Origin of the sequence: Pedobacter steynii (assembly GCF_900103665.1) — a bacterium.
Taxonomy (GTDB): Bacteria; Bacteroidota; Bacteroidia; order Sphingobacteriales; family Sphingobacteriaceae; genus Pedobacter; species Pedobacter steynii.
Genome location: NZ_FNGY01000017.1, coordinates 57,672 through 146,754 on the forward strand (window position 1 = coordinate 57,672; position 89,083 = coordinate 146,754).

Below are 89,083 nucleotides of genomic sequence, written 5' to 3' on the forward strand. Positions count from 1 at the left end.
ACGGACCAGGGGGTGGCGGACAACCTTCCCATATCCACAAGGCGTTGAACCCGGATCTGTACCGTGGCGTTTACCGCTACGGAGATGCCCAGGCGGGTGCAAAGTATGCTGCAGACGTAGAACGTTTGATAGCAGCGCTTAAAACCTCAGATAAAGGTGTTGCCGCGTTCATTTGTGAGACCCTGCTTGGGGTAGGCGGACAGATTCCTTTGCCTCCGGATTACCTGAAAGAAGTATACCGTCATGTCCGGGCTGCCGGCGGACTTTGCATTGCGGATGAAGTACAGGTGGGTTTTGGAAGAATCGGAGATCATTTCTGGGGATTTGAACTGCAGGACGTGGTTCCTGACATTGTCGTCCTGGGTAAACCCATCGGAAACGGGCATCCTATGGCTGCGGTAGTGGTGACTGCCGAAATTGCTGCTTCTTTTAACAACGGAATGGAGTATTTCAATACTTTTGGAGGGAATCCGGTTTCCATGGAAACAGGGATTGCAGTGATGAAGGTGATACAGGAAGAGGAGCTCCAAAAGCAGGCCCTGGAAACAGGAAATCACCTGATGGTGGGGCTGACAGAGCTGATGGAAAAACATCCGCTGATCGGAGAGGTGAGAGGTCATGGCCTTTTTGTGGGTGTGGAGCTGGTGAGAAACCAGGAAACACTTGAACCTGCCGTTCCTGAGATCGACTGGATTGTGGAAGAGATGAGAAACCGTGGATTTTTGTTAAGCACAGACGGGCCTTTGCACAACGTGATTAAGATCAAACCGCCTTTGGTATTCTCCAAAGAGAATGCGGATGATCTGGTGGCCCATCTGGATGAGGTATTGTATAAAATTAAATAAATAATGGTGCATAAAACCCTTAAAGGAGTATTAAACGGACTCTTAACCCGATATAAAGAACGTGTTCCTGATGTAGCAGGAATTATCAATGCGATGATTGCCGAGGGGATCATCAGCAATTTTGAAGAGATAGAAAACGACCATGTGGCCTTCCGTACTTTAGGGGTTCCTCATTTAGGAATCGCCTCTCTGGAAAAAGTATTTCTGGCTTATGGTTACGAGAAAAAGAGCCCTTACCATTTTTCGGAAAAGAAGCTGGATGCGTATTGGTATGCACCACCATCTCCGGAATTTCCACGTATTTTCATCAGTGAACTGATCGTTACACAATTGTCTGAAAGGGCACAGGAGCTTATTCATAAATATACAGATGCGATTACCGCTGATCCTGTAGATGCATTGGACCTGAATGATGCGGATGCCGTAGATCGTTTTCTGCACAGTCCGCTTTGGGAAACACCTACGGTGGAAGATTACACGGAGTTGATGGCAGAAAGTGAATATGCCGCATGGACGATTTATAACCGTTATTACCTGAACCATTTTACGATCAGCATCCATAACCTGAAAGAAGGGTACAACAACCTGGAAGCATTTGATCAGTTCCTGTTGAAAAACGGGTTTAAGCTGAACGATGCCGGTGGAGAGATCAAGACGAGCAGCGATGGGGCATTGCTGCAAAGCTCTACCGTTGCCGAACTGGTGGAAGCCAGCTTTGCGGAAGGCAAAAAGAAGGTTATTGCCGGTTCTTATGTAGAGTTTGCAGAAAGAAAGGTGTTACCGGAATTTGCCGGACTTCCTGCCAGCGAGCTGAACAATACCCATAGGAGAGAAGGTTTTGAAGCCGGAAATGCAGATAAAATATTTGAGAGTACTTTCTTATCGCAAACGAGTAAGAAATAGCACTATTTCTAAAACTCCCGAAATTGGGGATTTTAGAAGAAAAGCTTTGTTTCCTGATTGATTTCAATTCGATCAGGAAACAAAGCTTTTATAGCTTGTGTATAAGTTCATTGATTTTTTTTGAACAATTGATTTGGAATAAATCTAAATAATAACAACCTTTGCAGTCTCAACCAGGTTTAATCAATGCAAAACACAGCTATAGCATCTCCAATACATTTTGAAGAGGTATTTAGTACCAAAAAAGGTTCCATCTATCAATCAGACAGTGAAAACTGCTGGTATATAGATTTTGCCGGCAAGCTGGCCCGTTTTGATTACCGCAATCTTTTGAAATTAAAGAAAGCGGTTTACAACATTGATATCGAAAACATCCTGTTGACGAGTGATAAATCCGCTGATGTGGAGATCATCTTCATCTGCGCCTGTGATCATTGTTATGTTTTGTCTTTACTTCAGATCATTGCCCTTAAAGAACTACTACAGGGAACCTTCGTCATGCTGGATTTAAACCACATTATTCAGGACCGTCTTTTCCGCTTAGTCGTTTGATCTAATTAGACTTAGAATCTTTCCGAATTGCTTTTAAATGCAATATTGTTGATTTATACCCTTATTTTTGTCTTAGTAATTAGGAATTAAATCAACAGTAATATGAAAGATATCATTCGCGTAAAAAGTTTACTCTCCACAGATGTTGAGACTCTTTTAAACCAACAGATTAAAAAAGAAGCACTTTCTTCCTCAATCTACCTGTCCATGGCTTCATGGTGCGGCCGCAATGGATACGATTTCTCCTCAGATTACTTCTTTAAGCAAGCTGAAGAAGAACGCGTTCATCAGTTAAAATTTTATAAGTATGTTCTTGATATGGGTGGAATGGCCATTTCGCCTGAAGTAACCAATATCAAGCTTGAATATAACTCTTTCCGTGAGGTGTTTGAAGAAGCATTAGATCAGGAGATCAGTGTAACCCAGTCGATCAAAAACATCGCTGCACGTTGCCATAAAGAACAGGATTATGTAACCTTAGAGTTCTTAAACTGGTTCTTCAAAGAACAACGTGAAGAAGAATACAAAGCCAGACGTGCGCTGGAATTATTCGATGTGATCGGTGAAGAAGGAACAGGAAGATGGCAGATCGATAAAAATGTAGGCCAGATCGTTTACACAGAGGGCTAATCCGCTGATTTAAACCGATAAAGGTTTTTTATTATAGCACATATTGATGGAAAACCATCAGTATGTGCTATTTTTGTATCGGAATAATTGTAGCGCGATGTCAAAGAAGGGAAAAGAAAAGAAAAAGTCGAAGCAGGAGAAGAAGGATAAGAAGAAAAAGAACTGCTGTGAAAAGTTTCTGAGAGGAAAGCGTTGTCGGAATTGCCCCTTTGGTTAGCTGCGGGGAATGCTGCTAATAAGGGAGAGCTATATGCGCTTATCACGCGTTATTAATTGATCGATACTGATTCCAGCATAGAGAATTCCTGTTTTTCTGCGTTTAATTTCCCTTCAATGCTGTAAAGAACCGGAGTTTCGCCTTCCAGCCGTTCGCTCCTTTCAAACCATGTTGTCAAATTGTTTTCACAGTTAATGTCGCAGGGAATCAAAGCATATGTTTTCTTAGTTTTTTGCTCCTGAAAGGTCATTTTACCATCTTTCCCTATTTCTACGCTTCCTTCCAGCACCTGTAATTTTTGATCTTCTAAAGCATCACAGGCTTTACACCTTTCACGAGTCTGCCATTCCTCAGGCGGGTGCGTGATCCGATCGTAAATTAAACAACATACCAGTACCAGTAAAGCACCTAAAACAAGTGTTTTTAAAATTTTCATTAGTGTATAATTGCTTTTTATCAGGCGGTTTTATTTCTCAGCCTCTAAATTAGGAAAGATATCCGGACTTTGTTACCCAGGCCCCGGGCTGTCTCCTGTAAAACCGTTGCCAGATTCAGTTAAGCTGGAATTCGGTACATCAATCTCCTTTTCGTTTTCGCAAACAGGCGCCTGTGCTGGTTTGACCGCTCCGGTTTTGGCCTCTTCTGCAGGTTTTATTTCTACAGTAACTTTGGGACTGGTATTCAAAGAACCAGCGTGTACGCTATTGGAAACTGCTTTTCCATTATCTTTAGCAAAAGAAATATAAGCTTCCATGCGTTCGTTTATATGTTCCGGACCGATCACAATCACATCTTTACCTTCCACTCTTTTTGCCCCGACCAGTTGGCAGCAGGTCTCTTTAATATCAGGGAAATAGATCACGAGCATCGTGCGGTCAGTATGATACTCACTCACCGGACTGGTCGATATTTCCCAGGTAAAGGTAACCTCAACGCCGTTTTGACTAATCCCCGGGTTAACAGCTACAGGAAGTGCCCCCATGCTCATTAATACTTTGCTATAGTCCAGACTGATGTTTGGATATACACCTTGAATCGCATTCTTTTTATTGTAAGAAACGGCCTCATTGTACTCGTTCCTGTCCGTTCCAACAACCGCAAGCCGGAATCCTGCCCGGATCGCATGAATGGAAGGCTTCAGGATCTCATTGACCACCTTCATTTTTTCGCAGTTTGCTTTCCTTGCCGGAGTAAGCGGTTTTTCAGTTTTGCCAATTGTTCTGATGATATGTTTCCCTTTCAAGGTATAACCTACCAGGTTGCCGATTCTGCCATGGAATCCGCCAAATAACCCGTTAATTAATTTTCCCATTTTTCCTAAGTTTTATTTAAGTAATTAAATTGATTATGAGTAATTTACGAAATGTTTTTCATATATCTTTAATATGCCTCCGGATAATGTTATTTGTCAGTTGTCCGGGAAGACATCGTCAAAAGGTCTGAGAAACCAATTATGGACCTATCAAACACCTCTTGATCGTTAAGAGAAGATCAGTTACACTGAAACGGAAATGAACAACATTTTTAACGGATAGGAACAGGATGATTTACTGTGATTGATCGGAAAGATATTCGGAAGGCGTCTTTCCAAATTGTTTTTTAAACTCCCTGCTGAAATACTTACGGTCTGAAAAACCAACCATATAACCGATTTCGTATACGGTGTATTGCCTTTGCAGGAGCAGTTGCGCGGCCTTTTTTAAACGGATAGACTTGGAGAAATCATTCACAGAAAGGTCGGTTAGTGCTTTTAGCTTTTTATACAATACCGACTGGCTCATTCCTATTTGTGCAGCGAGCAGTTCTACGCCAAGCTCCTCATTTTCCATATTGTCTTCAATGATGCCAATCAATTTGGAAATAAACTGCTCATTTAGTGGATTAACAGGCAGGGGTCCTGGTTCCAGAACCAGCTCCCTGCTGTATTTCTTTCGCATCTTTTCTCTTGCTTCCAACAGATTGTGCACCTGAAGCTCCAGAATTTTTGTGCTAAAGGGTTTGGTCAGGTAACTGTCTGCTCCCTGAGTCAGTCCGCTGATCTGATCCGTTTGGCTGCTCTTAGCCGTTAAAAGTATTACAGGGATGTGACTAGTCCGTTCGTCGGATTTTAATTGATTACAGAGGGTGAAACCATCCATTTCGGGCATCATAACATCGCTGATGATGAGGTCTGGGATTTCTACCGTGGCGATGTCCCATCCTTCCAGTCCGTTTCCGGCAAGAAATACCTCGTAATCGGCGTCTAGCGTACCCTTAATCAATCCGCGCAGTTCAGCATTGTCTTCCACGATCAGGATGGTCTGTCTTTTTGAACCACTATGTGGAGGACTTACCCGTGGGATGTTTTCCAGGCTTAGCTCGTCTTCCCCGGGGATTCGGACAGGGAATTGTGCGATGGGTGCCGATAGCTGAGTTTCCTGGAAATGAGCATTTCCCCGCAGCAAACTGATTTCAAAACGGGTAAAACCAGGTTCATCCGCTGTTGCAGGATTGCTACTGACCTTAATTTTTCCTTTATGTAATTCCACAATGTTTTTTGCCAGTGCCAACCCGATGCCGTAGCCCGTATTTTGGATGCTGTGGTCATCTACCTGGAAATAGTTCACAAACAACTGATCCAGATATTGCGGTGCAATTCCCCTTCCGGTATCACTGATACTGATCAGCACCTCGTCTTTTTCCGTTTTGATGTGCAATGCAATATCGCCATGATCCGGTGTAAATTTAAAAGCATTGGAAAGCAGGTTGAAAAACACTTTTTCCAGTTGTTCTTTGTCGAAATACAACATTAGTGGCTCTTGGTCATGAATGAAAGAAAACTGAATTTGTTTCTTCCTGGATAAGGCTTCAAAGGAACTGTAAATCTCCCTCACAAAAGGAATGAGGTCATAATTTGCAACACGGAGCTTTAGGTTCTTGGTATCCGCTTTCCGGAAATCCATGAGCTCACTGACCAGTTTTAACAACCGGTCTGCGTTGTTTTTTACGCTTTTTAATTGCTGTCCGACCGGGCTGGCAGATTGCTGTCCTTCCAGTAATTTTTCTACGGGAGCCATGATCAGCGTCAGGTGGGTGCGGATCTCATGAGAAATGTTGGTGAAGAAGTTCAGCTTGATCTGATGAAGCTCTTCATCCTTTAGTAACAACCCACGGAGGTAGAAAAAGCGGGTGATAAAAAATAAAACCATAATCAGCAATGCGGTATAAAGAAGGTAGGCCCACCATGTTTTCCAGAATGGAGGCAGGATTTCGATCTGCATCCGGACCGGTTCGCTCCAGATGCCATCGTTATTCGCTCCTTTTACCAATAGGGTATAGGTTCCTGAAGGCAGATTGGTATAGGTGGCTACAGGCGTATGGCTTTCTATCCACTCCCCGCTCATGCCTTCCAGCTTATAGGCGTATTTGTTCTTATTTGATTTGATGTAATTGAGTAAGGCAAACTCGACGGTAAAAATGTTCTGCCCATAATGAAAGACCAGCTTTTCTGTGAATCCGATGTCCTGTTTCAACAAGCCATTCGCATCGTTGAGCCTTACCCGGTCATTGAAAAGCTTCAATCCGGTAAAAACCACGGCTGCCTGCTGGTCATTTTTTTCGATATCTGCAGGAGAGAAATGGGTAAGTCCGTTATACCCGCCAAAAAACATTTCCCCGTTTCCGGCTTTAAAAAAGGAATTGTAATTGAACTCATCCCCGGCAAGGCCGTCGCTGGTGGTATAAGTCTGGAAAACTTCATTTTTGGGATTAAACCTCGATAATCCGTTAGAAGTACTGATCCAAAGCTGCCTGTGGTTGTCTTCCAGAATTCCGACTACATTATTGCTGGCCAGGCCATCCTTGCTGGTATAGGTCTTACTAAAAGCTTTTCTCCTGACATCATATTTACTGAGTCCGCCATAATAAAGGCCAACCCAGATGTTCCCGGATGAATCTTCCTGAATACAATTGATATAATTCGCATTGTTGTTTACGCTATTGCTCCCTTTCGGCAATGTAAACGATTGCAGGCTGCGCCGCTCGGAAGGCAAAAGGTACAGGCCGGTAGTTGCTGCAATCCAGATGTTCTTTCTCGAATCTTCGAACAAAACTTTAATATTCTGGTTTTTGATGCTTCTAATGGCCGGGATTTCAGGATAGGGGCCCAGGTTGTCCTTATCCTTCTTAAAGATCCTGATGCCAGTCTGACTGCCGGTCCAGAATGCACCCTGATCATCTTCCAAAAGGGCAACGATCTCCGAACGCGTGGTTTGAATGTCATTCCCGCTGGCCATAAAACGTTTGAAACGCTGTGTTGCAGGGTCAAATAAATTGAGGCCGCCGCCATGCGTACCGACCCAGATATTGCCCGTTTTATCTTTGTAAACTACTTTTACCAAATCTGAACCCAAACTTGATGGGGAAGTTGCTTTCAGTTTATAAGTCGTAAATTTCTGGCTCCGCTGGTCATAATAGTTCAGTCCGCCGCCTTCCGTTCCGATCCAAAGGTTTTCATTTTTGTCGGCAATGATGGAACTGACTACATTATGACTGATTCCTGCCAGCTTTTCGTTGTACTGCAGGGTTTTAAAATTGGTGGAATGCGCATAAGTGACATTCACCCCGCCATAATAGGTGCCAATCCAGATCGAGCCTGTCAGGTCTTCATACAAGCTGTAAATGGAATTTTGGTTTAAGCTTCGCTGATCGGCTTTCCGGTGTTGATAGTTGTGGAATGTTCTGCTCGACGGATCGAATACGCTTAATCCTTCCTGCGTTCCAATGTATAATTTCCCCTTCTTGCTGAGCATCATTTTACGGACGGCATTATGAGCGAGGCTATTTTCTTTTCCTTCTTCATGTAAAAATCTGGAAAAGGTATTCGTGGAAGGCTGGAAAAGATTGATGCCCCCATTTTCAGTAGCCACCCAAAGGTTCTTTTGCTGGTCTTCGGTAATGGCAGTAATGGAATTATCACTCAAACTGCCAGGCTGAGCCACATGATGACGGTAGGTTTGTACTTCCTGAACCCGTTGTTTGAACCTGAAGCGTGTTAATCCGTTATTTGTTCCGATCCATAAAAATCCCTTCTGGTCTTCATAGATACTGAGGATTTCTGCATGGGCAATTCCCGGGGCCAGGCCAAGCTTTTCAGCAGAGCTGAATTTATTTTTCCCGGGATTGGTTAATAAGTAGAGTCCGGTCCTGGCAGCAGCCCAGAGGTTTCCCTTTCGGTCCTCATATACGGAATTTACAGGGGCATACTGTTTATTGTGTTTATTCCCATCAAGGTAAATCCTTTCGAAAGTATTTTTCTGCGGATTAAAGCGGTTTAAGCCATTGGCCGTACCCACCCAAAGGATCTTCCTGGAATCACTATATAAGGCCGTGATATAATCATCAGAAAGGCTGCCGGAATCACTGGCATTGCTTTTATATAACCGGAACTGATTGCCGTCGTAACGGTTCAATCCAAAGCGGGAGCCAAACCACATAAAGCCCTGACCATCCTGTGCGATAGCAAAAATAGAATTCTGGGAAAGCCCGTTTTCAGTCTTTAGGTGATTGAAATTCAGTGCTTGCCCCCTGACACACAGCTGCATCAGAATACCTGTAATTAATAATATTGTTTGCCTTATCATACCCCTATAATAAACGTTCCCCTCCCCAAGGCTAAAGAAATTCCTTGCCTGATTTTTAAAAATACAATTTAAGAAGGGATTTTCACCCCATTTACAATCATTTTTCACCCCTTTTCTTTTTGGATTGCAGCCAACTTTACTGTTAGCCAAATAACCAAATACGCTTTGCCTCCCAGGCAACTAAACCAAAACAAACCAGATATGATGAAACCTTACTTAAAAGTAAAGGGAAGACAGGTGTACGGGAAGTTCCTAATTAAGGGATTGATGATTGCCATGCTTTTTCCGATCTCTTTATCTGCCCAGACCAATAAGGGTAGTAAAGAAACCATTAACTCAACAGACATTCCAGGAGTGGTTAAAGGGAAACTGACCAATATTTATGGAGAACCTCTTTTTGGTGTAAACATCAGAAGTAAAACAGGAGGGCCCGTGGTGTCTTCGGATAACAAGGGAGAATATTCCCTGATGATTGATTCCGGTGAAGTGGCCATCTTTTCTCTGAAAGGATACCTTACACAGGAAGTAAGTGTTTCCGGAAGCAAACTGGACCTGATTTTTACCGAATCGGAAAAGTCGCAGCTAAGTGTGTACCGTCTTTATGATACCCAGAAAAAGTCGACCAGCATCTTATCCACAGAAAGTGTGTATACCAGAGACCTGATCTCTTCGCCGGTAACGGCGATCAATAATGCCCTTACAGGTAGGATGTCGGGGTTAACCACCTTACAGTCGACAGGAATTCCGGGACTGGATGCTGCTGATTTCTCCCTGAGGGGACAGAATCCAACGATCTTAATCAATGGGGTACCCAGAGATGTATCTTCTATAGATCCGGAAGAAATTGAATCTGTTACGGTATTAAAAGATGCACTGGCGACTGCTATGTTGGGTTTGCGCGGATCTGGTGGTGCCATACTGATTACAACTAAAAAAGGAGAAGTAGGAAAACAGAAAATTGCTTTTACTGCCCAAACAGGATTGCAAACCCCGATCAGACTTCCTAAAACATTAGATGCCTTTAATTATGCGACCTTATACAATGAGGCACTGAGCAATGATGGAAAAGCAACCATCTATACGCCTGCAGATTTAGAAGCTTACAGAACAGGTTCCGACCCTATGGGCCATCCGAACGTAGACTGGTACAAGGAAGTGATGAGAAAAAATGCGCCTTTCACGAGGTACAATCTGAGCACCTCCGGTGGTGGAAACAGTGCCCGTTATTTCGTGGCAGTCGATTATCTGGACCAGCAAGGCCTTTTAAAGACCTCGGATAAAAATACTTATAATACCAATTCAGACTTTAAGCGATACATCGTGCGCACGAATATCGATGTAGACCTGAATAAAAACCTAACCCTAAACCTGAACCTTTTCGGAAGAATAGAGAATGGAAATGCGCCGGGAACCAGTTTCATAACCTCTTTTGGAGGAAGGTCAGTAAACCTGGGGATCAATGCCATTTTCAATTCGCTGGCGACTACGCCAAATAGTGCCTATCCAATGTTTAACCCGGATGGTTCATTGGGGGGGAATAAAGACTTTCAGAACAATGTGTATGGCCTGAGCACGCAATCGGGATATACGCTGAGCTATATGAGAGATATGTCTGCCGATCTTTCTCTTAAAAGAACGATGGATGATCTGGTGAAGGGATTATGGATTAAAGGTTTGGTTACTTTTAATACCAACCTTTCTGAAGTAACTTCCAGAGGGAAAACCTTTGCGGTATATCAGGGAATGAATGGTCCATCTGGAATAACCTACCAGCGTTTTGGTACAGAAGGAACGATATCGGCCGGAAATAGCGTCAATACCAATCAGTATAAAAACTTCTATTCGGAATTTTCTACCGGCTATGACGGCAGCTTCGGAGATCACCATGTCCATGCACTTGCTTCTGCAAATGTTCAGAACATTTCAATTTATAGCGACTTGCCACTTACTTACAATACCCTTGCCGGAACGCTTTCTTATGACTACAAGGAAAAATATCTGGCAGAAGTAGCGATGAGCTATAGCGGTTTAAACCGCTATCCCGATGGTAAACGTTATGGATTATTTCCGGCAGTAGGCTTAGGCTGGAACATTGCCAAGGAGCACTTTATCGCAGATCATGTAAAATGGTTAACTACCCTGAAATTACGTAGTACCTACGGACGAACAGGAAATGCGAATGCGGGTTACTTTGTGTATAACCAGTATTTTGCAGATGGTGCGGGTTATTATTTCGGTCCGGGATCGGGAACTTTTGTGTTTTCTGTTGGCGACCAGACTTTGGCGAATCCAAATATAACCTGGGAGAAAGCAGCTAAATTCAATCTGGGAATAGATGTCGGCTTGTTTAATGATAAACTGACGCTGACAGCAGAGTATTATAATAATAAATTTTTCGACCTGATGCAAACCAGGGGCAAAAGTACCAGCATCATCGGAAATACCTATCCATTTGAAAATATCGGTACCACCCGCTATAAAGGAATAGACCTGACGGCGAGTTACCGCAACCATGTCAATAATTTCAATTATTTCCTTTCAGGGAATGTCACCTCCAATAATAAGATCGTTGAATACCAGGATGAAGTGTTCAGGGAATACGACTGGATGAAAAGAACCGGACAGCGTACGGATCAGACTTTCGGATATCTGGCAAACGGTTTTTACCAGAATGCTGCGGATATCACAAATAGCCCTAAAACAGTAGGTTATATTCCTGTTCCGGGAGATCTCAAGTACAAAGACTTAAATAACGATGGGATCATCAACCAGTTTGATGTAACCGCTTTAAAGAATAATAAACCCATGGTCTATTATGGCTTATCCTTTGGTTTCGACTATAAAGGCTTCGATTTTAGTGCCTTATTGCAGGGCGCGGCAAACCGTACAGTTTATATGGGTGGACCGACACAATGGGAATTTCAAAACGAGGGAAAAGGGCAGGCTTTTGAGCAGCACCTCAATCGCTGGACTCCAGAAACCGCAGGAACAGCGACTTACCCAAGACTTTCTGTAGGTGCCAACCCGAATAACCAGATGACTTCTTCTTTCTGGCTTCGCTCCGGGAATTACATGAGGTTAAAGAACCTGGAAGTCGGTTATTCCCTTCCACAAAGGCTTGCAGCAAAAGTAAAACTGGCTTCCATCCGTGTTTTTGCAAACGGAATGAACTTATATACTTTCTCTGATAGTAAGGATTATGATCCTGAAACTTTTGGCGTATCCTATCCGGCGCAACGAATTGTCAATGCTGGTATCACCATTAAACTATAATCCCATGAAACACTTTATATACATTTTAATAGGCGGATTATTGTGCTTAACCGCATGTAAGAAAAGCAATATTGAACAAACCCCACTGGAAAAATGGACAGACGACGTCATCTTTGATCCTACAGATTCCCTGGGGAATTATGCCAAAAACTTCCTGAATGATATCTATACCTTATTGCCTACGGGTTATAACCGGATAGGAACGACTTTCGGGACGGTAACCAGCAGTGATATTTTGGATGCAGCAACTGATGATGCCATTTCTTCTAAGGCATCAAGCAATATCGAATCTTTTACCAATGGTAGAATCAGCGCTTTCAGTCTGGTAGACGATGCCTGGGATAAAAACTACAAGGGGATCAGAAAAGTGAATATGTTCCTGGCAAATATTGGGAAAGTCCCTTTTCTGAATTCCATGATCGTAGAGAAAAATTACTGGATCGCAGAAAGCAGGTTCCTGCGGGCCATGTTTTATTTTGAAATGGTAAAGCGTTATGGTGGTGTTCCTTTGCTCGGCGATAAGGTGCTGGGCCTGGAGGATGACCTTTCATTTAAAAGAAATACCACCGAAGAATGTACGCAATATATCCTGTCTGAAATCGAAGCCATCAAAGATCAGCTTCGTCCAAGCCCTGTTCAGGATGCAGACCTTGGAAGGATTTCTAAAGCTGCAGCATTGGCTTTGAAATCACGTTTATTGCTGTATCTGGCTAGTCCAAAATACAACCCTGGAAATGACCAGACCAAATGGCTCGCTGCGGCAACTGCCGCAAAAGACCTGATGAACCTCAGTAGTGCCATTGGATTGGAAAGTTCTTTCATCAACGTCTTTCTGACCCGTAAAAATAAAGAAGTCATCCTGGGGTATCAACGTGCGGTAAATATGAACGTGGAAAAGGACAATGCACCCATCGGTTATACAGATGCTGTTGCCAGTAACGGACTCACAAGCCCGACTCAGGAACTCGTAGATGCTTACGAAATGAAAAATGGAAAAGCAATCACCGATCCTACATCCGGCTATAACCCTGCAAATCCTTACACCGGTCGTGATCCCCGTTTTGATAAAACCATCTTTTACAATGGAAGCGATTGGGTAAAACGTAAAGTAGAAACATTTGAAGGTGGTTTAGACAAGCCGGGAGGGATCGTTACACAGACACGTACAGGCTATTACATGCGCAAGTTTATGGCTGATTTTTCTACTGCCACGACGTATAGCAATCAGACACACAACCCGGTTATTTTCCGCTATGCGGAGGTGTTGCTGAATTTTGCCGAAGCGCAAAACGAATATGCAGGGCCTACCGCTGAGGTTAAAAAGGCTGTTGAAGACATCAGACAACGTGCCGGTCTGGTTCCTTTCGCGCTGGCTACAGGCCTTTCCAAAGATCAAATGAGGGAAGTGATCCGACATGAAAGAAGGGTAGAAATGGCCTTTGAAGAACAACGTTTCTGGGACATCAGAAGGTGGAAGATTGCAGAACAGGTGATGAATGGAAAATTACATGGGATGAAAATTCAGAAAATTCCGGCAGGTGGGTTTACATATGCCCCTTTTGAGGCGGCAACGGTGACTTTCGATGCAGCAAAAATGTATAGTTATCCAATCCCTTATTCGGAAATCACCAAAAACACAAATTTAACCCAAAACCAAGGTTGGTAAATCATTCTGGTTCATTTCAAATAAACAAAACTCAGGTTATGCAAAGATTTATATATATCACACTTGCAATGGTTTTCTTCGTTCCAGGTCTTTTACTGGCACAAACCAAAGTGATTAAAGGGCTCATCAGAGAAAGCGGAGGCCCATTGCCCGGCGCCACAATTACAGAAAAAGGATTGCCCAATAATGGTGCACAAACCGGGGTAGACGGCCGATTTCAGCTGACGCTGAAAGGCAGCAGTCATACGATTGTGATCAGAAGCATTGGCTTTATCTCTCAGGAGATCAATGTTGCCAATAAATCAGAAGTCAACGTGTCCCTTGCCGTAGATGCCAAAGGTCTGGAAGAAGTGATCGTGGTTGGTTTCGGCCGACAAAAGAAAATTACCAATACCGGTGCAGTGAGTTCTATCAATGCCTCAGAGCTGAGACAGAATCCTACCGCCAGTGTGCAGAATACTTTAGCCGGTCGTTTACCGGGATTCTTCTCTCAGCAAAGAAGCGGACAACCGGGAAAAGACGGTGCCGACTTTTTTATCCGTGGAATCAGCAGCTACACCACCGGACAACGTCCTTTAATCATTGTGGATGATATTGAATACAGCTATTCAGACGTGTCACAGCTCGATCCCAATGAAATTGAAAGCGTAACCATCCTGAAAGACGCTTCTACCACCGCCATTTATGGGGTGAAAGGTGCAAATGGAGTATTGGTGATCACGACCAGGAGAGGTGTTTCCGGTCCTCCGGTCATCAATTTTAAATCTGAACTCGGATTACAGCAAAAAACTTTTGTTCCTAAATTTTTAGGTTCCTATGAAGCTGCGATGCTAACCAATCAGGCATTAGTAAACAGCGATCAGACCAAACGTTTCACGGATAGAGATATTGAATTGTTTAAAGATGGTAGTGATCCGTATGGACACCCGGACGTAGATTGGTTCAGTACACTGATGAAGCCTACCTCATTGATTTCCAGAAACAACCTGGACATTTCGGGAGGTACAGAAAGCGTGAAGTATTTCGTTTCCCTGGGTTATCTATGGCAAAATGGTGCTTTAAGAGATTTTAGCTCGAAAAGTGAGGTGAACAATACACATTATTATAAACGTTATAACTTCCGCTCTAACCTGGATTTCCAGGCCACCAAGACCCTGAACCTGAGGTTAGACATGACCGGCCGTTTTGGAGAGACCAATGAGCCGATTACCAATAGTCCGAATGGAAACGGGCTGATCGGAGAAATCTATAGTTATAACTTTCTGCCTCCTTTTGCTTATGCAGTATACAATCCGGATGGTAGTTATGGAACGAACTCCAATTTAAGTGGGGTCAATGTGGTAGGGCGTATCGCTACTCAGGGATATAACAGAAGCTTTGATAACGACCTGAACATTACTTTTGGCGGAACCCAGAAACTGGATATGCTCGCTGCAGGCTTGTCAGCCAAGGGAACGATCTCCTATGCGAGTGCGCAAACCAATTCCAGAGGCCTGGCCAGAAGTAATACCAATTTCCCTCAATACTATTACAATCAGGAAAAAAACACGTATACGCCCAAAGATGCAACGGTTTACCGGATTCCTCCTTATAACCTGAGCCGCAGTGCAGGAGGAGTAGAAAGGACCACCAATATTCAGGCTTCCTTAAACTACGATCATAATTTTGATGACCACCGGGTCTATGGTTTAGCGTTGTATAATCAGAACAGCTATATTGAGAATAAATCCGATAAACCTGGTTCAAGTATCCCGACAAATTTCAGGGGAATCACGCTTAGGGCAGGGTATGACTATAAACAAAAATACCTGTTTGAGTTTAATGCCGCCAGGAACGGAACGGATAAGTTTGTAGGAAAGAAACGTAATGGCTGGTTCCCTGCATTATCTGCAGGCTGGAACATTGCAGAAGAATCTTTCTTTAAAAAACAGGTGCCGTTCATCAACCTGTTTAAAATCAGAGGCTCTTATGGATTGGTAGGTTCGGATAATATCGGTGATTTTAAATTCGTTTATGATCAGGTATATACCAATTCCGGTAGTTATTCTTTCGGACAACAGCACAATAACTTTAACGGTATTGCAGAAGGAACTTTGGGTAACGACAATGTCACCTGGGAAAAAGAAAAGAAGATGGATATCGGTCTGGATGTATCCATGTTTGAGGGAAAGCTGTCCTTTACAGTAGATTATTTCAACAACAACAGGTTTGATATCCTTACGCCAAGAGCGAGTGTACCGTTGATCATGGGGATTGGCCTTCCTCCAATGAACTTAGGAAAGGTGAACAACAAAGGCTGGGATGGAGAGGTCAATTTTAAAAGTAACATCAGAGATTTTCAGTATTTTTTCCGTGGAACCTTCTCTTATGCTAAAAACAAAATCACGTTCAGAGATGAGGCGAATCCGAGGTATCCATGGCTGGCCAGAACGGGTCAACCTATTGGTCAGGGATTCGGGTATGTGTTTGACGGTTTTTACCAAAGTGCAGAAGATATTGCCAACAGTGCAAAGCCAACTACGCCAATCAAGCCGGGCGACCTGAAATACAGAGACCTGAATGGTGATGGCATCATCGATGCATTGGATCAGCGTGCGGTAGGAAGTCCGAATCTGCCAAGTACGACGATGGGTTTAACACTGGGCTTTAGCTATAAAGGATTTAGCTTTAGTGCCCTGATACAAGGTTCGTACGACTACTCGATGTATTTTGCTTCAGAGGCCATCGAAGGTCTGAGTGCTAATTTTCAGCCCATTCACAAGAACGCATGGACCCCGGAACTGGGGAACAATGCCAAATTCCCTTTGTTAGGAACCAACAGTACGATTAGTCGCGCGAATGTGTCGCTTTCTGATTTCTGGCTGGTAGATGCTAAATATTTAAGGTTAAAAACAATGGAAGTGGGGTATCAGCTGCCAGCGAAATGGGTGAAGCCAATTGGGTTTAAAAGCATCCGGGTATATGCCAATGGCTATAACCTGCTGACCTGGACCAATGTGGATAAGTTCTATCAGGCAGATCCTGAATCTGTAAATGCCTCAGGTGGAATTATCAATACCGGTGCAATTACAGCATACCCTAATCAACGCATCTATAATTTCGGTGCTACTTTCTCCTTATAAAGATTAAAAATTCAATATCATGAAGATAAAATATATATACCTGGTAATGGCCATCCTGCTGATTGGAGTAAGCAGCTGCAAAAAAGGAAGTTTCCTGGATGCAAAACAACCCAGCGACCTGAATGAACAAGCTACTTTTACAGACAGTGTGCGGACCATCGCATTTTTAACCCGTTCTTATACTGATGTAGGATTTAACTTCGATGCGAACAGATGGGAAGGTGGAGGACATCCGGTCCTGGCTGATGAAGCCATTCCGGTTCGTTTCACAGGGCCTCAGAATGATGCCATCTTAATGGCGAGTGGTGCTCTTTCTGCATCGAGTACTAATGTTTCTAAACAGGCACAGGTGCTCAACAACTGGAGAACGCCGTGGGAAAACATCAGAAGGGCAAATGTATTTCTACAGAATGCAGACCGCAGTCCGCTTAGTGCAGGCTTAAGGAAAAAGTTAAAGGCTGAAGTCCGCTTTCTAAGGGCCTGGTATTATTTTCAACTGATAAAAGTATATGGTGGCGTCCCTTTAGTGGGAGATGCGGTTTATACCAATAGCGATAATATCGACCTGCCACGTTCTAATTATGGCGATTGTATCGACTATATTGTTAAGGAATGTGATGCTGCTGCGGCTGACTTGCCAGGTTTTAACGATCAGCTGCAACAGGATTATGGAAGAGTAACCAAAGGGGCCTGTATGGGGCTTAAATCAAGAGCCTTGTTGTATGCTGCAAGTCCGTTGTTTAATGGCGGAGGGATTGCAACTGATCCAACACTTAAAAACATCACCGGATATGCGAGTGCAGATCAGGAACGCTGGAATAAAGCGGCTCAGGCGGCAAAAGACATCATCAACTCCGGAACCTATGCCTTAATGGAAGACAATGATACAAGAATGGGCTATGGTTTCTATAGTGTGTTTCTGAAACGTTATAACAATGAATATTTGTTTGCGGCGATGAAAGCACCAAACAGGGAATATGAAAATAACCTTTTGCCAACTTCCAGAACGGGGAGCGGAAAGTCCAGCGCACCAACGCAACAACTCGTAGATGCTTTTGGAATGGAAAACGGATTGCCGATTACAGACCCTGCATCAGGCTATAATCCCAATGATCCTTATGTGAAGCGTGATCCGCGTTTTGGAAACAGCATCATTTACAACGGATCTAAGTTTTTCTTTGCAAGCAGTAACAATATGGCTGTTGTCAATACTTTCGTCGGCTCCAGTCCTGATGGCCCGGCGGCGACAGGTCCGATCAATATTCCGGGATATTACTGGAGAAAGATGATGGTAGAAGATGGTTCCGGAAACACAGACCGTTGTTATCCATTGATCAGGTATGCGGAAATACTTTTGAACTATGCCGAAGCATTGAATGAATACCAGGGGCCTGTTGGAGAGGTGTATAGTACGCTGATACAGGTTAGAAAAAGAGCAGGTATTGTAGCGGGTGCAAATGGTAACTATGGATTAAAAGCCGGAATCAGTAAAGATGAAATGCGTCTGGTGATCCAGAATGAACGCAGAGTAGAACTGGCATTGGAAGAACACCGTTTATGGGATGTGAGAAGATGGAAAATTGCAGAGGTAACGGATAACGTGATGCTGAAAGGAATGAAAATTACAAAGGTAGGTAATGGATTCACTTATGAAGTGATCGACATCAAGCCTCATGCGTTCAGACCTGCTTTCTATTTGTTCCCGATTCCGGAATCAGAAATTGCAAAATCGCCTAAGCTGATACAAAATCCAGGTTGGTAAGGGGGATTAAAGATAATGTCAATCGTGGTTGATGACAGGTTTAGTTGTGTTGACTCATCAGTCGTCATTCTGGGTCGCAGAATGATGGCTGATTGAACTGATCAGACATTTTTTAGTACTTTCATCACATTTAAGAATAAATCGAAATTAGTCGTAAGCGTAAATATAAATTAATCGGATCGCTGGATCCGGAACTGAAAGAATGACAATGAAGAAAAAGTACCTGATCTGTTTGATGATATGCCTGTTGACTGGCTATGGAATGTTGCCCCAGCTGAAGGCCCAGGAGCTGAAGACCATCCATAAATACTATGTGGACAGCAATAATGGCCATGATGACCAATCCGGACAATCAGCAAAAAAGGCCTGGAAATCACTGGCAAAGGTGAATGCACAAGTCTTTAATCCCGGCGACCGGATTTTCTTTAAAAGAGGCGGACAGTGGGAGGGACAACTCTTGCCACAAGGATCAGGGACAACTGCGCAACCCATTATTTTTACAGCATATGGAAAAGGTGCTTTACCGGTTATCGCCGCAAAGGGGAAATTCAAAGATGCCGTATTGCTAAAGAACCTGAGCAATATTGCCTTGGAATACTTCGACATTTCAAACCTGGATACCCTGGTTAAACAACAAAAAACCGGTCCGGCAGGTGTTCGCGTTCTTGCAGAAAATATAGGGAAGATCACTAACATCCGTTTGTCTGGCTTATACATCCATGACATTAATGGCGACAATAAAAAAGGAAGCAACGAAGGCAATGGTATTTTCTGGGATTGCCAGGGGCCTACGCCGAGTAATATTGAAAACCTGCTGATTGAAAACTGTAAGCTGCTGCGGGTAGACCGCAACGGTATTCGTGGAAATGGGACTTTTGGTTTCAGAACGAACTGGTTTCCCAATAAGAACCTGATCATCCGGGGATGTATACTGGAAGACATCGGTGGAGACGGAATCGTGGTTAAAGCCTTTGACGGTTCCGTTGTGGAACACAATAAACTGTTTTACATCAGAACGAGGGCCAAAGACAATGCGGTTGGTATTTGGCCACACAGTAGTGACAATACCCTTATCCAATACAATGAGGTGGCTTATACCAAAAATCAGGATTGGTCTAACGACGGGCAGTCGTTTGATATTGATGGGAATTGTACCAATACCATCATTCAAAATAATTACAGTCATGATAACGAGGGTGGCTTTATGCTGGTGATCTCCGATGCCATCAATTCGAAAAGCAAAATGACTACTGGGAGCATCATCAGAAACAACCTGAGTGTGAACGACGGAAACAAGCGCAAGCGCCTCTTCAACTTCGCACTGGTTACCGATTCTACTTATATCAGCGGAAACCGTTTTTACAATCAGTCTGCGGATTCAGTGAAAATGGAATTAATAGACATCGAACATGGGGTTCCTAAAAATGTAGTTTTTGAAAACAATAGTTTTCATTACAGCGGGGCTTCAGTAGGGGTTTTTAATAAGTCTGATAAGCAATATGCTGCCTTAAAATGGATTGGGAATACGTTTAAAGGCAATATCCTTGGTAAGGAGAAGCTGCTAAATGTAACCGGAGAAAAGCTGAAGGATCAGTCGGAAAAAGGAAATAAATACCCCTGGAATTTTTTAAAAGAAACAGAAAAGAGAATGAATCGTAAACCATAAAAACAATATAAATCACCCTAAACTACAACCTATGAGAACCAAACTGTTAACGCTTTGCCTTTTACCGGCAACCTGTTTTATCGCGTGTAAAAAATCTGCTGTGGAAGGAGATACTCTTCCGGTGGAAACGCCCATTACCGATACAGTGTATACCAGTAACCAGACCAGAAACCTCAACTTAATTTACTTTGTTCCCAACGACCTTGATACGCTTCCTGCTTATGAGAAGCGTCTGAGTGAGCTGATGTTTTGGACGCAAAACTTTGTTAAAGACGAAATGCAGCGTAATGGTTATGGTGAGAAAACCTTCGGTCTCTTTGCAGATTCGCGGATTAACCGCGTTAAGATCATCACGATCAGAGGAACAAAGCCGAAAAGTGACTATGCTTATACCGGTGGTGCCGGAAACGTACAGGCAGAGATCAATGCTTATTTTACGGCGAATCCTTCGGAGAAAACAAGTGAGCATACCCTGGTTATTTTACCCCGATATTCCTTTAAACCTGATGGAACCCCAAGTGGTGGCCCGTTCTATGGTTTAGGGAAATGGTGTTTTGCCCTGGATTATGAAGGCATGGACATCAAAAATATGGGAAAAACAGATACGGAAGGAAATCGTTTCAGTGTGTGGTTTGGCGGAATGGTCCATGAACTTGGACATGGCCTCAACTTACCCCATAATTGTCAGAAGGTCTCTGAAAATGCCACTTTAGGAATGGCATTGATGTGGGCAGGAAACGGAACTTTAGGAAAATCTAAAACCTTTCTTACGGCTACAGACTGCGCGATCTTAAATGTGAACCAAATTTTTAACAATGATGCTAAAACCTATTATGGACCTGTAGTTTCATCGATAAACAAGATCTATGCAGATTATTCCGCAGACAAAAGCGCGATTGTGGTTTCCGGGAAATTCACCAGTGATACCAAAATAAACAGTGTGGTTTATTACAATGACCCGAATGTAAACAATGAGGGGACGGGTACGAATAAAGATTATAATGCCACCACCTGGGAATCTAAAACCATTGGAACAGATAGCTTTTATGTAGAGATGCCGATCTCCGAGTTTAAGTATAAAGATGCCAGTCCGTACGAGATGAAGGTGAAACTCGTTGCCGAAAACGGAACGGTTAAAGAAACGATCTATACCTATAAATTTGTCAACGGTTTACCTGTGTTAAGCTTCGGCTCAAAAAATGAGATCAGTAAAACGGGATGGACAATTGCGGCTTACAGCTCTCAGCAAACCACTGCTCCGGCAGCCAATGTGATCGATAAGAACTTAAGCACCGGATGGCACAGTCAGTGGTCAGTAGCACCAGCGGCATCTTATCCGCATTTCATTACCGTAGACTTAGGGCAGCAACAAACCGCAGATGGATTTACCATCCTGAATGCAGATCGCCGTGCAATAAAAGATGTAGACATTCTATATAGTGTTGATGGGGTTAACTTTCTTCCTCAGGCTACCTATGTGATCCCAAAACTGGGCTATACACAAAACTTTGCTTTCGCAGCACCCTTAACCTTCCGATACTTCAAAGTTCTGGCTAAATCCAGCTGGGATGGAGAGCAATTCGCACAATTCGCTGAAATAGGACTTTACAAAAATTAGTATAATGCATTATAAGAAAAACATCATTGTCACCATTCTTTTCCTTTTATTTCAACTGGCTGATAGTACGGCAAAACCTTTTAATCATGCGTCAAGCGGCAGGGAAACGATTCCGTTTAATAAGGACTGGCAGTTTTATTTTGCTTATAACTTTGAAAAAGACATAAAAAAAGAAACCGTTACCCTGCCCCATACCTGGAATGCAATGGAAGTGCTGAAAGGCGTTCCCGATTACAACAGGGCCTCGGCGATTTATGAGAATAAATTCAATGTGCTCCCGGGATGGACAGGGAAACGGCTGTTCCTATACTTTGAAGGCGCAAATAGCGTCGCAACGGTATTTGTAAATAATAAGTCTGTAGGAACGCATAAAGGCGGATATACCGCTTTTGCAATCGAAATTACCGATGCGGTAAAACCCGGGGAAAATAGCGTTACCGTTCAGGTGAGCAATGCTTACCGCCTGGATGTATTGCCTTTACATGGAGATTTTAATATTTATGGTGGGATTCATCGTCCGGTTTCTCTAATCCTGACAGCAAAGAACTGCATCAGTCCGCTGGACTATGGATCGTCAGGCGTTTATTTAAAGCAGAAGCAGGTTTCTAAAGCTTCTGCGGAAATTGAGGTGTTAACGAAATTATCCTTATCGGATGATGAGGCACTCAGTCTGAAAACAACCCTTCTGGATGGAAATAAAAAGGTCGTTTCTACCCTAACCAGTAACATCGGGAAGGACCAGAATCAGGAGCTGAGCCAATCTATAAAACTTTCAAATCCACATTTGTGGAATGGGAAAGCCGATCCTTATTTATACGAGGTTCGTGTGGAGTTATTGCAAAACGGACAGGTCATTGATCAGCGCTCTCAGCCTCTGGGTTTACGTTATTTTAGTGTAGACCCGGATAAAGGCTTTTTTCTGAATGGGAAATACCTGGACCTTTACGGGGCCGGAAGGCATGAAGATGTATCAGGAAAAGGATCTGCTTTAACTGATGAAGACCATGACCGGGATATGGAACTCATGAAAGAATTAGGTGCGACTGCAGCACGTTTAACGCATTATCCGCATAGCAAACATTTTTATGAACTCTGCGACAAGAATGGTATCGTCCTTTGGTCTGAGATCCCTTTTGTTGGTCCAGGTGGGTATACGGGGACAGGTTATGTGAAGGATGCTGAACTGGAAAGCAATATCAAACAAATGTTAAAAGAGCTGATCCGTCAGAATTACAACCATCCTTCGGTATGTTTCTGGGGATTGTTCAATGAATTGAAATTAAACTGGGACGATCCGCAACCTTTCATCAAAGAACTGAATACGCTGGCAAAACAGGAAGACCCAAGCCGTTTAACTACGTTGGCTTCCAATCTGGGAAAAAACTCATATACGGATCTTACCGATCTGATGGGTTGGAATCAATACTTTGGTTGGTATGGCGGCAAGTTTGACGAGGTAGGTGTATGGGCAGATGAAACCCACGCTGCGGTGCCGGGTAAATCGATCTCTATTAGTGAATACGGAGCAGGAGGGAGTCCCTTTAAGCATACGGAAGGTCTGATCCGACCAGAAGCAAAAGGTAATTTCCATCCGGAAGAATGGCAAACGGCCTTTCATGAGAAACATTGGGAGGAATTAAAAAAACGTCCTTTCTTATGGGGTAAGTTCATTTGGGTATTGGCTGATTTCGGTTCTGCGATCAGAACGGAAGGAGATGCGAACGGAATCAATGATAAAGGACTGGTTACCTACGACAGGAAAATCAAGAAAGACGCTTTCTATTTTTATAAGGCAAACTGGAACCCGGAACCGATGGTTTATATCGCAGAGCGAAGAAATACCAATCGCAGTAAAGCCCTGACTTCAGTGAAAGTCTTTAGCAATGTCGCCAACGCCGAACTTTGGGTAAAGGGAAAGCGGATTGGAAAGAAAGCGAAGAACGGATTGAATACCATGATTTGGGAGAACGTACAACTGAGTAAAGGAAACAATGATATTCTGGTAAAAACGAAGTATAAAGGAAAAGAACTTAGCGATAGCTGCGTTTGGATTCTGCAATAACCGCATAGATTTTTGCTTTTCGCAAGGCTGTGTCATGATTTATGATGCAGCCTTTTGCATTATCTGCTTCCTTAAGCTACAAAGTGGGGAGTATCTCTACAGTTAAATTAATCTCAAATTATGTAAAGTGCTGTTTGTCAGTGGGGTGCCAAACTAATGTTGTTGTGGCATCATTATTAAACATACCCTAAACGTAATTAACAAGAATATTAACTGAAATACAAAGAATATGAAAAAGATCATTTTATCAGCAGCATTTTTAGCTTTCGCAGGAATCTCAGCAGTAAACGCAAGTGAAGTAAAAACTCCGGTAGCAATTACCGTTAAACAAGATAGCACAACAAAAACTCCGGTTGAATTGAAAGATCTTCCTGAAGCAGTAAAAACAACGTTGCAAAGTGAACCAGTTAAAGCATGGACTCCGGTTGCAGCTTTCCTGGTAACTAACGCAGATAAAACTAAGCATTACCAGATTGATGTGAAAAAAGAAGCAGAAACAGCTTCCATCAAAATTGGTGAAGATGGTAAAGTGATTCAATAGGTTTTATTAACCAACTGTATGTTTACGAAAGGGCCGGAATAATTCCGGCCCTTTTTGTGCCGGGTGGGGCGACCAAGCCCATAGGAGGGATTCCCGGGCACAATTACAACAGCGTGTGTAAAGATTTTAACTGTTACCTCTTGAAGATGTCCTTTTTAGCTACGTAAAAGGTGTCAATCGCCTTTTTTTGAGGCAGATATGCCGTATTGTAAACAAGGTCAGTGCCCGTTTTATAATCGGTGATCCTGGTTAGGGTAGCATCCGGCTCAGTCACTTTTATCTTTTTCTTCTCTCCGGTCGTGGCCATATATTCAACTGTAGTAAATATGGCGGTGGGATCTACACTAAGCCAGTCAATGGTCAGTATTTTGCTGGTTGCATTGTATAATGTAGTAGTCGGGTTAAAAGCTCTGTTAATGATACCTGTTGCATAGTTATCTCCATAAATCGCACCGGCAACATTAACAGGAACAGAGATATTTCCTTTGTTGTCAAAGGTTCTGACTTCAAAATTTATCCCTCCTTCGGCCAGATTGTCGATGATGAGCCTTACCGTATCTACTCCGGTAGTTCTGACGACCGTTTTCTCTACCATATTTTGCTTGCCATTCCAGAATACCTGATATTTTACAATTTTTGGATCGGAAGTGAAAAGGCCATATACCATCGCTCTTTTATTGCCTGAAAAGACTTTGACAGAATCGAGAACCCCGGGATAAGATATTTCTTTGGTACCCTGGTATTGTTCCCGATAATCGTCGATTTTGGAGCAGGCACTGAATGCCATACCTACCAATAATGCGTAAATTATATTATTTTTCATTGGAATATATTTGTTTTTTAATGGTGATGAAGCGATCATGATCTTGGTATTCATTTCGTTGTGTGATCTGTAAGATCATGATGGTTTCATCTTTATTATTCTTTAATTACTTACTACCATAAACATCAATCTGTGCGGCCATAATGGCGAAATTGTTTTCCCAGTTGCGCAGCGATCTGATCCGCAGATATCTGTAACCTGGTAAACCCGGCTCAAATTCAGTACCCCATCCTTTTAAGGCATAAGCCAAATCTTCGGCGGTTTCTGTGCCCGATGGCAGACCCGATGGTTTGATGACGGCAGCGGTAGAGATTTTTGTCCAATTGTTATAACTGCCATCTGCGGTAGGGTTATTGGTTGCCCAGATTTCATAATCTCTTAGGTTGGCCCTGACATAGAATCTGTTTCCAGACTCCGTTCTGGGGAAGAAAACAAATCTGCTCAATGCCGTAGTGACCCCTAAATCTATCGTAATGGTTTGCGGACTGGTTGCACCCTCAGTCGTAAATGCCCGTGGCCATACTGCAGTTGTCGGATAGCTATCGTCCCAAAGCAGTCTTAGAACCGCTTCCGGATAGGCCGGTACTGCATCACCGGGCAAAGAAAACAGCGAAAACTTGTTCTTGTCGAGTTTTATTTCACTATAAGGTGTTAAATCCTGATATAAGGTGTCGGTATGGTTGCCAAAGCGGTCGGTGACTACAAAGCCATATTTGGAAAGCACAGGCTCCTGTCCACGTATCGTGACATTACCTATTGCCGTTTGTGAATAGATTTTATCCAATGTCTTTAGCGAACCCTCAGCGGTTTTGAGCATTGGTACAATTGTAATCGGCAATTTATCGGTGTTGCTGAATTTGATATTCGGACCGCCAAAACCCGCTACGATTTTTAAACTTTCGTAAACACTTTGAATGGGCGACTTTAATGGTTTTATTTTAATTGTTACTGGGTCTGATTTAACCTCACTTTTGCTGACTGCATATAAAGTGATCTCCCGCTCATCTGTAGCGTTAAACCCATCCACCAGCAGTTGGTTGGTATAGTAAGAACTAACCACTTCCCGTTTTACGCCCGGTCTGATTTCGTACTCCGCTTTGATGTAGGATAAGCCCTCGTTTGCCGGTAAGGTATAGGTTAACAAAGCGCTGCCACTTTTATTTTCTACCTTAATATTGGTAACGATTCCCGGTTTTTCTTTACTGTTTTCTATCGGGCCATTTAGGATGTCGCTTTTGCAACCAATCGTACTTGCTATTGTAATGAACAATAGCAGGTTGAAATTTTTTATAAGATGTTTCATTTCTATGAAGATTACCAACCTGGGTTTTGCACCAGGTTTTCGTTAACTAATAGCGTGTTTTCTGTGATCGGCCACAGGTAGTCTCTCGGACCTACAAAACGCTGACTAAAAAAGGTGAGCTGTCTGTAATATAATATGGAATTACTTTGCTGTATATCCCAGCCCTGTACGTTTCCATTTAATTCCAGGGAAGCCGTTTTCCAGCGTCTCAGATCCCAGAAGCGGCTCCCTTCCATTGCCAGTTCTATCGTTCGTTCCTGTCTGATAATGTTTCTCAGTCCGTCTTTGGTTTGGTATTTACCAGGATTGTTAGAATAGTTAGTCCATGCTTCCTGAATGGTCTTTAGGCCAGATCTCGCTCTGATCCTGTTGAGGTATTCGTAAGCCTCAGCTCCCGGACCGGAAAATTCATTTGATGCTTCGGCATAAAGTAAATACAGATCTGCTAAACGGAAGTTTGGCCATGGATACCGCTCCATACCGATACTGTTATTGTCGCCCCATGAAAATTTCCAGTTGACCAGTTTTTTGCAGAAATAACCAGTTGGCGGTAGGGGGGTACCCGAACTTGAACCTCCCAGTCTGGACTGTATGTTATAGGTGTTTTCATCTGTACGGGAAGGACTGCTTTCCTGATACCAGACACCACCATCAAATGATAAAGAGGCGTAAAAGCGATTTTCTCTGTCAAAATTGTACCGGGAGGAGGTATAACCCAGGATATTATTGAAGCGTTCTGCCTGTACCCCAACTCTTCGTTCAGATTTATCTCCGAATACAAAAGTTTTATCTTCATTAAGAGGAACACCATTCGAGGTATAAAACTGATCCGCCATTTTCATGGTTGCACCCACATCAGCAATCGCACCGGCATTCGCGCCTCTGCCGCTTCTTCCGTCAAAGTGACCTACAGTAATGAGTTGTAAAGTATTGGTGCTTGAACTTGAGTTTCCCCAGATCAACTCTGAGTTCTGCCATTTTTGACTCACTGCGTTGCGCAGGCTCATCTGTTTTTTTGTCGTATCCGATAAGGCGAACAAAGTACCTGGAAACTCATAAAGTTTGATGCCTGCACTTTCAGCGGCAGTTATAGCCGCTTTACTGGCCAACATTGCCCTTTCCCATTTTTTTGCGTCGTAGGCGGGATTAATTAATTGAACTCCTTTTTTATCCTTAAAGCCCGTGTAGTCGGTATTTCCGTTAAATAAAGGGCTGGCAGCCAATACCAATACACGTGCTTTCATCGCCAATGCTGCAGGTTTGGTGAGGCGGCCCAATTCGTTATTGGTATTTTGGATGATATCCGGCAAATGCAATGCAGCCAGATCTAAATATTTCACAATAAAATTGGTGACACTATCAACAGGCATCCTGCTTAGTTTCATATTTTCAATAGGCTCATCGATATTAGGACTTACGTCTACAGTAGGAATCGGACCATAAGCTCTCATCAAAATAAAATGGAAATAAGCTTTCAAAAATTGTCCTTCCGCTATCCATCTGTTTCTTTCATCTAAACCGATGTCCGGTACTTTGGTCATATCCTGCATGTTTTTAATAAAAACATTACAATCTCTGATCCCTCTAAACATAGACTTAGCACCGTTTGTCCCATCCCAGTAGTTGTAATAAGGATCTACCACATTTTGATTGCCTCTGGGAATGTTAGCGGCGAAGCTGTTGGAACGGCTGACAATTGGTGTGCACATTTCATCTCCACCTAAAAAGGCCGGATTAGTGGTGGTGTTGCCATCATCAGGGATATAAGAGTAGCAGGTAAAGAGGTATTTCTCTGCCTCCGCACGTAAGGTAAATGCATTTTCTATGCGGGGTAGATTATCAGGAGCTACTTCTAAATAGCTTTGCTTACAGGAGCTGATGACCAGAACTGTAATTACCAGGGATATGGATATGCGCATGATAGCGGCAAGTGGTGTTTTATGGTTGTGATTCGATGTTTTCATACTTTTTTACTTTAAAGGCCCAGTTTTAAACCAAAATTATATACCCTTTGCAATGGGTAGCCCAGACCGTTTCCAGCCATTTCTACTTCCCAGATTTTGAAGCTGCTGATCGAAAAGATATTCAATGCGCTTACATAGAATCTGGCACTGGATAAGCCGATTTTTTTTGCCAGTTTATCAGAAAGGTTGTAACCTATTTCCGCTTGTTTTAAGCGTAAAAAATCTCCCCTGCGCAACCACCAGCTGGAAGCCTGGGTATTGTTGCTGATGACTTCAGAACTTAACCTCGGCCAAAACGCATAGGCATTTCTATTGTCTTCACTCCAATGGTCTTTGGCAATTACATCTAATAAGCCCGATTGCGAGCCTCCGGCAGTAACGAATGGCGAGATACCGAGAACATTGCCGTTATCATCCCGTCTTGAACTTGGATCGATGAAAAAAGAGGAGCGGGCAGAGCCTTGAAAGAAGAAACTGAAATCGAACTGTTTTACTCCGAATGACCCCCCAAAACCATAAATGATTTCCGGTGCAGCTGGCAAGCCGATTGGAACAACATCAAGACTACTGATAATCCCGTCGCCGTTGATGTCTCTATATTTGATATCTCCGGCTTTGTATTCTCCAAAGTTTTGTTTTGGCGAGTTTCGTACTTCGGTGTCATCAGTAAACAAGCGCTCGGCAACGAGTCCATATAATTGATTCACCGATTGGTCTCTTTTACTCAGATGTTTTAAACTATTGTCGTAATTAGGCTCTTCGTTAAATAGCAATTTGCTTGCTGCATAGGTGAAGTTTGTATTTAATTTAATCCAGTAATCACGATTGAAGTTTTTGCTGTAGTTAAATGAAAAATCTATCCCCTGACTTGTGGCTTTGCCGATGTTTGCCCTTGGGTATACCAATCCACCGGTGGATGGATTAACGGTCTGTAAAGCAACTAAAGAAGGGATATTTGTCCGTTCTAGCAAAACACTGGTTCTGTTTTGTTTATAAGCTTCAATGACGATATTAAAATCGTTGAATAAGGTCGCTTCCAAACCCAGGTTGGTTTGTTCAGACCTTTCCCATGAAATCTCCGGGTTTGCAAAACGGTTGAGGACGATCCCAGGCCTGGTATAGTTATAGTTTTCACCAAAAGTGTATCCAGCTCCCAGGGAGTTCAGGTTTACTTCCGACAGGTAGAAGAAACGGTCTGCATCAGATCCGATCTGGTCGTTACCGATGATCCCATAACTTCCCCTAAGTTTTAAATTGGTCAGTATTTTCGAATTTTCCAGAAACTTCTCTTTGCTTAGGATCCAGGCCCCGCTGATCGCCGGAAAGAAACCATAACGTTTACCTGGTGCAAAACGCTCCGATCCGTTATAGCCAAAGGCAAAATCTACGATGTACTTGTCTTTAAAAGCATAGTTTAGCTGACCTAAAAAGTTCAGGTTCCGTTTGGGCAGAGAAAGCTGTAATGTCGTCGCATTGCCAGTCAATGATGAACGGATGGTGGTGATGACCCGACCGCCGATCGTATGTTTGTCGTTAAAAGTACGCTGATAATTAATTACGCCTTCTCCGTATACCACCTGGCTTACATTTTTAGCACCGGGTTCGTAAGTCAGGTATTCTGTTGGCTCGGCACCAATTTGTGGCTGGCCCGGGATGGCCTGGTTCAGCTGTGTTAAGGTCGTTCGCCCATCTAAGGTTCTCGACTGATAGAAAAACGGACTATATCTGCGGATTAACGTAAAATCAGCATCGCGCTGCGTAAAGCCCATTACACGGGCGGATAGTCCCGGGGTAATTTCTGCGAGGTCCTGGTTAATGGTAATCTGAGGGATCAACTGTGCCTTGTTGTATTGTTGAAAGCCGGAAACGGATTGTGCAAATGGGTTCGTATACAACAGGTTGGTCGAGTTTGGCAATAGGGCACTGCCAAATAAGGGATGTTGTACGTATGGCAGATAGCTCTGAGGGTATAATGCAGGAAAGGCAACCGGATTGCTTGCCGAAGCCAGCGTAAATATCCGGCTACCCCCGCCAACAGGAGAGTTGTTCGAATCAAAAATTCCACGTGCGCTAATCAGTGCCCGGGTAGTTTTGGTAAACCGGATGCTGACGTTAGACAACAGGGAATAAGTACGGGCCTTTACGTTGGTGTTGAAGCTGTTAAAAGAAGATTCTTTTAGCAAACCATTATTCTCATCGTAGGTTAAGCTGACATAGAAATTGGATTTTTCATTTCCACCACTCACATCCACATTTGCCGCGTAGTTATGCGTATAGTCTTTGATTAACAGATCGACCCAATTGTTGTTGGGAAATAAGACTGGGTCGCGCCCAGCTATCGTGTTGTCAATTTTATTGGGGTCGTAAGGTGTCCGGCCCAAGGGGTCGCGTGTCAAAATAGCTTCATTGGCCAAATGCATGTAAGTAATGTTGTCGGCCAGTTTGTAGCTTTTTGTATTTCCTGAAATTCGGTTCTCTACCCGTAAATTTATCCTGGTTTTACCTTCTGTACCTGTTTTTGTGGTCAGGAGCATCACCCCGTTGGCACCTCTTGAACCATAAAGTGCTGTAGCTGCCGCATCTTTCAATACCGAAAAGTTGTCAATGTTATCAGGCTGTAACCGTGCGAGATCATTGGGCGAACTTTCAATGCCATCAATATAGATTAACGGATCCTGCTTACCTGCTCCAAAAGTGCCAACACCCCTGATGAAGAAATTGGCATTGTCCTGTCCCGGTTCACCACTGCGCTGAAAGGCGATTACCCCTGGTACCCTACCGGCCAGTGTGGTGGTCAGGTTACTGGTTGGACCTTTTAGATCTTTGGCACTAATTGTCGTTACAGCACCAGTTAGCGAGGTTTTCTTCTGGCTTCCAAAGGCAACCACCACCACCTCGTCCATGGTGTTCTTTTCGTCTGCCAGCAAAACAACATTCAGGCTGGTAGAATCTTTAAGGGATAGTTCCAAGGTCTTGTAACCAACAAAGCTGAACCGTAATCTGGCTACAGCCGGATTGCTGACTTCAATGGAGAAGTTCCCGGAGTTGTCTGTGGAGGTAAACTTGTTTTGACCAATCAGGCCAATGTTTACCCCGGCTAATGCTTCTTGTTCTGCATTTCTAACTGTTCCCTTGATGAGTTTCTTTTGCTGAGCAAAAGCAAACAGGGAAAACAGAGAAATTACAAATAAGAGTAGTGTTTTTTTCATACCTATAGGTTTAAATAAATTGTAAATACCACATAGCTTCGCCCGTACTCATAAGAGGTTGTTCTTATAAGTTGCTGTTAATAAGTTGATTAATGCCTTGGTTTGAGCGGGGCGTTAAATAATCATCAGGAATGTTCTATTTACGACAAGAAAAATTCGGCTGATTTACGTTCTTATCAAAAGGTTTCAATAATATGGTTCGGTTTGTTTTGGTAATGTAAATTTATAGGGAAGATCAGCTGCTTAATAAAACTTTCTTTGTAAAAAGTAAAAGCATTTTACCCGATTGTGCGGATTTCTGTCGAATACGATTAATTTAATTTAATATTTGCCGGATAACGTCAACCAATTATGAGATCTGAACTGATTAAAGTAGATCCTACCGGCCATAAGACTATAAGGATCAAGCAACTCGATACCAATAATCTGATATCCTCCTTTCATTTTCATGATTTGTGTGAATTGGTATGGATAGAAAAAAGCTATGAAAAGCGGATTGTAGGAGATCATATTGGCAATTTTGAGGACAATGACCTGGTGCTGATGAGCCCAAACCTGCCCCACATCTGGCAAAATGACAGAACTTATTTAAATGCGGATAAAAGGGTAAAATCAACCGTTATTTACTTTCCTCCTGATTTTCTGTTTGCTTTGACCGACGATCAGAATACATTGGCGCAAACAAAAAGCTTGCTGGAGCGGGCGTCCAGAGGGTTGGCTTTTCATGGGGAAACGAACCTGAAAGTAAAAGCGTTCCTTAAGGAAATCCCAGATAAGGAAGGGATCGATAAAATTATAACCGTTCTAAAAGTCATAGATATCCTGTCGCAATCTAATGATTACGAATACTTAGCCAGTGTTGCCTTTAAAAATCAATATGATGAGAAGGACAACGACAGGATCAATAAAGTATACCGGTTTATCATGCAGAATTTTCAGCGTAATATTCATTTGAAGGAAGTGGCCGATCTCTGCAATATGACGACTAACTCCTTTTGCCGGTTTTTTAAAGGCCGTTCACAGAAATCTTTAACGCAGTTTATCAATGAAATCAGAATAGGGCATGCCTGTAAGCTATTGCAGAACGTTGACCTTTCTATTGCAGATGTCTGTTTCTCCAGCGGCTATAATAACCTGACCAATTTTAATAAGTTTTTTAAGGAGATAAAAGAAATGAAACCATCAGAATACCGGGCTAAATTAAAAGGCTAAAGGTAATGGCATTTTTTGTTTTCCTGTTTTCGTTAAAATAGTTTAAGTATCAGATAGATGAGTTGTAGTTTTCCGCTGAGTATTGAACTAGATTCGATTACCGGTCAAATTAAATTTATTAAATGTTTTTTATTATCAAACCTTCCTAAAATTAAACAAAATGAAAAAATTAAAGTTGAAGATGACTGGCCTTAAGGCCGATGTTTTAACAAGAGCACAATTAAAGGCTGTAATGGGTGGCCAGCAAGCTGGTAGCGGAGATTGTGGCGGGAAATGTGGAGGTGCTGTAGGCTGCGGCACGGGTTGTAAGTGTAGCAACACGGATTTTGGTCTCTGTGTGTCTGAGTAGTAAAAGACGGTTACAATAATGCAAAAAGAGGCTGTTTTTATCGCATAAGACAGCCTCTTTAGTTTAGTAGATACACCTATCCCCTACGAATGTTTTTACAGCCTGGTTTTAAAATCCCAAATCATACGAAAGTTCCCGTATATGTTTGTAACTGTACCGAAACCGATGAAGATTATCTTGGTATCAGCGAACGTTTTAGTAATCTAAATGAATTTTTGTTGCAGGCTGTTGATGGAGAAGAGCAGATAAACCAGGAGTTGCGGTTGTTGCAGAGTCTGAAAAATGCGGTTAACTGTGCAAAAAATGCTGATCAGAAATTTATGGTGGTTTGCAATACCAGCCATTATTTTACAAAAGAATATTCATTTGAAGCATTCATTGATCACATTAGGGAGGGGGAGCTCAGCCTAGCAGATTTTTTAACAGGTGGCCTGAGATGGTTTAATTCGGCATTTCAGGTTACTGATAACTTATATTGGATAGATAGTTTTTCCGGTGTGCATTTTCTGGTCATATATCAAAGAAGCTATCAGAAAATATTAGAGGTCATGTTAAATGGGGATCAGGATGTCCATACGGTACTTTCTTCCGTTTCGCAAAATAAGCTTATGATACATCCCTTTGTTTCTGTACAAGAAGATGTACCAGTTGCATTGATGGATCATATCGTGGATAGCGCTGTGGCAAAGGTGTTTTTTAATGCCAATCAGCTATTGCATACCTTAAATGACATCGCTGTGTTTTATAGAGAACATCAGGCCATAGCAGATTTATCTACTTTACAAGAGCAAATTGTGATACCCACTTATATTATCAATTTATCAGAACGACCGGAGCGGTTAGCCCATATTAAACAACAGTTTAAAGACCGAAAAGAGTTCATGACAACAATTGTAGAAGCCTGTGTTCATGAAATTGGTGCGGTTGGGCTTTGGAAAAGCATCAGAAAAATAATAAAAATCGCAATTGAGAATGACGATGACGTTATCGTGATCTGCGAAGACGATCACGAGTTTACCCCGCAATACACCCGCGACTATTTCCTGAAAAATGTTTTAGAAGCCTATAGTCAGGGTACTGATTATTTGAACGGTGGAATCGCGGCGTTTGAAAATTGCGTATTGGTAGGGCAGAACAGATTTTGGACGGATAGGCCAACCTGTACCCAGTTTATCGTGATTTACGGCTCTTTTTTCCAAAAAATTTTAGACGCTCCATATGACGATACTGTACTGGCAGATGCAATGCTGGCTAATTTGACGGCTAATAAGATCGCTCTTCATCCTTTCATTTCTACCCAACGGGATTTTGGTTATTCAGATATCACCGCCTTGTTTGATAATAATAAGGGTACTGTTGGACGAATGTTTAGTGATTGTGACCGCAAATTTAGCAGAATAAGGGCAGCTTATCACAGGTATCATAAAAGTAATGCTATGAATTAAACGGCAGTTTATAATAATCAATCTTTATTCCTGGTTTTATGATGAGATTTAATATTAAAATTTACCTTACTATCGGCTTACTGGGGTTCAGCGCTCCGTGTCTTTTTGCACAAAAAAAGCAACCGGACAGTGTCGCCCTTAGCCCCTTCTTTCCATTAAATGTTGGATATGCGCTTGATAGCAACGCTACGAAAGATATCAAAAGAATAAGTATTGATGTCGAAATTAAGACACAAATACCAGATGATTACCATTATTGCATTTCCGCATTAAACGCGGCTTTTAATGGAAAAAAATTTCATACCGGGCTTGCAACCCATACTAATGGTATCCCTGTTAAAATCAAAAATGCTAAAGATACGGTGTTTGGACAAGGGGCGGTATTTACCAGGTGGTTCGAAGGCGATACGAACCTGATCGCAACGAAGGGCTTTACAGAAAGCCGTTCTAATTCCTATATCAGCATCAGAAATAAAGCGATATGGAATAAAGGCAGGTACCGAATCACACTTTACAAATCCGGCTACAAAAAAGGCAAGCCCATTCCCGGCCAAAATTTAAAATATAACGATCAATATCCCTTAACGGTCTATGAACATAGCTGGATAACAATGACGGTTGAAAATTTAGATACCCGTAAAAAATGGGTGATCGGATCAATGGCTTTTCCGGGGAAAAAAATAGATATGGACCCACGATTTGAAATCTTTCTGGAGCAGTATGGAGCGGCAATAAATTATGGTGCAAAAAACCGTGCGCTCGATAAGCCGATCATTTACTACAAAGACCTGCCAAAAATAGAACTTATCATAGGTAATGTAACGATTGATGGTGAAAAACAGCAATTAGAAAAAGTTAACCTTAGGGTTCGCAAGCCTGAAATTAATATTGCCAGGGAAGTATTTAATGCCGGCAAAAACGAAATATGGTTTGAAACCGGGGAACTGCAGGAACCGGTCAGTGGATCAAAAATAAAACCCTAAAGAAGGTTTTGATCGAAAAATAAATGATCCGGTAAACTATAAATTAAGATGCAGCAGAAAATTAATACCTACATCATCAACCTGGCAAAGCGTACCGACCGCAAAGCTCATATTTTAGGTCAGTTTAAACATAGACCAGAGTTTAATGTACAACTGGTTAAAGCCATACTGCATGAAAATGGTGCCTTAGGTTTATGGCAAACTGTGGTACATATTATTAGGGACCTCGTGCCACAAGAAGACGATTATATTTTAATATGTGAGGATGATCATCAATTTACTGATGCTTATCACAAAGAAATCCTTTTTAATGAGATCGCAAATGCGCAAAAGAAAGGCGCTGATGTTTTATTGGGAGGGGTAAGCTGGTTTGCGGATGCTTTGCAAATAAAAGATAATTTGTTTTGGGTAGATAAATTCAATGCTACACAGTTTTTGATTGTTTTTCAAGGCTTTTATACGAAGCTTTTAGAAGCTGAATCTATTCCGGGGTATACAGCAGATCAAATAATATATGAGCGAAGTGAAAACAAATTTTTAATCTATCCCTTTATTTCTACCCAGAAAGAGTTTGGCTATTCTGATGCAACGATTAAAAATAATAAAGAAGGTTATGTAACCGAAATTTTTGAAACCAGTGATATTGTTTTATCACATATCGTAAAGGTTGCTGAGTATTACCGTTAATTCAATAACATGAATGAAGAACTGGAGAATTTAGTGATACCCACTTATGTGATTAATTTAAAAGAGCGTTCTGAACGCAGAGCGCATATTTTAAAAGAATTTGTAAAGGAAACAGCATTTGATGTTAAAGTAATCGAGGCTTGTAAACATGAAATCGGCGCTATAGGGTTATGGCAGAGCATGATAAAAATCATTCACATCGCCATGCAAAATGATGATGATGTGATCATCATTTGTGAGGATGATCATGAATTTACCGAATACTACAATAAAGAGTATTTGCTGAATAATGTGATAGCAGCACATGAGCAGGGTGTAGAGATTCTATCCGGAGGTGTAGGGCATTTTGGTTATGCAGTGCCGTTAACTGCTAATCGGTATTGGATAAACCCTTTTCAGTCTACCCAGTTTATCGTGCTCTACAAAAGTGTTTTTCCGAAAATGTTGGCCTATGAATTTAAAAAAGATGATGTGGCAGATTTGGTGTTGGCGGGATTAACCAGTCACAAAATGGTTTTGTATCCTTTTATCTCCAGACAAAAGGACTTTGGCTATTCGGATATCACAACGGTGCACAATGCACAGCCCGGTTTGGTCCAAAAGATGTTTGCCCGTACCGAAGAGCGGTTGGAGAAACTTCAGCAGGCTTATGTGAAATACTTTACTTAAAAATATCAAAAGTCCGGGTGTTTACACTCCCCATCTGTAATTAGAAAATTAACTGAATAAAATATGCCGTTTGAAATAGATAAAAAGGGACGTTGGTTAAACCCTTCCTTAGAAGGCCATTGTTTTGACAGAAAGCTTGCGCTGGCTTTAGCTCGTTTTCTTAAAAAAAATGGGCAGCATCACATTGTTGATTTAGGCTGTGGCCCGGGCTGGTATGTGAAAATATTAAGAGAAAAAGGCTTAACAGCAACAGGTTATGATGGGAATCCATATACTTCAGATATCACCGCACAAATACTGGCGGATGGTACCTGTTGCGAACAGTTAGATTTAAGCAGGCCTGTGCGGTTTGATCAGAGATTTGATACTGTGTTGAGCCTGGAAGTTGGGGAGCATATTCCTGAAAAGTATGAACAGATATATTTAGATAATCTGGCAAAAAATGTGACTCAGTATGTGATATTAAGCTGGGCGATAGTTGGGCAGAGTGGCAGGGGCCATGTTAATTGCAGGAATAATGAATATGTAATTTCGCAAATGCAAAAAAGAGGCTTTTTTTTTGATAAAAAAGTAAGTGCTTATTTTAGAGAAAGGGCCACGTTGCCATGGTTTAAAAATACGGTCATGGTATTTATCAGGTCGCATGATCAATGAATTGTTTGTCTACAGGTATAGCCCTGACTCTGCATCTCGGTAGCAATGAAGCGATGGTACTGCTCCATATCCAGTGGATAATCCCAGCAGCCCATTCTGTGGTACAGTTCGCCACCAAAACCCGTTTTAAACTTATACAGCCCATGAAGCGGGTGGGAGGGATCAGGGTTTGGCGCTACACCGAACAGATCGTACTCTGTACATCCTCTGTTTTTGGCAATCTTCATTGCTTCCCACTGCAGGGCATAAGTAGCCATGTAATTTCTGTTGCTGGATGAAGAAGCACCATATAGATAGGTTCCTCTTTGACCCGAGATGACCAGGAACATGGCAGCCAGAGGTTGCCCTTCTGTTTCTGCCAGCAACAGCTCAACCTCAGCAGGTGAGGAAGTATCTTCTGCGCGCGCAGAAAGCACGGTTCTGAAATATTCAATATCGTTGATGTGAATGCGGTTCCGTAAGGCTGTTTCCTGATATAAGGCATACCAGATGTGCAGGTTTTCCATGCCTACCTTACTCACGGTAACCCCTTTTCTATAGGATAGATTAATGTTATACCGTGTTTTTGCCTTCATTGAACTCAACAGGGTATCTTCTTCCTGCTGCAAATCCAGAAATATGGTGTTTGAAGGCAGGATATCTGAATTGGTTTTTTTAAGGTTCCAGTTCTCGGTGTTGAAGTTAAACCGAAACTCCTGATATTTCTTTTCTGGTGGGCCGATCCAGTTTCCGGAAGGGTCAAAGTTATCTTCTTCTTTTGCCCAATGGGATTCCCAGGCCAGGTCATACCTGATTAAGATGCATTTTGAAGGAAGATGGGAGCGGAGGTTTTCCGACAATTCTTCCAGGAACTTTCCCTGGTATTCTTCATTGGGTTCTATTTCCGGGCCATAAGGGACATAAGCAATGCTATATTCACTGTCCAGGGGTTGGAGCAATACCAGAAAATCAGCCTGGGTAAACTTGTTTTTTAAAGCATCATGGTAGATGTCTTCGTTTTTCACTTTGAAGTCAAATGCTTTAGATTGGAGGCCTTGCTGGGTTTTTACTTCCGACCAGAATGCCGTTTGCTGAATGATTGAAGTCTCATAAACTTCTTTAATGTCTTTTTTATTAATAGCTATATTCATTATTTTTCCTTTCCGGCGCGAAGGTGGGGAATTATATAGTGATAAGCCAATTTAAGGCTGGATAGCTCATCTGTTGACGCTATTATGATATTATTGTTGGTTTAAAAGTAGCAAAATTGCTACCTTTGCAGATGAAGTTTAAGGAAATGCTTAAGCTGCTAAAAGAGGATGGTTGGGAGGAGAAATCCCAAAAAGGTAGCCATCTGCAGTTGATGCATCCTTCGAAGCCTGGTAAAGTTACCATACCTGTGCACGGGGGAGATATACCGAGAGGTACCCTTAATTCAATTTTGAAACAGGCCGGGCTTAAATAGCCCACCTGTTAATACTTTCTCTTAAAAAAATTAGAATGAATAAGCTAAAATTAGATTTAATCATTGAACGAGGGGAACATGATTTGGCAGGTAGAGTAACCTACAACGATTCTTTAATCGTGGATGAAGCTGGTAATGTGCATGATCTTGAAGAAAAGCTAAAGCTACTCTTGTTCGAATTTGAAAACGTTGAACCTGAAACAGTAGTTTTTGAATATTTCTATGATGTCTATGCTTTATTTCAGGAGTTTGATTTTCTGAATATTGGAAAAGTTGCCCAAAGAGCAGGAATCAATGCCGGTTTAATGCGTCAGTATGCCAGTCAGGTTAAATACCCTTCTGCAACACAGGCACGGAAGATTGAGGATACCATTCATAAGTTGGCAGAAGATATGAGCAAAGCTTTAATTTACGCCTAGTAGAAAAATGAATAGTTATATTTATTATTTTCCTTTTCGGCGTGAAGGTTGGAAAGGATACCATGTCTATTCGTTCTGATTGCTCTTGTTCTTTTTTAAGGTCTAAAATGTTTTTTTCAGAAGCTCAAAATTAGTCTTCCAGTCGGGTTAAATTAGAAAACACGTATTTAGCGTTAGTTGGTATAACCATGGACTTTGGCACCAAAATGCTAACTGAATCTGGAGTATTGGTTTTTATGTCTTCTTTCAATATGGCAAAATTTTCATGCAAGTCTTCTTTTGCGAACCAAGCCACTTTATCGCAAATTTCAAAGACATAGAGTGTATCGCCTTTTTTTAGGTCTTTACAGATGTAAAGATTGGCATTAATTGTTTTTCCTGTGCATATTTTCTCGTTAGCGTATGTTTTAAATATACTCACGTCTGTGTAATGGGGATTGTCTAAAGATGCTTTCTTTAAAGCATCCATGCGTATTATTTTAATCACTAAATCGCTCTTTTGCTCCTTGGAACATCCCACGCTAAATAAAGTAAATAGATAAAATAAGCTGATCGTTACATTTTTTATTTTTCATCATTCATAACGAAATTTTTCACATGACTTACGCTCAATTAGAATATTACGTTTCTTAGTCCAAATAAAAAGTCATCAACCGTAAAAAATTTAGCATCCGGCATTGTATCGAATCCACTACCAATTTCATCAATTAAAGACAGTCCTGCAAAATCTTTCTCAATCTGAACAACGTAAAACAAATCTTTATGCCATATATCAATCATTATTGCTCCGGAATTAAATTCATGAATTAAATATTTAATAGCTCTCTGATTGAGCTCAGTGATTAATTTATTAAAAGCTTCTTGTGAATTGAATATCATTGTCCTGTGGAATTATTAGTTTTATTTAAGAAGGTTTTTCCATCTTTTCTATTTATAATACTGAAGTCACCACCTGGCTTGATTTCAATACGCTGTCCTTTGGTTAATGCGGTTACGCTGCCGTCGGAATGATACGTTACATATTTGTCATCAAGAATTCCATACATTCTGTCATTAGCGGTACTATATCTGATCTCAATATTATCTAGAGTTGAATTTATAAGATTTAGTGCCTCTTTTGGACTATTTGGCGCTGGAGCCTGTAAGATGTCGTCTTTAAACATAGTTAATCTCTCACCTTTTGTTAAAGTGGTTACTTGTCCTACTTCAAGCGCAACACCTCTCCCCAACCCTTTTCCGACACTCCCGATTAATTTTCCAGCACCCCAACCTAGCATAGCATCAGCCACTAAATTCCTTACTCCTTCATTGGCAGCTTTAGTATATTCCGCTTTAACTTTGCCTTTAGACATGCCGGCATTATTGGCGTTGGAAATAGGATCTAAAACAGAATTCACTAACCGGATATTATTGTTAACTCCCCATTTGACATAGGCTAACCAACCTTTTGCAATTGTCTTCAGACCAAAGAAAATCCCAGGCCCACCCATAATTGGAGGATAAGGCAAAGGCATCATCCCATCTGGATCAACAAATCTTATCGGATTATTAAAAGCGTAGTTGTAAGGTGAGTGTCTTCTCATTAGTTCAGCAAGTGGGTCTACCACATTCCACCTCGCAACTACCGGATCATAAAACCTTGCTCCATAATCATATTGCCCGAGCTCTCCCTGTATTTCTTTCTGGTTGTAAAGATATTTATTCTCATTTGATGCAGCAAGAACTGGTTTGCGTAGACCGAATGCATAATAATCATCGCGTTGTAGTACTTCCAAACTTCCACTTACCGGATTTTTGTAAAAAGTTGCACGATTGTTTCCTAAATGATCTTCAAGGGTATATTCATAACTATAAGTGCCGGAATTATTTCTTGAAAGCCCCTCTTCAGTTATGATAAAATCAATCGTTTCCCCATTTTTGTACTGAATACCATTGATGTAATCTGTTATTTCCCCTGTATTGCTCTGCTTTCTTAACTTGTTGCCCTTTGCATCGTAAGTATAGGTTACGTTTAGTGTTCCTTTTGTTACGGTCTGTGGTAGGTTTAGATAATTATAGCTTATTGTTGCTGCATTACGGCCGTCCGTAATGGTATTCCCATTTTCATCATATGCATATACGCCCGTTGCTAAAAGTCCACTAATGTTATTTAACCGATTGCCGGTATAGCTGTAATTTCCGGCTTTTCCATCACGTGTAAGACTATTTATATTACCCATCAGGTCATAGCTAATTACTTCCCCAAAATTTCCAGATGTAGCGTTATTGAGCCTATTTAGCTTATCATATCCATAGGTAAAAGTATTGGGCAAAGTTGTGCCCCCCGTACCCCATAATTGATTACTTATGTTGCCGTTATATTGAGGTGTTGTGCCATCATTATAATTGAGTTGCATACTAAAGAGATCTGAGTGACTGTTTTTTAGCCAACCACGTTCATTGTAGGCGTAGTCAATCTTTTGAAGAAATTCAGCATCAGCGATCGTTGCTAAAAAAAAGGAGCCCGATTTGGCTTCAAAACCTGGGCGAAGTGTAATGCTCTTACTGGCGGTACTCGTCTTATTTTGTCCAGATTGAACAATGTCTGCCTGATCAAGGATGAGATCTGTAGCAGCACTCTGACCAGCATTGGAGGCATGCATTTGCTTTTGCTTTAATTGCCCGATTTCGTTATAATCTAGTTTGCTTAATATAATTTCTCCTTGACTGTTAATATTTTCTGTTGTCAATAGTTTTCGGCCGGTATGATCGTATTCATAGCGATTGGCAATGGTGGTTGTTTTGCTATTTACCGTATGGGCTCTGTTACTTGTAAGGAGTTCATCGGCGAAGTTATAGGTATTGTCAATCACATCTGTTCCGGCCAGATGGTTTTGGCTTTTGCTTTGTACTAACCGACTTTCATTGTCATAATAATTTACCCTGAGCAGCATCGTGGTTGTGCCTAGTACATTAATTTTGCTTGCCGTAGGTAAACCCTTGGTTTGCGAAGCTAATACTTGTGTTGTCCCATTAGGTTGGCCAAAGTTATTTGCAGGAAAATTATAGTCATCATAGTAATTGATACTATGATAGCTTGAAATGGTTTGTGGAAATGAAGCGTTATCGTAGCCTTCGCCTGTTGATATCCGTTGTTCCCAAAGCACACTTTGGCTGTTTACAAGGCTTTGTAAGGCATCTGGGCTACGCGAATCACTAAATATGCCCGTAGTCACAATACGGCCAAAACAATCATACTTTGAAAATACCCATTCATTCTTAGTTTTTAGGTTAGCATCTTGTTTAAGTACGACCTGATCTAATAAATTATAAATCAGATATTCCCATCCTTTACCTGGAATTTTTTTTTCTATCAATCGATTCTTTTTATCGTAATGATAACCGTAAATATATTGATCGAATAGCGTATCTGTTTCAGTAAAGCTACTGATGTTTTGCCCGTTTTCGTTAACTGCCGGGGGTATAACGTAGCACTGGTTCCCGAGATCATCATATATATAATACGTTGATAGGCTTTTGGTGTCTGTTTCCCAAATTCGTTTCAAGACAATACGGCCATTGAAATCTTTGAATTCTTCCACTGTTCCGGCCTTTAAATCACCAGATATCCAGTTCTCATCCTTTATAATACTCTTAAACAGTTTACCAGGTTGATAGAAGCTCGAATTTGCACCATTTGTATTTATGGTCCATTGCTTTACCTCATTGAATGTGTTTGTCCCGTGTTCTGCTCTTGACGTGTGGCCACTTGAGGGTTGCCAGATCGCTCCGGGAGATCCCTGTTGTTCTATTACACTGGCAGGAGAGGATTCGTATATGGATTGTGAATAAGGATAAGCAGTGCTTACAACTCCTACAGGTGGCATATTGTAGAAAGCGGATTGCCCGGCACCATTTTGTAAAGCATCAGGACGATAAAATCCGCCGTTACCCGGCGAGGTATAAGGTAAGTATTTTTTATTCTCGCGACCAAAAGCATCATAAGTCAAAGGCTGAATGATATCAGCGAATGTCGGGCTTCCTTGCTTTTGAACGGTTTGAATCAGACGACCTAAGCCATCGAAGTATTCAGTCGTTTGAATGTAATCTTTGGTGTTTAAACCGTAGAGCTGCCCCATGTTTTTGACTCCGGGCACCTTGATAATGATTGAACGGCTATGGGTTCTTTCTCCAGGTACCAATTCAATTAAACCTTGTAAGCTTTCAGGTAGCAGGCCGATGTAAACTTCGTTTGAATATCCGATCAGTCCCATGCAGTCAAACTTTCTTCTGTAGACTGCGTCATTAGTTAAGTTGCCGGTTCCAATCAGATCTTTTGACGCCGCTCCTGCAACATCAACAAATACCCCATCTATGTTTTTTTGCCATTGATAGCTAACTGTAACTGGTGGTAAAGAGGCCGGATAACAATATGCTGTTGTAACATTTCCCCCTAATATATTAGCAGAAGTACCATAATTTATGGTCTCATTATTGGCCTGTATTTTCGGACTGTTTACCCCATAAATTGTAACCGGGACACCTATTGCGACCAAGCTGGTATCCGCCACAAAAGCCGTGTCCGAAATGGCTATTCTCCGATATTTTTTTGTGCATTCAGTAAGTTGTGGTGTTAAGAATGAGGCCGTTTCACCTGGTAGATCTTCCCAACCTTCAAGGCGGTCTGTTTGCCATTTATATCTGTATCGTTTTGAAATCCCCCCCGTTGGCAGACTCATTTTAATCGTATCGGTATAACTGTTTAGCAAGTGATATTTTACAGCGGGAACCTGAAGGCTTCCCGGGGAGAAATTCGTATTGTTAACCGCTAACACCTGTTTCAGGATTTTATAGGTCTGTATAGGGCCCTGTCCACCAGGTCCCGAGTCTGTAATTAAGAGACTAATTGTAATGTATGCACTGGTTGTCGCCAGATTAAACGGAATACTAAACGAGTTTTGTCCGTTTACTTGTACATTGATATTCCCCCCTAAGGCCCAGGATTGTCCATCTGATGTTGAGCCATATGCTGTACATTTTGTTATGGTAAGCATAGAAGAGGATGGATAATTCATATCATAGGTTACGGAAAAATTAATGGTATTGCCGTTTACGATCTTAGGTGCTTTTATTGCAAATGGTAATCCATCAATATTCTTTCCAAATAAGTTGGCAGTGACAGTACTGCTCAATACAATCAGAATGATAAGAGCTGTTAATTGTTTTCGAAGCATGTTCAGTGGTCTATAGATTAATGGATGGCAACAACCTTTGGTTGATATTGTATAGTTTGCACCAGCTCTTTGTTGTTATTTTTGATGGCAATTGTCTTCCCTTCTGCGTTGTATTCGTAATACTGGTATTGGTTCTTAGCATCACATTTAGAAAGCAGGCCTGTTCCCGGTTTATAGGTATAGGTTGCCATCTGCGAATTTTCCGGATAGATGCGGATCTCATCAATCTTTGTCCCGGATAATATCATTCCAGGCGTATAGGCACTGCTTTGAAAAGTCCAGGAATCGTTGTTCCAGACCCAATAAGTAATTTTGAGTGGAATACTTGGGCTAGGTGTGAATGCCACCGTGTAGTTGCCGGTATGGCTTAGGTTGCCGGCTTTCGCATTTGCATCGTAGCTTCCATCTCCTTCTTCAAAGCTATTATAATATATTTGTCCGCTTTTTGCATTGGTCACTTCAGCAACCAGATGTTGTTTGTTGTAGCCCCATATAAAGGAGTTCGGGACCCCATTTTGTTTTTGTTGTTCTAATAAATTCCCTGCATCGTCATATTTTGAAAAGTCTAACAGCGGTTTATATAAACTACTTTTAGAGATGGCGCCATTGCTTACCACAGCTGAGGAGAAAGCTGTGCCGGCACTGACCACTTCTGAAGAGTAGACTGTGCGGGGATAGGGAATGTTGTTAAAATATTCAGTAAAAGTTGAAATAAGATTTCCTCTGCCGGTCGCACTTTTGCGATAGCTCATTTGCTCTATTGGAGCTGTAATCATGTTTTTATCATACAGCCGTTTAATCCCCAGACTTAGGTCATCGCTTTGAGTAATATTCGAAAAAGCGGCAACAACCTTTGTTTCAGTGATGGTACTATCTCCTGTCGAATTGACCGATACTGTTTTACTTGGAATATTTAGAAAGGGGATTGCATAATTATAGAACGATCTTGTCAATGTTGATTGTGTGGTATCCGTCGAAGAATATTCCTTAAGAGAATCATTTTGCAAATAATACCAGTCATTGTCAATAACGTAATTACTCGTCTTTTCAGTTGAAGGAATAAAACTACTGTTCTTTTTGTATATCTTTTCTTTAGTCAGCAGTCCCCTTTGCCAATCCTTACCGGTATTGGAATAAGCCAGTTCTTTTTTGCCTCCAGAGGCATTTTCACCATATTCTATGGTGACGTTGGAATAACCAACATAAGATTCAAGAGGTTTTATTGCTGTTTTATTACTGTTGGCCATAACCACCTTAAAGTCACCCGAGGTATATTTAAGAGCTGTTGAAAACTGAATGGATTCGACTTCACGAGTTACAAACTGTACATTGAGGTTCGCACGTTGTCTTGGAACAGTATCTCCCGCATTTTGAAATACCTGGATATTCCAGAATACCTCAGGAAAGGTATAATATTCAATTTTTGTCCCTACTGCAGCAGCGAAGGTAGATGTGGGTACATATAAGCTCATGTCCTGCTCTTTGTATTCCGGTAATACACCGAAACTTCCACTAGATACCGACGGATTGCTAAATTTATTATATTTATAAGATTGAATGATGTCTTTAGTAGGGTCAATTCCATCAAAAGTTGACATATTTTTGATTCTTAGTCCTCCGGCAGGATATTGGTTGGGTATAATTGAGGCATAGTGTCTGCCGAGGACACCTCCAACACTAAAACTCAGGTCAACTGGCGCGATCACATCCGTTGAAGTACCATTGTAATCTGGCATGGATACTTTTGCAGCCTCTATCCTGTATACGCCATTGGGCATAAAACGGTTAAAAAAAGCTAAAGGATTTATTGTTCCAGCGGGAATATTTATAATTGTATCCAATGAAAGTGTTCTAATTGAAGCATTGCCTGCAGCCAGGGGTCTTAAAATAACCTGTATAAAAGTATTCTGATTGGCTGCTCCCCTTGTGAAGTTAAAGACGATATCTTGTCCCTTTACCCCATTTACAGAAGCGGGAGAGTTAATCACGAAATTAGTGCCGCAAAACAAGCCCTGTTCAGGTGTACCCAGGCTGGGCGGTATTGGCATAGATTTTCTACCAAACGAAGTCTTTCTGGTTAAGGGGTCAGGATAGGATTCATAACCTGGGAATGGGGTTTCTGTTGTATTCAACTCATATTCAAAAGAAGTAGATCCCCCGTTGGGATAAACAATCTTCTTTAATATTCCTGCTTGGGATAGCGAATCGCTGCATTGCCGGTCGCTAAAGGAGGAGCCGATGGTGTGCTCAAGAAAGGTTCCGGCATCCCTTAAGCGTGTATATGGAGGTACAAGGCTCTGATTTGGACTGCCATTATAATAACCCCAGTGATCTTGTGAAAGTGAGCCCTGCTCGGGCATTTCTATATTATTGTAATTGAAAGAATAGGTGTCAGGATGGCTAAGGCCATTTATAGATAAGGAATCTAGTCTTAGCCGATAGAACAGCGATTTATATTTAGCATCCACATCCGGATTTGCTCTTACTTCAAAACTACCGGATTCGAAATAAGATTGGTGAAAATGAATGTCTTTAACCTTTCGTAAGAAGGTGATACCACTGGATTCAAATTGTCTGATTCCTGTTAATGTACTGGCTCCAGGAAGGTCTTTTCTTGCACTTTCATAAAGAAACTGTAGCTTCCCGCCAGGAAAAATAATGTTTGAAATGCGGTAGACACGGGTCTTGTTTTCATGGTTCCATGTACTTGATAACCCATCATCAATCAGATCTTGTATGCCATTGGTTTTAGAAAGGTAGTGAATTTCCTTGCCAGAAGATTTGATTAAACTGATATCGACAGCATCGTACTCAAAATTGACCTTTTGCCCGTTAATCAATTCGATTTGCGTCAGATAGTAAGTTGTACTGTCTTCGATGGCTTTGTTGTTTTTTAATGTACTGATCTTACCTCCATAGGAATACTTTATGCCTTCGGTATTAGTCAGAATGAAGGAAGCGTCGGGTAGGCGTTGTACTTGTATTTTTTCCTTCGGAGAGTGAACGATAAGTTTACTAAACTTGCAATTTAGGCCAGGTGCTGTTACCCTGAATAAATCAGGTTCATCGTTGTCATATTTCCAATTGGTACCGTTTGCAGGATTCTTTCTCAGTATATTATCAAAACCATCCTTAATAATGGTTACGGTGTCTGCAACACTAGCGAAAAATCCTTCATCAGGATATTTAACGACGATTTTATTGAGCTGTCCACCAGCATTCAGTGCCCAGCCTAATCCCACATTGGAAGCTACATCTTCTGTTTTTATACCTCCTCCATGATAGCTGATATCGATTGGTAAATTAAAACCTGATATGCTTAAGTTGAGCAATGGGATATTGACAGAAGCAATTCCTGTATGAAGATTAACTGGAATGTCTCCGAATTTGCTTACTCCTGTAGCAGAAGGTGCCGCCGGAGTAAACTTTATCAAACTGGAATTCTGAGCATCTGCGCTTTGGACGAATGCGCTAAGTGTAAAAGCAAAAAAGAATATTTTCTTTGCATATTTTTTTATCATGCTTTGTGGTGGTTTGTTTCGGTAAATGTGGTTTGTGGTGTTTGGAGTAGTTAATTGATGAATTGTTTTTCGAAACAATCTCTTCAAATGACATGTATTAAATCTATAGCTTATTTAATGCTTATTTTTCGTGTATCATAAATGTTACGCATACGTTTGTTATTTGTAATCAGAGGCTTAAATAGGAGTTGCAAGCGGTCAGTCCGATATTATGAGTCCAGAATGCTATTCATTTATACCTCTTTTTTTCTCCCGTCCTAACCTGGCGATAAAACTTAAAATTGCCATCCCAACGATACGTGGATTTGAGTAACAGATTTGGTAATGTCCAAAAATAGATGGAAATTACTTGAAAGGTTTTTAATCGTAAAACACACTTAAATATGAAAAAAGTAACAGGCCTTGGTGGCGTATTTTTTAAATGCGACAATCCAAAAGGCATGAACGAATGGTATGCCAAAAACCTTGGATTGGCGACCAGTGATTGGGGAGTAACGTTTGAATGGCGGCAGGCAGATGACCCTACGAAAACGGGATCTACAGCCTGGTGCACCTTTCCGAAGGATACCAAATATTTCAATCCTTCAGACAAGCCATTTATGATCAATTACCGGGTGGATAATATCGTTGCACTGGTAGAAGAACTAAAAAAGGACAACGTGACCATTGTTGATGAGATCGTGGACTCTGAATTTGGAAAATTCGTTCACATCTTAGATCCGGAAGGAAACGCTATTGAGCTTTGGGAACCTAAAGATGAAGGGTAACCTGGATGGAGTTCATCTCTCGGATATAACGATGCGTTTGAATACCATCGCTATATCCGAGATCATCCCTTGCCCTGATTGAAGCTATAACTGATATGGAATATTAATCCCTGGCATGGAAGCAAGGTCTGCACCTTGGTTCATAACTGTCTTTCTCTCCTAAAAGAATCTTTGACTCATTGGCAACCGTTCTGTAAGAATAAACAGCGGGGCTTCCACAACGAACACATACTGCATTTACTTTAGTGACCAGTTCTGCTATTGCCATTAATGCCGGCATTGGACCGAAAGGTTTACCGCTAAAATCCATGTCCAGACCGGCAACAATTACGCGAATCCCTTTTTGTGCCAGCATATTGCAAACCTCAGGAAGGTTCTCATCAAAAAACTGTGCCTCGTCGATTCCAACCACCTGCACATTCGTATCCAGGAATAAGATCGCCGATGAGTTTTCTACCGGAGTAGACTGAATAGAATTTCTATCATGAGATACAATTGCGGTCTCATCATACCTGGTATCCGTTGCAGGTTTGAAGATCTCTACATTCAGTTTGGCGATTTGAGCACGCTTTAACCTTCTTAACAATTCTTCCGTTTTACCTGAAAACATAGAGCCGCAAATTACCTCTATACTGCCGCAAAACTCTCCTCTTCTGTAATTTTGTTCGCTGAATAACATCTATGGTTTGATCTTTATAGCCGACTAATATCGAAATTTTGTAGTATTTTTGAGTACCAAGTTACCAACATAAAACATTCATTCTGTCGTTATTAAATTATGATGAACCAAGAAGATATTTTTAAAAAGATAGGCCTGATCTTAAATGAACTTCAAGACCAGTACGAGTATTTGGCGCAAAACCCAAAGCAACTCAATGAGTTAGAGCTCGAACTCTTTATGGCTAACGCCAACTTTTTATCAGATCATGTTCAGATTGTAAGAAAATTAAACAGTACCAAAGTGGTTAAGGAAATCCCGGAGCATACCTCCGCAGCTCCTGAAACTGTGGAAGAAAAGGTAGCAGAATTACCGGTCCATCCTGAAGAATGGTCTCATCAGGCCGAAGAGATTGAGGAAGAAATAGTTGAAGAATTGAACAGCAACGAAATTGTTGCTGAGGAAAAGGTACCGGTTGAAGTTGCCGAAGAAATAGAACAACAGCAGATTAAAGAAGCGTTTGTTGAATCACCGATAGAACGGCAACCGATAGAGCGGGAACCGATTGAAAGAGATCTGTTTAAACTAGATAAGGAACCCTCTACATTTGAGTTCATACTAAAAGATATTGGTGCTACCGATCAATTCGAGTTTGAGGAAAAATCTGTAGATGAAATTTTTGACAGGCCTCTGAGTAAGGAAGAAGAGGAAGTCATCGCACAAAAGCAACGAATCAGAGACCAGGAAGCTCAGGTAAAAGTAGAAACGGAAACAGATGATGAGCTTGGGCCGGAACCCTTCCTTGTTGCAAAAGAGGAGGATATTGTTCCTGCCGCAAGTACTCAGCTGGTTTTGAATGATTTTGAAAGAAAAGAAGTTCATGCTTTTAAAGAAGAAGTGATTGTGGAAGAAGCTCCCATTGTTGCTTATAAAGCAGAAGAACCTAAAGTCGAAACGATTATAGCCGAAGTGCCTAAAGTAGAAGTACCTGCAGTTGAAGCTCCTAAATCGGAAGCTCCAAAAACAGAAGAGACTGCCAGGCCTACTTTAAACGAACTCTTAGCCCGTCAGAACGGAAATAGTAATGTCAACACCGATAACAGCAGAAACAACATCACAGACCTTAAACAAGGCATCAACCTGAACGATAAGATGCTATATATAAAAGACCTGTTTAACGGATATAACCTGGCTTATGCCGAAGTAATCGACCTGTTGAACAAGATGCCTGATTTTAAAACAGCAGATTCATTTTTGCAGAACAATTATGCCATAAAGAATAACTGGGCATCCAGACAGGGAACGGTTGATAAATTCTATGAATTGTTAAATCAGCGTTTTCCCGCGAATAATTAAATAGGCTTAGATCGTTATTCTGCTTAAATAAAGCCCATTCTATTCGAATCCAGTTTAAGGAAGATAAACAGCAATACCGTAAAACTCCAGAGCGAAGAACCTCCATAGCTGATGAAAGGCAAAGGAATCCCGATCACGGGGATGATGCCTATCGTCATTCCTATGTTGATGAACACGTGGAAAAAGATAATACTGGCCACACAATATCCGTAAACTCTGGAGAAGGTAGAACGCTGCCGTTCGGCAAGGTTGATGACCCTGAGCAGCATGAAAATATATAAGGCGATTACCGTGAAACAACCTGCAAATCCCCATTCCTCTCCGATGGTGGAGAAGATAAAGTCGGTACTTTGCTCTGGCACATAACCGTATTTCGTTTGTGTGCCCTCTAAAAAACCACGTCCGGTTAACTGTCCGGAACCAATGGCGATTTTGGATTGTATCACGTTATATCCTGCCCCTTTAGGGTCTGTCTTGAGGCCAAGCATGATTTCAATCCTTGTCTTCTGATGTGGCTCTAAAAGCTTATTGTAGGCCAACTTCACTGTAAACAAGTAAAGTATTGCCACTACCGTAACAATAATACTTGAGAACATGATCTTTTGCTTCCGTCTGTTCTGGTAAATAAACAAGCCTCCTATAGCCAGAACTATCGGTAACAAGATCTCTATGGGAACCAGGAAGTCGGCGATGAAAAGCACGATCATTCCCAGGAAAATCAACAGGAAATATCCAGATAAGCCTTCTCTGTACAAAGGAAACATGAAAGATAAAAAGACCAGTCCGGAACCCATATCCGGCTGCAACATGATCAGAAACAATGGAATTACAATAATTACTGCCGCAAAAAATATAGACCTTACATCCCTTAATTTAGGGCTGAAGGTACCTATATAACGGGCCAGCAGTAGTGCGGTACCAAATTTTGCAAGCTCTGAGGGTTGCAGCCTGAAGCTTCCCAGAGGAATCCAGGCCTGGTTTCCGCCTACTTTTCTTCCCACAACGAGTACCAGGACAAGCAGCAACATTGTTATCCCATAGACGATGGGAGAGAAGATGCTGAAAAACTTTGCATCCAGTAACAGAATGGAGAAGCCAAGGATCAGTCCTGTAATGACATATATCAGTTGTTTGCCGTAGCTGGTGGAGAAATTGAATTCACTGCCTGTTGATCCGTTAAAGATCGAAGCATAGATATTCACTACACCAATCGAACATAAAGCAACATAGAGCAGGATCGTAATCCAGTCTACATTAAAGAAGAACCGATTTCCCTGTTGAGTACTCATTTTGTTGTTTGAATTGGTTTAGCTGTTTGAATCGGTTTAACAGTTTGAATTGGTTTAGCAGGAACAGGAGGCGTACCCAATGTTTTAGGCTTCTGTGTACTTTTTAAGATAGAATCTTTTTTAGCAGAATCTGTCAACAGTGGTTTCAGTTTTACCTTAGGTTTTGGAGGCAATGGTAAAATTACCTGTTTTTTCATCCATTCCACACTTGCCCTTTTGTTAACAGCAATGCTGTCTTTCAGGTATTTTTCTGTGATGTAACTTGCTATTGGTGCAGCATATGAACTACCATAACCTGCATTCTCTACTACTACTGCAATGGCAATTTTTGGATTGTCCCTCGGTGCAAAACCGATAAATACGGAGTGGTTCTTTCCACGTGGATTTTGTACCGTTCCTGTTTTGCCACACATGATGATATTATCGATCATGGATTGTCTGGCTGTACCCCATGGCGCACTTACGGCATCCTGCATCCCATCGATTACCGGCTCAAAGTGCCTGGCATCTACATCAACATAGTTTTTCCGGGCATATTCCTTTTTGATGACCTTGTTTTCTCCAATAGCTTTGATCAGGTGGGGTTTAACATAGTATCCACGGTTCGCAATGATGGCCATAATGTTGGCCATTTGTAATGGGGTAGCATCCATTTCTCCTTGTCCGATTCCCAAAGATATGACCGTGGTATAGCGCCAGGATTTGCCGTATTTTTTATTGTAATAGTCCGAGGCATATAATCTCCCTGTCCGTTCGGAAGGGAGATCCACACCAAGTTTCTCTCCAAGACCAAACTTCTTCACCTTTTGCTGCCATGCATCATAAGCTATTCTCTGATTGGCATATTTTTTTTGGGTGATCAGTTTTTGAAATACGTACAATGCATAGGTGTTACAGGATCTTGCCAGACCTTTACGTAAGGCAATATTTCCATCCACGTGCTCACATTTCACCCTGTGATTTCCTGCCATATAATATCCAGGACAGTTGAAGGTGGTATTCGGATCGATTACGCCATCTTGTAAACCAAGCAGGGCATCCAGTGGCTTAAATGCAGAACCCGGCGAGTAATAACCTTGTATTGGGCGTACCGTAAACACCCGGTTCGGATTTTTTTCCTGGTTGATTAAATCCATGTAATTGTTTCCCTGTTGCCGTCCCACCATTAAGTTCGGGTCGTAACCAGGACTGCTCACAAAGGCCAGGATCTCACCTGTAGAAGGCTCAATTGCCACGATACTGCCGACTTTGTTTTTCATGAGCTCCTCGCCAAGTTTCTGAATCCGGAAATCCAGAGAAGAAACTACTTTCTCACCTGATTTGGCAAGGGTATCAAATTTACCTTCCGCATAACTTCCTTTCGGTACATTGTGCACATCATATAACATGTTGATGATGCCTTTTTCTCCTCTGAGGACATCATTATATTGTTTTTCCACCCCGGCTTTGCCGATATAATCTCCGGGACGGTAATAGCCATCGCTTTCTTCAATATCTTTAGGGGATACCTCTTTTACATAACCAAAGAAATGACCGGCTGCACTGTCGGGATAATACCTTACGGTCCTGCTTTGTACAAAGAAACCCGGGAAACGGGAAAGTTGTTCAGACAGGGCCGCATAGACCTGTATCGATAATTGTTTCTCAAAGATGTTAGGCTGATATCTGGACTGAACAGTTGCTTTATTCAGACTTTTCTTAAAGCGTTTCATATCGATGCCAACGATGTGACAAAGGGCAAGGGTATCAAATTCTTTAACCTGATTTGGAATGACCATTAAGTCATATACCGGCTCGTTCTGAACCAGCACTTTTTCATTCCTGTCCAGGATTACCCCTCTGGCCGGGAAGGTATAAAGCTTGCGCAAGACATTACTTTCTGCGGAGAGGAAGTATTTGTCGCTCGCTACCTGGATATAAAACAGGGTGCCCAATAGAATTAAGGCGATCGCGATAAATAAACCCTGTATGATATATTTTCGGTTAAACAGATTGTCCATTAGCGTGCTTTCCTGTTATAGAATACGAATTCTATTAAGATGATTAAAAACAAAGTAAATAGCGTGCTGAAAAGGCACCTCAGTAAAGTATAAGAGAACTCTGTTAACCGGAATGTCTCCAGAAAGAAAAGGACAAGATGGTGCGCAGAAATACAAAGCGCAGCATAAATACTAAACCATTTGAAGCCCATGTTTCCCAATGTAGGCTCCGGCTCATCAAAATTATCTTTGTTTACCGTTACGGCAATAAATGAAATCCTGACGAATGTTAATGTCACGCAGGCGGCAATATGCACACCCATCGTATCATAGAAAGCATCCAGTGTCAACCCGGTTACAAAGGCAATCAGGTACAACAGCAGGTTCGGGATTTTAAAAGGAAGTAAGAGAAGGAAAAGAACATACACAAAAGGAGTGGCCAGGCTGTAAAAGCTCAGGTTTCTAAGGAGTATGATTTGAATAAAAAGTAGTAAGAACCATCTGAAGATGTTTACCAATATTATTTTACTGTTCATTTGGCAATTTTGATTCTAAGCTTTTTTGTTCCTCTGCTAATTTGTCTTTAATGACATATACGTACTGTAAGGTACTAAAATCATTGAAAAGTTCGATTTCTATCGTCAGGAAATTATCTCCTGTTGCGATGCCGGTATTGCTCACGCGTCCTACGGGAATGCCCGGAGGGAAAGATGAGAATCCCGAAGTAACGACTGTGTCTTTTAAGGCGATCTTAAAATGATTGGGGACGTCCTTGATATAAGCCTTTCTGAAATCAGCATTTTTTGTTCCCCATACCAAAGTACCCAGGGCATTGTTTTTCTTCAGGGTCACACTCACCTTCGTATCCTTATGCAATAAAGAAGAGATCGTGGCCAGGTGATCTGAAACATCCCGGATATAACCAACTACCCCTTTTCCCGGAGAGATCACGGCCATTCCACTGGCAAGGCCATCAGCTTTTCCTCTGTTGATGGTGATGATGTTGTTCCTTAAGGTAATGGAATTCTTGATTACCCTGGCTGCAAGGTAAGTGTATTGTGAATTGTTGAGGCTGTCTTTGACCACCACATTTTTGGCGCTGTCGATCTTTTTAAGTGCGAGCACTTCTGTCTTCAGCTTCGCATTTTCTGAGGCAAGACTATCATTTACATCGCCGAGGTTCATGTACTTCTTCAATACATTCAGGTTGGTGTAAGCGTTTCCAACTACCTCATTGGTAGAATTTACGGCTACACTGCGCTGGTAGGAGTTGTTACTTACCGTCAGGTAAAGCCCGATGATAAAGAAAATGATAAAAAAGAAAAATGCGTTATATCTGTTTATGAAAATCCAAAGGTTACGCATACTTTTCGATTTGTTTTCTGATTCAGGTTTTAAATGTTATTCTAAGTTTTACTTAAAGCCGAAGGTCGGAACTTAACATTTAAAACCCAAACTCAGGACGCTTATTGCATTAAGAATTTATAACCGCCAATGTTCTTTAAAGCGATTCCCGTTCCACGTACTACTGCACGAAGCGGATCTTCGGCAACATGTACAGGAAGTTTTGTTTTTGCAGCTACACGTTTATCCAAACCGCGAAGTAATGCACCACCACCTGTTAAATAGATACCAGTCTGGTAAATATCCGCAGAAAGTTCCGGTGGCGTAATCTCTAACGCTTTAAGGATGGCCTCTTCGATTTTTGAAATGGATTTATCTAAGCAGTGTGCAATTTCAGTATAAGAAACGGTGATTTGTTTTGGAACACCGGTCATCAGATCTCTTCCTTGTACGGCAAAGTCTGCAGGTGGATCCGTTAACTCAGGTAATGCTGCTCCAACTTCGATCTTGATTTTCTCCGCAGTACGGTCACCAATCATGATGTTGTGCTGGCGACGGATATAATTTACGATGTCTGAGTCAAAGTTATCTCCCGCTACGCGGATAGACTGGTCACATACGATACCCGATAAAGCGATTACAGCGATCTCAGTCGTACCACCACCTATATCGATGATCATATTACCCATTGGTTCTTCTACGTCGATTCCGATCCCCACAGCTGCTGCCATTGGCTCATGAATCAGGTAAACTTCTTTAGCTCCCGCGATTTCGGCTGAATCTCTTACCGCACGTTTCTCTACCTCAGTGATTCCGGAAGGGATACAAATTACCATTCTCAAAGATGGGAACATCCATCCTTTACCGCCGTTCAGCATACGGATCATACCTTTGATCATCGCTTCTGCGGCATTGAAATCAGCAATTACACCATCTTTCAATGGTCTTACCGTTCGGATATTATCGTGCGTCTTACCTTCCATTTGCATGGCTTGTCGGCCAATAGCGATAATTTTGTTTGTTTGTCTGTCAAAAGCAACGATGGAAGGTTCATCTACCACTACTTTATCATTATGTATAATCAGAGTGTTAGCCGTACCTAAGTCGATAGCTACCTCTTGTGTAAACCAATTAAATAAACCCATTTATAGGTGATAATTTAAGTATTAAAAATTCTGTATACTATAGTAATGTAAAACTACGTCTTTTTATTGTATTCGCAGTTAAATAAATTAGTGCTTAAAATGTCTAATACCCGTGGTAACCATTGCGATGCCTTTTGCATTTGCCATATTGATGGAGTCTGCATCTTTAATCGAACCACCTGGTTGTAAAACTGCAGTGATACCCGCTTCAGCAGCGATTTCTACACAGTCGGGGAATGGGAAGAAAGCATCAGATGCCATTACTGAACCTTCCAGTGCAAAGTTGAACGCGTTTGCTTTAACGATGGCTTGTTTCAAAGCGTCTACTCTTGACGTCTGACCAACACCGCTTGCCAGCAACTGGTTGTTCTTAACAAATACAATGGTATTAGATTTAGTATGCTTAACGATCTTATTGGCAAAGAAAAGATCTTTCAGTTCTTCTGCAGTAGGTGTTTTTTCCGTAACGGCCACCATCTGGTCAGTATTTTCAATGATCAGGTCTTTATCTTGTTCGATCACACCGTTTAATAAGGTCTTGAATTGTTTTTTGCTCAGCTCAACCTCGTTTCTCTGTAAGATGACCCTGTTTTTCTTAGCGCGGAATAATTCTACAGCTTCCGGCTGATAAGAAGGGGCGATCAATACTTCGAAAAACAGTTTGTTGATTTCTGTAGCAGTAGCCAGGTCAATCTCGCGGTTAGCGATTAGTACGCCACCGAATGCAGAAACAGGATCACAGGCAAGGGCGATATCCCAGGCTTCTTTGATCGTTGTTCTGGAAGCAACACCACAGGCATTGGTATGTTTTAAGATGGCAAAAGTAGGCTCTTCGAATTCATCGATTAGAGCTACTGCTGCATCTACATCAACCAGGTTGTTGTAAGAAAGCTCTTTGCCGTTTAGTTTAGTAAACATGGCATTTAAATCGCCATAAAATACACCTTGCTGGTGTGGGTTTTCGCCATATCTTAATGTTTGTGCAGTGTTTAAGCTCTGCTTGAAAACAGTAAGTGGTTCTTCAGTGTTGAAATAGTTGAAGATGGCCGTATCGTAGTGTGAAGAAGTATGGAATGCTTTTTTAGCATACGCTTTACGTTGTGCTAAGGTAGTTTCTCCGTTTTGTTCTTCTAATTGTTGTTGTAAGTTGCTGTAGTCGTCTTTTGAAGCAAGAATAACTACGTCGTTGAAGTTCTTTGCAGCTGCTCTGATCAGGGAGATACCACCGATGTCAATCTTTTCGATGATTTCTTCTTCTGTACCACCTGCTTTCAGGGTTTCTTCAAACGGATACAGGTCGACAATAACCAGGTCGATTTCAGGGATCTCATATTCATTGATCTGTTGCTGATCTGAATCTAAGCCTCTTCTGTTTAAAATACCACCAAAAACTTTAGGGTGTAATGTTTTTACCCTTCCACCTAAAATTGAAGGATAACCTGTAAGGTCTTCGACCGCTGTAACCGGTAGGTTTAGGTCTTTTATAAATTGTTCGGTACCACCAGTAGAGAATAACTGGACACCCTGTTTAGCTAACAGGCGAACTAAAGGTTCTAAACCATCCTTGTAATAAACTGAAATTAAAGCGTTTTTGATCTTTATCGATTGACTCATTAGAGAAAAATTTTGAGCCGCAAAAGTACCCATTTTTCTTTTAATGTCAAATGCTTATTTGCAGTATATTAAACAAGAATTGATGCGGCGGATAATTGTCCGTTTTTTATGTTTTTTCCGGGTCGTTTATAAATCGCTTTGTTTGTAGTAAGCTGCTTTTTTAATTGGGAATTCATTACCCGACAGCATTTGTTTATAAACTCTGGTACAAGCCTCAACGGCCCCTTTTCCATCTTTTGGATAGGTCATGGTAGAATCGTGGTTATAACCGATCATATGGCTAACTTCATGGATGACGATGAAACATACATCTTTGGTCAGGTAATCATTTAATACATGATTGGCTACGCCAAAGGTGTAACCACCACCTAAACCGGAAACATTGACCACTACCCCGCAGTTGAATTGTGGGATATCAACCATCTTTTGGAATGCGGTCTCTTTTTGAGCTGTTGTTAAAACGGTCACACCATCATTATCTGTTATTGGCTCTGCAACGTAAGCAGTTTTGGTTTCATTTGCCTGAATCAGATAGGCCATGTTGATGATAAGTCCTGAAAATCTTCTGACATCCTTTGCATCAATGTTTTCTTTCCAATTGTCTGCGGGATTGTCATTCGAATCAAAATCAGTGTATTTTACTTTCCATTTCAATTTAGCTAACTTCTTCAGTTTTACAATCAGCTCCGTTTCTCCTGTGAAGTCAAAGCTTACCTTATTTAGGGCCAATCCGGTTGTTTTATATTGCGATAAATCTACTTCCTTGTTTTCCGTGTCGAGAAATTTTGAAGTCCCATCTACAAATGGATATTTTATTTCCTGCACTCCATGGGCCCTGATTTTTTTAACCTTAAATAATTTGATTGGTTTTTCTGAACCCTGGATGGTCAATAAAATGGTGGCATCTTCTATGTCAACAGGCGCAAAATTAGCCACTTCAATTGTGGTTTCATCGATGGCTTTTACCCGTAAAACTTTTCCAATTTCGTACCTGCGGGCCTCTGCTGTTAGCAAAGCCATAGATTCTCCATCCTGGAACATCAGTCTGGAATTGGTTTCATTGTCAAATGAAAGTTCTTTTACAGCCGTAACGGGCGAATCAGCGGGACTTTTGTCTGTTTTCTTACAGCTGACGATGAACAGGACAAGGATAGGAAGGAGAAATTTTTTCATAGGTGGGTTTGGTCGGTTCTTTTTACGAATATACAAACCCTAATTTATTATGGAACATTTTTGTTACAAATGTGCGGTTTTGACGGATTCGAAGACTTTCTTCCCCGGGATTTCAGGAGGCTGTTACAGGGCTGCAGAGGAAGGCAGGTCTGGCCGATATTGCTCGTCTGCCCTGGCGAAAAGGGCTTCATTCTCCGGAATGTCATAGGTCATGCAGTTGAAGAGGGCAATTGCGAAAAGTAAGGCTTGTTGTTCTTTGTTGATATCCTGACGGAAAATGTCTGTTTTCCAGTCCTGATCCGGGTAATTGTCCTTGTAAAAGTATTCGAATTTATAGAGCTGATCTTTTGCCTGTTGGTGGTTAAACCAGGCAGGGAGGACATACAGACCTGTAGCACTTCCGATTTTATTTCTGAATTCAATTTCTTCTGTTGTAGAACGGGCATAAAAGAGATAGAAATACAGGCATGCGGCCAGAACCAGGATTGCTTCTATAGCAAAGAACAAGTCTATCTTATTCGTATTGCCGAAGAGCTGAAAGCATATCCATGCGGTAAGGATAAGGCTAAATACACGGCAATATGTAGCAATGACGCTTTTTTTATGAGTCGATAACGTAAGGGCCTCCTGTGTCCCCGACTGGGAAGAGATGATCAATGTGGACTCTATTGGGAAAATCGGAATAAAGTATACGTGGTAGAATTTAGTTTCTACCCATTGTTGATTCAGTTTTGCAACCTTACCATAATGTCGAGCGCCATGTACAAAGATCATAAGATCAAACTTACATAAATTTATTTGTCTGTTAAATATTAGCTTAAAACAAAAGACAACATTGTTGCATTAGTTTCTTTAATTGTGGCTATCTTGTCTCGTATTAACCGGTGAATTTGGGAAATCTCATCTAACATATTATGCATAATTTAAAAACGGTATTTATTTTTCTTATCGTCTTCTTCATCGCAGGTAAGCTGATCGCTCAACCCGCAAAAAAAGACGCCAGATTTGAAAGAATTCAATCGGAAACCCTAAAAAGTGAACAGTTAACCTCCGTACTTCAGCAGGCTTTGGTCGGTTTTTCAGATCAAAAATATCAAAAATTAAAACCACTGGTTTTTGAACGGAGTATCCCTGAGATCCAAAAGGCCGTTCAGACGGGTAAGCTTTCTTATCAGGATTTAACCTTGTTTTACCTCTATCGGATTTCAAAATTCGAAACTCAGCATCAGACCTCCCTGCACGCAGTCATTGCATTGAATCCAGAGGTGTTGAAGGAAGCAAAGGAAAAAGATTTGCAATTAAAAAACAGAAAGGCGAAACATGGGATTTTTGGTATGCCGATATTATTGAAAGATAATATTGGTGCTGAAAATATGAAAACTACTGCCGGTGCTTTAGCGCTGAAAGACAATGAGACCGGTGATGCTTTTGTGGTGAAACGATTGAAGGAAAAAGGAGCATTGATTTTAGGAAAGGTTAATTTAAGCGAATGGGCTTACTATTTTTGTGAAAAATGCCCTTCCGGATATTCTGGTATTGGCGGTTATACCCTAAATCCGTATGGGCCCGGGATCTTTGATACCGGAGGCTCAAGTTCCGGGACTGCGGTAGCTGTTGCAGCTAATTATGCAGTAGCGGCAATAGGCACTGAAACTGCCGGGTCGATCCTCTCCCCCTCAAGTCAGAATTCAGTTGTAGGCTTGAAGCCAACCTTGGGTCTGTTGAGCAGAAGCGGTATCATTCCGCTTTCTTCAAGTTTTGATACGCCTGGTCCGGTTACAAAAAGCGTTGTTGACAATGCGATTGTCTTATCGGCCATGCTGGGTAAGGATAAAAATGATGCTGCATCTGTAGAATCCGTAATGATTGCTGATCAATCTCAAAGCCCGGATGGAAGCTTGCTGAGTGGTAAAAGGTTTGGGATTATAAAAGCTTATCTGGACATTCCTCTATATGCACAGGCGGTAGAAAAGCTAAAAAAGGCTGGTGTAATTATGGTTGAGGTTGAACCCAAACGGACTGGAATGTCTGGTAGTGATTTTAAGCTGATCCTGAATCAGGATATGAAGTCAGATCTTGCGCATTATCTGAGTACGGATGCCGGTAAGAATGTTCAAGTTCGTTCTGTGAAGGATATCGTTGCTTTCAACCAGGGAAATATGGAGTTAAGAGCGCCCTATGGCCAGGCTTTGCTGGAGCGGGTACTACACGACAGTACGTCCTTATCCGGACTGCAAGAAGCGAAAAATAGGTTGGAAACGAGCTGTAAACTCTTTTTTGAGGAGATCTTTAATAAAGATAAGTTGGATGTGGTACTGTCCGTAAATAATTACAATGCTTTCGAGGCAGCGGCTGCAAAATACCCTGCAATCTGTGTGCCCATGGGCTATACCCCTAAAGGAGAGCCGATGTCGCTAACTTTTATAGCCAGACCCTTCGGGGAAAATAAATTGATTCAGCTGGGAATGGCTTATGAGAAAATAGATCCTGTCAGAAAAGTACCGGAACTTTATAGGGATTAATAGGAAGGAAGTCTTTTTAGTTAAGACTTCCTTCATTGAAGAACCAAAGCGATTTCGCTTTATTTAAGTTGTGAGGTTAGCCTGGTAGGTGCAATCGTATCTCTTTTGATTTCTACACCATTTGCATCCTTTGTAATGCGTATTGCCGGATTTTGGATCGCTCCAATACCGGATGTTTTATCCAGATCCAGATTGGTTTGTGTTCTCGCTTTCATCCATTTCCCCAAAACATCATTGTAAACACCGCCTAACATGTTCCAGAATCCTTGGTCAGCAGGCAGTACATAGCTGAATCCCAGCTTGTTTTCACCGCTTAAATAAAAGGGCTGAGCTGCCAGAGTGATCGGATTCTTTTTGTCGTAAAAATCATTATTCGGTATCCTGTAACCTGCTGCAAGCCCGGCGCTATAGATGCTCCCGCCATTCCCAATAAATATCGCATCAATCGGTTCGGAATTCACATTTACGTTTGTTCCTTCAAACACTGCAAAGCCAGATGCATTGCCGCTATTTGCTAACAGTCCACTTGTTTTAAGACCAAAACCATCGCCATCTGTCGTGCTGTAGTTGAATGATCTGATCCATTTGGCGGAAGATATGCTCGTTGAATTTGAACCGTTTATCAATTTAGCGCTTCCACCCACATAAAAATATTCTCCCTTTGCTACCGTACCGGAAGTAAGGTTAAATTTATAGGTTCTTGCGGTTGTTCCGGCAACAGCATCAATGCCCGTGGCCCAGCCTTTTAGCGGGAAAATGGTAGTTGGCGAAGCAGTACCGGCATTATTGGTGGCGACTACTGAATATGGTGTTACTGCAAAGTTAATGTCTCTGGTGGCTAAAAACTGCATATATTCATAGTTGCCATCTCCGCCTTCCGCATCCGCCATATAACCTGAGATCACAATTGCCGAAAATTCCGGAGTAGAACTCAAAGCACTAACATCCTTCAGTGTACGCAGGCGTGTATGTGGTTTAAGCTTTCCATTTGCATCAATGGTATTGAAGACAACTCCATAATAATTGCCGTTAAAATTAAGTCCGGAGGTATTGGCAAATGTGGCGGTTGGCTCCGTGTGTAAGGTGAGGTTGTCGAAACCATCATTGATGCTTTTATCACCCTTATAGGTATCTGTAGGTTGGGCAACCGGATCAAATCCGGCTTTGACGATCGCCACCAGTGTACTTTCGTAATCGCTTGGTTTTGCTAATATCGCACTGCTTGGAACCCTGTTTACAGGTATGGGCACTCCGGTAGCAACCTTGGTCACATTACCGGCGGATAACCCTGTGATCTGCAAAATCCCGTTTTGTCTTTTTAAAACTCCACCTTCAATCTTAACCAGCACAGAATCTCCCGGAATGTAGTTGGCTGCATCCGGACCGAGGGCAATTGCGATCCCTCTAAGTGAATCTATTGCACCGATATGCCTGACATTCTGGATGGCCAGTACGCCGGCAGGCATGTTTAAACCCGAATGATCGGAAACGACTACACCCTTGATACTGGTGGCTCCTTTCATATTTCCGGTATTCAGAGAAACTTCGTTTCCTTTATATATTTTTCTCAAATCAAAATTAGAGATATAAGCACTTGTTGTTCCACCTTCATAAGTATTGTCGCGTTTACATCCTGTCCAGGTATAAGCCGCAATGATGATCATCAGGTAACTAACTATTTTCTTTTTCATCGTATTGATTTTTAATTTTTTGAATTATGGCTTTTGCCACCAAACCTGTGTGGAGATTTCATCCGGACCCTGTATGGCTATAGCATTTTTATAGTTCGTTGGGTTGGCCGACTGGCTGAGGATCGGATAACATAACCTTGCGGGCATTACACCGCCATTTTTCAACGCTTTTCCTTTTGGAAGAATAGGGTGTCCCGTACGGCGATATTCGAACCACTGTTGCAAATCAATCAGGAACATCGAATAATACTTTTGAAGATGGATCATTTCCATTTTGCTATTTCCTGTTGCCGCATCCAGTGGTAAACTGTTGTCCCAGTCGATGTCTGCATTTGTAATGTATCTGATAAGTTTCGGATCAGCTACATTTGAAGACCAGGTTGGCAGCCAGTAATTAATGCCATATAAAATTCCTTTATTGTAATAGTTCTCTGCTGATCCACTGATCCATCCTTTAGCTGCAGCCTCGGCAAGAATAAAATTAAGCTCGCCACAATTCATAATGATGCCGGTATATGGATCAGTTTGCAAGGTGTAGCCGGTAGGCTGAGGGTCTGAGTAAAAATAAGACTGTCTGATATAACCTAAACCGGCTTCATAGCCACTAGGTACACCTGCGTATCCATTAGGACCTTGCGCAATACCCCATCTTGGTATTCCGCCTTTACCAGCGGTAGGGTCAATTGGAGGATAGTTCCAGTCTCTGATTTTATCTATAAAAAAGGTCGTTAAGGAAGGTACCCTGAAATCAACCGGTCTGATATTGACCATAAAAGGAGAGGAGTATACCGCTGAGCTGCTGTTTGTACCATTCCATAGTATCTTGGCCGCATCATCATTGTTGGTCATAATTGGATATTGCCCCGGATCTGTGTCCACAATTTGTTTAATTTTTGCGACGGCTGCTGGAGCAAGCTCTGATTTGCCAGAAATGCGAAGCAATAGCCTTAAATAAAGGGAGTTCCCCAGTTTACGCCATTTGGTTACATCTCCTTTAAACACCGGATCACCCGAAGCTATAATGGCCGTTTTTTCACTTAGGGAGGTGTTTGCCTCTTCCAGTTTCTTAAACAAGTCCAGGTAGATGTCTTTTTGCTTGTCGTAAACAGGTTCTATAACGCCGTCTTTACCCTGGTTAGATTGTGAATATGGGATGTCGCCATAAGTATCTGTAAGCAGGGAAAATACCCATGCCTGTGTGATCAGTGAAATTCCCTGGTAAGATTTGTTAAAGTTATCCGGCTGACTGGCGATGGTATAAATGTCTCTCAGATTGGTGCATTCGAGATACCAGGAATTCCATAAGTAATCAGACCAGGACCGTCTTACATCGTATCTGAAAACTTTGCCCTCTGCATCACTGATGTCAACCGTAACCTGCATCAACTCATTATTGAAGCTCCGGTTTCTCGACATGTTGGCCGATAAGACATTGACAAGTGCTGGTGCTAAAAGCTGATTGGGGGTAGCTGTTGGCGTCCCAATCGGATCGGTATTTGTTTTCTCAAAACCTTTATCACATGAAGATAGCAGGCTTCCCGATAGGAGCAGAACTACACAACTGATTTTCGATATTATATTTTTCATGAGAATATATTTGTCTTTTTATCTCTGTATTTTAATTAAAGACCCACCACTATACGTATCCCGTAAGTGCGGGTAGATGGGAGCTGGCCAACTTCAAAACCTGTAACGATATCTGTTCCGGACAAGGTGCCGAATTCGGGATCGAAGGCAGGCCATGGCGACCAGATAAAGAGGTTCCTGCCATATGCGCCGATGGTTAATCTATTCAGACTTAATTTTGCCAGGAAAGCCGGTTTAAACGAATAGCTAAAGCTGGCTTCTCTGAATTTGATGAAATCCGTACTAAAGATGCTTCCTTCAGCCTGATCAGAACCATATACTGAATTATAGTAGTTCTGTATATCTGTAGCAATCACATCATTTTGACGATAGCTGCCATCCGCGTTTTGAACTACACCTTTACCAATGATGCCATTGTAGCGGCCTGGTAAGGTGGCCTTGTTCTTGCCGAGGTTGGCCATTCTTGAAAATGTAAGGGAATGTGCTACAGCACCCAACTGCGCATCGAAAAGTGTGCTCAGGCTAAATCCTTTGTAGGAAAAGGTATTGTTAATTCCTGCTTTGTATTTAGGGATGGTATTGCCAAGGTAAATGACATTCGAAGTGAATTTTGCAAAACCGGTTTTTTCATCGTAAACGATCTGCCCATCAGGGGAACGTTCATATCCTGCACCATAGAGGTCGCCCATGCTGCCACCAACGCTGGCCACGATCTGTCCGTTGCCGATCGGGCCTGTTCTTAATACGAAAGATGAATCGGCCAGCTCTTTTATTTTATTGCGGTTGGCAGAGAAGGTTACGTTTACAGCCCAGTTAAACCCATTTTTAACTTCAATCGGTTTCCCGTTAAGGGCAATCTCCAGACCCTGGTTGTCTACCCTTCCTGCATTAACAATTGCGTTGTTATAACCGGAGGAGCGGTCAACCAAACGGGTTAATATCTGGTTTTTTGTATTTGCCGCATAAACAGCTACGTCTAAACCAATTCTGTTGTTAAGTAAGCGGATATCTGCGCCCAATTCAAAAGTAGTGGTGGAAAGCGGCTTTAGCTTAGTATTAGGAAGTGAAGTTGGGTTTTGCATCGCATTGTCGGGATAAATTCCGCCACTTGCTGTAGTATAGTTGTAGGAAGTGCGATAAGGTGTAGTACTACCGCTACCCACTTGTGATGCTGAAAATCTGAATTTCGCCAGATTAATAGCCCGGGGTAATTTCCAATAGTCTGATGCAATGAAACTAAGGCTGGCAGAAGGATAGGTAAATGATTTTTTATTGTAGCCAATTGGTAAAGCAAGTACGCTATTCCAATCTATACGGCCGGTGAGATCCAGATAAAGGTAGTTTTTATAAGCCAGGGATGCCAGTCCATAGATACTGTTTAATTTATACCTTGTCGTATCTACCAGGTTAATAATTGGATTGGCAGCATTGTCCAGTGCGTATTCATTAGGGATTACCAAGCCGTCGGCACGCTGTTCTTTTTTATTATATTCATTGCTTAACATGCTGCCGCCTACAGATGCGGTCAGGGAGAAATCCTTGTTGAGATGCTTATCGTATTTCAGCATAAAATCTCCGCTGATTTCATGTGCATTGATATTTTGCACACGAAAAGATCCCTGCGCAAATTTGCTTCCTGCAGCATCATATGGGCGCAATTGGGTACGTATATCTTTATATTGGTCAATTGTACCCCGTACCATCAGGCTCAATTCTTTCGTGAATTTGTAATTGGCCTGTACGTTTCCAATAATTCCATTTCGTCTTTGCGTATTCAGGTATTGCTCTGAAATGGCGTAAGGACTTTCCGGGTTCGTGGTGGTAATGTTCACAAACTGACGGAACTCTTTACCCGGTACCCAATAATCCTTATACCAGTTCACATCAACGTTAGGCTGGGCAAACATAAACCAGTACATCAGCGACTGATTGCCATACCCTGTGGCAGGCAGGTTATCACTGTGTCTGTTATTGTACATCACTTTAAAATTAATGTCCAGCTTTTTATTTACCCTTGTATTGGCGGATAAAGAGAGGGAAGTGCGTTCTAAGCCTGTGTTGGGAACGATCCAGTCGTTATTTCCATGGCTGACAGAAAACCTGAGGTCTGTTTTTTTATAGGTACCATCCAAACTCAGGGAATTGGAGGTTTCATATCCGGTTTTAAAAAATGCAGTGATTGGATTTTCATACGTTCTCCAGAGTGTGCGTTGCGCGCCCACTTTTTTGGTAACCGGATCGTATTGAAAAAAGTACTGTCCGTCAAAGGGAGCGCCCCAGGCCGCACTTGTTCCATTCTGACTAGGTCCGTCAGGGCCGTCACCATAAGAGAAATGTGAGGCGCCATTCATACCCTGTCCATATTCATATTGTGTATCCGGGCCACGGTTTACCTGCTCCCATGAGGTGTTGGAGGTAAAGGTGATGCCCATTCTTTTCCTTTTTGAATTGGCGGATTTTGTGGTGATGATGATCGCGCCATTGGCCCCACGCTGTCCATAAAGGGCGGCTGCACCTGGTCCTTTAAGGACGGTAACGCTTTCAATGTCATCAGGGTTGATGTCGTTAATACCACTGCCAAAGTCGGCGGGTAAGTTGTCTCCGGATGTTCCGTAAGGGCCTCCTGTTGGCGCGGCAGTCCGTTTGCTGCTGCTGCTGGCAACGACACCATCAATCACAATTAATGCTTCATTATCACCGGTAAGGTTGTTTTCACCACGAAGAATGATTTTGTTGGAGCCTGCAGGGCCACCGTTACGCACCAGGTTTAAACCGGCTACTTTACCGGATAATGCATCTGTCCAGTTGCTGGAAATTGCATCAGTTAGCTGGGTACTGTCTACCTTGGTCACTGAATAACCCAATGATTTTTCCTGACGCCGGATTCCCAGAGCGGTAACGACCACCTCATCAAGATCTGAACTTGAACTGGTCATGTTGACCACCAATGTGTTTGTTGCGATGGTAATCATACGTCTGGCCACTGTATAGCCAATCATATTAAAAGAGATTTGGGTTCCTTTGATTACTTTCACTGTAAAGGAGCCATTCCCATCGGTCGTCCCTAAGACTTTCTTTTGATCATTTGAAATGGTTACGCCGGGTAAGGGTTGTCCGTCTCCGGCATCTTTAACTGTTCCTTTTACGGTGACGGTTTCCTGCAGAAACGGGGTGTTTACAGTCGTTGTCGGAGCAGCTGTGAGAATTTGTGGCAGTTGCATCATGCCCAATACCATTGCGAGGGCAAGGTGTTTAAATGGCTTTTGAAACGGCACGAGATGAGTAGAATTTTTAGTCATAATGCGAATTGTTTTGTCGTTTTGTTTGTTGCAGTTTGGTTTAGTCATTCCGATAAATCATTCTTTTCCCAATTGTTCTTCAGCGGCTTTCGCGGCGTTCAAACAACAAAGCGCATTTTGGTCGTTTCGAATTTTCTGGATTTGCTGCAAAGATCAAGGCTTCATCATTAAGCAGATGTTAAACATTGATTAAGTTAAATCATGTCCTTAAACTGTTTTAGCAACTTTCTGAATCTGTTGGTCTATATCCGCTTAGATCAGAAAAAAAATAACAGTAATTTTATATAGAGTACACTGATCTGTAATCTTGGAATGGGACATTAGGCGAATTATTAAAAATCAGAAACAGACCAGTCACCTCATCATTCATGGAATCAAGAAGAGAATTTATCAGAAAATCCCTTTTATTATCTGGCGCGGCCGGATTGTCGACAATGTTACCTGCCTCTATACAAAGGGCGCTGGCCATTGATCCAAAATTAGGAAGCAGCTTTCTTGATGCGGAACATATCGTGATCCTGATGCAGGAAAACCGGTCTTTCGACCATTGTTTTGGTACATTGCAAGGGGTGCGTGGATTTAATGATCCCCGGGCAATCACGCTTCCTGATCAGAAACCGGTATGGATGCAAACCAATGCAACGGGTGAAACTTATGTGCCTTTTCGTTTAAATATTAAAGATTCTAAAGTGACCTGGATGGGCGATTTGCCACATTCAAGGGCAAGTCAGGTGGATGCTTATAACCGGGGTAAATATGATCAATGGTTAACTGCAAAAAGATCCGGCAACAAGAAATATAGCGACATGCCATTAACACTGGGCCATTATACCCGGGAAGATTTGCCTTTCAACTATGCGATGGCGGATGCGTTTACGGTTTGTGATCAGAACTTCTGTTCGGCGATGACCAGTACGACACCCAACAGGTCGTTTTTCTGGACGGGTAAAGTATCCTATCAGCTGGATGGCCTACAGAAGGTAAACATTAGAAATGATGATTTTAGTTATGGAAAACTTCCCTGGAAGGCCTTTCCGGAGTTGCTGGAAGAAAATGACATCAGCTGGAAGTTCTATCAGAATGACCTGAGCTGCGGCGGTGGTTATAAAGGAGAAGAGAGGGCCTGGCTTGCTAATTTTGGCTGTAATTTACTGGAGTTCTTTGCGGCTTATAATGTTAAATTTTCCTCCCGTTATGTAAAGAACCTGCAAAAGCTGATAGAAACGCTCCCTGGTGAAATCAATAAACTGCAAGAAGCCAGTCCTTCAAGTGATGCAGCTGCAACAAAAATAAAGAAAGACCTGGAAAAGAAGTTAACCGCTTTGGATAACGCAGCTTCTGAATTGAAAATATGGAGTCAGGAAGCATATGAAAAGTTGTCTGATCAACAGAAACATTTATTTAAAAACGCTTTTGTAACCAATATCGGTGATCCTGATTACAGGGACGTTACGACATTGAATTATACAGATGAGGGGACTAAAAGAGAATTAACTGTTCCAAAAGGTGATGTTTTACATCAGTTCAGGACAGATGTGAATACGGGTAAATTACCTGCTGTTTCCTGGCTGGCAGGACCGCAGAATTTCTCTGATCATCCAAGTGCACCCTGGTATGGGGCATGGTATGTTTCGGAAATCCTGGATATCCTGACTAAAAATCCGGAAGTATGGAAGAAAACCATCTTTATTACTACCTACGATGAAAATGACGGCTATTTTGATCATGTGCCACCATTCTCTATTCCGGATGCCAAAATTCCGGAAACAGGCCTTGTTTCTAAAGGGATTGATACAGAAATCGAGTATGTAAGGCTGGCAAATGAGTTGAAACAGGGTATTCCTGAAAAGGCGGCACGTGAAGCACCTATCGGGCTTGGATTTAGAGTACCCATGCTCATTGCTTCTCCGTGGAGCAGGGGAGGCCGGGTTTGCTCGGAAGTCTTTGATCATACCTCTACCTTGCAGTTTCTGGAAACATTTTTCAATAAAAAACTCAACAAGAACCTTCACATAGAAAATATCAGCAATTGGAGAAGAGCGATATGTGGAGATTTGACTTCCGTATTTGCACCTTATAAAGGAGAAAAGGCAGATAAGATTAACTTTCTGCAACGAAATGATTTTGTGGAAGATATTTACAATGCGAAGTTTAAAGCAGAGCCAAATGGTTTTAAGAAGCTAACTGAGGCCGATGTTGCCGGGTTTATTCAAGATCCAATAAACCAGCATGTGATGTCTCAGCAGGAAAAGGGAATCCGGCCTTCTTGCGCCTTGCCTTATGAATTGCATGTTAATGGTAAATTGAGTGCAGATCAGCAGTCTTTTGAAATCAGTTTTGGTGCTGGAGATACGGTCTTTGGTGCGAAGTCGGCAGGAGCGCCGTTTACAGTTGTGGCACCAGGAAAGTTTCAGGATGCTTTATCTAAAGCAGGAGCTGAAGTTTACAGAAACTGGTCTTTTGGTGTAGTTGCCGGTGATGAGCTGACTTATAAATGGCCAGTCGGCGCTTTTGAGGGCTCAAAATATCAGCTTCTGGTAAATGGTCCTAATGGTTTCTTCAGATCCTTTAAAGGATTGGCTAAGGAGGCTTCCATAAATATTCATGCTGAATATGAAAAGGCCGGTTTGAAGCTGAGCGGAAATGTATTGCTGAAAATCACGAATCAAAACCGATCAAAAACATACACCATACTGGTGGAGGATAATGGTTATGGCAATAGCGCAGTTAAAAATGGCATTAAGCCAGGTCAAACCTTAGCAGTGGTTATTGCTGCCGCTAAAAGTCATGGCTGGTATGATGCCAGTGTACGCATTGAAGGAAGTCCTGATTTTGAGCAGCGTTTTGCAGGCCGGGTAGAAACCGGCGCAGAAAGCTTTAGCGACCCGGTTATGGGAAGAAGCCCGAAATAAAAATCAGGTTATTTTTTTATCTTTTTAATGATCGTCTCTACAACGCGAGGGTAGTGCTGGTGTTCCAGTTGCTGCCCTTTGAATTTAATCAACTCCAGGTTGTCGTCTTTATCAATGCGGTATTTTGCCTGATAGATATACTCTCCTTCATCATAATTCTCGTTCACGTAGTGAATAGTGATGCCTCCTTCTGTTTCATTCGCCTCCATAACTGCCTTGTGTACATGGTCTCCATACATTCCTTTTCCTCCGAATTTAGGTAGGATGGCAGGATGGATATTGATGATGCGTCCCGGGTATTCGTGGATCAGTTTTTTAGGGATAAGCCATAAAAATCCTGCAAGTACGATGAGGTCTACTTCCAGATTTTTGAGCAGGTCGATGATGTGATCGGTATGATAAAATTCATTCCTGTCGAAAATATGAGAGGGGATTTCGAAGTTGTCTGCACGTTGTAAGACGTAAGCATCCGGATTGTTGGTGAGTACCAGGGCGATCTCTACTTCAGGACTACGTTTAAAATGTTCCATCAGTTTTTGGGCATTGGAGCCTGAACCTGAAGCAAATATGGCGATACGTTTTTTCATCTGTGCTGGTTGATTTATGAACTCAAGCTGGTTTCACTGGTGTTTATGGGCCGGTGATTCCTGTCAAAAATAGCATTTTAAGCATTCATCTGAAGATTTTTATTGCTTTTTGTATCATTTAGTAAGGATAGGTGGGGTTTAAATTGTCTTCGATTGTAACCATATCGTTATTCCCGGTATTTTAATAAATATCAAAGGGGAATTAAGGGGTGGGAGTGTTCGTGTTGAGTATTGAAAATGGAAAATTCCCAGGAGAAGTCTAAAAAGAAGAAGTATCTGCATTGGGGCTAGTGCATCCGGATAGAGGGGGATATAATGGGTTAAAAAGAATTATTTTATCTGTTACGAATGCAATACAGGCTGTTCTGCTGATGGGGCTGAGTACTATAGTCCTGATTTATTAAAACACTATAAATCAATATTTAAGATTTATTAAAAATATTTGCGACTTCATTTTGCATATTAAAAACATTAATTCTATATTTGCAGTCCGAAAAAAATGGAAAAACAAAAGGCTGGTAGCGGTTGGGATTGTACCCAATAGTCTTGAAAGCTTTAAAAGGAATATTATAATATTGAAAAATGGCAAATCATAAATCTTCATTAAAAAGAATTAGAGCAAACGCAACTAAACGTTTACGTAACAGATATCAAGCTAAAACAACCCGTACTTTTATCAAAAGGTTACGTGCTGCTGAAGACAAGAAAACTGGACAAGAATTATTACCGAAAGTAATTTCTATGTTAGATCGTTTGGCTAAGAAAAATGTTATTCACAAGAACAAAGCGGCTAACAACAAATCGAAGTTAACTAAATTTGTTAATGGCTTAAATTAAATATAGCTTTACAATATTATAGACGGGATGTGCTTAATTGCAGATCCCGTTTTTTTATTTATGGCTAAATACAAACCGAAAATAGGAATCAAGCAATGGGCTGAGGCCGACAGGCCCCGGGAGAAATTGATGCAGTACGGAAGGAGGCACCTCACCGATGCAGAATTGATTGCCGTATTGATCGGTTCCGGTAATTTGGAAGAAACCTCCGTTGACCTGAGTAAGCGGATTCTTTCGGCCTACAAAAACGACCTGGACAAACTGGGGAGGGCCACGGTTAAGGAACTTTCTAATTTTCGGGGGATAGGTGTAGCAAAGGCGATTGCCATTGTTGCCGGTCTGGAGCTCGGGCGCCGGAGAAAAGAGGAGATTACAGAACTCAAATTCGTTCAGATTAAAGATGCCAAAGATAGTTATGAGCAGTTTTATCCCGTGCTTACTGACTTGCCACATGAAGAATTTTGGGTGTTGTTGCTGAACCGGGCAAACCATGTCATCAGTAAACATCAGATCAGTAAGGGCGGTTTGTCCGGAACTGTCGCTGATCCCAAGGTGATCTTTAAAATAGCAATGGACCATGATGCCGCTTATCTCATTTTGGCACACAACCATCCTTCCGGAAATTTAAAGCCCAGTCAGGAGGACCTGATCCTCACCAGGAAGCTGATCACCGCAGGAAAATTGTTGGACCTGAATGTGCTTGATCACTTAATTATTACAAACAATTCTTATCTAAGTTTCAATGATGAGGGTTTAATTTAACCTACATTAAGTAATTTGCCCTTCTTATGAGAAAGGTAATCCAGTTAAGTCTTGTATTGCTGTTGATGGTATCAATGGCCAATGCACAAAGGGAAAATGCAATTAACATCATTTCCTATAACATTCGTTTAAATGTAGCTTCTGATGGCGAAAATGCCTGGCCTAAACGTAAAGATAACGTGAAGGCGCTGGTGCGTTTTCATGATGCAGACATCCTCTGTGTCCAGGAAGCCCTGCCCTTGCAGGTAGATGAATTACTAGAAAACACCAATTATGCGATGGAAGGTGTGGGGCGCGACGATGGAAAGCGTGCAGGGGAGTTTTCGGCGATCTACTTTGATAAATCCAGATTTATTAAAAAAGATGGAGGCACATTCTGGTTGTCGGAAACTCCTGAAAAGCCTTCTAAAGGATGGGATGCGGCTTTGAACAGGGTTTGTTCCTGGGTCAGGCTCTTTGATAAAAAGAATAAAAAAGAGTTTTTGGTTTTTAATACCCATTACGACCATATCGGTGTACAGGCGAGGATCGAATCTGCAAAACTCCTGAAAAGGAAAATACAGGAGATCGCACCAAAGTTGCCGGTCGTATTTACGGGTGATTTGAATGTAACTCCGGAAACTGAGGCGATTGCTACCATTAAATCTTTCCTTATTGATGCAAAAGAAGCTTCTGTAGAACCTGCTTATGGTCCGGTGGGTACTTTTAACGCTTTTAAATTTGATAGCCCCCTGAAGGATAAAATTGATTACATCTTTGTGAACAAAGGTTTTAAGGTTCAAAAGTTTGGCGTGTTGTCGGATAGCAAGGATTTACGTTATCCTTCAGACCACTTACCAATTATTGCCCGTTTATCTTTCTAAGACATTTACACCGACGGCATTATTTTATATCTTTGCATTTTATACTGAATATACAACATGAAGATATCATACAAGTGGCTGACACAATTCCTGACAACTGATAAAACTCCTGCAGAACTTTCATTGATCCTGACCGACATTGGCTTGGAAGTAGAAAGTCTGGAAACAGTACAAGCTGTTGCAGGCGGATTGGAAGGATTGGTGATTGGTCATGTATTGAGCTGTGTACAACACCCGAATGCCGATCGTTTACGCGTAACGACGGTGGATGTAGGCGGAGCGGAAAACATACAGATCGTTTGCGGTGCACCCAATGTAGCCACTGGTCAGAAGGTTGTGGTAGCTACCGTAGGTACTACTGTTTACCCGAATGAAGGAGAACCATTTAAGATCAATAAATCTAAAATCAGAGGCGAAGTTTCTGAAGGAATGATTTGTGCTGAAGATGAAATAGGCCTGGGTGTTTCCCATGATGGTATTTTGGTACTTCCTGAAGATACGCAGATCGGACTCAGTGCTAAATCTTACTTCAACTTAGAAGACGATTATTTATACGAAATCGGGTTGACGCCTAACCGGGCTGATGCAGCTTCGCATTTAGGTGTGGCCAGAGATCTGGCGGCTTATTTACGTACGCCATTAACAATGCCTGATGTAACTGCATTTAACACTGCAAATGAGCAGGTGACTATTGAGGTGAGTGTGGAAGATGCTGAAGCATGTCCAAGATATAGCGGTGTTTCCGTTTCGGGAATTACGGTTAAGACTTCGCCAGACTGGTTACAGGATAAATTGAAAGTAATCGGCATTCGCCCGATCAATAATATCGTTGACATTACCAATTACGTATTGCATGAATTAGGGCAACCACTTCATGCTTTTGATGCAGATAGCCTTAAAGGCGGACAAATCATCGTTAAGAAATGTGCAGAAGGAACTCCTTTTGTAACGCTTGATGGTGTAGAACGTAAGTTGTCTGCGGAAGACCTGATGATTTGTAATGCAGAAGAGCCGATGGCTATTGCAGGTGTATTCGGGGGTAAGAACTCGGGTATAAATGAAACAACAACAAAGGTCTTCCTGGAAAGCGCTTATTTTGACGCTAAAACGATACGAAAGACTGCTAAAAGACACGGACTGAAGACTGATGCTTCTTTTAGATATGAGCGTGGTACAGATCCGGAAATGACGATCTTTGCGCTAAAACGCGCAGCGTTATTGATTCAGGAATTGGCAGGTGGAGAAATCTCTTCTGTGATCTCCGATGTCTATCCGGCTCCCGTTGCTCCTTTCGATGTGGAAGTAAATTACAATAACATCAATAAACTGATTGGTGCCGAGATTCCCCATGCAGAAATTAAGGACATCATTACTGCTTTAAGTATTGAAGTGGTGGCCGAAACTGCAGAAGGTTTGTCATTGAAGGTGCCTAGCTATAAAGTGGATGTGACGCGTGAGTGTGATATCACAGAAGAAGTACTTCGGATTTATGGTTATAACAAGATTGCGATTCCAAGTAAAATCAATGCTTCCTTGTCCAATACTTCTAAACCTGATGTAGAGCAGACGCAACACGTAATTGCGGATATGCTGACTGCCAATGGATTTTTGGAGATCTGGTGTAACTCTCTTACTAAAGGTGCTTATTCTAAGAACCCTGAAGAAGCCGTTCAGATCCTGAACCCTTTGAGTTCTGATTTGAATGTGATGCGTCAGGGCTTGTTAATGCCGGCATTGGAAAGTGTGGCTTACAACCAGAACAGAAAAACAGCAGACATTAAGTTTTATGAATTCGGTAAAACTTACCATCTGATCAATGAAAAATATGTGGAGCGTCCGCGCCTGCTGATCCTGATCTCCGGATCGAATCAGTCAGAGCAATGGAACCATAAAGTTTCTCCGGTAAGCTTCTATCACTTAAAAGCTGCTGTGGATGCAGTGATCGGTCGTTTGGGGATTAGTAATTACCAATCGGCAGATGTGAGTGATGATAATTTTGCTTACGGACTGAAGTATTTCAGAGGCGATAAGGCGATCGTGACTTTCGGTGCGGCAACGACTGCAGACCGGAAGAAAGCAGATGTGGATAAAGAGGTGTTTTACGCCGATTTTGATTGGGCTTTATTACTCGACATTGTCAAAAAGAATAAAATTGTGAATAAGGAAGTGTCGAAATATCCTGCCGTAAGAAGGGATTTATCGATGCTGGTAGATACAGATGTAACCTTTGATCAGTTGAAAACTATTGCTTTTAAAACAGAGAAGAAGCTGATTAAGAGCGTACAAGTGTTTGATGTGTATGTAGGAGAGAAACTTCCTGAAGGGAAGAAATCTTATGCCTTGAACTTCACACTGCAGGACGAGGAGCAGACCTTAACCGATAAGCAAATTGATGCGGTGATGCAAAAGATTATTTCTAACTTAGCGCAAACAGCAAAAGCGGAAATAAGAAAATAATTTATTGCGTTTAAAAAATATTTAGATTAGTAAACAAACTTTAATAACATGTCTTCGGTTGCCGATCAATTAAACTCCGTATTGCAGAAAACAGCTCGTGTAATAGAGCTCTGTAATGCCTTACAGGAAGAAAACGATTTATTGAAGCAGGAAAATCAATCTATAAAAGTTGCGCTGGATAACTCTAAAAATAAGAATGCAGATCTGGATGAAAAGCTCAGAGTGTTGAAATTAGCGAAGAGTATTGAAGGTACAAGTGAAAAGACACTTGATATAAAGCAAAAAATTAACGATTTTGTGCGTGAAATAGATAAGTGCGTGGTCTTACTGAAGAAGTAAGGAAAACAGAAAAAGTGAAACAAAGCTAAGAAATGGGAGAAATCTCGATAAAAATAACTATTTCCGACCGTATCTATCCCTTAAAGGTAAATACAGAAGAGGAAGAAATTGTGAGGCGGGCAGCAAAGATTATTAATGAGCGCATAAAGGACTATCAGGAAAATTATGCGGTCAGGGATAAACAGGATTTGCTTTCAATGGCAGTATTGCATTATGCAACGGCAGTGCTGCGTGTTGAAAACAAAGTCCAGGATCAGGATACTGCTGTAGCCGAAAAGGTAGAGGAACTGGATAGTTTATTAAATGATTTTTTCTCCAAATAGGAGCGTTCTTTATATAAGTTAAGATTAGCACAATGATATAGCCGCAGCTACATTTTTGGGTTTCACAAATTTTAAAACTTAACACTTCAATATTTATAGAATTAAGAGGGTGTATTTCATCTACATTTATGTACCTGAAAATGACTTAAATTCTAATTATAACTCGTTGAGGTTTTGAATAGTTGAGACTTATTGATTGGTTGCGGTTTTTTTATAAACATGATTTAAAGATATCCTGAGGGGGAAATGTACGGGATCATTTAAACTACATCTGAGGGACAAAGGAAATATATAAATACAGATGAACTAAAAATGGAAATAGTAGGAATAATTGGATATGTACTTGCCGGCCTGGTGGTTGGCGTTTTAGTAGGCAGATACCTGCTGCGAGGGCTGCTTAAAAAGCAGGAGATTGCAGCACAGACCAAGGTAAAAAAGATGCTCAAAGATGCAGAAAGCAAAGCTGATATTTTAAAGAAAGACAGGTTGCTGGAAGCTAAAGAGAAGTTTTTACAGATGAAATCTGAGCATGAGCAGGAAGTAAATACAAAGAACAACCAGATCAACCAACGTGAAAACGCAATGAAACAGAAAGAACAATCTGTAAATCAGCGTTTGGAAAACATGAACCGCAAGGAACAGGAACTTGACAATCATAAAAAGAACCTGGAAAAACAAACAGATGTTGCGATTAAGAAACAGGAAGAAGTAGACCTGTTGAAAAATCAGCATGTGAAGCAGTTGGAAACCATTGCGGGATTAAGTGCGGAAGAAGCAAAGAATCAGCTGGTAGAAAACATGAAACAGGAAGCCCGTACTCAGGCAATGATCCAGGTAAAGGACATTGTAGATGAGGCGAAACTGACTGCAACTAAAGAAGCTAAAAAGGTCGTGATTCAAACGATACAGCGTACTGCTGTAGAGGCGGCGATTGAAAATACTGTCTCTATCTTCCATATCGAAAGTGATGAGATCAAAGGACGTGTAATTGGTAGAGAAGGACGTAACATCCGTGCTTTGGAAGCTGCTACAGGAATTGAGATCATTGTGGATGATACCCCGGAAGCGATCATCTTATCAGGTTTTGACCCGGTAAGAAGAGAGATTGCCCGTTTGGCATTACACCGTTTGGTAACGGATGGCAGGATTCACCCGGCCCGTATCGAAGAGGTGGTGGCTAAAACAAAAAAACAAATCGAAGACGAGATCGTAGAGATCGGAGAACGTACGGTAATTGACCTTGGGATTCATGGTTTACACCCCGAACTGATCAGAATGGTTGGACGTATGCGCTACCGTTCTTCTTACGGACAGAATTTATTACATCACTCACGTGAGGTGGCAAACTTCTGCGCAACGATGGCTGCAGAGCTTGGCTTGAATGCTAAAATGGCGAAACGTGCGGGATTATTACACGATATAGGTAAAGTACCTGATGATAACCCGGAATTGCCACACGCAATCTTAGGAATGCAACTGGCAGAGAAATATAAGGAACATCCTGAAATCTGTAATGCAATTGGTGCTCACCATGACGAGATCGAGATGACTTCCATGATTTCACCAATCGTTCAGGCTTGTGATGCGATCTCCGGCGCGCGTCCAGGTGCCCGTCGTGAGGTAGTGGAAAGCTATATTAAACGATTGAAAGAACTGGAAGAACTGGCGCTTTCTTATCCTGGTGTAGAGAAAACCTTTGCGATTCAGGCTGGTAGAGAGCTAAGGGTAGTGGTAGAGAGTGAAAGGGTAACCGATCAGCAGGCAGAACTATTGGCCGCTGATATTTCTAACCGTATCCAGACAGAAATGACCTATCCTGGTCAGATCAAAGTAACAGTAATCAGGGAAACCAGATCTGTTTCTTTTGCAAAATAAAAAATCGGCCTGATCATCAGGGCCTGCGAATATTTAAATGGAAAGCGACGGATTTATCTGTCGCTTTCTTTATTTTTACAGAAATCCTGTTCTTTCCGGAACAGGGACATTAAAAAGCGATATGAAGACGAAACCAGCAGAGAAAAGCAAAGCCGATGTTCTTTTTGATCAATATGCAGAAAGCCATCAAAATCACTCCAATGAAATGATCCATTGGGTATGTGTTCCATTAATTGTTTTCAGCTTACTTGGACTGGTTTGGGCGATCCCCTTTCCTCATCTAACCTTCCTTGGAAAATACAATGGCTACATGAACTGGGCTTCATTTCTGATCGCTTTCTCTGTTTATTACTATTATAAGCTTTCGCCGGTGATGTCTTACCTGATGCTCCTGCTGATCTTTCTGATGTCTATGGGAATTGTACAGCTGGAGAAATGGCAACTGGCTGGCGGACCGGCATTATGGCTGGTTTGTGCGGTGATTTTTGTAGCGGCCTGGATCGGACAATTTATCGGTCATAAAATCGAAGGAAAGAAACCCTCATTTTTAGAAGATGTTAAGTTTTTGTTAATCGGCCCTATTTGGTTATTGCACTTTATATGCAGAAAAGTGGGCTTAAAATATTGAGTCAAACCCCATTTAATATTAGGTTAACATTGTGATAAAGGAATGGTAATGTCCGGCTAACATAGGGCTAACATTGTGGTAATAGCTTTGCCTGAAATAAAAAACAGGGAAAAATTGAAATCACAACTAAATCTCAAGAAGGCAATTATTACAGTTTTATTCGTAATTATTGGCGTAACCGTATTTGCTCAAACCGGCAAAATTTCTGGTAAAATTTCTGATAAAAAGACTGGTGAAACACTGATTGGTGTTACGGTAAGGATTAAAGATACAAAGAATGGTGCATCAACCGACGTAGAGGGTAGATATATTATTCCTGGATTGAACACTGGGAAATATACCATCGAAGTTTCTTATGTAGGCTATGCCACTAAGAATATTACAGACGTAGAGGTTAAAAATGGCAGTTCTACAACTGTAGACCTGGTGATGGAAGAAGGCGGCTCACAAAGGTTGAACGAGGTAGTTATTACAGCCAATGTAAAACAAGAGAGTGTAAATGCGCTATATGCACAACAAAAGAATAGTGCCGGGATATCGGACGGTATTTCTGCCGAAATTATTAAGAGATCTCCAGATAGAAATACCGGAGAGGTTTTAAAGCGGGTGAGTGGCGCAAGTATTCAGGATAATAAATTTGTTATTGTCAGAGGTTTAAATGACCGTTATAATACAGCGCTTTTAAATAACTCACCATTACCGAGTTCAGAACCGGATAGAAAAGCATTTTCATTTGATGTGATCCCATCTAATTTAATTGATGCCGTTGTCATCAATAAAACGTCAACTCCGGATCTGCCTGGTGATTTTGCCGGCGGTGCTGTTCAAATCAAAACAAAAGATTTTCCAGCTACAAAGACATTTGAAGTAAACTATAGCACAGGTTTTAATACGATATCCACCTTTTCTGATTTTTACGGAGAGAAGAAACAAGATCTTGAATTTTTGGGTATAGGATCTTCATCCAGAGATTTGCCATCTTCATTCCCTTCAACCAAGAGCAGATTTGAGTCATTGCCTGTAAAAGACAGAGTAAGATTGACTAAAAAATTTGATAATAATTTTGGTGTAGCTGATTTAGGTAAGGCCTTACCTACTCAGAGTTTACAATTGATTTTTGGAAATGCGTACGTGTTTGAAAATGACAGTAAACTAGGGTTGATCGCTTCTGCAACTTATAGTAATGCCTCGACCATATCAAAGGAGTTGAGAAATGATTTTGGTGAACCAGATATAGCTACTGGAAAGTCCCCTCGTCTATTTGGTTATACAGACGATTTCTTTAATAACAGAACATCATTGGATGCCTTGGCTAACGTTTCGTATTCCTTCGGAAACAATAAGTTCTCCCTTAAAAACATATTGAAGCAATCTTTCGACAATAACTACATGAGAAGGTCAGGGACTAATGAAGATATAAATCAGGCGCGCAAGGTCTCTCAGATTGAAGTTACAGAAAAGTTTATGATCAACTCTGTTTTAGAAGGAGATCATGTTATTGGTAAGAATAAATCAAAACTGAACTGGAACCTGGCTTATACCAGTATGAGTAATGACCAGCCGGACATGCGCAGTATGATTTATGCAAAAGATCTTGTCGATATTGATAACGATGCCATTCCTTATCAGGCTGGGGTTCCATCGATAGCAAGTCCATCTTCATCCGGACGTTTTTATAGTGAATTGAATGATCGTGTATATTCCGGGGCCTTGAACTATTCCTTGCCATTTAACTGGCTTGATGCTTCTCAGTTAGTGAAAGTAGGGGTGTTTAAACAATATAAAGATCGCGGGATGAAAGCAAGAACATTTGGATATCGCACAAGTACATCGAATGTAGATCTGTCTCAGCCTATAGATAAGATTTTTGCTGATGAGAATATTGCAGCAGATCGTATATATATATCAGAAACTACTGCACCATCGAATCAGTATGACGCTACAGGAGATTTAAATGGTGGATACGCAATGATGAATGCGGTATTACTGGATAAACTAAAAGCTACTTTTGGAGTTCGGGTTGAGAATTACATTGAGAAACTGAATGCTGTTGACAATAGTGGCAGCCCTGTAAAGGTAAGCAACAATTATCTCGATATTTTACCTTCTGTGAATTTGACTTATGCGCTTACGGAAAAGGCAAATTTAAGAATGAGTTATTCTAATACTGTTGCCCGTGCGCAGTTTAGAGAGTTAGCACCATTCACTTTTTATGACTTCAAGCTTCAGGTCGTAACAATTGGTAATTCTGATTTGAAACGTACTCAAATTAATAATTTTGATTTAAGGTATGAGTTTTACCCTGCGGCAGGACAAATGATTTCCGTTTCGAGTTTCTATAAGAAGTTTAAAAACACGATAGAGACCGGTTATCTTGCAGGTAGTAATGCCGCAGCTAAATCGCTGACTTATATCAACGCTCCAGATGCTAATTTGTATGGACTGGAGTTGGAATTGCGCCAGAGTTTGTCAGTACTGAATGAATCCTCGGAGTTTTTAAAGAGCCTGACCTTAAGTGGAAACGTTGCCATTATGAAGTCTGAAGTTCAGTTGGGAGGAAAACAGGTTAACATTGAAAACAAAAGACAGATGCAAGGTCAATCTCCATATATTATCAATACTGGTCTGCAGTATGCAAAATCTGACTGGCAGGCAAGTGTATTGTATAACAGAATCGGTCGTAGGATCTCGATTGTAGGTTTTGGTCAATATGAAAATGGAGTATTCAGGAGTGATTATCCGAATATCTATGAGGCACCTAGAAACATTGTGGATTTCCAGGTTTCGAAAAAAGTACTTAAGTCTAAGGGAGAAATTAAGCTTAATGTGAGCAATATTCTGGACAGTGATGCAAGGTTCTATCAGGATGTAAATGGCGATAAATCTTACACTAAGGTTGGTGATCAATTGATCAATTCGGTTAATTATGGCAGAACGTTTTCTTTATCACTTGGCTACAAATTTTAGAACTGACATTTAAGTTAACTTATTGATAACAGGAGGTTTAATTCAATTTAACCTTCCTGCTTTACTTTTACACTCAAACAAATACAATGATTATGAATTTCAAAAGAAATAATTTTTATCTCTCTGTGCTTTTTATGGCTGTTTTGAGCATGTCAGCATGTAAGAAGGATTCAAAAAAAGAAGATGAAGAAATTGTAGACAAAGAGCAGGTTGTTCTTAAAGGTCAAATTACAACGGCAGTGAAGTTGGATGCATCTAAGATATATCTGTTAAGTGGTTTTGTCCGTGTGATGGATGGAGCTTCTATTGAAATCCCTGCGGGAACTGTGATTAAAGGTGAAATTGCATCAAATGCTGCTTTAATTATTGAAAGAGGTGCAAAAATTACGGCCAACGGTACTGCTTCAAACCCAATTATTTTCACTTCAGCAAGACCTGAAGGACAAAGAGAGACAGGTGATTGGGCTGGTGTAATTATTTGTGGTAAATCTACAGTAAATGTTGCTGGTGGTGAAGCGCAATATGAAAATGGAGCTTTAGGTGTTGATGTCGCAAAATACGGTGGAAGTGTTCCAGCTGATAACTCCGGGTCTTTTTCGTATGTAAGAATTGAATATGCAGGATATGCAGTTCAGCCAGATAAGGAAATTAACGGCCTAACGCTTTGTGGCGTAGGTTCCGGAACTGCAGTTAATCATGTTCAGGTATCTTATGGTGGTGATGACTCTTTCGAATTCTTTGGTGGTACCGTTAATGCAACTCACCTAATCGCTTATAGAGGTGTTGACGATGATTTCGATTTTGACCAAGGTTACAGTGGTAAAATTCAATATGGTATTTCTATTAAAGATCCTGCTGCTGCTGATAAAATAGGTGTGTCAAGAGGTATCGAATTAGAGAATAAAGGAACACCGGCTAATTCAGTTTATACACGTCCGGTTTTGTCTAACTTTACCTTCATTGGTCCTGGAGCTCAAAGCAATGTATTGACATTTCATGGTGCTGGAATCCATTACGGACAAAATAGCAGAATGGTGTTGGCAAACTCTATTATCGTTAACGCTAGATTGGCTGCAGTAGAATTCAATACTGATTTCCCTGCTGCTGAATTGAAAGCAGGAAGATCATTGTTTACAAACAACCTTGTTTTTGGTAACGCAGGTAGTTATTCTCTAAATACCAATGTGACTTCTTTTGCTGATCTTGCAGCTTTGACTACATTCTTAACTGCGCAAGGTAATGTAACACTAAATAGTGCTGCTGCTGCTGGAATCACCAGCCTTGCATTAGACGCTCCAAACTTACTTTTGACATCTAGCTCTCCGGCATTGGGAAAAGCTAGCTTTACTGGAGACCTTGCCGCTGGATTTACTGCTGAAACCTTTGTAGGCGCAATGGGAACTTCTGGTAACTGGGCAACGGGATGGGTAAACTGGACTCCTAATGTAACTGTTTACTAGATTTTACTCTTTATAAAAAAGCAAAAGGCTGTTCGTTGGATCAACGAACAGCCTTTTGCTTTTTTATCTATATGTTCGATTCTCTTTGTTTGCCATTTGACTATTGAAATCAATAAAGATCTTATCCTGGCTAAACAGCCGCAAGAGAATTCTTTAGGAATACTTACCTTAGTTCGTATTAAAGGTCGTTAAACTTAATTTCCAATTAATTAGAACCTAGTGGTGGATGTGTGTTCTACAGGTTCTTTTGCAAGTTCAGGCGGAAATTTTGCCGGTACTTACTAGATTTGACTAATTCATTCTTTACTGCTGTTACATACAAAGGAGCATTCGGTACAAACGACTGGACTACTGGTTTGGCAAACTGGAATAGCCAGACTAAAGCTTACTAGGCTATAATTCTAAAAAAAAAAGGAAGGGACTTGTGATCAATCACAAATCCCTTCCTTTTTTAATTAATATTTAGACGCTATCTTTCATTTATTGCAATAGGATATATTTCAGATTTATTAGTGAGAAAACATATCGCGTTTTATGCCTTCGCTGTACAATAAATTGTAGGGAAAGGAGCTGTTAGATAGACTGTAAGTATGTGAAAGGTTAGAGTCTTAATTTTTAATTAACGATAGTTTAATAATAGAGATTTATTTTGATTGAAATATATTTTATGAAAAAAAATAACGCTTTTTTAGAGAAATCAGCTTTCCTGTTGTTTGCTGTTATCATGATCATCTCATCATGTAAGAAAAATCAGGTCAATAATGAAATTGGAGAGAACAACAAAAAGGACGAGAAGCTTTATGCTGTCCTTTTACAAAATGGGGTTAAAGCTGAAAGCATAGTAAGCCTAGACGGATATTACCTTGTAGAAGGCGATTTACTATTCAAAAAAAATGGAACAGATTTGATTAGGGCCGCAGCTTACTTTCAGGAGATCAAAGAAAATGATAAGGTAATAGTTTTACCGAGAAAGTCTCAAGTAGCGGGTAAAGTTTCAGTACTTAGAGATAATGATCATAAGATTTCGCAATGGAAGACTCCTGGAATTGTGTCTAGTGAAAATATAGAAACAATTTCGATTAGTCGATCTTCGGATTTGACTTCTTGGATGACGGCAATTGATAATGCCGCGGAGGCCCTGGCGTCAATTTCTGATAGTAAACTGAATTTCTATTTTATTACACCAAATGAATTGCCAAATTCAAATTTATATACAGATATTCTTATTCGCAGTGATAGTAATATTTTACCAAATGACGTTATTGCTGCGGCTGGTTTCCCGTCCAACGATAAGCCCTATTTTGAGGTATTGGTAAATCTTGACTTCCTTAATAATTATTCCGTATCAGAATCACAAAAAAAATACAATATTGTTCATGAGATTGGGCATTGTATTGGTTTGAGGCACTCTAATTGGCAAAATCTAGGTGAGCCTCAAATTGGCGCAATTTTAATTCCTGGGACACCTTCTGCAGATGCTGGTTCTGTCATGAATGGAGGGACAGCTCTGAATAGTTGGAATGGATTCTCTAGCTATGATGTTGTGGCTATTAATAATTTATATCCTTTCTCTACTTATGATAAATGGTTAACTTCACCTGAAAGTAAATACAAGAGCTTTGCCTCCAATAATAATTTTTGGCATGGAACTGCAATTTTTGTTGGTGAGAGCGCTGAATTTGAAATCAAATGGAATAGCAATCTGGTACCAACCGAAACTGTATCTCTGCAATTGTATCAGTACGGCCAGTTTAAAGCTGTGATTGCAAATAATATCCCAAATAATGGCTCGTATTATTTTAATGGGTCTTCTATTATTCCTTACCAGAATAGCCCGAGATTTATCGGACAGTATCAAGTCAAGATTGTCTCTGATGAAAACCCATCAATAACTGATAAAACATCCTTGTTTAAATTGATTTTTAGCGAATAGATTTTGGTTCTATCCACGTGGTTGAGGAGGATTTCCTTTAGGAACGGATTGATGAGCTTTACTTTTCGTGTTAAGAATGGTTATCGTAATGGATAATTAACAAGCCCTTAATATACTGACATTACCTTTGTGTCATAAATATTTGGTTAGTATTTATAAGTTTAGGTTTAGTTGATAACAAAGAGCCAGGATGGATGTCCTGGCTCTTTGCTTTTTTAGAAGTTTTATCATCCTTTTGAATTTCAATCGACAACACTTGCCAACGAATAAAGGTTTTCTATTCTTCCACCTGTTTTGCACTTTCAGAAGTGCATTATTTGTTGTTTTTTGCATGACATGATATGCTTTTTTTTCCATTGTATCCGTTGAAGACTGGTTTGCTAATTGAGTGCTTTTTGTTTAAATTTGATATGATTTTTAAAATCAACGTCATGAAAAAAGACAAACAAATATTTGGACAGGCTGAAATAGAGCTTTTAAAAGAGGGTTTGAAGAGGAGCTACAAAGAACGCTTTGAAATGGCTACCCGCTTGTTCAAAATTCACCAAACTATGAGTAAGGCGACAATTTCTCATAAACCATTCATTAGCAAATAATTTTGTGGACATCTTCGACGAAGAGATATTAAATTTCTGGAGAGCACTTCAAGAATATAGTGTTAAATATATTATGGTTGGAGGTTATGCTACGAATTTACATGGATACCAACGATTTACCGGTGATTTAGATATCTGGCTTAAAGATACGTTAGAAAATAGACAGCAATTACGTAGAGCTTTCATAAAATGCGATATGGGTGACTATCCAATGATTGATTATATGCAATTTGTTACCGGTTGGACCGAATTTCACCTCAACAACGGCTTACGATTGGATATACTTGTTGATATGAAAGGTCTGGAAGGTTATACATTTGATGAATGCTTAGAAATGGCATCTATTGCGGATATTGAAAACGTAAATATTCCATTTCTTCATATAAACCAACTCATCGAAAATAAAAAGGTAGTTAATCGTCCAAAGGATCAAATAGATGTATTGGCGTTGGAAGAAATACGTAAACTAAGGAAGGAATAAAAGACCCTGATCAGGACAATGTCATTAAGTTAAGCACTATGTAGCTCTTTTATGGTTGTTAATTGCTTGATATTTACCTGTTGCTTTATTGTGTTTTTTGCGATTTGGATACCTACGACTGGGGCTGACGGGTTCAATGTGAGGGATAAATAATTCTTGTAGTCTAAGCAATATTTTTTTAGGATTGTAGCTCATAAACAAGTCTACAATCCTGTTCTTCATTATATTTGTGGTACAAAAAGACTAAATAATATACTATTCCCGCTTTGATTTATGAGAGTCCATATCAATAAAAGTAATATAGGGTTAAGCAGAGTTGTAATGATTGTCATTCCTTATATTGTTATAATTGGGATCTTTCAGTTCATTGCGAGTCGCATACTCGGACTTGATATTTTAGAAGAGCATATAAAGATGTCAAGTTGGCAAAGATTTGTGATGACGCTATTTGGTGCCTTTGGGACATTTTTTTCAGTTTTTTTATTTAAAAGGTATGCAGATAAAGAATGTTTTTGCACCACGGGCTTTCGTGAGAGGCATTTATATGATGTTTTTTGGGGCGTATTGATTGGCTTTTCCGTGATAACCTCAGGTTTTTTGACTTTGGTTTACATGGGGAAAATAAAGTACCTGACAAATGTTTTTTTGCCTGAAGATTTCCTTTTAAGCTCCTGTACTTTTATCCTGGTAGCGGCTTCAGAAGAACTCTTTGTAAGAGGATATGTTTTGGGAAATTTGATGCATTCAATGAGTAAATACAAAGCGTTGATTGTTTCATCCGTTTTCTTTACTTTAATGCATGGGCTTAATTCTAATTATCGGTGGCTTGCAGGCATTGTATTGTTTTTGTCTGGAATACTATTGGGCCTTTCATACCTATATACAGGAAATTTATGGTTTCCTATAGCCTTGCATTTCAGTTGGAATTTTTTTCAGGGAACAATTTTTGGCTTTGGTGTAAGTGGAACAAATGCTTATTCCCTAATCACTCAATTTAGACATGGTGATACGATTTGGAATGGTGGATCTTTTGGATTTGAGGGCTCAATTCTTGCCGTTGTCTTTCAAATAATTCCCATTGTTATTATTTATTTGCTGCTCAAAAAAAAACAGCCAAATTTATTTAAGAATAATGAGATGTACGGAATAAGGTAATAAAAAAAGCGCCCTAATTTGAAGTGAACCCCAAAAGTTGGACAAAAACTTTTGGGGTTTATCATTTATGGCAAAACACACATTTGAGGAGAAGCTCGATATAGTTTCTCA

General features: G+C 41.2%; 63 protein-coding genes (1 of these 63 running past the window's edge). 38 read left to right on the plus strand and 25 right to left on the minus strand.

The window, feature by feature from the left end; translation table 11 throughout:
• The 4 genes from BLQ87_RS31390 to BLQ87_RS31405 all read left to right on the plus strand — a co-directional run.
• Positions 1-845, plus strand: the final stretch of a protein-coding gene (locus BLQ87_RS31390; protein WP_074612860.1) for an aminotransferase class III-fold pyridoxal phosphate-dependent enzyme. It extends 1,456 nt beyond the left edge of the window; the window shows 845 of its 2,301 coding nt (coding positions 1,457-2,301); its start codon lies beyond the left edge, outside the window; the stop codon is at positions 843-845.
• 3 nt (positions 846-848) lie between these two features.
• A complete protein-coding gene (locus BLQ87_RS31395) occupies positions 849-1,748 on the plus strand; it encodes a DUF1338 domain-containing protein (protein WP_074612861.1) in 900 nt (299 codons plus the stop codon).
• A 186-nt stretch (positions 1,749-1,934) separates the two neighbouring features.
• Positions 1,935-2,300, plus strand: a complete 366-nt coding sequence (locus BLQ87_RS31400; protein WP_074612862.1) for a hypothetical protein — start codon at positions 1,935-1,937, stop codon at positions 2,298-2,300.
• Positions 2,301-2,402: 102 nt separating this feature from the next.
• A complete protein-coding gene (locus BLQ87_RS31405; protein ID WP_074612863.1) occupies positions 2,403-2,930 on the plus strand; it encodes a ferritin in 528 nt (175 codons plus the stop codon).
• Between the two features lie 269 nt (positions 2,931-3,199).
• Here BLQ87_RS31405 and BLQ87_RS31410 read toward each other — a convergent pair whose 3' ends face one another.
• The 3 genes from BLQ87_RS31410 to BLQ87_RS31420 all read right to left on the minus strand — a co-directional run bounded on the left by BLQ87_RS31410 (position 3,200) and on the right by BLQ87_RS31420 (position 8,768).
• Positions 3,200-3,583, minus strand: coding sequence for a hypothetical protein (locus BLQ87_RS31410; RefSeq protein WP_074612864.1), 384 nt, complete (start codon positions 3,581-3,583; stop codon positions 3,200-3,202).
• A 72-nt stretch (positions 3,584-3,655) separates the two neighbouring features.
• The gene (locus BLQ87_RS31415) at positions 3,656-4,459 is read right to left on the minus strand and encodes a DUF6266 family protein (protein WP_074612865.1); all 804 of its coding nucleotides are present in this window, start codon (positions 4,457-4,459) and stop codon (positions 3,656-3,658) included.
• Between the two features lie 235 nt (positions 4,460-4,694).
• Complete coding sequence (locus BLQ87_RS31420; RefSeq protein ID WP_074612918.1) at positions 4,695-8,768, minus strand: hybrid sensor histidine kinase/response regulator transcription factor; 4,074 nt, start codon at positions 8,766-8,768, stop codon at positions 4,695-4,697.
• 276 nt (positions 8,769-9,044) lie between these two features.
• Here BLQ87_RS31420 and BLQ87_RS31425 point away from each other — a divergent pair, with 276 nt between their 5' ends.
• From BLQ87_RS31425 to BLQ87_RS31460, 8 genes are all read left to right on the plus strand, one after another.
• Positions 9,045-12,041 (plus strand): SusC/RagA family TonB-linked outer membrane protein, encoded by a 2,997-nt coding sequence (locus tag BLQ87_RS31425; RefSeq protein ID WP_394331847.1) that lies wholly within the window; start codon positions 9,045-9,047, stop codon positions 12,039-12,041.
• Between the two features lie 4 nt (positions 12,042-12,045).
• Entirely contained in the window at positions 12,046-13,707 is a 1,662-nt protein-coding gene (locus BLQ87_RS31430; protein WP_074612919.1) for a RagB/SusD family nutrient uptake outer membrane protein, read from the plus strand.
• 38 nt (positions 13,708-13,745) lie between these two features.
• The gene (locus tag BLQ87_RS31435) at positions 13,746-16,829 is read left to right on the plus strand and encodes a SusC/RagA family TonB-linked outer membrane protein (protein ID WP_074612920.1); all 3,084 of its coding nucleotides are present in this window, start codon (positions 13,746-13,748) and stop codon (positions 16,827-16,829) included.
• Positions 16,830-16,848: 19 nt separating this feature from the next.
• The gene (locus tag BLQ87_RS31440) at positions 16,849-18,591 is read left to right on the plus strand and encodes a RagB/SusD family nutrient uptake outer membrane protein (protein WP_074612867.1); all 1,743 of its coding nucleotides are present in this window, start codon (positions 16,849-16,851) and stop codon (positions 18,589-18,591) included.
• A gap of 208 nt (positions 18,592-18,799) precedes the next feature.
• Positions 18,800-20,257 (plus strand): right-handed parallel beta-helix repeat-containing protein, encoded by a 1,458-nt coding sequence (locus tag BLQ87_RS31445; RefSeq protein ID WP_074612868.1) that lies wholly within the window; start codon positions 18,800-18,802, stop codon positions 20,255-20,257.
• 31 nt (positions 20,258-20,288) lie between these two features.
• Positions 20,289-21,875 (plus strand): discoidin domain-containing protein, encoded by a 1,587-nt coding sequence (locus BLQ87_RS31450; protein ID WP_074612869.1) that lies wholly within the window; start codon positions 20,289-20,291, stop codon positions 21,873-21,875.
• A gap of 4 nt (positions 21,876-21,879) precedes the next feature.
• Complete coding sequence (locus BLQ87_RS31455; RefSeq protein WP_074612870.1) at positions 21,880-23,937, plus strand: glycoside hydrolase family 2 protein; 2,058 nt, start codon at positions 21,880-21,882, stop codon at positions 23,935-23,937.
• 229 nt (positions 23,938-24,166) lie between these two features.
• On the plus strand, positions 24,167-24,478 hold the full coding sequence (locus tag BLQ87_RS31460) for a hypothetical protein (RefSeq protein WP_074612871.1): 312 nt from the start codon (positions 24,167-24,169) through the stop codon (positions 24,476-24,478).
• Positions 24,479-24,611: 133 nt separating this feature from the next.
• Here the strand turns inward: BLQ87_RS31460 and BLQ87_RS31465 are convergent, their stop codons facing one another.
• From BLQ87_RS31465 to BLQ87_RS31480, 4 genes are all read right to left on the minus strand, one after another.
• On the minus strand, positions 24,612-25,301 hold the full coding sequence (locus tag BLQ87_RS31465) for a DUF4998 domain-containing protein (protein WP_172665005.1): 690 nt from the start codon (positions 25,299-25,301) through the stop codon (positions 24,612-24,614).
• A 106-nt stretch (positions 25,302-25,407) separates the two neighbouring features.
• The gene (locus BLQ87_RS31470) at positions 25,408-26,604 is read right to left on the minus strand and encodes a DUF5000 domain-containing lipoprotein (protein ID WP_074612921.1); all 1,197 of its coding nucleotides are present in this window, start codon (positions 26,602-26,604) and stop codon (positions 25,408-25,410) included.
• Positions 26,605-26,615: 11 nt separating this feature from the next.
• Entirely contained in the window at positions 26,616-28,568 is a 1,953-nt protein-coding gene (locus BLQ87_RS31475) for a RagB/SusD family nutrient uptake outer membrane protein (protein ID WP_216857895.1), read from the minus strand.
• Between the two features lie 11 nt (positions 28,569-28,579).
• Positions 28,580-31,777, minus strand: coding sequence for a SusC/RagA family TonB-linked outer membrane protein (locus tag BLQ87_RS31480; RefSeq protein WP_083362165.1), 3,198 nt, complete (start codon positions 31,775-31,777; stop codon positions 28,580-28,582).
• Between the two features lie 351 nt (positions 31,778-32,128).
• Between BLQ87_RS31480 and BLQ87_RS31485 the strand changes: the two genes are divergently transcribed.
• The 6 genes from BLQ87_RS31485 to BLQ87_RS31515 all read left to right on the plus strand — a co-directional run bounded on the left by BLQ87_RS31485 (position 32,129) and on the right by BLQ87_RS31515 (position 37,776).
• A complete protein-coding gene (locus tag BLQ87_RS31485; protein WP_074612873.1) occupies positions 32,129-32,989 on the plus strand; it encodes an AraC family transcriptional regulator in 861 nt (286 codons plus the stop codon).
• A gap of 438 nt (positions 32,990-33,427) precedes the next feature.
• Complete coding sequence (locus BLQ87_RS33395; RefSeq protein ID WP_083362166.1) at positions 33,428-34,783, plus strand: glycosyltransferase family 25 protein; 1,356 nt, start codon at positions 33,428-33,430, stop codon at positions 34,781-34,783.
• Positions 34,784-34,821: 38 nt separating this feature from the next.
• Complete coding sequence (locus tag BLQ87_RS31500) at positions 34,822-35,766, plus strand: hypothetical protein (RefSeq protein WP_143010614.1); 945 nt, start codon at positions 34,822-34,824, stop codon at positions 35,764-35,766.
• Positions 35,767-35,814: 48 nt separating this feature from the next.
• Positions 35,815-36,453 (plus strand): glycosyltransferase family 25 protein, encoded by a 639-nt coding sequence (locus tag BLQ87_RS31505; RefSeq protein ID WP_074612876.1) that lies wholly within the window; start codon positions 35,815-35,817, stop codon positions 36,451-36,453.
• Between the two features lie 9 nt (positions 36,454-36,462).
• Positions 36,463-37,122 carry a glycosyltransferase family 25 protein gene (locus BLQ87_RS31510; RefSeq protein ID WP_074612877.1) on the plus strand — a complete coding sequence of 220 codons (660 nt, stop codon included), beginning with the start codon at positions 36,463-36,465 and terminating at the stop codon, positions 37,120-37,122.
• Positions 37,123-37,185: 63 nt separating this feature from the next.
• Positions 37,186-37,776, plus strand: coding sequence for a class I SAM-dependent methyltransferase (locus BLQ87_RS31515; protein WP_074612878.1), 591 nt, complete (start codon positions 37,186-37,188; stop codon positions 37,774-37,776).
• Here the strand turns inward: BLQ87_RS31515 and BLQ87_RS31520 are convergent.
• Positions 37,770-38,906: a lipid II:glycine glycyltransferase FemX gene (locus BLQ87_RS31520; protein WP_074612879.1), complete on the minus strand. Its 1,137-nt coding sequence runs from the start codon at positions 38,904-38,906 to the stop codon at positions 37,770-37,772. The two genes, BLQ87_RS31515 and BLQ87_RS31520, sit on opposite strands and share 7 nt — an antisense overlap.
• 146 nt (positions 38,907-39,052) lie before the next feature.
• Between BLQ87_RS31520 and BLQ87_RS31525 the strand changes: the two genes are divergently transcribed.
• Both BLQ87_RS31525 and BLQ87_RS31530 read left to right on the plus strand, forming a co-directional pair.
• Positions 39,053-39,220, plus strand: coding sequence for a type II toxin-antitoxin system HicA family toxin (locus BLQ87_RS31525; protein ID WP_245723969.1), 168 nt, complete (start codon positions 39,053-39,055; stop codon positions 39,218-39,220).
• A 35-nt stretch (positions 39,221-39,255) separates the two neighbouring features.
• Entirely contained in the window at positions 39,256-39,639 is a 384-nt protein-coding gene (locus BLQ87_RS31530; protein WP_074612881.1) for a hypothetical protein, read from the plus strand.
• 130 nt (positions 39,640-39,769) lie between these two features.
• On the opposite strand, the gene BLQ87_RS31535 is transcribed toward BLQ87_RS31530, so the two are convergent.
• The 4 genes from BLQ87_RS31535 to BLQ87_RS31550 all read right to left on the minus strand — a co-directional run bounded on the left by BLQ87_RS31535 (position 39,770) and on the right by BLQ87_RS31550 (position 48,373).
• Positions 39,770-40,108 (minus strand): hypothetical protein, encoded by a 339-nt coding sequence (locus BLQ87_RS31535; RefSeq protein WP_074612882.1) that lies wholly within the window; start codon positions 40,106-40,108, stop codon positions 39,770-39,772.
• A 143-nt stretch (positions 40,109-40,251) separates the two neighbouring features.
• Entirely contained in the window at positions 40,252-40,518 is a 267-nt protein-coding gene (locus tag BLQ87_RS31540) for a hypothetical protein (protein ID WP_074612883.1), read from the minus strand.
• Positions 40,515-44,852 (minus strand): DUF6443 domain-containing protein, encoded by a 4,338-nt coding sequence (locus BLQ87_RS31545; protein WP_074612884.1) that lies wholly within the window; start codon positions 44,850-44,852, stop codon positions 40,515-40,517. Before BLQ87_RS31545 ends, BLQ87_RS31540 begins: the two co-directional genes overlap by 4 nt.
• A gap of 17 nt (positions 44,853-44,869) precedes the next feature.
• Entirely contained in the window at positions 44,870-48,373 is a 3,504-nt protein-coding gene (locus BLQ87_RS31550; protein ID WP_074612885.1) for a hypothetical protein, read from the minus strand.
• Positions 48,374-48,756: 383 nt separating this feature from the next.
• Here BLQ87_RS31550 and BLQ87_RS31555 point away from each other — a divergent pair, with 383 nt between their 5' ends.
• Positions 48,757-49,140: a VOC family protein gene (locus BLQ87_RS31555; protein ID WP_074612886.1), complete on the plus strand. Its 384-nt coding sequence runs from the start codon at positions 48,757-48,759 to the stop codon at positions 49,138-49,140.
• A 103-nt stretch (positions 49,141-49,243) separates the two neighbouring features.
• On the opposite strand, the gene BLQ87_RS31560 is transcribed toward BLQ87_RS31555, so the two are convergent.
• Positions 49,244-49,819: a thymidine kinase gene (locus BLQ87_RS31560; RefSeq protein WP_074612887.1), complete on the minus strand. Its 576-nt coding sequence runs from the start codon at positions 49,817-49,819 to the stop codon at positions 49,244-49,246.
• 99 nt (positions 49,820-49,918) lie between these two features.
• Here BLQ87_RS31560 and BLQ87_RS31565 point away from each other — a divergent pair, with 99 nt between their 5' ends.
• Positions 49,919-51,154 carry a hypothetical protein gene (locus BLQ87_RS31565; protein WP_074612888.1) on the plus strand — a complete coding sequence of 412 codons (1,236 nt, stop codon included), beginning with the start codon at positions 49,919-49,921 and terminating at the stop codon, positions 51,152-51,154.
• A 23-nt stretch (positions 51,155-51,177) separates the two neighbouring features.
• Here BLQ87_RS31565 and rodA read toward each other — a convergent pair whose 3' ends face one another.
• The 8 genes from rodA to BLQ87_RS31605 form a co-directional block, all read right to left on the minus strand.
• Entirely contained in the window at positions 51,178-52,443 is a 1,266-nt protein-coding gene (gene rodA / locus BLQ87_RS31570) for a rod shape-determining protein RodA (RefSeq protein ID WP_074612889.1), read from the minus strand.
• Positions 52,440-54,443, minus strand: a complete 2,004-nt coding sequence (gene mrdA, locus BLQ87_RS31575; protein ID WP_074612890.1) for a penicillin-binding protein 2 — start codon at positions 54,441-54,443, stop codon at positions 52,440-52,442. Before mrdA ends, rodA begins: the two co-directional genes overlap by 4 nt.
• Entirely contained in the window at positions 54,443-54,958 is a 516-nt protein-coding gene (locus tag BLQ87_RS31580) for a rod shape-determining protein MreD (RefSeq protein ID WP_074612891.1), read from the minus strand. Before BLQ87_RS31580 ends, mrdA begins: the two co-directional genes overlap by 1 nt.
• Positions 54,948-55,787, minus strand: a complete 840-nt coding sequence (gene mreC / locus BLQ87_RS31585; RefSeq protein WP_074612892.1) for a rod shape-determining protein MreC — start codon at positions 55,785-55,787, stop codon at positions 54,948-54,950. The genes BLQ87_RS31580 and mreC overlap by 11 nt, the downstream gene beginning before the upstream one ends.
• A gap of 101 nt (positions 55,788-55,888) precedes the next feature.
• The gene (locus tag BLQ87_RS31590) at positions 55,889-56,911 is read right to left on the minus strand and encodes a rod shape-determining protein (RefSeq protein WP_008246482.1); all 1,023 of its coding nucleotides are present in this window, start codon (positions 56,909-56,911) and stop codon (positions 55,889-55,891) included.
• Positions 56,912-56,998: 87 nt separating this feature from the next.
• Entirely contained in the window at positions 56,999-58,525 is a 1,527-nt protein-coding gene (purH, locus tag BLQ87_RS31595) for a bifunctional phosphoribosylaminoimidazolecarboxamide formyltransferase/IMP cyclohydrolase (protein WP_074612925.1), read from the minus strand.
• Positions 58,526-58,651: 126 nt separating this feature from the next.
• Complete coding sequence (locus tag BLQ87_RS31600; RefSeq protein WP_074612893.1) at positions 58,652-59,698, minus strand: hypothetical protein; 1,047 nt, start codon at positions 59,696-59,698, stop codon at positions 58,652-58,654.
• Positions 59,699-59,821: 123 nt separating this feature from the next.
• A complete protein-coding gene (locus BLQ87_RS31605; RefSeq protein WP_074612894.1) occupies positions 59,822-60,472 on the minus strand; it encodes a hypothetical protein in 651 nt (216 codons plus the stop codon).
• Between the two features lie 140 nt (positions 60,473-60,612).
• Between BLQ87_RS31605 and BLQ87_RS31610 the strand changes: the two genes are divergently transcribed.
• Positions 60,613-62,220 carry an amidase family protein gene (locus BLQ87_RS31610; protein WP_074612895.1) on the plus strand — a complete coding sequence of 536 codons (1,608 nt, stop codon included), beginning with the start codon at positions 60,613-60,615 and terminating at the stop codon, positions 62,218-62,220.
• A 59-nt stretch (positions 62,221-62,279) separates the two neighbouring features.
• Here the strand turns inward: BLQ87_RS31610 and BLQ87_RS31615 are convergent, their stop codons facing one another.
• Genes BLQ87_RS31615 through BLQ87_RS31625 form a run of 3 tightly spaced genes read right to left on the minus strand, consistent with a single transcriptional unit; the run spans position 62,280 to position 68,797 of the window.
• Positions 62,280-63,911: a DUF5689 domain-containing protein gene (locus BLQ87_RS31615; protein ID WP_074612896.1), complete on the minus strand. Its 1,632-nt coding sequence runs from the start codon at positions 63,909-63,911 to the stop codon at positions 62,280-62,282.
• 24 nt (positions 63,912-63,935) lie between these two features.
• On the minus strand, positions 63,936-65,498 hold the full coding sequence (locus BLQ87_RS31620; RefSeq protein ID WP_074612897.1) for a SusD/RagB family nutrient-binding outer membrane lipoprotein: 1,563 nt from the start codon (positions 65,496-65,498) through the stop codon (positions 63,936-63,938).
• 35 nt (positions 65,499-65,533) lie between these two features.
• The gene (locus BLQ87_RS31625) at positions 65,534-68,797 is read right to left on the minus strand and encodes a SusC/RagA family TonB-linked outer membrane protein (protein WP_074612926.1); all 3,264 of its coding nucleotides are present in this window, start codon (positions 68,795-68,797) and stop codon (positions 65,534-65,536) included.
• Positions 68,798-69,165: 368 nt separating this feature from the next.
• On the opposite strand from BLQ87_RS31625, the gene BLQ87_RS31630 reads away from it, so the two are divergent.
• Positions 69,166-71,709: a phosphocholine-specific phospholipase C gene (locus BLQ87_RS31630; RefSeq protein ID WP_074612898.1), complete on the plus strand. Its 2,544-nt coding sequence runs from the start codon at positions 69,166-69,168 to the stop codon at positions 71,707-71,709.
• 8 nt (positions 71,710-71,717) lie between these two features.
• Here the strand turns inward: BLQ87_RS31630 and purN are convergent, their stop codons facing one another.
• Positions 71,718-72,296, minus strand: a complete 579-nt coding sequence (gene purN, locus BLQ87_RS31635) for a phosphoribosylglycinamide formyltransferase (RefSeq protein ID WP_074612899.1) — start codon at positions 72,294-72,296, stop codon at positions 71,718-71,720.
• Positions 72,297-72,878: 582 nt separating this feature from the next.
• On the opposite strand from purN, the gene rpsT reads away from it, so the two are divergent.
• The 14 genes from rpsT to BLQ87_RS31715 all read left to right on the plus strand — a co-directional run bounded on the left by rpsT (position 72,879) and on the right by BLQ87_RS31715 (position 88,972).
• Complete coding sequence (gene rpsT / locus BLQ87_RS31640; protein WP_073232477.1) at positions 72,879-73,133, plus strand: 30S ribosomal protein S20; 255 nt, start codon at positions 72,879-72,881, stop codon at positions 73,131-73,133.
• Positions 73,134-73,193: 60 nt separating this feature from the next.
• Positions 73,194-73,895, plus strand: coding sequence for a RadC family protein (gene radC / locus BLQ87_RS31645; RefSeq protein ID WP_074612927.1), 702 nt, complete (start codon positions 73,194-73,196; stop codon positions 73,893-73,895).
• Between the two features lie 26 nt (positions 73,896-73,921).
• The gene (locus BLQ87_RS31650) at positions 73,922-74,758 is read left to right on the plus strand and encodes an endonuclease/exonuclease/phosphatase family protein (protein ID WP_074612900.1); all 837 of its coding nucleotides are present in this window, start codon (positions 73,922-73,924) and stop codon (positions 74,756-74,758) included.
• A gap of 57 nt (positions 74,759-74,815) precedes the next feature.
• Positions 74,816-77,215: a phenylalanine--tRNA ligase subunit beta gene (pheT, locus tag BLQ87_RS31655; protein ID WP_074612901.1), complete on the plus strand. Its 2,400-nt coding sequence runs from the start codon at positions 74,816-74,818 to the stop codon at positions 77,213-77,215.
• 48 nt (positions 77,216-77,263) lie between these two features.
• The gene (locus BLQ87_RS31660) at positions 77,264-77,554 is read left to right on the plus strand and encodes a hypothetical protein (protein WP_074612902.1); all 291 of its coding nucleotides are present in this window, start codon (positions 77,264-77,266) and stop codon (positions 77,552-77,554) included.
• 32 nt (positions 77,555-77,586) lie between these two features.
• The gene (locus BLQ87_RS31665; protein WP_068891351.1) at positions 77,587-77,877 is read left to right on the plus strand and encodes a cell division protein ZapA; all 291 of its coding nucleotides are present in this window, start codon (positions 77,587-77,589) and stop codon (positions 77,875-77,877) included.
• A gap of 312 nt (positions 77,878-78,189) precedes the next feature.
• Positions 78,190-79,752, plus strand: coding sequence for a ribonuclease Y (gene rny / locus BLQ87_RS31670; RefSeq protein ID WP_073232482.1), 1,563 nt, complete (start codon positions 78,190-78,192; stop codon positions 79,750-79,752).
• A 121-nt stretch (positions 79,753-79,873) separates the two neighbouring features.
• Positions 79,874-80,380 (plus strand): Mpo1 family 2-hydroxy fatty acid dioxygenase, encoded by a 507-nt coding sequence (locus BLQ87_RS31675; RefSeq protein WP_074612928.1) that lies wholly within the window; start codon positions 79,874-79,876, stop codon positions 80,378-80,380.
• Positions 80,381-80,494: 114 nt separating this feature from the next.
• The gene (locus BLQ87_RS31680; protein ID WP_074612929.1) at positions 80,495-83,347 is read left to right on the plus strand and encodes a TonB-dependent receptor; all 2,853 of its coding nucleotides are present in this window, start codon (positions 80,495-80,497) and stop codon (positions 83,345-83,347) included.
• Positions 83,348-83,439: 92 nt separating this feature from the next.
• Positions 83,440-84,807, plus strand: coding sequence for a hypothetical protein (locus BLQ87_RS31685; protein WP_074612903.1), 1,368 nt, complete (start codon positions 83,440-83,442; stop codon positions 84,805-84,807).
• A 667-nt stretch (positions 84,808-85,474) separates the two neighbouring features.
• The gene (locus BLQ87_RS31690) at positions 85,475-86,740 is read left to right on the plus strand and encodes a M57 family metalloprotease (RefSeq protein WP_074612904.1); all 1,266 of its coding nucleotides are present in this window, start codon (positions 85,475-85,477) and stop codon (positions 86,738-86,740) included.
• 431 nt (positions 86,741-87,171) lie between these two features.
• A complete protein-coding gene (locus BLQ87_RS33940) occupies positions 87,172-87,336 on the plus strand; it encodes a hypothetical protein (RefSeq protein ID WP_172665006.1) in 165 nt (54 codons plus the stop codon).
• A gap of 4 nt (positions 87,337-87,340) precedes the next feature.
• Positions 87,341-87,817: a hypothetical protein gene (locus tag BLQ87_RS31705; RefSeq protein ID WP_074612907.1), complete on the plus strand. Its 477-nt coding sequence runs from the start codon at positions 87,341-87,343 to the stop codon at positions 87,815-87,817.
• Between the two features lie 321 nt (positions 87,818-88,138).
• Entirely contained in the window at positions 88,139-88,972 is an 834-nt protein-coding gene (locus BLQ87_RS31715) for a CPBP family intramembrane glutamic endopeptidase (RefSeq protein ID WP_172665007.1), read from the plus strand.
• Positions 88,973-89,083: the final 111 nt, after the last annotated feature.

Excerpts from the sequence above, each read along its gene's own strand:
- BLQ87_RS31475 (WP_216857895.1), bottom strand. The coding sequence starts at position 28,568 with ATGAAAACATCGAATCACAACCATAAAACACCACTTGCCGCTATCATG.
- BLQ87_RS31430 (WP_074612919.1), top strand. The coding sequence starts at position 12,046 with ATGAAACACTTTATATACATTTTAATAGGCGGATTATTGTGCTTAACC.
- purH (WP_074612925.1), bottom strand. The coding sequence starts at position 58,525 with ATGAGTCAATCGATAAAGATCAAAAACGCTTTAATTTCAGTTTATTAC.
- BLQ87_RS31410 (WP_074612864.1), bottom strand. The coding sequence starts at position 3,583 with ATGAAAATTTTAAAAACACTTGTTTTAGGTGCTTTACTGGTACTGGTA.
- BLQ87_RS31540 (WP_074612883.1), bottom strand. The coding sequence starts at position 40,518 with ATGATATTCAATTCACAAGAAGCTTTTAATAAATTAATCACTGAGCTC.
- BLQ87_RS31715 (WP_172665007.1), top strand. The coding sequence starts at position 88,139 with ATGATTGTCATTCCTTATATTGTTATAATTGGGATCTTTCAGTTCATT.
- BLQ87_RS31465 (WP_172665005.1), bottom strand. The coding sequence starts at position 25,301 with ATGAAAAATAATATAATTTACGCATTATTGGTAGGTATGGCATTCAGT.
- BLQ87_RS31435 (WP_074612920.1), top strand. The coding sequence starts at position 13,746 with ATGCAAAGATTTATATATATCACACTTGCAATGGTTTTCTTCGTTCCA.
- BLQ87_RS31580 (WP_074612891.1), bottom strand. The coding sequence starts at position 54,958 with ATGAACAGTAAAATAATATTGGTAAACATCTTCAGATGGTTCTTACTA.
- BLQ87_RS31445 (WP_074612868.1), top strand. The coding sequence starts at position 18,800 with ATGAAGAAAAAGTACCTGATCTGTTTGATGATATGCCTGTTGACTGGC.
- BLQ87_RS31415 (WP_074612865.1), bottom strand. The coding sequence starts at position 4,459 with ATGGGAAAATTAATTAACGGGTTATTTGGCGGATTCCATGGCAGAATC.
- BLQ87_RS31405 (WP_074612863.1), top strand. The coding sequence starts at position 2,403 with ATGAAAGATATCATTCGCGTAAAAAGTTTACTCTCCACAGATGTTGAG.
- BLQ87_RS31555 (WP_074612886.1), top strand. The coding sequence starts at position 48,757 with ATGAAAAAAGTAACAGGCCTTGGTGGCGTATTTTTTAAATGCGACAAT.
- BLQ87_RS31665 (WP_068891351.1), top strand. The coding sequence starts at position 77,587 with ATGGGAGAAATCTCGATAAAAATAACTATTTCCGACCGTATCTATCCC.
- mrdA (WP_074612890.1), bottom strand. The coding sequence starts at position 54,443 with ATGGACAATCTGTTTAACCGAAAATATATCATACAGGGTTTATTTATC.
- BLQ87_RS31515 (WP_074612878.1), top strand. The coding sequence starts at position 37,186 with ATGCCGTTTGAAATAGATAAAAAGGGACGTTGGTTAAACCCTTCCTTA.
- BLQ87_RS31620 (WP_074612897.1), bottom strand. The coding sequence starts at position 65,498 with ATGAAAAATATAATATCGAAAATCAGTTGTGTAGTTCTGCTCCTATCG.
- purN (WP_074612899.1), bottom strand. The coding sequence starts at position 72,296 with ATGAAAAAACGTATCGCCATATTTGCTTCAGGTTCAGGCTCCAATGCC.
- BLQ87_RS31510 (WP_074612877.1), top strand. The coding sequence starts at position 36,463 with ATGAATGAAGAACTGGAGAATTTAGTGATACCCACTTATGTGATTAAT.
- BLQ87_RS31610 (WP_074612895.1), top strand. The coding sequence starts at position 60,613 with ATGCATAATTTAAAAACGGTATTTATTTTTCTTATCGTCTTCTTCATC.
- BLQ87_RS31685 (WP_074612903.1), top strand. The coding sequence starts at position 83,440 with ATGAATTTCAAAAGAAATAATTTTTATCTCTCTGTGCTTTTTATGGCT.
- BLQ87_RS31605 (WP_074612894.1), bottom strand. The coding sequence starts at position 60,472 with ATGATCTTTGTACATGGCGCTCGACATTATGGTAAGGTTGCAAAACTG.
- BLQ87_RS31505 (WP_074612876.1), top strand. The coding sequence starts at position 35,815 with ATGCAGCAGAAAATTAATACCTACATCATCAACCTGGCAAAGCGTACC.
- BLQ87_RS31400 (WP_074612862.1), top strand. The coding sequence starts at position 1,935 with ATGCAAAACACAGCTATAGCATCTCCAATACATTTTGAAGAGGTATTT.
- rny (WP_073232482.1), top strand. The coding sequence starts at position 78,190 with ATGGAAATAGTAGGAATAATTGGATATGTACTTGCCGGCCTGGTGGTT.
- BLQ87_RS31470 (WP_074612921.1), bottom strand. The coding sequence starts at position 26,604 with ATGAAACATCTTATAAAAAATTTCAACCTGCTATTGTTCATTACAATA.
- BLQ87_RS31525 (WP_245723969.1), top strand. The coding sequence starts at position 39,053 with ATGCTTAAGCTGCTAAAAGAGGATGGTTGGGAGGAGAAATCCCAAAAA.
- BLQ87_RS33940 (WP_172665006.1), top strand. The coding sequence starts at position 87,172 with ATGAAAAAAGACAAACAAATATTTGGACAGGCTGAAATAGAGCTTTTA.
- BLQ87_RS31425 (WP_394331847.1), top strand. The coding sequence starts at position 9,045 with ATGCTTTTTCCGATCTCTTTATCTGCCCAGACCAATAAGGGTAGTAAA.
- BLQ87_RS31460 (WP_074612871.1), top strand. The coding sequence starts at position 24,167 with ATGAAAAAGATCATTTTATCAGCAGCATTTTTAGCTTTCGCAGGAATC.
- BLQ87_RS31530 (WP_074612881.1), top strand. The coding sequence starts at position 39,256 with ATGAATAAGCTAAAATTAGATTTAATCATTGAACGAGGGGAACATGAT.
- BLQ87_RS31485 (WP_074612873.1), top strand. The coding sequence starts at position 32,129 with ATGAGATCTGAACTGATTAAAGTAGATCCTACCGGCCATAAGACTATA.
- BLQ87_RS31600 (WP_074612893.1), bottom strand. The coding sequence starts at position 59,698 with ATGAAAAAATTTCTCCTTCCTATCCTTGTCCTGTTCATCGTCAGCTGT.
- BLQ87_RS31590 (WP_008246482.1), bottom strand. The coding sequence starts at position 56,911 with ATGGGTTTATTTAATTGGTTTACACAAGAGGTAGCTATCGACTTAGGT.
- pheT (WP_074612901.1), top strand. The coding sequence starts at position 74,816 with ATGAAGATATCATACAAGTGGCTGACACAATTCCTGACAACTGATAAA.
- BLQ87_RS31545 (WP_074612884.1), bottom strand. The coding sequence starts at position 44,852 with ATGCTTCGAAAACAATTAACAGCTCTTATCATTCTGATTGTATTGAGC.
- BLQ87_RS31455 (WP_074612870.1), top strand. The coding sequence starts at position 21,880 with ATGCATTATAAGAAAAACATCATTGTCACCATTCTTTTCCTTTTATTT.
- BLQ87_RS31650 (WP_074612900.1), top strand. The coding sequence starts at position 73,922 with ATGAGAAAGGTAATCCAGTTAAGTCTTGTATTGCTGTTGATGGTATCA.
- BLQ87_RS31630 (WP_074612898.1), top strand. The coding sequence starts at position 69,166 with ATGGAATCAAGAAGAGAATTTATCAGAAAATCCCTTTTATTATCTGGC.
- BLQ87_RS31690 (WP_074612904.1), top strand. The coding sequence starts at position 85,475 with ATGAAAAAAAATAACGCTTTTTTAGAGAAATCAGCTTTCCTGTTGTTT.
- BLQ87_RS31480 (WP_083362165.1), bottom strand. The coding sequence starts at position 31,777 with ATGAAAAAAACACTACTCTTATTTGTAATTTCTCTGTTTTCCCTGTTT.
- BLQ87_RS31440 (WP_074612867.1), top strand. The coding sequence starts at position 16,849 with ATGAAGATAAAATATATATACCTGGTAATGGCCATCCTGCTGATTGGA.
- BLQ87_RS31625 (WP_074612926.1), bottom strand. The coding sequence starts at position 68,797 with ATGACTAAAAATTCTACTCATCTCGTGCCGTTTCAAAAGCCATTTAAA.
- BLQ87_RS31565 (WP_074612888.1), top strand. The coding sequence starts at position 49,919 with ATGATGAACCAAGAAGATATTTTTAAAAAGATAGGCCTGATCTTAAAT.
- mreC (WP_074612892.1), bottom strand. The coding sequence starts at position 55,787 with ATGCGTAACCTTTGGATTTTCATAAACAGATATAACGCATTTTTCTTT.
- rodA (WP_074612889.1), bottom strand. The coding sequence starts at position 52,443 with ATGAGTACTCAACAGGGAAATCGGTTCTTCTTTAATGTAGACTGGATT.
- BLQ87_RS31535 (WP_074612882.1), bottom strand. The coding sequence starts at position 40,108 with ATGGATGCTTTAAAGAAAGCATCTTTAGACAATCCCCATTACACAGAC.
- BLQ87_RS31550 (WP_074612885.1), bottom strand. The coding sequence starts at position 48,373 with ATGATAAAAAAATATGCAAAGAAAATATTCTTTTTTGCTTTTACACTT.
- BLQ87_RS31420 (WP_074612918.1), bottom strand. The coding sequence starts at position 8,768 with ATGATAAGGCAAACAATATTATTAATTACAGGTATTCTGATGCAGCTG.
- BLQ87_RS33395 (WP_083362166.1), top strand. The coding sequence starts at position 33,428 with ATGTTTTTACAGCCTGGTTTTAAAATCCCAAATCATACGAAAGTTCCC.
- BLQ87_RS31500 (WP_143010614.1), top strand. The coding sequence starts at position 34,822 with ATGATGAGATTTAATATTAAAATTTACCTTACTATCGGCTTACTGGGG.
- radC (WP_074612927.1), top strand. The coding sequence starts at position 73,194 with ATGGCTAAATACAAACCGAAAATAGGAATCAAGCAATGGGCTGAGGCC.
- BLQ87_RS31560 (WP_074612887.1), bottom strand. The coding sequence starts at position 49,819 with ATGTTATTCAGCGAACAAAATTACAGAAGAGGAGAGTTTTGCGGCAGT.
- BLQ87_RS31615 (WP_074612896.1), bottom strand. The coding sequence starts at position 63,911 with ATGAAAAAGAAAATAGTTAGTTACCTGATGATCATCATTGCGGCTTAT.
- BLQ87_RS31450 (WP_074612869.1), top strand. The coding sequence starts at position 20,289 with ATGAGAACCAAACTGTTAACGCTTTGCCTTTTACCGGCAACCTGTTTT.
- BLQ87_RS31660 (WP_074612902.1), top strand. The coding sequence starts at position 77,264 with ATGTCTTCGGTTGCCGATCAATTAAACTCCGTATTGCAGAAAACAGCT.
- BLQ87_RS31675 (WP_074612928.1), top strand. The coding sequence starts at position 79,874 with ATGAAGACGAAACCAGCAGAGAAAAGCAAAGCCGATGTTCTTTTTGAT.
- BLQ87_RS31520 (WP_074612879.1), bottom strand. The coding sequence starts at position 38,906 with ATGAATATAGCTATTAATAAAAAAGACATTAAAGAAGTTTATGAGACT.
- BLQ87_RS31395 (WP_074612861.1), top strand. The coding sequence starts at position 849 with ATGGTGCATAAAACCCTTAAAGGAGTATTAAACGGACTCTTAACCCGA.
- rpsT (WP_073232477.1), top strand. The coding sequence starts at position 72,879 with ATGGCAAATCATAAATCTTCATTAAAAAGAATTAGAGCAAACGCAACT.